This is a genomic window from Streptomyces sp. NPDC102258, from assembly GCF_055584685.1.
Window position 1 is genome coordinate 112,602 of the sequence record NZ_JBVJLO010000011.1, and the last position, 112,951, is coordinate 225,552.

The 112,951-nt window shown below is 72.5% G+C and carries 103 protein-coding genes, 8 tRNA genes, 1 other RNA gene and 2 pseudogenes (1 of these 114 running past the window's edge); 58 read left to right on the forward strand and 56 right to left on the reverse strand.

What is annotated here, in order from left to right; translation table 11 throughout:
- The first annotated feature begins 265 nt into the window (after positions 1-265).
- Positions 266-1,345: a histidinol-phosphate transaminase gene (hisC, locus tag ACZ6ZT_RS20085; protein ID WP_469720836.1), complete on the forward strand. Its 1,080-nt coding sequence runs from the start codon at positions 266-268 to the stop codon at positions 1,343-1,345.
- Between the two features lie 146 nt (positions 1,346-1,491).
- Here hisC and ACZ6ZT_RS20090 read toward each other — a convergent pair whose 3' ends face one another.
- Entirely contained in the window at positions 1,492-1,860 is a 369-nt protein-coding gene (locus ACZ6ZT_RS20090) for a cyclophilin-like fold protein (protein WP_469720837.1), read from the reverse strand.
- Positions 1,861-2,052: 192 nt separating this feature from the next.
- Here ACZ6ZT_RS20090 and ACZ6ZT_RS20095 point away from each other — a divergent pair, with 192 nt between their 5' ends.
- The 4 genes from ACZ6ZT_RS20095 to ACZ6ZT_RS20110 are packed head-to-tail and all read left to right on the forward strand — an operon-like array spanning position 2,053 to position 9,973.
- Positions 2,053-3,558, forward strand: a complete 1,506-nt coding sequence (locus ACZ6ZT_RS20095) for a cytochrome ubiquinol oxidase subunit I (protein WP_469720839.1) — start codon at positions 2,053-2,055, stop codon at positions 3,556-3,558.
- An 18-nt stretch (positions 3,559-3,576) separates the two neighbouring features.
- On the forward strand, positions 3,577-4,578 hold the full coding sequence (cydB, locus tag ACZ6ZT_RS20100) for a cytochrome d ubiquinol oxidase subunit II (RefSeq protein WP_469720841.1): 1,002 nt from the start codon (positions 3,577-3,579) through the stop codon (positions 4,576-4,578).
- A gap of 37 nt (positions 4,579-4,615) precedes the next feature.
- Entirely contained in the window at positions 4,616-8,212 is a 3,597-nt protein-coding gene (cydD, locus tag ACZ6ZT_RS20105) for a thiol reductant ABC exporter subunit CydD (protein ID WP_469720843.1), read from the forward strand.
- Positions 8,213-8,236: 24 nt separating this feature from the next.
- Positions 8,237-9,973: a sensor histidine kinase gene (locus ACZ6ZT_RS20110; RefSeq protein WP_469720845.1), complete on the forward strand. Its 1,737-nt coding sequence runs from the start codon at positions 8,237-8,239 to the stop codon at positions 9,971-9,973.
- Positions 9,974-10,018: 45 nt separating this feature from the next.
- Here ACZ6ZT_RS20110 and ACZ6ZT_RS20115 read toward each other — a convergent pair whose 3' ends face one another.
- Positions 10,019-10,909 carry a Cof-type HAD-IIB family hydrolase gene (locus ACZ6ZT_RS20115; protein ID WP_469720847.1) on the reverse strand — a complete coding sequence of 297 codons (891 nt, stop codon included), beginning with the start codon at positions 10,907-10,909 and terminating at the stop codon, positions 10,019-10,021.
- 165 nt (positions 10,910-11,074) lie between these two features.
- Here ACZ6ZT_RS20115 and ACZ6ZT_RS20120 point away from each other — a divergent pair, with 165 nt between their 5' ends.
- On the forward strand, positions 11,075-11,977 hold the full coding sequence (locus ACZ6ZT_RS20120; RefSeq protein ID WP_469720848.1) for an LLM class flavin-dependent oxidoreductase: 903 nt from the start codon (positions 11,075-11,077) through the stop codon (positions 11,975-11,977).
- A 134-nt stretch (positions 11,978-12,111) separates the two neighbouring features.
- On the opposite strand, the gene ACZ6ZT_RS20125 is transcribed toward ACZ6ZT_RS20120, so the two are convergent.
- The 3 genes from ACZ6ZT_RS20125 to ACZ6ZT_RS20135 form a co-directional block, all read right to left on the reverse strand.
- Positions 12,112-15,132, reverse strand: coding sequence for a tetratricopeptide repeat protein (locus tag ACZ6ZT_RS20125; protein WP_469720850.1), 3,021 nt, complete (start codon positions 15,130-15,132; stop codon positions 12,112-12,114).
- The gene (locus ACZ6ZT_RS20130; protein ID WP_469720852.1) at positions 15,129-17,042 is read right to left on the reverse strand and encodes an HSP90 family protein; all 1,914 of its coding nucleotides are present in this window, start codon (positions 17,040-17,042) and stop codon (positions 15,129-15,131) included. The genes ACZ6ZT_RS20125 and ACZ6ZT_RS20130 overlap by 4 nt, the downstream gene beginning before the upstream one ends.
- Before the next feature lie 127 nt (positions 17,043-17,169).
- Positions 17,170-17,709, reverse strand: a complete 540-nt coding sequence (locus ACZ6ZT_RS20135) for an RNA 2'-phosphotransferase (protein WP_469720854.1) — start codon at positions 17,707-17,709, stop codon at positions 17,170-17,172.
- A 138-nt stretch (positions 17,710-17,847) separates the two neighbouring features.
- Here ACZ6ZT_RS20135 and ACZ6ZT_RS20140 point away from each other — a divergent pair, with 138 nt between their 5' ends.
- Positions 17,848-18,639, forward strand: coding sequence for an aquaporin (locus tag ACZ6ZT_RS20140; protein ID WP_469720855.1), 792 nt, complete (start codon positions 17,848-17,850; stop codon positions 18,637-18,639).
- A 104-nt stretch (positions 18,640-18,743) separates the two neighbouring features.
- Here the strand turns inward: ACZ6ZT_RS20140 and ACZ6ZT_RS20145 are convergent, their stop codons facing one another.
- The 3 genes from ACZ6ZT_RS20145 to ACZ6ZT_RS20155 form a co-directional block, all read right to left on the reverse strand.
- Positions 18,744-19,658: a MerR family transcriptional regulator gene (locus ACZ6ZT_RS20145; protein WP_469720857.1), complete on the reverse strand. Its 915-nt coding sequence runs from the start codon at positions 19,656-19,658 to the stop codon at positions 18,744-18,746.
- Between the two features lie 207 nt (positions 19,659-19,865).
- Positions 19,866-21,638: an SDR family oxidoreductase gene (locus ACZ6ZT_RS20150; protein ID WP_469721041.1), complete on the reverse strand. Its 1,773-nt coding sequence runs from the start codon at positions 21,636-21,638 to the stop codon at positions 19,866-19,868.
- Positions 21,639-21,643: 5 nt separating this feature from the next.
- The gene (locus ACZ6ZT_RS20155) at positions 21,644-22,513 is read right to left on the reverse strand and encodes a M24 family metallopeptidase (RefSeq protein ID WP_469720859.1); all 870 of its coding nucleotides are present in this window, start codon (positions 22,511-22,513) and stop codon (positions 21,644-21,646) included.
- 227 nt (positions 22,514-22,740) lie between these two features.
- On the opposite strand from ACZ6ZT_RS20155, the gene ACZ6ZT_RS20160 reads away from it, so the two are divergent.
- The 5 genes from ACZ6ZT_RS20160 to ACZ6ZT_RS20180 all read left to right on the forward strand — a co-directional run bounded on the left by ACZ6ZT_RS20160 (position 22,741) and on the right by ACZ6ZT_RS20180 (position 27,040).
- Complete coding sequence (locus ACZ6ZT_RS20160; RefSeq protein ID WP_469720860.1) at positions 22,741-23,778, forward strand: ABC transporter ATP-binding protein; 1,038 nt, start codon at positions 22,741-22,743, stop codon at positions 23,776-23,778.
- The gene (locus tag ACZ6ZT_RS20165; RefSeq protein WP_469720862.1) at positions 23,768-24,655 is read left to right on the forward strand and encodes an ABC transporter permease subunit; all 888 of its coding nucleotides are present in this window, start codon (positions 23,768-23,770) and stop codon (positions 24,653-24,655) included. The genes ACZ6ZT_RS20160 and ACZ6ZT_RS20165 overlap by 11 nt, the downstream gene beginning before the upstream one ends.
- Complete coding sequence (locus tag ACZ6ZT_RS20170) at positions 24,652-25,563, forward strand: ABC transporter ATP-binding protein (RefSeq protein ID WP_469720863.1); 912 nt, start codon at positions 24,652-24,654, stop codon at positions 25,561-25,563. The genes ACZ6ZT_RS20165 and ACZ6ZT_RS20170 overlap by 4 nt, the downstream gene beginning before the upstream one ends.
- A gap of 13 nt (positions 25,564-25,576) precedes the next feature.
- Positions 25,577-26,296 (forward strand): ABC transporter permease, encoded by a 720-nt coding sequence (locus ACZ6ZT_RS20175; RefSeq protein ID WP_469720865.1) that lies wholly within the window; start codon positions 25,577-25,579, stop codon positions 26,294-26,296.
- Between the two features lie 81 nt (positions 26,297-26,377).
- Positions 26,378-27,040, forward strand: a complete 663-nt coding sequence (locus ACZ6ZT_RS20180; protein WP_469720867.1) for a rhomboid-like protein — start codon at positions 26,378-26,380, stop codon at positions 27,038-27,040.
- A gap of 169 nt (positions 27,041-27,209) precedes the next feature.
- Here the strand turns inward: ACZ6ZT_RS20180 and ACZ6ZT_RS20185 are convergent, their stop codons facing one another.
- From ACZ6ZT_RS20185 to ACZ6ZT_RS20225, 9 genes are all read right to left on the reverse strand, one after another.
- Entirely contained in the window at positions 27,210-28,022 is an 813-nt protein-coding gene (locus ACZ6ZT_RS20185; protein ID WP_469720869.1) for an HAD family hydrolase, read from the reverse strand.
- Complete coding sequence (gene serS / locus ACZ6ZT_RS20190) at positions 28,019-29,296, reverse strand: serine--tRNA ligase (protein ID WP_469720871.1); 1,278 nt, start codon at positions 29,294-29,296, stop codon at positions 28,019-28,021. The genes ACZ6ZT_RS20185 and serS overlap by 4 nt, the downstream gene beginning before the upstream one ends.
- 527 nt (positions 29,297-29,823) lie before the next feature.
- The gene (pheA, locus tag ACZ6ZT_RS20195; RefSeq protein WP_469720872.1) at positions 29,824-30,759 is read right to left on the reverse strand and encodes a prephenate dehydratase; all 936 of its coding nucleotides are present in this window, start codon (positions 30,757-30,759) and stop codon (positions 29,824-29,826) included.
- 42 nt (positions 30,760-30,801) lie between these two features.
- Positions 30,802-32,088 (reverse strand): iron uptake transporter deferrochelatase/peroxidase subunit, encoded by a 1,287-nt coding sequence (efeB, locus tag ACZ6ZT_RS20200; RefSeq protein WP_469720874.1) that lies wholly within the window; start codon positions 32,086-32,088, stop codon positions 30,802-30,804.
- Positions 32,089-32,093: 5 nt separating this feature from the next.
- The gene (locus tag ACZ6ZT_RS20205) at positions 32,094-34,199 is read right to left on the reverse strand and encodes a copper resistance CopC/CopD family protein (protein WP_469720876.1); all 2,106 of its coding nucleotides are present in this window, start codon (positions 34,197-34,199) and stop codon (positions 32,094-32,096) included.
- Positions 34,200-34,221: 22 nt separating this feature from the next.
- Positions 34,222-34,740 (reverse strand): copper chaperone PCu(A)C, encoded by a 519-nt coding sequence (locus ACZ6ZT_RS20210; RefSeq protein ID WP_469720878.1) that lies wholly within the window; start codon positions 34,738-34,740, stop codon positions 34,222-34,224.
- Positions 34,737-35,390 (reverse strand): SCO family protein, encoded by a 654-nt coding sequence (locus ACZ6ZT_RS20215; RefSeq protein WP_469720879.1) that lies wholly within the window; start codon positions 35,388-35,390, stop codon positions 34,737-34,739. Before ACZ6ZT_RS20215 ends, ACZ6ZT_RS20210 begins: the two co-directional genes overlap by 4 nt.
- Positions 35,391-35,499: 109 nt before the next feature.
- Positions 35,500-36,231, reverse strand: coding sequence for a YcnI family copper-binding membrane protein (locus ACZ6ZT_RS20220; RefSeq protein WP_469720881.1), 732 nt, complete (start codon positions 36,229-36,231; stop codon positions 35,500-35,502).
- Positions 36,232-36,335: 104 nt separating this feature from the next.
- Positions 36,336-37,154, reverse strand: coding sequence for a hypothetical protein (locus tag ACZ6ZT_RS20225; RefSeq protein WP_469720882.1), 819 nt, complete (start codon positions 37,152-37,154; stop codon positions 36,336-36,338).
- A 282-nt stretch (positions 37,155-37,436) separates the two neighbouring features.
- On the opposite strand from ACZ6ZT_RS20225, the gene ACZ6ZT_RS20230 reads away from it, so the two are divergent.
- On the forward strand, positions 37,437-37,919 hold the full coding sequence (locus tag ACZ6ZT_RS20230; protein ID WP_469720884.1) for an ATP-binding protein: 483 nt from the start codon (positions 37,437-37,439) through the stop codon (positions 37,917-37,919).
- A gap of 123 nt (positions 37,920-38,042) precedes the next feature.
- Here ACZ6ZT_RS20230 and ACZ6ZT_RS20235 read toward each other — a convergent pair whose 3' ends face one another.
- Complete coding sequence (locus ACZ6ZT_RS20235; protein WP_469720885.1) at positions 38,043-39,509, reverse strand: aminopeptidase P family protein; 1,467 nt, start codon at positions 39,507-39,509, stop codon at positions 38,043-38,045.
- 148 nt (positions 39,510-39,657) lie between these two features.
- The gene (locus ACZ6ZT_RS20240) at positions 39,658-41,232 is read right to left on the reverse strand and encodes a PP2C family protein-serine/threonine phosphatase (RefSeq protein ID WP_469720886.1); all 1,575 of its coding nucleotides are present in this window, start codon (positions 41,230-41,232) and stop codon (positions 39,658-39,660) included.
- A 405-nt stretch (positions 41,233-41,637) separates the two neighbouring features.
- On the opposite strand from ACZ6ZT_RS20240, the gene ACZ6ZT_RS20245 reads away from it, so the two are divergent.
- Positions 41,638-42,366 carry a bifunctional DNA primase/polymerase gene (locus tag ACZ6ZT_RS20245; RefSeq protein WP_469720887.1) on the forward strand — a complete coding sequence of 243 codons (729 nt, stop codon included), beginning with the start codon at positions 41,638-41,640 and terminating at the stop codon, positions 42,364-42,366.
- 132 nt (positions 42,367-42,498) lie between these two features.
- Positions 42,499-43,095 carry a hypothetical protein gene (locus ACZ6ZT_RS20250; RefSeq protein ID WP_469720888.1) on the forward strand — a complete coding sequence of 199 codons (597 nt, stop codon included), beginning with the start codon at positions 42,499-42,501 and terminating at the stop codon, positions 43,093-43,095.
- Positions 43,096-43,278: 183 nt separating this feature from the next.
- Here the strand turns inward: ACZ6ZT_RS20250 and ACZ6ZT_RS20255 are convergent, their stop codons facing one another.
- From ACZ6ZT_RS20255 to ACZ6ZT_RS20265, 3 genes are all read right to left on the reverse strand, one after another.
- Positions 43,279-44,253, reverse strand: coding sequence for a DUF5926 family protein (locus ACZ6ZT_RS20255; RefSeq protein WP_469720889.1), 975 nt, complete (start codon positions 44,251-44,253; stop codon positions 43,279-43,281).
- A gap of 209 nt (positions 44,254-44,462) precedes the next feature.
- On the reverse strand, positions 44,463-45,065 hold the full coding sequence (locus tag ACZ6ZT_RS20260) for an ATP-binding protein (RefSeq protein ID WP_469720890.1): 603 nt from the start codon (positions 45,063-45,065) through the stop codon (positions 44,463-44,465).
- Between the two features lie 84 nt (positions 45,066-45,149).
- Entirely contained in the window at positions 45,150-45,950 is an 801-nt protein-coding gene (locus ACZ6ZT_RS20265) for a glycerophosphodiester phosphodiesterase (protein ID WP_469720891.1), read from the reverse strand.
- A 264-nt stretch (positions 45,951-46,214) separates the two neighbouring features.
- Here ACZ6ZT_RS20265 and ACZ6ZT_RS20270 point away from each other — a divergent pair, with 264 nt between their 5' ends.
- From ACZ6ZT_RS20270 to ACZ6ZT_RS20340, 15 genes are all read left to right on the forward strand, one after another.
- Entirely contained in the window at positions 46,215-47,789 is a 1,575-nt protein-coding gene (locus ACZ6ZT_RS20270) for a S1C family serine protease (RefSeq protein WP_469720893.1), read from the forward strand.
- A gap of 82 nt (positions 47,790-47,871) precedes the next feature.
- Positions 47,872-48,777: a LysR family transcriptional regulator gene (locus tag ACZ6ZT_RS20275; protein ID WP_469720895.1), complete on the forward strand. Its 906-nt coding sequence runs from the start codon at positions 47,872-47,874 to the stop codon at positions 48,775-48,777.
- A 123-nt stretch (positions 48,778-48,900) separates the two neighbouring features.
- Complete coding sequence (locus ACZ6ZT_RS20280; RefSeq protein WP_469720897.1) at positions 48,901-49,458, forward strand: cysteine dioxygenase family protein; 558 nt, start codon at positions 48,901-48,903, stop codon at positions 49,456-49,458.
- Complete coding sequence (locus tag ACZ6ZT_RS20285; RefSeq protein ID WP_469720898.1) at positions 49,458-50,516, forward strand: YeiH family protein; 1,059 nt, start codon at positions 49,458-49,460, stop codon at positions 50,514-50,516. Before ACZ6ZT_RS20280 ends, ACZ6ZT_RS20285 begins: the two co-directional genes overlap by 1 nt.
- Positions 50,517-50,535: 19 nt before the next feature.
- Complete coding sequence (locus ACZ6ZT_RS20290; protein ID WP_469720900.1) at positions 50,536-50,712, forward strand: hypothetical protein; 177 nt, start codon at positions 50,536-50,538, stop codon at positions 50,710-50,712.
- Positions 50,713-50,757: 45 nt separating this feature from the next.
- Positions 50,758-50,844: transfer RNA gene (locus ACZ6ZT_RS20295), tRNA-Ser, on the forward strand.
- Between the two features lie 209 nt (positions 50,845-51,053).
- The gene (locus ACZ6ZT_RS20300; RefSeq protein ID WP_469720902.1) at positions 51,054-51,461 is read left to right on the forward strand and encodes a DUF6344 domain-containing protein; all 408 of its coding nucleotides are present in this window, start codon (positions 51,054-51,056) and stop codon (positions 51,459-51,461) included.
- 586 nt (positions 51,462-52,047) lie between these two features.
- Positions 52,048-52,359, forward strand: coding sequence for a hypothetical protein (locus ACZ6ZT_RS20305; protein ID WP_469720904.1), 312 nt, complete (start codon positions 52,048-52,050; stop codon positions 52,357-52,359).
- A gap of 186 nt (positions 52,360-52,545) precedes the next feature.
- Positions 52,546-53,697, forward strand: a complete 1,152-nt coding sequence (locus ACZ6ZT_RS20310; RefSeq protein WP_469720905.1) for an acyl-CoA dehydrogenase family protein — start codon at positions 52,546-52,548, stop codon at positions 53,695-53,697.
- The gene (locus tag ACZ6ZT_RS20315) at positions 53,694-54,707 is read left to right on the forward strand and encodes a bifunctional MaoC family dehydratase N-terminal/OB-fold nucleic acid binding domain-containing protein (protein ID WP_469720906.1); all 1,014 of its coding nucleotides are present in this window, start codon (positions 53,694-53,696) and stop codon (positions 54,705-54,707) included. Before ACZ6ZT_RS20310 ends, ACZ6ZT_RS20315 begins: the two co-directional genes overlap by 4 nt.
- A 1-nt stretch (position 54,708) precedes the next feature.
- Positions 54,709-55,776, forward strand: a complete 1,068-nt coding sequence (locus ACZ6ZT_RS20320) for an acyl-CoA dehydrogenase family protein (protein ID WP_469720908.1) — start codon at positions 54,709-54,711, stop codon at positions 55,774-55,776.
- The gene (locus tag ACZ6ZT_RS20325) at positions 55,773-56,204 is read left to right on the forward strand and encodes a MaoC family dehydratase (protein WP_469720909.1); all 432 of its coding nucleotides are present in this window, start codon (positions 55,773-55,775) and stop codon (positions 56,202-56,204) included. Before ACZ6ZT_RS20320 ends, ACZ6ZT_RS20325 begins: the two co-directional genes overlap by 4 nt.
- Positions 56,201-57,367 (forward strand): lipid-transfer protein, encoded by a 1,167-nt coding sequence (locus tag ACZ6ZT_RS20330; RefSeq protein ID WP_469720910.1) that lies wholly within the window; start codon positions 56,201-56,203, stop codon positions 57,365-57,367. Before ACZ6ZT_RS20325 ends, ACZ6ZT_RS20330 begins: the two co-directional genes overlap by 4 nt.
- Positions 57,368-57,501: 134 nt before the next feature.
- Positions 57,502-58,035, forward strand: a complete 534-nt coding sequence (locus ACZ6ZT_RS20335; RefSeq protein ID WP_469720911.1) for a SigE family RNA polymerase sigma factor — start codon at positions 57,502-57,504, stop codon at positions 58,033-58,035.
- 225 nt (positions 58,036-58,260) lie between these two features.
- A complete protein-coding gene (locus tag ACZ6ZT_RS20340; RefSeq protein WP_469720912.1) occupies positions 58,261-59,910 on the forward strand; it encodes a long-chain fatty acid--CoA ligase in 1,650 nt (549 codons plus the stop codon).
- Here ACZ6ZT_RS20340 and ACZ6ZT_RS20345 read toward each other — a convergent pair whose 3' ends face one another.
- From ACZ6ZT_RS20345 to ACZ6ZT_RS20355, 3 genes are all read right to left on the reverse strand, one after another.
- Positions 59,911-60,486 carry an antibiotic biosynthesis monooxygenase gene (locus ACZ6ZT_RS20345; RefSeq protein WP_469720913.1) on the reverse strand — a complete coding sequence of 192 codons (576 nt, stop codon included), beginning with the start codon at positions 60,484-60,486 and terminating at the stop codon, positions 59,911-59,913. It lies immediately after the preceding gene.
- A gap of 13 nt (positions 60,487-60,499) precedes the next feature.
- Positions 60,500-63,907 carry a response regulator gene (locus ACZ6ZT_RS20350; protein WP_469720915.1) on the reverse strand — a complete coding sequence of 1,136 codons (3,408 nt, stop codon included), beginning with the start codon at positions 63,905-63,907 and terminating at the stop codon, positions 60,500-60,502.
- Between the two features lie 119 nt (positions 63,908-64,026).
- Positions 64,027-64,452, reverse strand: coding sequence for an SSI family serine proteinase inhibitor (locus ACZ6ZT_RS20355; RefSeq protein ID WP_469721043.1), 426 nt, complete (start codon positions 64,450-64,452; stop codon positions 64,027-64,029).
- Positions 64,453-64,631: 179 nt separating this feature from the next.
- On the opposite strand from ACZ6ZT_RS20355, the gene ACZ6ZT_RS20360 reads away from it, so the two are divergent.
- The 12 genes from ACZ6ZT_RS20360 (at position 64,632) to ACZ6ZT_RS20415 (ending at position 74,861) form a co-directional block, all read left to right on the forward strand.
- Positions 64,632-64,722 (forward strand) — tRNA-Ser (locus ACZ6ZT_RS20360).
- Between the two features lie 247 nt (positions 64,723-64,969).
- Positions 64,970-65,042 (forward strand) — tRNA-Arg (locus ACZ6ZT_RS20365).
- A 110-nt stretch (positions 65,043-65,152) separates the two neighbouring features.
- The gene (locus ACZ6ZT_RS20370) at positions 65,153-65,518 is read left to right on the forward strand and encodes a PH domain-containing protein (RefSeq protein ID WP_469720917.1); all 366 of its coding nucleotides are present in this window, start codon (positions 65,153-65,155) and stop codon (positions 65,516-65,518) included.
- A gap of 102 nt (positions 65,519-65,620) precedes the next feature.
- Positions 65,621-66,055: an Lrp/AsnC family transcriptional regulator gene (locus ACZ6ZT_RS20375; protein WP_469720918.1), complete on the forward strand. Its 435-nt coding sequence runs from the start codon at positions 65,621-65,623 to the stop codon at positions 66,053-66,055.
- Positions 66,052-66,933, forward strand: a complete 882-nt coding sequence (locus ACZ6ZT_RS20380; RefSeq protein ID WP_469720920.1) for a DUF2797 domain-containing protein — start codon at positions 66,052-66,054, stop codon at positions 66,931-66,933. The genes ACZ6ZT_RS20375 and ACZ6ZT_RS20380 overlap by 4 nt, the downstream gene beginning before the upstream one ends.
- 158 nt (positions 66,934-67,091) lie before the next feature.
- On the forward strand, positions 67,092-67,388 hold the full coding sequence (locus ACZ6ZT_RS20385) for an antibiotic biosynthesis monooxygenase family protein (RefSeq protein WP_469720922.1): 297 nt from the start codon (positions 67,092-67,094) through the stop codon (positions 67,386-67,388).
- Entirely contained in the window at positions 67,372-68,265 is an 894-nt protein-coding gene (locus tag ACZ6ZT_RS20390) for an amidohydrolase family protein (RefSeq protein ID WP_469720923.1), read from the forward strand. The genes ACZ6ZT_RS20385 and ACZ6ZT_RS20390 overlap by 17 nt, the downstream gene beginning before the upstream one ends.
- 68 nt (positions 68,266-68,333) lie before the next feature.
- Positions 68,334-69,101, forward strand: coding sequence for a response regulator transcription factor (locus ACZ6ZT_RS20395; protein ID WP_469720924.1), 768 nt, complete (start codon positions 68,334-68,336; stop codon positions 69,099-69,101).
- A 5-nt stretch (positions 69,102-69,106) separates the two neighbouring features.
- The gene (locus ACZ6ZT_RS20400) at positions 69,107-70,699 is read left to right on the forward strand and encodes a sensor histidine kinase (RefSeq protein WP_469721044.1); all 1,593 of its coding nucleotides are present in this window, start codon (positions 69,107-69,109) and stop codon (positions 70,697-70,699) included.
- A gap of 25 nt (positions 70,700-70,724) precedes the next feature.
- Positions 70,725-71,990 carry a bifunctional glycosyltransferase family 2/GtrA family protein gene (locus ACZ6ZT_RS20405; protein WP_469720926.1) on the forward strand — a complete coding sequence of 422 codons (1,266 nt, stop codon included), beginning with the start codon at positions 70,725-70,727 and terminating at the stop codon, positions 71,988-71,990.
- Positions 71,987-74,116: a glycosyltransferase family 39 protein gene (locus ACZ6ZT_RS20410; protein ID WP_469720928.1), complete on the forward strand. Its 2,130-nt coding sequence runs from the start codon at positions 71,987-71,989 to the stop codon at positions 74,114-74,116. The genes ACZ6ZT_RS20405 and ACZ6ZT_RS20410 overlap by 4 nt, the downstream gene beginning before the upstream one ends.
- 91 nt (positions 74,117-74,207) lie before the next feature.
- Positions 74,208-74,861 carry a TetR/AcrR family transcriptional regulator gene (locus ACZ6ZT_RS20415; RefSeq protein ID WP_469720930.1) on the forward strand — a complete coding sequence of 218 codons (654 nt, stop codon included), beginning with the start codon at positions 74,208-74,210 and terminating at the stop codon, positions 74,859-74,861.
- 73 nt (positions 74,862-74,934) lie between these two features.
- Here the strand turns inward: ACZ6ZT_RS20415 and ACZ6ZT_RS20420 are convergent.
- A pseudogene (locus ACZ6ZT_RS20420) lies at positions 74,935-76,503 on the reverse strand (MDR family MFS transporter); the annotation flags it as partial.
- A 92-nt stretch (positions 76,504-76,595) separates the two neighbouring features.
- Positions 76,596-77,051: a MarR family winged helix-turn-helix transcriptional regulator gene (locus ACZ6ZT_RS20425; protein ID WP_469721045.1), complete on the reverse strand. Its 456-nt coding sequence runs from the start codon at positions 77,049-77,051 to the stop codon at positions 76,596-76,598.
- Between the two features lie 102 nt (positions 77,052-77,153).
- On the opposite strand from ACZ6ZT_RS20425, the gene ACZ6ZT_RS20430 reads away from it, so the two are divergent.
- Positions 77,154-77,387, forward strand: coding sequence for a hypothetical protein (locus ACZ6ZT_RS20430; protein ID WP_469720931.1), 234 nt, complete (start codon positions 77,154-77,156; stop codon positions 77,385-77,387).
- Positions 77,388-77,421: 34 nt separating this feature from the next.
- Here ACZ6ZT_RS20430 and ACZ6ZT_RS20435 read toward each other — a convergent pair whose 3' ends face one another.
- From ACZ6ZT_RS20435 to ACZ6ZT_RS20480, 10 genes are all read right to left on the reverse strand, one after another.
- The gene (locus ACZ6ZT_RS20435; RefSeq protein ID WP_469720933.1) at positions 77,422-78,285 is read right to left on the reverse strand and encodes a hypothetical protein; all 864 of its coding nucleotides are present in this window, start codon (positions 78,283-78,285) and stop codon (positions 77,422-77,424) included.
- 43 nt (positions 78,286-78,328) lie between these two features.
- Positions 78,329-79,168, reverse strand: coding sequence for an RNA polymerase sigma factor SigF (locus ACZ6ZT_RS20440; protein ID WP_469720935.1), 840 nt, complete (start codon positions 79,166-79,168; stop codon positions 78,329-78,331).
- Positions 79,169-79,400: 232 nt separating this feature from the next.
- On the reverse strand, positions 79,401-80,351 hold the full coding sequence (locus tag ACZ6ZT_RS20445) for an RNA polymerase sigma factor SigF (protein ID WP_469720936.1): 951 nt from the start codon (positions 80,349-80,351) through the stop codon (positions 79,401-79,403).
- 200 nt (positions 80,352-80,551) lie between these two features.
- Entirely contained in the window at positions 80,552-80,713 is a 162-nt protein-coding gene (locus ACZ6ZT_RS20450) for a hypothetical protein (RefSeq protein WP_469720938.1), read from the reverse strand.
- Positions 80,714-81,149: 436 nt separating this feature from the next.
- Complete coding sequence (locus ACZ6ZT_RS20455) at positions 81,150-81,440, reverse strand: hypothetical protein (protein ID WP_469720940.1); 291 nt, start codon at positions 81,438-81,440, stop codon at positions 81,150-81,152.
- A gap of 86 nt (positions 81,441-81,526) precedes the next feature.
- A tRNA-Ser gene (locus ACZ6ZT_RS20460) sits at positions 81,527-81,611 on the reverse strand.
- A gap of 59 nt (positions 81,612-81,670) precedes the next feature.
- On the reverse strand, positions 81,671-82,099 hold the full coding sequence (gene tadA, locus ACZ6ZT_RS20465) for a tRNA adenosine(34) deaminase TadA (protein WP_469721046.1): 429 nt from the start codon (positions 82,097-82,099) through the stop codon (positions 81,671-81,673).
- A gap of 68 nt (positions 82,100-82,167) precedes the next feature.
- The gene (locus tag ACZ6ZT_RS20470; RefSeq protein ID WP_469721047.1) at positions 82,168-82,716 is read right to left on the reverse strand and encodes a tRNA adenosine deaminase-associated protein; all 549 of its coding nucleotides are present in this window, start codon (positions 82,714-82,716) and stop codon (positions 82,168-82,170) included.
- 188 nt (positions 82,717-82,904) lie between these two features.
- Entirely contained in the window at positions 82,905-83,204 is a 300-nt protein-coding gene (locus ACZ6ZT_RS20475; RefSeq protein WP_469720941.1) for a hypothetical protein, read from the reverse strand.
- Positions 83,205-83,363: 159 nt separating this feature from the next.
- A complete protein-coding gene (locus ACZ6ZT_RS20480; protein WP_469720942.1) occupies positions 83,364-84,332 on the reverse strand; it encodes a universal stress protein in 969 nt (322 codons plus the stop codon).
- Positions 84,333-84,579: 247 nt separating this feature from the next.
- On the opposite strand from ACZ6ZT_RS20480, the gene upp reads away from it, so the two are divergent.
- On the forward strand, positions 84,580-85,215 hold the full coding sequence (upp, locus tag ACZ6ZT_RS20485) for a uracil phosphoribosyltransferase (RefSeq protein WP_469720944.1): 636 nt from the start codon (positions 84,580-84,582) through the stop codon (positions 85,213-85,215).
- A gap of 69 nt (positions 85,216-85,284) precedes the next feature.
- Here upp and ACZ6ZT_RS20490 read toward each other — a convergent pair whose 3' ends face one another.
- A complete protein-coding gene (locus ACZ6ZT_RS20490; protein ID WP_469720946.1) occupies positions 85,285-85,953 on the reverse strand; it encodes a LytR C-terminal domain-containing protein in 669 nt (222 codons plus the stop codon).
- A gap of 80 nt (positions 85,954-86,033) precedes the next feature.
- A complete protein-coding gene (locus ACZ6ZT_RS20495; RefSeq protein WP_030010424.1) occupies positions 86,034-86,330 on the reverse strand; it encodes a type II toxin-antitoxin system VapB family antitoxin in 297 nt (98 codons plus the stop codon).
- 88 nt (positions 86,331-86,418) lie between these two features.
- On the opposite strand from ACZ6ZT_RS20495, the gene ACZ6ZT_RS20500 reads away from it, so the two are divergent.
- Together ACZ6ZT_RS20500 and opcA are read left to right on the forward strand one after the other, a co-directional pair.
- A complete protein-coding gene (locus tag ACZ6ZT_RS20500; protein WP_469720947.1) occupies positions 86,419-88,038 on the forward strand; it encodes a helicase HerA-like domain-containing protein in 1,620 nt (539 codons plus the stop codon).
- A 92-nt stretch (positions 88,039-88,130) separates the two neighbouring features.
- On the forward strand, positions 88,131-89,066 hold the full coding sequence (opcA, locus tag ACZ6ZT_RS20505; RefSeq protein WP_469720948.1) for a glucose-6-phosphate dehydrogenase assembly protein OpcA: 936 nt from the start codon (positions 88,131-88,133) through the stop codon (positions 89,064-89,066).
- On the opposite strand, the gene ACZ6ZT_RS20510 is transcribed toward opcA, so the two are convergent.
- Both ACZ6ZT_RS20510 and ACZ6ZT_RS20515 read right to left on the reverse strand, forming a co-directional pair.
- Positions 89,012-89,488, reverse strand: coding sequence for a cupin domain-containing protein (locus ACZ6ZT_RS20510; protein WP_469720949.1), 477 nt, complete (start codon positions 89,486-89,488; stop codon positions 89,012-89,014). The two genes, opcA and ACZ6ZT_RS20510, sit on opposite strands and share 55 nt — an antisense overlap.
- A gap of 71 nt (positions 89,489-89,559) precedes the next feature.
- Positions 89,560-90,144, reverse strand: coding sequence for an HhH-GPD-type base excision DNA repair protein (locus ACZ6ZT_RS20515; protein ID WP_469720950.1), 585 nt, complete (start codon positions 90,142-90,144; stop codon positions 89,560-89,562).
- A gap of 132 nt (positions 90,145-90,276) precedes the next feature.
- Between ACZ6ZT_RS20515 and ACZ6ZT_RS20520 the strand changes: the two genes are divergently transcribed.
- Positions 90,277-91,098, forward strand: coding sequence for a VOC family protein (locus ACZ6ZT_RS20520; protein ID WP_469720952.1), 822 nt, complete (start codon positions 90,277-90,279; stop codon positions 91,096-91,098).
- A 217-nt stretch (positions 91,099-91,315) separates the two neighbouring features.
- Positions 91,316-92,848, forward strand: coding sequence for an MFS transporter (locus ACZ6ZT_RS20525; RefSeq protein ID WP_469720954.1), 1,533 nt, complete (start codon positions 91,316-91,318; stop codon positions 92,846-92,848).
- Between the two features lie 250 nt (positions 92,849-93,098).
- Here the strand turns inward: ACZ6ZT_RS20525 and ACZ6ZT_RS20530 are convergent, their stop codons facing one another.
- Positions 93,099-94,313 (reverse strand): MFS transporter, encoded by a 1,215-nt coding sequence (locus ACZ6ZT_RS20530; protein WP_469720955.1) that lies wholly within the window; start codon positions 94,311-94,313, stop codon positions 93,099-93,101.
- 73 nt (positions 94,314-94,386) lie between these two features.
- Here ACZ6ZT_RS20530 and ACZ6ZT_RS20535 point away from each other — a divergent pair, with 73 nt between their 5' ends.
- Positions 94,387-95,142: a DeoR/GlpR family DNA-binding transcription regulator gene (locus ACZ6ZT_RS20535; RefSeq protein ID WP_469720956.1), complete on the forward strand. Its 756-nt coding sequence runs from the start codon at positions 94,387-94,389 to the stop codon at positions 95,140-95,142.
- Between the two features lie 4 nt (positions 95,143-95,146).
- Positions 95,147-95,746 (forward strand): HAD family hydrolase, encoded by a 600-nt coding sequence (locus ACZ6ZT_RS20540; protein ID WP_469720957.1) that lies wholly within the window; start codon positions 95,147-95,149, stop codon positions 95,744-95,746.
- A 384-nt stretch (positions 95,747-96,130) separates the two neighbouring features.
- Here the strand turns inward: ACZ6ZT_RS20540 and ACZ6ZT_RS20545 are convergent, their stop codons facing one another.
- From ACZ6ZT_RS20545 to ACZ6ZT_RS20580, 8 genes and pseudogenes are all read right to left on the reverse strand, one after another.
- Positions 96,131-96,787: a contact-dependent growth inhibition system immunity protein gene (locus ACZ6ZT_RS20545; RefSeq protein ID WP_469720959.1), complete on the reverse strand. Its 657-nt coding sequence runs from the start codon at positions 96,785-96,787 to the stop codon at positions 96,131-96,133.
- Between the two features lie 12 nt (positions 96,788-96,799).
- Positions 96,800-97,099, reverse strand: coding sequence for an RNase A-like domain-containing protein (locus ACZ6ZT_RS20550; protein ID WP_469720961.1), 300 nt, complete (start codon positions 97,097-97,099; stop codon positions 96,800-96,802).
- A 65-nt stretch (positions 97,100-97,164) separates the two neighbouring features.
- Positions 97,165-97,752, reverse strand: a complete 588-nt coding sequence (locus ACZ6ZT_RS20555; RefSeq protein WP_469720962.1) for a hypothetical protein — start codon at positions 97,750-97,752, stop codon at positions 97,165-97,167.
- Positions 97,753-97,768: 16 nt separating this feature from the next.
- Positions 97,769-99,574, reverse strand: coding sequence for an RNase A-like domain-containing protein (locus tag ACZ6ZT_RS20560; protein ID WP_469720963.1), 1,806 nt, complete (start codon positions 99,572-99,574; stop codon positions 97,769-97,771).
- Positions 99,574-99,879 carry a WXG100 family type VII secretion target gene (locus tag ACZ6ZT_RS20565; RefSeq protein WP_469720964.1) on the reverse strand — a complete coding sequence of 102 codons (306 nt, stop codon included), beginning with the start codon at positions 99,877-99,879 and terminating at the stop codon, positions 99,574-99,576. The genes ACZ6ZT_RS20560 and ACZ6ZT_RS20565 overlap by 1 nt, the downstream gene beginning before the upstream one ends.
- 23 nt (positions 99,880-99,902) lie before the next feature.
- Positions 99,903-100,292, reverse strand: a complete 390-nt coding sequence (locus ACZ6ZT_RS20570) for a WXG100 family type VII secretion target (protein ID WP_469720965.1) — start codon at positions 100,290-100,292, stop codon at positions 99,903-99,905.
- A gap of 240 nt (positions 100,293-100,532) precedes the next feature.
- Positions 100,533-100,895: pseudogene (locus tag ACZ6ZT_RS20575) on the reverse strand (porphobilinogen synthase); the annotation flags it as partial.
- A 71-nt stretch (positions 100,896-100,966) separates the two neighbouring features.
- A tRNA-Ser gene (locus tag ACZ6ZT_RS20580) sits at positions 100,967-101,051 on the reverse strand.
- 119 nt (positions 101,052-101,170) lie between these two features.
- On the opposite strand from ACZ6ZT_RS20580, the gene ffs reads away from it, so the two are divergent.
- From ffs to ACZ6ZT_RS20610, 6 genes are all read left to right on the forward strand, one after another.
- Positions 101,171-101,269, forward strand: an RNA gene (ffs, locus tag ACZ6ZT_RS20585) — signal recognition particle sRNA small type.
- A 66-nt stretch (positions 101,270-101,335) separates the two neighbouring features.
- On the forward strand, positions 101,336-103,603 hold the full coding sequence (locus ACZ6ZT_RS20590) for a DNA polymerase III subunit gamma and tau (protein WP_469720967.1): 2,268 nt from the start codon (positions 101,336-101,338) through the stop codon (positions 103,601-103,603).
- 60 nt (positions 103,604-103,663) lie between these two features.
- Complete coding sequence (gene purD / locus ACZ6ZT_RS20595; protein WP_469720969.1) at positions 103,664-104,917, forward strand: phosphoribosylamine--glycine ligase; 1,254 nt, start codon at positions 103,664-103,666, stop codon at positions 104,915-104,917.
- A gap of 297 nt (positions 104,918-105,214) precedes the next feature.
- A complete protein-coding gene (locus tag ACZ6ZT_RS20600) occupies positions 105,215-106,888 on the forward strand; it encodes a hypothetical protein (RefSeq protein WP_469720970.1) in 1,674 nt (557 codons plus the stop codon).
- 170 nt (positions 106,889-107,058) lie between these two features.
- Positions 107,059-108,540, forward strand: coding sequence for a N,N-dimethylformamidase beta subunit family domain-containing protein (locus ACZ6ZT_RS20605; protein ID WP_469720971.1), 1,482 nt, complete (start codon positions 107,059-107,061; stop codon positions 108,538-108,540).
- A 156-nt stretch (positions 108,541-108,696) separates the two neighbouring features.
- Positions 108,697-109,599 (forward strand): phosphoribosylaminoimidazolesuccinocarboxamide synthase, encoded by a 903-nt coding sequence (locus ACZ6ZT_RS20610; protein ID WP_469720973.1) that lies wholly within the window; start codon positions 108,697-108,699, stop codon positions 109,597-109,599.
- Between the two features lie 67 nt (positions 109,600-109,666).
- On the opposite strand, the gene ACZ6ZT_RS20615 is transcribed toward ACZ6ZT_RS20610, so the two are convergent.
- From ACZ6ZT_RS20615 to ACZ6ZT_RS20640, 6 genes are all read right to left on the reverse strand, one after another.
- Positions 109,667-109,739 (reverse strand) — tRNA-Gly (locus ACZ6ZT_RS20615).
- A 24-nt stretch (positions 109,740-109,763) separates the two neighbouring features.
- Entirely contained in the window at positions 109,764-110,375 is a 612-nt protein-coding gene (locus tag ACZ6ZT_RS20620; RefSeq protein WP_469720975.1) for a response regulator, read from the reverse strand.
- The gene (locus tag ACZ6ZT_RS20625; protein ID WP_469720976.1) at positions 110,372-111,613 is read right to left on the reverse strand and encodes a sensor histidine kinase; all 1,242 of its coding nucleotides are present in this window, start codon (positions 111,611-111,613) and stop codon (positions 110,372-110,374) included. Before ACZ6ZT_RS20625 ends, ACZ6ZT_RS20620 begins: the two co-directional genes overlap by 4 nt.
- A gap of 108 nt (positions 111,614-111,721) precedes the next feature.
- Positions 111,722-111,794, reverse strand: a tRNA-Gly gene (locus ACZ6ZT_RS20630).
- Between the two features lie 78 nt (positions 111,795-111,872).
- A tRNA-Gly gene (locus ACZ6ZT_RS20635) sits at positions 111,873-111,944 on the reverse strand.
- An 88-nt stretch (positions 111,945-112,032) separates the two neighbouring features.
- Positions 112,033-112,350: a histone-like nucleoid-structuring protein Lsr2 gene (locus ACZ6ZT_RS20640; protein ID WP_469720977.1), complete on the reverse strand. Its 318-nt coding sequence runs from the start codon at positions 112,348-112,350 to the stop codon at positions 112,033-112,035.
- A gap of 329 nt (positions 112,351-112,679) precedes the next feature.
- Here ACZ6ZT_RS20640 and purS point away from each other — a divergent pair, with 329 nt between their 5' ends.
- Positions 112,680-112,925, forward strand: coding sequence for a phosphoribosylformylglycinamidine synthase subunit PurS (gene purS, locus ACZ6ZT_RS20645; protein ID WP_042801325.1), 246 nt, complete (start codon positions 112,680-112,682; stop codon positions 112,923-112,925).
- Between the two features lie 2 nt (positions 112,926-112,927).
- Positions 112,928-112,951 carry the start of a phosphoribosylformylglycinamidine synthase subunit PurQ gene (purQ, locus tag ACZ6ZT_RS20650; RefSeq protein ID WP_469720979.1) on the forward strand. 657 nt of this gene lie beyond the right edge of the window, so 24 of the gene's 681 nt are visible here — the first part of the coding sequence; it begins with the start codon at positions 112,928-112,930; the stop codon falls past the right edge of the window.

Below are 112,951 nucleotides of genomic sequence, written 5' to 3' on the forward strand. Positions count from 1 at the left end.
TTGGAAATGCAGGGCCTTGACGGCTCGCGACAAGGGTGGGCCTTGTCGGCGGGTAAGAGCATGCCAAAACGGAGCCGCTCCGGACCCGCCGCAACTCACCTGTACGAGGGATGCGCGCCACGGCGCGGGCCACCGGCGCGCGCATATATGCGTGCGCTCCCCCAGTGTTCCTGGCGCCCGCCATTCTCGGATCGGCGGAATCCTCATATGGTGAGCAGTATTGAGTCGACGGGGTCGTCGACGGGACGGTCGAGGAGGACCTGCGGTGAGCGAGAAGAGCCCGAGGCTGCGCGCCGAGCTGGACGGCATTCCCACCTACAAGCCCGGCAAGCCCGCCGCCGAGGGCGGGGCCGCGGCGTTCAAGCTGTCCTCGAACGAGAACCCGTACCCGCCGCTGCCGGGTGTCCTGGAGACCGCGGTCGCGGCCGCGGGCCGGTTCAACCGCTACCCGGACATGGCGTGCACCGGCCTGGTGAACGAGCTGGCGGAGCGCTTCGGGGTGCCGGTGGAGCACATCGCCACGGGCACCGGCTCGGTGGGCGTGGCCCAGTCGCTGATCCAGTCGACGGCCGGCCCGGGCGATGAGGTCATCTACGCCTGGCGGTCCTTCGAGGCTTACCCGATCATCACGCAGATCTCCGGCGCGACGTCCGTACAGGTCCCGCTGACCGACGGGGACGTGCACGACCTTGACGCCATGGCCGCCGCGATCACCGACCGGACGCGCCTGATCTTCGTCTGCAACCCCAACAACCCCACCGGTACCGCGGTGCGCCGCTCCGAGCTGGAACGTTTCCTGGACCGGGTCCCCTCGGACATCCTGGTGGTGCTGGACGAGGCGTACCGCGAGTTCGTGCGCGACACCGACGTCCCGGACGGCATCGAGCTCTACCGCAGCCGCCCCAACGTCGCCGTGCTGCGTACGTTCTCCAAGGCGTACGGGCTCGCCGGCCTGCGGGTCGGCTTCGCCGTGGCGCACGAGCCGGTGGCCGCGGCGCTGCGCAAGACGGCGGTGCCCTTCGGCGTGAGCCAGCTCGCGCAGGACGCCGCGGTGGCCTCGCTGCAGGCGGAGGACGAGCTGATGGGCCGGGTCGGGGCGCTGGTGGGCGAGCGCTCGCGGGTGCACGACACGCTGCTGGCGCAGGGCTGGACCGTTCCGGACACGCAGGCCAACTTCGTGTGGATGCGGCTGGGGGAGCGGACCGTGGAGTTCGCGGCGGCCTGCGAGAGGGCCGGTGTGGTGGTCCGGCCCTTCGCGGGCGAGGGCCTGCGGGTCACGATCGGTGAGACCGAGGCGAACGACCTCTTCCTGCACACGGCGGAGGCCTTCTTCAAGGAGATGTAGTGCTCTCAGCGGATGGAGCGCTCTTCACGGAGCTGTAGTGCTGTTCACGGAGCTGTAGTGCTCCGCGCGGAGGGGTAGTCCTCGGTTTCGAGGAGAGGTGGTCGGAGGCGGAGCCGTGGCGCCCGTCGGGTGGGAGCCCGACGGGGCTACGCGAGCTCCACGCGGATGGGGTCGCCGTCGCGGACGGTGGCCAGCAGGCGGGGGTCGCCGTCGAATGAGCCGAGCACGTTGCACGGGCTCGCCAGGCGGCTCTCGTCTCCGCGCGAGATGGGCGTCGGACCGTACGGCAGCGCGAGCGCGTTCCCCTCGGTCCAGAACGCGACCGTGCCCGGCTCGACCACCTGGCGGGCGTCGGCCTCCAGCGCCACGCAGACGCCGGTGTCGAAGTAGACCTCTTCGCCCCAGAGGTTGGCGGACGCCGAGATGGGGAGCGCGGCGGTCAGGGCCTTGCTCGTCGGAGTGTCTTCGAGGGTCGCCGTGAGATGGCCCGCGGGCCAGGAGAATCGAATCTTCATAGCGCAGATTCAACAATCTGTTGAATGTCTTGGCTAGGGGACCCCCGGCTGAAAGTCGCCGAAGCCGGTGCGCCATAATGCTTGTGAATGTGAACGCGTTCACAAGCGTGTCCCGTTACCTCCTGACTTGGGTGGGGATGCGCCCCGGCAAAACCGACGCTGTGACCACGGCGACCCGAAGGAGACGAGGACGTGGACCTAGCTCTGGCGCCAGAGACTCTGGCGCGATGGCAATTCGGCATCACCACCGTCTACCACTTCCTGTTCGTTCCGCTGACGATCTCGCTCGCCGCGCTGACCGCGATCCTGCAGACGGCGTGGGTGCGGACGGAGAAGGAGAAGTACCTCAAGGCGACGAAGTTCTGGGGCAAGCTCTTCCTGATCAACATCGCGATGGGCGTGGTCACCGGCATCGTCCAGGAGTTCCAGTTCGGCATGAACTGGTCCGATTACTCGCGCTTCGTCGGCGACATCTTCGGCGCGCCGCTCGCCTTCGAGGCCCTCATCGCCTTCTTCTTCGAGTCGACTTTCATCGGCCTGTGGATCTTCGGCTGGGACAAGCTGCCGAAGAAGATCCACCTGGCCTGCATGTGGATGGTCTCCATCGGCACCGTCCTGTCCGCGTACTTCATCCTCGCGGCGAACTCCTGGATGCAGCACCCGGTCGGGTACCGGATCAACGAGGAGCGCGGCCGGGCCGAGCTCACCGACTTCTGGCGCGTCCTCACCCAGGACACCGCGCTCACCCAGTTCTTCCACACCATCACGGCCGCCTTCCTGGTCGGCGGCGCGTTCATGGTCGGCATCGCGGCCTTCCACCTCGCCCGCAAGAGGCACGTCCCCGTGATGCGCACCTCGCTGCGGCTCGGCCTGGTCGTCATGATCATCGCCGGCCTGGGCACCGCCATCAGCGGTGACTTCCTCGGCAAGGTGATGTTCAAGCAGCAGCCGATGAAGATGGCCGCCGCCGAGGCGCTCTGGGACGGCGAGGCGCCCGCGCCCTTCTCCGTCTTCTCCTACGGCGACGTCGACAAGGGCCACAACAAGGTCGCGATCGAGATCCCCGGCCTGCTGTCCTTCCTGGCCGACAACAACTTCGAGTCCTTCGTTCCCGGTATCAACGACGTCAACAAGGCCGAGCAGGAGAAGTTCGGCCCCGGTGACTACCGGCCGAACATTCCCGTCGCCTACTGGGGCTTCCGGTGGATGATCGGCTTCGGTATGGCCTCCCTCGGAGTCGGCATGCTGGGGCTCTGGCTGACCCGCAAGCGCTTCCTGTTGCCGCCGGCCCTGCGCACCGGCGAGGACGAGGTCCCGCACCTGGTCCTCTTCAAGAAGGCGCTGAGCCCCCGGTTCACCCACCTCTACTGGGTCGTCGCCCTCTGGACCATGGGCTTCCCCCTCATCGCCAACTCGTGGGGCTGGATCTTCACCGAGATGGGCCGCCAGCCCTGGGTGGTGTACGGAGTCCTGCGCACCCGCGACGCGGTGTCGCCGGGAGTGACCCAGGGTGAGGTGCTCACCTCGATGATCGGCTTCACCCTGCTCTACGCCGTGCTCGCCGTGATCGAGGTCAAGCTCCTGGTCAAGTACGTCAAAGCAGGTCCTCCCGAGCTGACCGAGGACGACCTCAACCCGCCCACCAAGATCGGCGGGGACGACAAGAACCCCGACCGGCCGATGGCCTTCTCGTACTGAGGCTGAGGAGACCGCATCATGCAACTCCACGACGTCTGGTTCGTACTCATCGCCGTCCTGTGGACCGGCTACTTCTTCCTGGAGGGCTTCGACTTCGGAGTCGGCGTCCTGACCAAGCTGCTCGCCCGCGACCGGACCGAGAAGCGGGTCCTGATCAACACGATCGGACCGGTCTGGGACGGCAACGAGGTCTGGCTGCTCACGGCCGGCGGCGCCACCTTCGCCGCCTTCCCCGAGTGGTACGCCACCCTCTTCTCCGGGTTCTACCTGCCGCTGCTGCTCATCCTGGTCTGCCTCATCATCCGGGGCGTCGCCTTCGAGTACCGCCACAAGCGGCCCGAGGACAAGTGGCAGAGCAACTGGGAACACGCGATCTTCTGGACCTCTCTGATCCCGGCGTTCCTGTGGGGCGTGGCCTTCGCCAACATCGTCCAGGGGGTGAAGATCGACAAGAACTTGGAGTACGTCGGCACCTTCCTCGACCTGATCAACGTCTACTCGATCCTCGGCGGCCTGGTCACCCTCAGCCTCTTCACCTTCCACGGAGCGGTCTTCACCTCGCTGAAGACGGTCGGGGACATCAGGGACCGCTCGCGTGCGCTGGCGACCCGGCTGGGCGTGGTGACCGCCGTGCTCGCCCTGGTCTTCCTGACCTGGACCCAGGTCTCGCGCGGTGACCGCTGGAGCCTGATCGCCATGGCCGTCGCGGTGGTGGCGCTGGTCGCGGCCCTCGGCCTCAACCTGGCGGGCCGGGAGGGCTGGTCGTTCGCCCTGTCGGGCGTGACCATCGCGGCGGCCGTCGCGATGCTCTTCCTGACGCTGTTCCCGAACGTCATGCCGTCCTCGCTGAACGACGCCTGGAGCCTCACGGTCAGCAACGCCTCGTCGACCCCGTACACCTTGAAGATCATGACCTGGTGCGCGGGCGTGGCCACGCCGCTCGTCATGCTCTACCAGGGCTGGACGTACTGGGTGTTCCGCAAGCGCATCGGTACGCAGCACATCTCCGACGCGCACTGAGACCGCGCCGGACCTCCTGCCCGACCCTGCCGAGGGGATGTTTCACGTGAAACCGATCGACCCGCGCCTGCTGCGGTACGCCCGTTCCACCCGCATCTTCCTCGCGGCGGTGGTGGCCCTGGGGCTCCTCGGAGCGGGGCTGGTGGTCGGTCAGGCGATGCTCATCGCCGAGATCGTGGTCGGCGCCTTCGAGGACGGGCTCGACGGCGGGGCACTGCGGACCCCGTTGTCGCTGCTCGCCGCGGTGGCTCTGGGGCGCGCCCTGGTTGCCTGGCTGACCGAGCTGGCCGCGCACCGGGCCAGCGCGGCGGTAAAGTCGGAGCTGCGGGGCCGGCTCCTGGAGCGGGCGGCGGACCTCGGGCCCGGCCGGCTCAGCGGCCACAGCACCGGTTCACTGGTGGCCCTGGCGACCCGGGGAGTGGACGCGCTCGACGACTACTTCTCCCGCTACCTGCCCCAGCTGGGACTCGCGGTGGTGGTTCCGGTGGCGGTCCTGGCCCGGATCGTCACCGAGGACTGGGTCTCGGCGGCCATCATCGTGGTCACGCTGCCGCTCATTCCGCTGTTCATGGCCCTGATCGGGATGGCCACCCAGAGCCGGATGGACCGCCAGTGGCGGTTGCTGTCCCGGCTCTCGGGCCACTTCCTGGACGTGGTGGCGGGGCTGCCGACACTCAAGGTGTTCGGCCGGGCCAAGGCGCAGGCCGAATCCATCCGCAAGATCACCGACGACTACCGCCGGGCCACGATGCGCACGCTGCGCATCGCCTTCCTCTCCTCGTTCGCACTGGAGCTGCTCGCCACCCTGTCGGTCGCCCTCGTCGCGGTGACCATCGGCATGCGGCTCGTACACGGGGAACTCGACCTGTACACCGGACTGGTGATCCTGGTCCTGGCCCCGGAGGCCTATCTGCCGCTGCGCCAGGTCGGAGCGCAGTACCACGCGGCGGCGGAGGGACTCGCGGCCGCCGAGGAGATCTTCGAGGTCCTGGAGACCCCGGCACCCGCGACCGGCGGCGGACTGTCCGTGCCGGCCGGCGCGCAGCGCATCACGTTCGACGCGGTCGAGGTCCGCTACGAGGGCCGGAGTACGAGCTCGCCCGGCCCGGTGTCCTTCACCGTCGGGGCCGGCGAATGCGTGGCCCTCACCGGGCCCAGCGGGGCGGGCAAGTCCACGCTGCTGAGCGTGCTGCTGGGCTTCGTGACGCCGACCGCCGGGCAGGTCCGGATCGGGGACGCCGACCTGGCCGCGCTCTCCCCCGAGCAGTGGCGGGCGCGGGTGGCCTGGGTGCCGCAGCGTCCGCACCTGTTCGCGGGGACCATCGCCGAGAACGTACGGCTGGCCCGTCCCGACGCGGGCGACGAGGCCGTGGAGGCGGCGCTGCGGGACGCCGGGGCGTGGGAGTTCGTGTCCGCCCTGCCGAACGGGGCGCGCACCCCGCTCGGTGAGGGCGGGGTGGGCCTGTCGGCCGGCCAGCGCCAGCGCCTGGCCCTGGCCCGGGCGTTCCTCGCGGACCGGCCGGTGCTCCTGCTGGACGAGCCGACTGCGGCCCTGGACGGGGAGACCGAGGCCGCCGTGGTGGAGGCCGTACGCCGTCTCGCGGTCGGCCGGACCGTGCTGCTGGTGGTGCACCGGCCGGCGCTGCTGGCCGTGGCCGACCGGGTGGTGCCGGTGGGCGAGGGCGCTCCGGTCCTGCCCGCGGCACCCGGCTCCGCGCCCGCGGCACCCGGCTCCGCGCCCGCGGCACCCGGCTCCGGGCCCGAGGGCGCTGCGCATCGGTCGGCGGCGGAGGTGTCCGATCCCGGGGAGTGGGTGCTCGGTGCGGCGCCCGAGCGGGAGCGGGCCGGTGGCGCCGACACCGGCGGCGACCCCTTGCGGCGGGTGCGGGCGGTGGCGTCGGCGTGGCGGGGCCGCTTCCGGCTGGGGCTGCTGATGGGGGCGCTGGCCGTCGGCTGCGGCGTCGGTCTGATGGCGGTGTCGGGGTGGCTGATCTCCAGGGCCTCGCAGCAGCCGCCCGTGCTCTATCTGATGGTGGCCGTCACGGCCACGCGGGCCTTCGGCATCGGGCGGGCCGTCTTCCGGTACGCCGAGCGGCTGGTGTCGCATGACGCCGTCCTGCGGATGCTCGCGGACCTGCGGGTCTCGGTGTACCGGCGGCTGGAGCGGATCGCGCCCGCCGGGCTGCGCGAGCAGCGGCGCGGGGACCTGCTGTCCCGGCTGGTGGCCGACGCCGACGCCCTCCAGGACTACTGGCTGCGCTGGCTGCTGCCGGTGGGGACCGCCGTGCTCGTCGGCACCGGGTCGGTGGCGTTCACCGCCTGGCTGCTGCCCGAGGCAGGAGCCGCCCTCGCGGTGGGCCTGCTGCTGGCGGGGGTCGGGGTGCCGCTGGTCAGCGGGGCCTGCGCGCGGTCCGCCGAGCGGCGGCTGGCTCCGGCGCGGGGCGAGCTCGCCACGCGGGTGACCGACCTGCTAACCGGTACCGCCGAACTCACCGTGGCCGGTGCCCTCGCCGACCGGAAGGCGCGGGCCCGTCAGAGCGACGGCGTACTGACCCGGATCGCCTCGCGCGGAGCCGCCGCCACCGGGCTCGGCAGCGGGCTGTCCGCGCTGGTGTGCGGGCTGACCGTGGTGTGCGCGGCGCTGGCGGGTGCGGGCGCCGTCGCCTCCGGACGCCTGTCCGGCGTGGCCATGGCGGTGGTCGTCCTGACTCCGCTCGCGGCCTTCGAGGCGGTCAGCGGACTGCCGCTGGCCGTCCAGTACCGGCAGCGGGTACGCCGTAGCGCCGAGCGGGTCTACGAGGTGATCGACGCTCCGGTGCCGGTCGCCGAGCCGGCCGTACCGGGTGAGCTGCCCGCCTCGCCGTTCCCGCTGCGCCTGTCCGGGCTGGCCGCCCGCCATCCGGGTCAGGAGCGGGACGCGCTGCGGGGGCTGGACCTGACCCTGGAAGCGGGCCGGCGCATCGCGGTCGTCGGGCCCTCGGGCTCCGGCAAGACCACCCTCGCCCAGGTCCTGCTGCGGTTCCTGGACCCGGGTGAAGGCGCCTACACCCTGGGCGGGACCGACGCGCGGTCCCTCGACGGCGACGACGTACGCCGTGTGGTGGGGCTGTGCGCCCAGGACGCACACCTCTTCGACAGCTCGGTACGGGAGAACCTGCGCCTGGCCCGGACCGGGGCGAGCGAGGAGCAGCTGCGCGGGGCACTCGCCTCGGCCCGGCTGCTGGAGTGGGCGGACGGGCTGCCGAACGGGCTGGACACACTGGTCGGCGAGCACGGGGAGCGGATCTCCGGCGGTCAGCGCCAGCGGCTGGCCCTGGCGCGGGCGCTGCTCGCGGACTTCCCGGTGCTGGTGCTGGACGAGCCGGCCGAGCACCTGGACCTGGCCACCGCCGACGCCCTGACGGCGGACCTGCTGGCGGCCACCGAGGGCCGGACCACCGTGCTGATCACGCACCGGCTCGCCGGACTTGAGGCGGTGGACGAGGTGCTCGTGCTGGACCGGGGCGCCGTCGTCCAACGGGGTCCGTACGGGGAGCTTGCGTCGGCCGAGGGCCCGCTGCGCCGGCTGCTGGACCGGGAGAGGGAGGCGGACGGGACCCTGGCCGAGTTCCACCATGCTGACTTTCCCTCCTAAAGGGGACTAACTACTCTCAAGGGCATGTCAGCGCAGGAGTCTCAGGAATCACCGGGTCCCACAGGGGAAACACCGGACCCGCTGGAGGCCGCCACCCGTGCCACCCGGAGCCTCCAGGGGCTGTCGACCGAGCTGACCGCTCGGGTGCCGCAGCTCCTGGAAGCCATGCGCTCCGTCGGCACCGGCCTCGAACTGCACTCCACGCTCGACCGCATCTGCGAGACCGCCGCCGAGCTCGCGGACGCCCGCTACGCGGCGATCGGCGTCGTCGACACCGAGGGCCGGGGCCTTTCGGACTTCGTCACCTTCGGGGTCAGTTCCGAACTGGCGCGGAAGATCGGACACCGCCCGGACGGGAAGCGGGGCCTGCTCGGGGCGCTGATCTCCCATCCCGACACGGTGCACCTCACCGACCTGACGAAGGATCCGAGGGCATCCGGATTCCCCGCGCACCACCCGCCCATGAAGACCTTCCTCGGCGTGCCGATCCGGGTGCGGGGAGAGATCTTCGGCAACCTCTACCTCGCCGAGAAGAACGGCGGCGGCGAGTTCAACGACTACGACGTCCACATGGTCCGGGTCCTGGCCACCGAGGCGGGCATCGCCATCGGCAACGCCCGGTTGTACGAGGCCGCCACCCAGCGCGAGCGGTGGATCGACGGGTCCGTGGCCGTCACCACCGCGCTGCTGTCCGGCGGGGACGCGGACGACGCCCTGGCGGTGGTGGCCGAACAGGCCCGGCGGCTGGCCGACTCGGCCGCCGGGATCGTGATGCTGCCCGCCGAGGAGGGCGGGATGGAGATCGTCGCCGTTTCCGCCGAGAACCCGGCCACCTCGCTCGGCGTGGTGATCCCCGCCGAGAGCCCCGTCGTGCACAAGCTGCTGCGGGGGGAGCCGGTGTTCGTGGCGGACGCCGCCAGCGACCCGCGCATGATCAGCCGGCTGACCAGTCAGTACGGGCCCTGCATGATGCTGCCGCTGCACAGTGGCGGCCGGGTCCTGGGTGCCCTGGTCACTCCACGGGCCCGTGGGAAAAGACCCTTCAGCGAGTCCGAGCGGACCCTGGCCACGCAGTTCGCCTCACAGGCCGCGCTCGCCCTGATGATGGCCGAGGCGCAGCGCGACCGGGAGCGGCTCGCGGTGTTCGAGGACCGCGACCGGATCGCCCGTGACCTGCACGACCTCGTGATCCAGCGGTTGTTCGCCACCGGGATGATGCTGGAGGGCGCCCAGCGGCGGTCCATCGTTCCCGAAGTGCGCGACGGGGTCGGCAAGGCCGTCGACGAGCTGGACGTGACGATCCAGGAGATCCGCACCGCGATCTTCGCGCTCCAGCAGGGCCCGGCCGAGGCGCCTTCGGGACTGCGCACGCGGGTGCTGAGGGAGATCAACATGGCCGCCGTGCCGCTGGGCTTCAAGCCCGCGCACCGCTTCCTGGGGCCGATCGACTCGGTCGTCGGTGAACTGGTGGGCAAGAACCTGATCGCCGCCCTGCGCGAGGCCCTCTCGAACGCGTTCCGGCACGCGGAGGCGTCCCGCATCGAGGTGGTGCTCGATTCCACCGTCACCCTGGCCGATGGCCGGCCCGGGGTGCGGCTGGAGGTCGCCGACGACGGTGTCGGCATGCCGGAGGGTGGCCGGCGCAGCGGTCTGCGGAACCTGCGCCGCAGGGCGGAATCGCTGGGCGGGTCGAGCCACTACGGACCCGGCGTCGGCGAGAACGGCGGCGGAACCACCCTGGTGTGGGAGGCCCCGGTTTAACCGTCAGCCGTCAGCCGTCAGCCGTCAGCCGTCAGCCGTCAGCCGTCAGCCGTCGTGGCGGGCGGCCGCGGTGCGTTCGGCGACGATGCGCTCGATGACCACGGCCACGCCGTCCTCGTTGTTGGCGACCGTACGGCCCGACGCGGCCGCGATCACATCGGGGTGGGCGTTGCCCATCGCGTACGAGTTCCCGGCCCAGCGGAGCATCTCGATGTCGTTCGGCATGTCCCCGAAGGCGACGACCTCGGCGGGGGTGATGCCGCGCTCGGTGCAGCAGCGTTCCAGGGTGCTGGCCTTGGACACGCCGAGCCCGCTGATCTCCAGCAGGGCGGTCGGGCTGGAACGGGTGATCGAGGCATAGGCCCCGGCCGCCGAGCGCGCCAGGGCGAGGAACTCGTCCGGGGCCAGTTGGGCGTGGTGCGCGAGCAGCTTCAGCACGGGTGCCGTGTCCTCGGGCTCCTCGTGCAACAGCTTCTCGGCGGTCGCGACAGTGGCGCCGGGATCCTGGAAGAACGGCGGGTAGGCCGGCTCGTAGTTGATGCCGGTGGTCCGCTCGACGGCGAAGGAGGTGCCGGGAGCGGCCTTGCGCAGGGTCTGCACGACCGTGAGCGCGGTCTCCCGGGGCAGCGCACGGACCTCCACGAACTCCCGGCCGGCGTGCAGATCGACCACGGCGGCGCCGTTGGCGCAGATCGCCAGACCGTGGCCCTGGACGTGATCGCTGACCACATCCATCCAGCGGGCCGGCCGGCCGGTGACGAAGAAGACCTCGATCCCGGCCTCCTCGGCGGCGGCGAGCGCGGCGACCGTGCGGCGCGAGACTGTTTTGTCGTCGTGCAGCAGGGTGCCGTCAAGATCGGTGGCGATGAGCCGGGGCGCGGGGGTGGGCCCGTCCGGGCGCTGGGGAGCCGAGGTCACCGCTCCATCTTCGCCCATGGGCTCCCGCGCCCCGACCAGCTCGGACCGAGATGTTTCACGTGAAACACGCCTCCCCGCCCCTCCCCGGCCGGGATGTTTCACGTGAAACACGGCCTCCCGCCCGGGGACGGCCCCCGGGGCGGAAGGTGCGGTTGGTGCGAAAGCGGTCGTAGGCTCGCGGGCATGAGTCTGCGTCTGAGCACTGTGATCCTCCCGGTCCGCCCCTGGCACGAGGGCGGCCGCGCCCAGTGGGAGCGGGCCGAGCGGCTCGGGTTCCACACCGCCTACACCTACGACCACCTCACCTGGCGGACCTTCCGCGACGGCCCCTGGTACGCGGCGGTGCCCACCCTGACCGCCGCTGCCGCCGTCACCGACCGGCTCCGCCTCGGCACGCTGGTGACCTCGCCGAACTTCCGGCACCCGGTGACCCTGGCGAAGGACCTCATGACGCTGGACGACATCTCCGGTGGGCGCATCACCCTCGGCATCGGCGCGGGCGGCAACGGCTTCGACGCGGTGGCACTGGGCCAGGAGGCGTGGACCCCGCGCGAGCGCGCCGACCGGTTCGCGGAATTCGTACCGCTACTGGACCGGCTGCTGACCGAGGACGCCCTCACCCACCACGGCACCTATTACGCCGCCCAGGAGGCCCGCAACATTCCCGGCTGCGTCCAGCGGCCTCGGCTCCCCTTCGCGGTGGCCGCGACCGGCCCGCGTGGGGTGAAGCTCGCCGCGAGCCACGGCCAGGCCTGGGTGACCGCCGGTGACCCGAAGGTCTTCGAAGGCACGCCCGATCAGTCGCTGGAAGCCCTGCGCGGCCAGGTGGCGAAGCTGGAGAAGGCCCTGGCGGAGATCGGGCGGGAGTCCGACTCCATCGAGAAGGTCCTGCTGACCGGCTTCACCCCCGAGCGCGGCTCGATGCTGGAGTCCGTGGACGCGTTCGTCGATTTCGCGGGCCGCCACCGCGACCTGGGCTTCACCGAGATCGTCATCCACGCGCCGATCCCGGACTCCGACTTCGCCGCCGACGAGGCCGTCTTCGAGCGGATCGCCACCGAGGCGCTCCCGCAGCTCGGCGCCTGAGGCCTCTGAGGGTCTGACCCCCTGGGGCCCTGAGCCGGCTTCGCCCGGCCGTGGACCCGTGGCACGAGGTGCGACGGGTCCACGCCGGGCGGTCGCCAGGCGGTCGGGCAGTCAGACCGCCGGGCGACGGGCGCTCAGGCCGTCACGCCATCAGGGGTCAGGTTCGTGACGGTCCGGCGCGCCTGCGGCAGCAGCCACTCGGGCGCCGTGCCCTCGGGCAGCGCCTCGACCTCCGCGATCAGAGCGGACATCCGGGCGGCGCCCGCCTCCGGGCGGCCCAGCTCCTGCTCGGTCCAGGCGGCGTTGTTCAGGCACGAGAAACGGTCCTGAAGGTGCTCCGGCCCGAGTTCGGCGTAGAGCGCGCCCGCCCGCTCCCACAGCAGCACCTCCTCCAGCCGCAGCGCCTCGATCCCGGCCTCGCCCAGCGAGCCCCCGGCCGGGGCGTCGCTCCCCTCCTCGGGGAGTTCGGTGTTGACCCACTGGTCCAGTACCTGCGCCAGCTGGTGCCAGGTCTGTGCCAGCTCGGCGCGCAGCTCCGGATCCCCCGGGTCGGCGGCCAGGGCGGCTTCCAGTACGCGGGCCGCCTCGTCCATCCGGGTCCGGGCGGCCGTGGCCGTCGTGTCGGTGATCTCCTCGCGCAGCCCCAGCCAGGCCAGCGAGCGCAGGATCCGGACTTCGGAGACCACGGCCTCCCCCGTCAGCCGGTGCAGTTCCAGGGCGCGCTCATAGGCGGCGACGGCTTCCTCGTCCAGTCCCGCGTCGGACAGGCAGTCGGCGGCGGCCTGGGCGAAGGAGGCCTGTGGACGCGGGTCCTCCCAGTCCTTGACCAGTTCCGCCGCCAGCAGGAACTGCTCCGCCGCCGCCCGCGTCTCGCGCAGCTCCCGCAGCAGGTTGCCCAGCAGGTCCCGGGCCGAGACGGCCTGCCCCTCCCCGTGTTCCAGCAGGTCGGGCAGCGTGGACTGGAGCACCTCCGCCGCATCGGCGGTCCGGCCCTCCCGGGCATGGGCCCGGGCCAGCAGCAGCCGGGCCTGGGCCCCGCCGTCGGCGGTCAGGCCGGCCTGGTCGTACCAGTGGGCCGCCGTCAGGGCGTGCTCGGCGGCTTCCTCCGCCGCGTTCCGGCGCAGCAGGACGTCCGCCAGGGTGATCCGTACGACGGCCTGCTGCTCGGCGTCGGTCACCTCCGCGGCGTGGGCCAAGGCGGACCGCGCCGCATCCTCGGCCTCCTCCGGCCGCGTCAGGGACATCAGCACCCCCGCCCGCAGGACGAGGGGGTCCACCGCGAGCCAGGGCCGGCCCGCCGTGACCGCGCCGGCCGCGGAAGCCGTCAGCAGGGCGAGGGCCCGGTCGGTGTCTCCGTGGGAGAGGGCCAGCCGGCCCAGCATCTCCTCGGCTTCGGCGGCCAGGTCCGGGAGGCTCTGCGCATAGGACGCGACGAAGGCGGTGAGCTCGGCCACCAGCACCTCGTGGGCGTGCTCCTCCGCGTGCTCCTCCGCGTGGTCGTGATGGTGCTCCCCGTCGCCCTGGGCCTTCGCCGCCTCGACCGAGCGGAGGTACGGCTCCAGGCGGATCGCGGACAGCTCCGCGAGCGCGATCCGGCGCGGCCGCAGCGGTTCGGCCACGTCCAGCGCCTCGGCGGCACGCAGCCCGGCCGCCAGCAGTTCCCGGATCCGCGCCGGCTCCGCCCCGGCCTGGGCGGCCGCCGAGGCCAGCCGCAGTTCCGCCAGGGCCGCGCGCTCCGCCCGGCCGAGTGCCCGGTACCGGTCCCGGACGTCGGCCAGCAGCCGCGCACCGTCCGCGGCGCCCGCCCGCGCGGCCGTCAGGGCCTGCTGGTCGGCCACGTCGGCGGCGACGAGCGGATCCACCTCCGACGCCGGCAGCGCGGAGGTCCGTACGGCGATCTCGGCCCACAGGGCCTCCGCCTTCGGGTGGCCCGCGTCGCGCGCGGCGCGGGCGCGTTCCACCAGCTCGGAGAGGTCGGCGGTGGGGGCGGCCGGCCGTGCCGGGGCTGGGACGGGCGCCGTGGCGGCGGCCGGTCGCGGCAGCGCGGTGCTGCGTACGCCCAGCGGGAGGGCTTCGGCGAGCGGCTCCCGTTCGATCCGCTCGCGCAGCTCGTCCGAGACCCGGCTGGTGCCGTTGCGGGCGTCGAAGCGCGCGGCGACGTCGAAGGCCTGGCCGAGGAGGGTCCCGTACAGCTCGTCGACGGTGCGCGGGGCGCCCTCGTACGGCACGCAGGGGTCCGCACCGTGGCCGAGCCGCCGCAGCCGGGTCAGCAGGACGAGGACCCCGCCGAAGAACTCCCGCCGCGTGTCGGCGTCCGTGAGCGCGCCGAGGAGCGCCGCGTGCTCGGAGAGGATCTCCAGGCCGCGGGCCTCGTTGCCGGTCAGGGCGCAGAACTCGATGTGCTCGCCGATGGAGCGCAGCAGGCTCTCCTTGCCCCGCGCCAGGCGGTAGCCGCGCAGGTGGTGGGAGCGGGCCTCGGTGGTGCGGCCGAGACGGACGAGGGGGAGCAGGGAGCGGGCGAGGACCCGGTGCGGCTCCTCCATGCAGGTCTGGTCGCCGGCCAGGACGGGCTGCCAGATCTCGATCGCCTTGGCGTCCTCGCCCCGGTCCGACCAGAACCAGCCCTGGGTGTGGGTCTCGCAGGCGTGGCAGTCGCTCATCGCGTCGCGGTCGGCGGCCCGCCAGCGCTCGACGGCCCGTGCGGCCCGCTCGCGGTCGCCGACGGCGTGGGCCAGGTAGAACTCGCACTGGCGCACGGCGCGTTCGCTGTAGCCGGCGATGCGGTAACGGCGTTCCATGTCATCGAGCCAGTGGGTGACGGTCTCGACGGGGATCTCGGGGGATTCGACGATCCGGCCCGCGACCCATTTGAAGCGCCAGAACAGGGCACTGGCGTCGGAGCCGCCGAAGGAGGCCGGGTCGCGGTCGTACTCCTGGAGCAGGCGGGCGAACGGGACCACCATGCGGGTGCGTTCGGCGCTGTACTCGTAGGCGTCGATCTGGCCGATCAGGGCCCGCCGGAACAGCGCGGGGTCGCCGCTGACCTCGGCGGCCGCCGTGAGGGCCTCGGCCCGTGCGTTGCGGGCCGCACCGTAGGGGAGCTGGAGGTTCTCGTGGAGGGCGTGGCGGATCTCTTCGTTGGTCAGGGTGCTCACTGGTCGCCCTCCCGGGCCGGGTGGGAGTGGGTCGCCCATTCCAGGAGCCCGAGGAAGGCCCGGTTGAGCAGGGTGGAGTCCGCCGGACGCAGCGGCCGCTGGGACATCAGCAGCGCCTGCCCGTAGAGCGATTCGATCGCCGTGCCGGTCAGGGCGGGGTCGGGGAGTCCCGCGATCCGCCGGATCAGCGGGTTGTTGTGGTTGAGGACCAGGCGGGCGCGCGGTCCGGAGCCGCGCAACGAGCCGAGGATGCCGCTCCACAGGGAGTCGGCGCCCTCCAGCGCGGCGGTCCGGTCGCGTTCCTGGCGGGCCTGGCGGTCGTCGAGGTAGAGGGCGGGGACGGCCACGGGCTGGAAGGCGCGCAGCACGACGTCGCAGCTCTGGGGCTCAAGGCGGGTGCGGGCGGTCGACAGGAAGGAGGCGAGGGCCAGTTCGACGTCGGTGGGTACCGGGTCGAGGCGCTCGGTGACGGCTCCGGCGTCCAGCTCCGTGATCTTGAGGTCGGGGCGTACGGAGGGCAGCAGGCCCAGCAAGTCGGCGTCGTAGGTGTACCCGGCGTTGATGACGCCGAGGCCGTGGGCCGCCGCGATCGGGGCGATCTGGCGGAACTCCTCGACGGTGCGCGTGAAGTGGATGTCGGTGTGGGCGGCCGCGAACTCCTCCAGGCTCATCGAGCCGTCGCTGGTCTCGAACGGCAGCCAGGGCAGCATCAGCGCGAGCAGCTCGGCGTCATGCCGGGCGAGGGACTTCACGCCGAGGTGGTGGACGCTCAGGAACACGGCCAGCCGCTCGGGTTCGCCGGCCGCGAGCTGGGCCAGCCAGTCGCGGATGCGGGCGCCGAGGGCTTCGCGGACGGCGGCCAGGGTTTCGTCGTCGTAGAGGTTCTCGCGGGAGGCCGTGGGCCGCAGGGTGTCGGTGTCGAGGACGGCGCGGACGAAGAAGGCCCAGTCGGGCAGCAGGTTGTCGGCCTGGTCGGTGAGCAGCATGCCCTTGAGGTGGACGCGGTGTCCGGCCCGGTGGGCGGGGCTGGTCGGTTCGGGCAGGACGTACGCGACTCCGCGCACGCCGGCGACCGGCAGGTCGAGGTCGATGCTGTCGAGCGGGGTGAAGCCGAAGAGGCCGGCGCAGTGGCCGGCGAGCGCGACGCGGCGGGCGGCCGGGGTGGGGTGGGGCCGGTCCCACACGGCGGGCCGGTCGGTGACGGGGCGCGGGGCCCCGCCGAGGCCGTCGTCGAAGGTGATGTCGTACGGCAGCAGGGAGCCGTAGTCGCGGGCGAGCCGTTCGACCCGGGCGGGCTCGGTCCACTCCTCGGCGCCCGGACGGGCCTCCAGGTGGACGGTGGTGCCGGGTTCGGTGCGGGCCTCGGGGGGCAGTTCGCGCACGGTGTACGAGCCGTCGTCGGTGGCGAGCCATTCCACGGGCGCGGCCTGCGGGTCGCGGGCGGAGCGGGTGACGACCCGGATCTGCCGGGCGACGACGAAGCAGGCGAGCAGGCCGATGCCGAACTGGCCGAGGAACTCCTGGCGGGTGGTCTCCAGACCGTGCTGTCCACCGCGCTTGGAGCTGCGGCCGATGGTGGCGAGGAGGGAGTGGGCCTCGGCAGCCGTCAGGCCGATGCCCGAGTCCTCGATGGTGACGCGGCCGGCGGTGGCGGACAGGCGGATGCGGACCTGGGCGCCGGGCTCGTGGGCATGGCGGGCGGTGACGGCGTCGACGGCGTTCTGCAGCAGTTCGCGTACGTAGACGCGCGGGCTGGAGTAGAGGTGGTGGGAGAGCAGGTCGACGAGGCCGCGCAGGTCGACCTGGAAGTTGTTGACCTCGGCGGGATCGGCCGGGGAGCCAGGTGTGGAGCCGGCTGTGGGGTCGGCTGTGGAGCCCGCTGTGGGGTCGGCCGGGGAAAGGGACGTCATGGGGTGTCACCTCGCGTGGTCACAGGGGTGGTCGGTGATCGCGAGGTTCCCCCCTCACTGATCCCGGAACGAGAACAGAGTAGGGGGATGATCCGACGGTCCTCCCATGAATTCCTCTCGTACGGGCTTACCGGAAACGCAGGAAACGCGGTGGCACGGAGTCGGCGAGCCACACCCCGTTCGCGCTGACCCGGAACACGTGCCCGGCCGCGCGCATCGCGCCCGCGTCCACCGCCAGAACCACCGGCCGGCCCCTGCGCGCGCCCACCCGGGTCGCCGTCTCGCGGTCGGGCGACAGGTGCACGTGGTGGCGGGCCATCGGACGCAGGCCTTCGGCGCGGATGGCGTCCAGGGCGGTGGCGACGGTGCCGTGGTAGAGGTAGACGGGCGGCTCGGCCTCCGGCAGGTCCAGGTCCACGGCCACCGTGTGGCCCTGGCTGGCCCTGATCCGGGTGCCCTCCACGGCGAACCGCTGCTTGTCGTTGGCGGCGACCACGCGGTCGAGTTCGGCACGGCTGAAGGGGAACCCGTGGGCGGCCGCGGCGCGCAGGAGGTCGTCGATCTCCGTCCATCCCCGGGCATCGAGCACCAGGCCGATGCGTTCCGGCTGGTGCCGCAGGTGTTTCGAGACGTACTTGGAGACCTTCACGGCGCGTCTGTCGTCCATGGCCCCAGCCTGCCGGGCCAGGCGGGGTGAGGACAGCGGATTTCGGCCGCCCGGCGGCCATGCACTCCCTCTATCGCGTTTCCAAGATACGGAATACATTTTCCGCGAAACCGCTGCCCAGAGGGGGAAACCGTGACAATGAAGGCTTCACTGCCACGCCGCGTGGCTGCCGAACTCGTCGGCACGGCAAGCCTGCTCGTGGTGGTGATCGGCTCCGGCATCCAGGCCGCGTCCCTCAGCGACGACACGGGCGTGGCCCTCGTGGCCAACTCGCTCGCCTCCGCCATCGGCCTCGGGCTGATCATCACCCTCTTCGGGCCGTTGTCCGGGGCCCATCTCAACCCGGTCGTCACCCTCACCGCGTGGTGGGCCCGACGTTCCGGCGGCGAGGGGCTCGGCGCCCGGGAGGCCCTCGCCTACACCACCGCCCAGACCGCCGGGGCCATCGCGGGGGCCGTCCTCGCGGAGACGATGTTCGGCCGCAGCTCCGGCGGCTTCTCCACCCAGGTCCGCGACGGCGGGCACCTGCTGATCGGCGAGATCGTCGCGACCGCCGGACTGGTCCTGGTCATCCAGGGGCTGGGCCGCATCGGCCGGTCGCGGCTGGTCCCGGCCGCCGTCGCCGCGTACATCGCCGCCGCGATCTGGTTCACCTCCTCGGGCTCCTTCGCCAACCCCGCGGGTACGGTGGGACGCGCCTTCAGTGATTCCTTCACCGGGATCGCCCCGCAGTCCCTGCCCGGCTTCGTCGCGGCCCAGCTGCTCGGCGGCGTCCTCGGGCTGGCCCTGGCCATCCTCCTCTACGGGCGCGAAGGCGGTGCCGGCACCGGCGGGCAAAGCGCGACGGCGACGGGGGCGGAGCCGTCGGTGGTCGAGGTTCCCGTGGCCGATATCCCGCGTACGGGCCCCTCTTTCGAGGCCCTCGTCTGAGGTTTGGTCCCCGTTCCCCACAGGCGGGGACGAGTTGTCCACAGCTGTTTCGGTGGATTTCAGTGGCAAGCGTGTGATTCGCCCTGTGGACTACTGATCGAGCACTATCGGCCGCCCCTGCTGACCAGATCGTTCATCGTCCGGGCTTGCAGCTCCCGCTCCGTCGCCGCCCGTACGAACTCCGCCACGTGCTCGGACCCCACCAGTTCCTGTACCGCCCGCACCGTCTCGGGCGGCAGCGCCACCGGCGCGGGCCCCGTGGGCTGAGCGCCCGCGGCGGCCCCCAGGTGGCGCTGGAGGTGCCGGGTGGCGAAGAGCCGCATCGCCCGCGCCAGCTCGGCGTCCACCGTCTGCTGTGCCAGCGGCCGCAGTCTGCGTACCATCGTCGCCGCCTCCGCCGCGTCCGCGTCGGTGGGCGGCACCTGTCCGAGGTAGCGGGCGAAGACGTGCTCCGTGGTGAACTCCAGGAAGCGCGAGGCGATGTGCTCCACCTGCCCCCGCAGTTCGCGCAGGTGCCCGGTGATCGCCGACAGCGGCACCCCGGCCGCGTACAGCTCGGCCGCGACCGCCAGCTCCTGCGGGGACGGCACCAGGAACTCGTCCGGCCGTCCCGCGATCCGCTCCAGCACCCCCAGCTCGCACGCCTCGTCGACGGCGTCGTCGTCCGGACGGCCGCCGAAGCGCTCGTTGAGATCGGCCCGGCTGATCCGGGCCGCCTCCTCGTCGGTCCACGGCCCGTGCACCTCGGCCACCAGGCCGAGTACGCCGCCCAGCCCGCGCCCCGCGTCCCAGGCCTCCAGCAGTTCCTTGATGGAGGCCAGGGTGTAGCCGCGGTCCAGCAGGTCGGCGATCTGCCGCAGGCGCGCCAGATGCGTGTCCCGGTAGACGTTGGACCGGCCGCGGCGCTCCGGCTTCGGCAGCAGACCGCGGTCCTGGTACGCCCGGATCGTGCGTACCGTCGCCCCGCTGTGGTGGGCCAGATCCTCGATCCGGTACTCGGCCACCGCCTGATCGGACAATCCCGGCTCCCTACGACATGGCGGTCCGGCCGACCGCGCCCGCCGCGGCCCGCGCGGCAGATGACACCGCCGGGTACTCGACCGCCTTGTGCAGCGAGCCCTCCTGCGAGGGATGGTACGACCGCCGGAGGAAGCGGGATATGGCCGTGCCCATCCGGTACGGACCCGGACCCTTCGCGAAACCCGCCTTCCCCGCCCGCCCCGCGCTCACAGCCGGGGCTCCAGCTTCGCGAACCGCCGCAGGGTGCCCGGGGCGAGGCGGGACATCCACAGGGCGCCCTTTGATTCGGGGGTCACGGGCACGACGGCCTGGTTCTTCACCACGGCCGTCAGGATCGCGTCGGCGACCTTCTCCGGCGGGAAGTTGCGCAGTCCGTACAGCCGCGAGGAACGCTCCTGGCGGCGCTTCTCCTCGGCCGCGTCCACCCCCGCGAACCGCGACGTGGCGGTGATGTTGGTGTTGACGATGCCCGGGCAGATCGCCGAGACGCCGATCTGCCGCCCGGCCAGCTCCGCGCGCAGGCACTCGCTCAGCATCAGGACCGCAGCCTTGGAGGTGCTGTAGGCGGGCAGGGTCTTGGAGGGGAGGTAGGCGGCGGCGGAGGCGGTGTTGACGATGTGACCGCCCTGGCCGCGCTCCGCCATCTGCTTCCCGAAGATCCGGCAGCCGTGGATGACGCCCCAGAGGTTGACGTCGAGGACCTTGCGCCAGTCCTCGGCGGTCGTCTCCAGGAACGGCCCCGAAAGCCCGATTCCGGCGTTGTTCACCAGGACGTCGACGATCCCGTACTCGGCGGCGACCTTCGCCGCGAGTTTCTCCATCGCCTGCTCGTCACCGACGTCGACGCACTCGCCCCAGGCCTCGGGGGCGCCGACGAGCCGGGCCATCTCGGCCGTGCGCGCGGCACCCTCGGCGTCCCGGTCCACCGCGACGACGCGGGCCCCGGCCTCGGCGAACGCGAAGGCGGTGGCCCGGCCGATGCCGCTGGCGGCGCCGGTGACCAGTACCAGCTGTCCGCCGAAGCGGTCGGCGTACCGACCCGGGGCCTGCTGCCGGGGCGCCCGCGCCGCCGGCTCCTCCCGGGCGGTCACGAACTCGGCGATCCACGCCGCGACCTGGTCCGGGCGGGTCCGGGGGATCCAGTGCCGCGCGGGCAGGGTCCGCCGCACCAGGTCCGGGGCCCACTGCCCGGTGTCGTCGTAGAGCCGCTCCGACAGGAATCCGTCCCCGGTCGGGACGATCAGCTGGACCGGTACGTGTGCGTACGCGTCGGCGCGCGGCCTGCGCATGCGGGGCCGGACGTTGTCGCGGTAGAGCCAGGCCCCGTGCGCCGCGTCCTGGCCGACCGAGGCGGTGGGGTAGGAGGTGTCCGGGAACTTCTCCGCCCGCTGCACCAGCTTCGGCCACCGCTTGCCGAGCGGCCCGCGCCAGGCCAGCTCCGGGAGCGCCGGGGTGTGCAGCATGTAGACGTACCAGGACTTCGCGGCCTGGTTCAGCAGCTGGCCGGCCCGGCGCGGGGTGGGCCGCGTCATCCGCTTCTTGATCCAGTGCCCGAAGTGGTCCAGCGAGGGACCGGACATGGAGGTGAAGGAGGCGATCCGGCCCTCGGTGCGGGCGACGGTCGCGAACTCCCAGCCCTGGACGGAGCCCCAGTCGTGGCCGACCAGGTGCACCGGGCGGTCCGGACTGACCGCGTCTGCCACGGCCAGGAAGTCGTCGGTCAGCTTCTCCAGGGTGAAGCCCCCGCGCAGCGGCTGCGGCGCAGAGGAACGCCCGTGGCCGCGTACGTCGTAGAGGACGACATGGAACCGGGCCGCGAGCCGCTCGGCGACCTCGGACCAGACCTCCTTGGTGTCCGGATAGCCGTGGACCAGCACGACCGTCGGCCGGTCCGTCTCCCCGAGCTCGGCGACGCACAGTTCGATGCCGCCGGTGCTCACCCGGCGCTCGCGCGCGCCCGCCAGTGCCGTACCGCTCATGCCGCTCATGCCGCCTTCTCCTCAGCCCAGCGCCGCACGTGCGGCAGGTCGTCGTCCAGCCAGAACGCGCTCTCCGAGGGGTCCCGGGAGTCGGTGACCACGAGGATCTCCTCGAACTTCGCGCCGGTCCCCCGGAAGCCCAGGTGCGGTTCCACCGCCCACAGGCCGGGCTGCGGCGGGTGGTCGGAGAAGTGGTAGGGACTCCACAGCGGGGACCAGCCCTCGCGGTGCCCGCGCAGGGCGTCCGAGGCCAGTCCCTTGAGGGACTGGGTGCCGAAGCCGAACGCGGTCGGGGACCAGCGCCGCTCCCGGACCCGGTCTATCTTGTGTGCGATCACGCCGAAGGGATAGGCCCGGTGCCGGTTCGCGTACCCCTGGCGGGTCATCAGCCGCTCGACGTTCTCGTAGATCTCCCGCAGCGGGCGGCGTTCGCGGACCTGCTCCAGGATCAGGTCGCGGTGCGGCCGCAGGTCGGACATCAGCCGGTCCTGCACCGGGTGGAGGCCGAGGCTGCCGGAGTATCCGATGTCGGCCGAGTAACCCCGCAGGACGGGGGCCATGTCGAGGATGAACGGCATGCCGGGCTCCAGCCGTCGCCCGGTCGGGAAGAACTGGAGCGGCACCCGGAAGCCCGCGAAGGCGGTGCGGTCACCGAACCAGGCGAACGGCAGGTGGAACCAGTCCCGCACGCCGCGCTCGCGCAGCCAGTCGCGCTGCATCCGTGCCGCCTCGCGCTCGGTCACCCCGGGCCGCAGCTGCGCCGCCACCGCCTCGGCGCAGGCGTACGCGAGACGCTGGACCTCCCGGAAGCCGCGCAGTTCGGCGGAGAGCCGCCCATGGTCGTGCGCGGTGCGTTGCTTGGTGTGCCCAGCCATGCCAGCCGTCCGTCCCTGTAGCCGTACGCGCCCGTAACTTGACACTGATGAATGTGACAATGACCGGAGATCACGTCAAGGGCCCTGCACGGACCTGTGGACAAAGTTGTCGCGTTCACGCCGGACCGAAATCAGCCTTCCGGCAGGCCGCGTAGTCCTCAAGGCGGATAAGGGATCCCGCTCCAGGTCTGACGACCCCTGCCCCACGCGGCACTAACGTCGACCGCGTGACTGTCATCGCGACCGAAAGCCTGAGCAAGCGGTACCCCCGGGTGACCGCCCTCGACCGGCTCTCCCTGGACATCGGGCCCGGAGTGACCGGCCTCGTGGGCGCCAACGGAGCCGGCAAGTCCACGCTGATCAAAATCCTGCTGGGACTGTCCCCCGCCACCGAGGGCCGTGCCGCCGTGCTCGGACTCGACGTTGCCACGCACGGCGGTGCCATCCGTGAGCGCGTCGGCTACATGCCCGAACACGACTGCCTGCCGCCCGACGTCTCCGCCACGGAGTTCGTCGTCCACATGGCGCGCATGTCCGGGCTGCCGCCGACCGCCGCCCGCGAGCGGACAGCCGACACGCTGCGCCACGTCGGGCTGTACGAGGAGCGCTACCGCCCCATCGGTGGCTACTCGACCGGCATGAAGCAGCGCGTCAAGCTGGCCCAGGCGCTCGTCCACGACCCGCAGCTGGTGCTGCTCGACGAGCCGACCAACGGCCTCGACCCGGTCGGCCGCGACGAGATGCTCGGCCTGATCCGCCGCATCTACACCGACTTCGGCATCTCGGTCCTGGTCACCTCCCACCTCCTCGGAGAGCTGGAGCGGACCTGCGACCACGTGGTCGTCGTCGACGGCGGCAAGCTGCTGCGCTCCAGCTCCACCAGCGACTTCACCCAGACCACCACCACCCTGGCGCTGGAGGTGACCGACTCCGACGTGCACCCGGACGGCACCGCCGCCCTGCGCCGGGCCCTGGCCGCGGCGGGCATCACCCTGCACGTGGGCGAAGAGCAGGGCCTGCCCGGAGCCGGCCACATCCTCCTGGTGGAGGCCGCGGGCGAGGACACGTACGACATCGTCCGCGACACGGTCGCCGACCTCGGCATCGGCCTGGTCCGCATGGAGCAGCGCCGCCACCACATCGCGGAGGTCTTCCGCGCCCGCGACCGGGCCGCCCGGCCGGCTCAGGCCGCCCCGCCCGCCCCATCCGCCCCATCCCCGCAGTTCCAGACGCAGCAGAAGGGAGCCGGTTCCGATGGCGCCTGACACCTCCACCCAGATCCACAACATCGGTTACCGGTCCTACGACGGCCCGCGCCTCGGCCGCGCCTACGCCCGCACCTCGCTCTTCTCGCAGTCCCTGCGCGGCGCGTACGGGCTCGGCCGCTCCGCCAAGTCCAAAGTGCTGCCGATGATCCTCTTCGCGGTGATGTGCGTGCCCGCGCTGATCATCGTCGCGGTGGCGATCGCCGTCCCCGGCTCCACCGATCTGCCGATCAAGTACACGACGTACGCCCTCACCACCCAGGTGATCATCGGCCTCTACCTCGCGTCCCAGGCACCCCAGTCGGTCTCCCGAGACCTGCGCTTCAAGACGGTGCCGCTGTACTTCTCGCGGCCCATCGAGCGGGTCGACTACGTGCTCGCCAAATACGCGGCCATGGCCTCGGCCCTCTTCATCCTCACCGCCACCCCGCTGCTGATCATGTGGATCGGCTCGCTCCTGGCGAAGTTCGACTTCGGTGACCAGACCAAGGGATTCGGGCAGGGACTGGTGTCGGTACTGCTGCTTTCGCTGCTCTTCGCGGGCCTCGGCCTGGTGATGGCCGCGCTCACCCCGCGCCGCGGGTTCGGCGTCGCCGCCGTCATCGGCCTGCTCCTCATCCCGTTCGGTGCCGTCACGGCGGTCCAGGGCGTCGCCCTCGGCACCGGCCACACCGGGGCCATCGAGTGGCTGGGACTGTTCTCCCCCGTCACCCTGATCGACGGCGTGCAGACCGCCTTCCTCGGCGCGGCCTCCGCCTTCCCCGGTGGCGAGGGCCCCTCCGCCGGCGTCGGCGTCGTCTACCTGCTCGTCGTCCTCGGCCTCATCGCCGGCTCGTACGCCGCCCTGATGGCCCGCTACCGGAAGGCCGGTCTGTGACCATCATCGACATCGACCACACCTCCCGCTGGTTCGGGAACGTCGTCGCCGTCAACGACGTGACCATGCGGATCGGTCCCGGCGTCACCGGCCTGCTCGGCCCCAACGGCGCCGGCAAGTCCACCCTCATCAACATGATGGGCGGCTTCCTCGCCCCCTCCACGGGGACGGTCACCCTCGACGGCACGCCGATCTGGCGCAACGAGCAGGTCTACCGGCACATCGGCGTCGTCCCCGAGCGGGAGGCGATGTACGACTTCCTCACCGGCCGTGAGTTCGTCGTCGCCAACGCCGAGCTCCACGGGCTCGACGACGCGGCCGCCCAGCGGGCGCTCGCCACCGTCGAGATGGAGTACGCGCAGGACCGCAAGATCTCCACGTACTCCAAGGGCATGCGCCAGCGCGTGAAGATGGCTTCCGCGCTGGTCCACGATCCGTCCGTGCTGCTCCTCGACGAACCCTTCAACGGTATGGACCCGCGCCAGCGGATGCAGCTGATGGATCTGCTGCGGCGGATGGGCGGCGAGGGCCGCACCGTGCTGTTCTCCTCCCACATCCTGGAGGAGGTCGAGCAGCTGGCCTCCCACATCGAGGTGGTCGTCGCCGGCCGGCACGCCGCCTCCGGTGACTTCCGCAAGATCCGTCGCCTGATGACGGACCGTCCCCACCGCTACCTCATCCGCTCCTCCGACGACCGGGCCCTCGCCGCGGCCCTGATCGCCGACCCGTCCACGGCCGGCATCGAGGTCGATGTGAAGGAAGGCGCCCTGCGCGTCCAGGCCGTCGACTTCGGGCGCTTCACCGAGCTGCTGCCGCGGGTCGCCCGCGCGCACGGCATCCGGCTGCTGACGGTCTCGCCCTCCGACGAGTCCCTCGAGTCGGTCTTCTCCTACCTCGTCGCGGCCTGAAGGAGCTGGCACCATGTACAACCCCACCGTCGCCCGGCTCACCTACCGGGCCCTCCTCGGCCGCCGCCGCGCGATGATCCTCTTCGCGCTGCCCGCCCTGCTGATCGTCATCTCCGTCGCCGTCCGCGCCTTCACGGGAGTGGACGACAAGGTGGCGGCCGACCTGCTCGGCGGCTTCGCCCTCGCGACGATGGTCCCGCTGATCGGCGTCATCGCCGGCACCGGAGCCATCGGGCCCGAGATCGACGACGGCTCGATCGTCTACCTGCTCTCCAAGCCGGTGAAGCGTCCGACGATCATCCTGACCAAGCTGACCGTGGCGATCGCCGTCACGATGGCCTTCTCGGCCATCCCCACCCTGATCGCCGGATTCATCCTCAACGGCAACGGCCAGCAGATCGCCGTCGCCTACACCGTCGCCGCCCTCGTCGCCTCGATCGCCTACAGCGCGCTCTTCCTGCTGCTGGGCACCGTCAGCCGGCACGCGGTCGTCTTCGGCCTGGTCTACGCCCTAATCTGGGAATCCCTCTTCGGTAGCCTGGTCTCCGGAGCCAAGACGCTCAGCGTCCAGCAGTGGGCGCTGGCCCTGGCCGAGAAGGTCGCCGGAGAGGGGTACGTGGACGCCACCGTGGGCCTGCCCACCGCCGTGATCCTGCTGCTCGTGGTCACCGTCGGCGCCACCTTCTACGCCGGACAGAAGCTGCGCCGCCTCACCATCGCCGGCGAGGAGTAAGACCACCGCACCGGCCCGACCCCGTGCCCCGCCCGGCCCATCGGCCGGGCGGGGCACTGCTGCGCACGGCATCATCGGTGCATGATCGTGTACACCGAGCCGGAGCCGTCCAGGCCCATTTGGTCCTGGATACGTACCTCGCCCGGAACCCACATCTGGCTCCTGATCATCGCCGTGACCAGCCTGATCGTCGTGATCGCGCCGGACCGGGTCGAGCACGTCCTGCTCCACCGCAACAGCAGCAACATCCACCAGCTGGTGCGGTACCCGATAAGAGCTCTGATCAGCAGCGCCTTCTGGATCGAGAACCCGTCCTCGCTCGCGCTCTACACCGTGCTCTTCGAGGTGTTCCACGCCACCGTCGAGCGCTGGCTCGGCACCCTGCGCTGGCTCGTGATCGTCGCGACCGCCCACGTCGTCGCCACCCTCGTCAGCCAGAAGGTCCTCCTCATGGCCATCCAGGACCACCGCGCGCCACACAGCATGACCCACGTCGTGGACATCGGAGTCAGCTACGGGATCGCGGCCTCGGTCGGCGTCCTGACCTACCGGCTTCCGGAACCCTGGCGATGGCTCTACCTGGCGGGGGCCGTCGCCTTCTTCGCGATCCCGCTCTTCACCGGCGGCACCTTCACCGACCTCGGCCACGCCATCGCGCTCGCCGTCGGCCTGCTCGCCTGGCCGCTCACCCTGCATCCGCACCCCGCCGGTGTTTCACGTGAAACACCCCCTCGTTTCACGTGAAACATCGCCGGTCCGCTGACCCGGCCCCGGCGAAATTCGCTGGTACGGGACCCGGGCCCCCGGCAGAGTGAGTCGTGCGGGGAGCAACAAAAGGTCCGGGACAGCCACTTCGAGCGCGCCTTACGGCGCGGGCCGTCCCGGACCCCTCGTACGTCTTGCCCGCTGCTGTCTACGCGGCGCCCAGCAGGCGCTCCAGCACCACCGCGATGCCGTCCTCCTGGTTGGAGGTGGTCACCTCGTCGGCCACGGTCTTCAGCTCCGCATGGGCGTTGGCCATGGCGACGCCGTGCGCGGCCCAGCCGAACATCGGGATGTCGTTGGGCATGTCGCCGAAGGCGATCGTCTCGGCGGCCTTCACCCCCAGCCGACGGGCGGCGAGCGAGAGGCCCGTGGCCTTGCTCAGGCCCAGCGGCAGAATCTCCACGATGCCGGGACCGGCCATCACGATGTCGACCAGGTTGCCGACGATCGCCCGGGCCACCCTGACGAGCTCGTCCTCACCCATCCCGGGATGCTGGATGTACAGCTTGTTGAGCGGAGCCGTCCAGACGGCCGCGGTGTCCTCCAGGTAGAGCGCCGGCAGACCCTCCTGGACCTGGTAGCCCGGCCCGAACAGCACCTCGCCGTCCACCCCGTCCCGGCTGGCCGCGAGCGCCAGCGGACCCACCTCGGCCTCGATCTTCGACAGCGCGAGGCCGGCCAGCTGCCGGTCCAGCGTCACCGAGGTCAGCAGCCGGTGCGCTCCCGCGTCGTAGACCTGCGCGCCCTGCCCGCACACGGCGATCCCCCGGTAGCCGAGGTCGTCGAGCACGTGCCGCGTCCAGGGCACGGCCCGGCCGGTGACGACGATGTGCGCCGCGCCCGCCGCGGTGGCCGCGGCGAGCGCTTCACGGGTGCGTTCCGAGACGGTGCCGTCGTCACGCAGCAGCGTGCCGTCGAGGTCCGTCGCGACGAGCTTGTACGGGAACGGGGCCGGGCTCACTTGGTGATCGGCTCCAGCACCTCGCGGCCGCCCAGGTACGGACGCAGCACCGGGGGCACCCGCACCGAACCGTCGGCCTGCTGGTGGTTCTCCAGGATGGCGACGATGGTGCGCGGGACGGCGCACAGGGTGCCGTTCAGCGTGGACAGCGGGGCGGTCTTCTTGCCGTCGCGGTAGCGGATCGACAGGCGGCGGGCCTGGAAGCCGTCACAGTTCGAGGCGGAGGTCAGCTCGCGGTACTTGCCCTGGGTCGGGATCCAGGCCTCGCAGTCGAACTTCCGCGAGGCGGAGGCGCCCAGGTCGCCGGTGGCGACGTCGATGACCTGGAACGGCAGTTCCAGACCGGTCAGCCACTGCTTCTCCCAGTCGAGGAGACGGCGGTGCTCGGCCTCGGCCTCCTCCGGCGCGACGTACGAGAACATCTCGACCTTGTCGAACTGGTGGACGCGGAAGATGCCGCGCGTGTCCTTGCCGTACGTGCCCGCCTCGCGGCGGAAGCACGGCGAGAAGCCGGCGTACCGCAGCGGCAGCTTGTCGGCGTCGATGATCTCGTCCATGTGGTACGCCGCGAGCGGGACCTCGGAGGTGCCGACCAGGTAGTAGTCGTCCTTCTCCAGGTGGTACACGTTCTCCGCGGCCTGGCCGAGGAAGCCAGTGCCCTCCATGGCGCGCGGGCGGACCAGCGCCGGGGTGAGCATCGGGATGAAGCCGGCCTCGGTGGCCTGCGCGATCGAGGCGTTGACCAGGGCCAGCTCCAGCAGGGCGCCGACACCGGTGAGGTAGTAGAAGCGGGAGCCCGACACCTTGGCGCCGCGCTCGACGTCGATGGCGCCCAGCGACTCGCCGAGCTCCAGGTGGTCCTTGGGCTCGAAGCCCTCGGCGCCGAAGTCGCGGATCGTGCCGTGCGTCTCCAGGACGGTGAAGTCCTCTTCGCCGCCGACCGGGACGTCGCTGTGGACGATGTTGGCGAGCCGGAGCAGGAGCTGCTTGGCGGCCTCGTCGGCCTCGTTCTGCTCGGCCTCGGCGGCCCGGACGTCCTGCTTGAGCTGTTCGGCCTTGCCCAGCAGCTCCGCCCGCTCCTCCGGGGAGGCCTTGGGGATGAGCTTGCCGAGCGTCTTCTGCTCGTTGCGCAGTTCGTCGAAGCGCATGCCGGAGGCCCTGCGGCGCTCATCGGCGGAGAGGAGTGCGTCGACGAGCCCGACGTCCTCTCCACGGGCGCGCTGCGAGGCGCGGACACGGTCAGGGTCTTCACGGAGCAGCCGAAGGTCAATCACCCCTCCAGGCTACCGGGCCGGTGTTCCTGGGATCACACCGATATCACGCTGCGTGTCGCTATGTCCTAATTGCCGCTAATGGAAAAGTTTTCGCCGACGGCCGGATCCGATCCCTCGGGAGGGTCGATAAAAGCGGCCCCATTCCCCGAAAAGGGGCACAACGTCGACCGGCCGACGGGGAGCTGAGCAGCACCGCAGGGGCTTCCTTGTCCACAGGAATTCCTCTCGGTCCACCCTTATCCACAGGCTGTGGGCCGGATCTGTGGACACCGATTCAGATCAATAGGGACCGGTGAGCGGTCGAGGGCGATCAGGGTTCAAACCGCCCTCACACCCTCATTCGGGTGGGAATGGCTCGCTCCAAAGAGTTGATCCGTGATACGCGGGTGACGCCGTTCACCTGCCGCTCCCCAACGCGAAACCTGAGTCACCCGGCCGATATGTCGACCTTGTCGCGCCGCACTGTCGACTTGTCCCCAGGTCCCCATCCCGGCCTGTGGATAACTCTGTGGACAGTGGACGAAGCGCTACGGCCGACCGTCGAGGCAACGCGTCAGCCAGTCGGAGGCCTCGGTGAAGTCGCTGTCGGAGGTTCCCGGCCGTGCGGCCCGCACCTCACTCAGAGCGACACCGGCCCGCGGATACGACCCCAGGAAGCGCACCTGCGGACAGGTCCGCTTCAGGCCCATCAGCGCCTCGCCGACCCGGCGGTCGGAGACGTGCCCCTCGGCGTCCACGGCGAAGCAGTAGTTGCCGATGCCCTCCCCGGTCGGCCGGGACTGGATCAGCATCAGGTTCACCCCGCGCACGGCGAACTCCTGGAGGAGCTCCAGCAGCGCACCGGGGTGGTCGTCGCCGAGCCACAGCACCACCGAGGTCTTGTCGGCGCCGGTCGGGGCGGCCGGCCGGGCGGGCCGGCCGACGAGCACGAAGCGGGTCTCGGCGTTCTGCGCGTCGTGGATCTCGGTGACCAGTGCCTCCAGCCCGTAGGTGGCGGCGGCGAACTCGCCCGCGAAGGCGGCGTCGAAGCGGCCCTCCTGCACCAGCCGGGCGCCGTCGGCGTTCGAAGCGGCCGATTCCCACACCGCGTCGGGCAGGTTCGCCCGCAGCCAGTTGCGCACCTGCGGCTGGGCCACGGGGTGCCCGGTGACGGTCTTCACGTCCGACAGCTTCGTCCCCGGCCGCACCAGCAGCGCGAACGCGATCGGCAGCAGTACCTCGCGGTAGATCATCAGCGGTTCGCCGGAGGCCAGCTCGTCGAGGGTGGCGGTGACTCCGCCCTCCACCGAGTTCTCGATCGGCACCAGCGCGGCCGCGGCCTCGCCGTTGCGTACGGCGTCCAGGGCCGCCGGGACCGACACCATCGGGACGAGCTCCCGGGTGGCTGCTTCCGGCAGAGTGCGCAGGGCGGCTTCGGTGAAGGTGCCCTCGGGACCGAGATAGGTGAAGCGGGTGGCCGACATGCGGTCAGCCTAATGCCGGGGCACCCGCCTGCGCCGGGCCGTTCACCCTTCGAGCAGGCGCTGCCCGACGTACTCCCCGGCCCGCGGCCCGGGCGGTACGGCGTACAGGCCGCTCGACTCGTGCCGGATGAACTCCGACAGCGCGTCGCCCCGGTCGAGCTTGCGCTGCACCGGTACGAAGCCGCGCAGCGGGTCGGCCTGCCAGCAGATGAAGAGGAGCCCCGCGTCGGGGGTGCCGTCGGCGGCGATCCCGTCGTGGAAGGAGAACGGCCGCCGGAGCATCGCGGCCCCGCCGTTCTGTTCGGGGGCGGAGATCCGGGCGTGCGCGTTGGAGGCGATGACCGGCTTGCCGTCGGGGCCGAGCTTGTCCAGGGCCGGCTTGGTGGTCTCGGTGCCGCCGGTCAGGGGGGCTCCCGTGGCCTTGGTGCGGCCGATGACCTGCTCCTGCTGGGCCGGGGACCGCTTGTCCCAGTCGTCGAGCAGCATCCGGATCCGGCGGACGACCGCGTACGAGCCCCCCGCCATCCAGGAGTGCTCGGCCGGCCCGGGTCCGGAGCCCTGTACGAAGATCCGCTTGTCGAAGTCGGGGTCGGAGGGCTTCGGGTTGCCGGTGCCGTCGACCTGGCCCATGAGGTTGCGCGCGGTCATGGGGGCGGCGGTGGCCCCGGGAGAACGGTTGAAACCGTTCATCTGCCAGCGCACCCGGGCGGCCTCCCCGGCGTCCTTCTGCACGGCGCGCAGCGCGTGGAACGCGACGAGCCCGTCGTCCGAGCCGATCTGGACCCACAGGTCACCGTTGCTGCGCTGCGGATCGAGCCGGTCGGAGGAGAAGTCCGGCAGCGGGTCGAGGGCGACCGGGCGGCGCGCGGTCAGACCCGTCCGCTCGAAGAAGGAGTGGCCGAAGCCGAAGGTCACCGTCAGGGAGGAGGGCCCCGCGTCCAGGGCGATCCCGCTGTCCCCGTTCGGCGCGGTCTCGCCCGCCATGAGCCGCCGCGCGGTCTCGGACCAGCGGCGCAGCAACGCCGCGGCCTCCTTGCGCCCGGCCCCGGGAGCCAGGTCGAAGGCGAGGACGTGGCCCTTGGCCTGGAGCGGAGTGGTGATGCCCGCCTGGTGGTCCCCCTCGAAGGCGACCCGGGTGGCACCCAGCGCGGCGAGCGACCCGGCGGCGCCGGGAGCGCCGCCGGCCGGGGAGTCGGAAACCGCCGAGTGCGCCAGGGCGCCGCCGGCGGCGCCGAGCGCGAGCCCGACGGCGCCGGCGGCTCCGACGGTGCCCAGCAGCCGGCGCCGGGAGATCTCGATGTCGGGGTTGTTCCCCGTGCTGTCGGTCACGCTGTTCAGCCGATCTTCACGTTCTTCTGGACGGTCGTCTGGTCGATGTCGGAGGTGCGCACGGTCACGTCGATGCGCCAGTCACCGGCCAGCGGCAGCTGGACCCCGGTCGCGCTCCAGTGTCCTGGAGCGTCGCGCTCCGGGGCGACCGGCAGCGGGCCGATCTCCTTGGCCTCCAGGGTGAAGGAGACCTTGACCTCGGGGAGGTCCAGCGGCTTGCCGTCGCCTCCGTCGGCCCACAGGTGCAGGGTGTTGGCGCCGACCCGGCCCGGATCGAGCTCCAGGCGGACGGCGCCCTTGCCGTTCTGGCCGCCGGTGTCGAACGGCAGGGTGATCTTGACGGCCCGGTTGGGGACGGCGGGTCCCGCGATGCCGCTGCGGCCGGTCTCCTGCTCCGCGGCACGGCCCGGCTCGGTGCTGGTGAGGACGGTGGTCACAGCGAGCAGGACGACGGCCACCCCGGCCTCGGCGAGCACCGAGCGGCGCAGCCCCGCGCGGCCCGGATCGGCGTCGCGCACCTGCTTCTCCCGCGCCTTGTCCCGGGCGGCACGCTGGCGGGCCAGCTGGGCGGCGCGCCGCGGGTCGGCGTCTACGACGGCGCCGGTGTCGGTGCGGGAGCCGGTGTCGGAGCCGGTATCGGCGGCCACGTCCGCGTCGCCGGTCGTGGTCCCAGTCCGTGTTTCACGTGAAACATCGGCGCTGGCCGCCACCGTGGCGCGCCTTTCGGCGTCCACCTCGCCGTCCTCGGTGCCGCCGACCGCCCCGAGCCGGCCGGTCCACTTGCGGGAGACGTAGGCGATACCGACGAGGACGGCGACCAGCCCGACCTTGATGAGGAGCAGTTGGCCGTAACTGGTGCCGGTCAGGGCCGACCAGGTGCCGAGCTGGCGCCAGGACTGGTAGATGCCGGTGGCGGCGAGCACCAGGACGCTGACGAAGGCCACCCTGGAGAAGCGCTGGACGGCCTCCCGCTCGATGTCCGGCACCTTGTGCAGAGCGACCAGCAGGGCCACCAGACCGCCGAGCCAGGCGGCCACGGCCAGCAGGTGCAGGATGTCGACCGGCATGGCGATGCCGGGCTGGATGCCGGTGGAGGCGTGCTCGGCGAGAGCCCAGGTGGCGGCGATGCCACCGGCCACGACCGTGCCCCCGATGGCGAGCCCGAAGGCGAGGTCGCTCGTGTCCTTCTCCTGCGCGGCCTTCTCCGCCTTCTTCTCCGCGGCGGCCTCGGCAGCGCCGGTGTCACCGCCGGCTCCCTCGGCCACCTCCGCGTCGGCGGCCTTCTGGCGCCGCGCGTAGGCGCCGAAGAGCACGGCGATGAACAGGGCCGCCGCGCCGAGGAGCAGCAGCCGGGAGACGAAGGAGGCACCGGTCTTGGTGTCCAGGACGGCCCGCAGCCCGTCGAGATCGAAGACGTCGGCGAACTTCCCGGACCCGGTGTAGGGAGTACGCAGGACCAGCATCGCCAGCGTCGCGGCGGTCAGGGTGACCCAGCCGCGCACCACCACCTTCTGCAGCGACCGCTCGGCGGCGCCCCGGCGCCAGCACAGCAGGATGAAGGCGGCTCCGCCGACGAGGACGGTGAACCCGGCGTACGCGGCGTAGCGGGCGATCCCGTACGCGATGCCGACCGGCCCGCCGCCCGCCTGCTGGTCGGGGAGGGTGACGCTGGTGGCCGAAGGGGCGCCGACGGAGAAGGTGAAGGCTCCGGACACGGGGTGGCTGTCGGCGGAGACGGCCTGCCAGGCGACGGTGTAGGTGCCGTCCGGCAGGCCGGAGTGCAGGGCGGTGCCGTAGCGGACGGTCGAGCCGCTGCACATGTCGCGCAGCTCACCGGTGTCGACGCGCTTGCCCTGCGGGTCCATGACGCGGATGGAGTCGTCGCCCATGGCGACCTGCTCCGAGAAGGAGAGGGTGACCTGGGCGGGTGCCGTGGCGACCACCGCCCCGTCCTGGGGATCGCTCGCGGTGAGTGCGGCGTGCGCCGAGGCCGGGGAGGCCGCGGTGAACAGGGCTGCCAGCAGGGCTGCGAGGACCAGCACCAGCCGCGGCAGGCGTGCCGGGGCGGGCGCTGTGCGGGCCGGGGAAGAAGCGGGGGCGGTGGCCGTCATGGCGTGTCAGTTCCTCGGTCCGTCAGTGGGCGGTGGAGTTCTGTGCGGTGTACGTCCGTTCCTTGACGTCCAGCTCGACCTTGACCGGGTCGGCCTTCTCGAAGCGCAGTTCGACGGTGATCTTGTCACCGACGTTCGGCTTGTTCTTGAGGCCCATGAACATGATGTGGCTGCCGCCGCGCTCCAGCCGCAGCTCCCCGTTCGCGGGCACGTCCAGGGCGTGGACCTGCTGCATCTTCTGGTCCTTGGTCTCGTGGATCTGCAGATCGTCCGAGAGCGGGCTGGTGACGGCGGTCAGTTTGTCGGCCGTCTTCGAGTCGTTCTCGATGACCATGAAAGCGCCGGCCATCTGGTCGTTGACCGGTTCGGGCATGAAGGCACCGCTGACGGTCATCTTCGGCTTGCCCGGCTTCGCGCCGCCGTCGGAGGCGGCGGAGGAACCGGAGTCCGTGGACGAGGACGAGGAGGAGCAGCCGGATATGGCGAGCGCTGCCGTCAGGGAAAGGGCGGCGGCGAGGGTGCGGGTGGTGCGGGCGTTCACGGGTTCTCCCCCTTGACGATCTTCGGCAGGTCCTTGGTGTAGTCATCGACGGTGGTGCCCTCGCCGTAGAGGACGTAGCCCTCGTCGGTCTTGGGCGAGAACGCGATGACCTGGGCCCCGTGCATGGAGACGACGCTGCCGTCGGCTTCCTTCTTGGGGGCCTCGATACCGATGCCGAGCGATCGTGCGGCGGCCTGGATGGTGGCGAAGTCCCCGGTCAGTCCGGTGAAGGACGGGTCCTGAGCCCTGAGCCACTTGCCGAGGGACTCCGGGGTGTCCCGTTCGGGGTCCGTGGTGACGAAGACGACCTGGAGCCTGTCCTGGTCCTCCTTGGGGAGCGCCTTCTTGGCGACGGCGATGTTGCTCATCGTCAGGGGGCACACGTCGGGGCAGTTTGTGTAGCCGAAGTAGATGAGGGTCGGCCGGCCCTTGGTCTGCTCGCGCAGGTTCCACGGCTTGCCGGTGGTGTCCGTGAGGACCAGTTCCGGCTTGTCGAAGGGGCGGTCGAGGACGGTCGCGGCTCCGGTCTTGTTCTGGCCGGAGATCTGCGTGACCGAACCTGTGGTCTTGGCCGTCTCACCGCCACAGGCGGTGAGGGCGAGCGCGGTCGCCACCGCGAGGGCGGCGACCGTCACACGTGTGGTGCGCATGAGGAGTTGTCCCTGTGATCGGGGATGGTGGTGCGGACGTACGGGCAAACGACGGGCGCCCGCGTACGGGCGCCCGTCGCTCCGGAAGAGCTGGTGCCGGGCGCCGCTGTCAGGCGCTGCGGCGGCGCGAGGCGATGCCGAAGGCGAGACCGCCGAGGCCGACCACGATGCCCACGATGCCCAGCGTGCGCGCGGTCGTGTCGGAGCCGCTCTTGGCGGTGGCCTCGTCGTGGGCGTCCTTCGTGTCGCCCTCGGCGCCCTTGGCGTCGGCGGCGGGCTTCGCACCGGCGGCGTCGTGGCCGTCACCGGCCGCGGCCGCCGTCAGCTTCAGCACGGGCGCGGGGGTCTGCGGCTCGGGGGCACCGGCCTTGGTCTCCTCGATCCAGCGCACGACCTCGTTGTTGTCGTACGTCTGGATGGCCTTGAAGACCATCTGGTCGGCGTTGTCGGGGAGCTTGCCGACGGAGACCGGGAACTGCTGGAACTTGCCGGGCTCGATCTTGCCGCCCGTCCAGGTCACCTTGGTGACGGCCTCGTTGATCTGCTTGCCGTGCACGGTCAGCGGCTTGTCGAGCTTGGTCTTCTCGATGTTCACGGTCCAGCCGGGGATGTCCTGCGGCATGACGGACGTGAGCGGCTGGCCGATCGGGAAGTTGACCTCCAGCTGCGTGGTCGAGGCGTTGTCGCGCTCGTTGGGCACCTTGAAGTTGATGACCGCGTAGCCGCCCTTGGCCGCCTCGCCGATCGGCTGCACGCTGACGTGCGCGAAGGCGGGACCGGACAGGACGAGGACGGCGCCGGCGGCGAGGGCGGCGGCGAAGGACACACGAGAGGTCTTCACGGCGGAGACTCCAGTCAGGCAGGGTGATGACGCTCCGCGCACGGGCGCGCGCGGAGTTCGCGGCACCGGTGCTCCCGCCGGATGTCCGGGGAGGGGGTGCCGCGTCAGGCTGCGAGGGCGAGCGCCGTGGGCGGCCCGCGCCTGATCACCGAATGCAGGAGTGCGTCCCGGCCGGTCGCGGGACCGGGAGCCGCGGCGGTCCGCCGGGGCCGGGGGCCGCGGGCGGGGGCGCCCGGAAGTCCGGCCGCGAGGACGCGTACGAAGGCCAGCGCGGCCCGCAGCGGACGTACGGGATCGGCCTGGGAGGACAGCCGGGACAGCTCGACGAGCCGGAACAGCGCGGCGTCGCCGCGGCCCAGCAGCCAGCCGGCCGCGAGCGCGGCCAGCAGGTGACCGAGCAGCATGGCCGGGCTGAACAGGCCGATGCCCGGCTCCCCGGCGGCCCCGGACAGCTGGGCGTGAGCGTGTGCCATGTGGGCCTGCGCCGCGGCCTGTCCGGCCATGGCGGCCGGGTCCAGCCCGGCGGTCTCCAGGATCTGCCGCGCGTCGGCCTGGCTGAGCGGTACGGAGTTGCCCCCGCACACCAGCCGGGCGGCGAGCGCCGGGAGGGAGGTGTCGGGGCCGTCGGCTCCCATCGGAGCGGCGGCCGCGCCGTGCTGGCCGAGGCCGAACAGCGTGTGCAGCCCGAGCTGGCCGACGGTGAGTCCGGCGGCGATGCCGGGCAGCGACCGGCGGCGTCCCGCGAGCGGGGCCGCGATCGCGAAGACGCCGATGAAGGCCAGGGACAGGGCCCACCACGGCACGGTCGCGCAGGAGGCCACCGCGTGGCCGGCCGCGGACAGCACGACGCAGACCGCGGTGAACACCGCGGCCCGGGTCATCCGGAGACCGGCTCCGGCACGTGTCGTGTGGGTGGCAGACATGGCCGGGTCATCATCGCACTGGGCCCGGAGCCTGCATACGGCAGGTGCTGGAGGGACTCTCGGGTTCCGCCCCAGGGTCAGCACACGGGCAGCGCGGGGGCAGTGCGAAGGCAGCGCCGGGTCAGCGTCCGGTCAGCCGGGCCGTCCGCCCGTCCGCGTCGCCCGCTCCGCGCCCGTCCGGCCCCGCATACACCGCCGCCCGGGAGCGTCGCGTCGGCCGAATGAGGGCTCTCCCGGTGCCCGGGGGCTTACGGTCCGCCGGGGGCGGCAATAGGTAACGGTATGAGCATCTGGTGGTCTGTCCACTTGAGGCGCGAAGCCGCGAGCGTGCCGCTCGCACGGCGACTGCTGCTGGGGACGATGGAGACCGCGGGGGTGGACCCGGACATCTGCTTCGACCTGTCGGTCGCCTTGACCGAGGCGTGCGCCAACGCGGTGGAGCACGGCGGCCTCGGCGGCCTCGGCGAGGGCCCTCGCGCGGAACTCCCCGTCAACGGTGACCCGGACGGGACCGAGGCGTACCACGTCACGGCCTATCTGGACGGGGACCGCTGCCGGATCGAGGTGACCGATTCGGGGCCCGGATTCCCGCCCGCGACGGTCTCCCGCCCCAGACCCTCGCTGGCCGAGCACGGCCGCGGCCTGCACCTGATCGCCGAGCTCGCCGACCACGTCCGCTTCCGCAACCGGCCGGGCCGGGGCGCTGTGGTGAGCTTCGACAAGATGCTGAAGTGGCGTGAGGACGCCCTGCTGAAGGTGTCGTAGGCCCTGGCCGCACCCGGGTACGCCGGTGGGCGGGAACCATCCCGGTTCCCGCCCACCGTCACGCGCTGACTGCCGTACGCGGCCACATCGTCACGCCGTCATCGGCGAGCCGGCCGGCGCCCGTCAGCCCTTCAGGCGCGCCATCCACGCCTCGACCTCGTCCGACCGGCGCGGCAGCGCGGCCGACAGGTTCCGGTTGCCGTCCTCCGTGACGATGATGTCGTCCTCGATCCGGACGCCGATGCCCCGGTACTCCTCGGGCACGGTCAGATCGTCGGCCTGGAAGTACAGACCCGGCTCGACGGTCAGGCACATGCCCGCCTCCAGCGTCCCGTCCACGTACGCCTCGGTGCGCGCGGCGGCGCAGTCGTGGACGTCCATGCCGAGCATGTGGCCGGTGCCGTGCAGGGTCCAGCGGCGCTGCAGCCCCAGCTCCAGGACGCGCTCGACGGGGCCCTCGACCAGGCCCCACTCGACGAGCTTCTCCGCGAGCACGTGCTGCGCGGCGTCGTGGAAGTCGCGGAACTTCCCGCCCGGCTTCACCGCGGCGATGCCGGCTTCCTGGGCCTCGTAGACCGCGTCGTAGACCTTGCGCTGGATGTCGCTGTACGTGCCGTTGACCGGCAGCGTGCGCGTGACGTCCGCGGTGTAGAGGGAGTGGGTCTCCACGCCGGCGTCGAGCAGCAGCAGGTCGCCGGAGCGGACGGCGCCGTCGTTGCGGACCCAGTGCAGGGTGCAGGCGTGCGGGCCGGCGGCGCAGATGGAGCCGTAGCCGATGTCGTTGCCCTCGACGCGGGCGCGCAGGAAGAAGGTGCCTTCGATGTAGCGCTCCGAGGTGGCCTCGGCCTTGTCGAGGACGCGCACGACGTCCTCGAAACCGCGGACGGTGGAGTCGACGGCCTTCTGCAGCTCGCCGATCTCGAAGGCGTCCTTCACGGCGCGGGCCTCGGAGAGGTAGACGCGCAGCTCCTCGTCGCGCTCGGCGGTGACCTTGTCGGTCAGCGCCTTCTCGATGAGCTCGTCGTGGCCGCGTACGCCCCGGACCGGGCCCTCGGCCTCGGCGAGGGCCTCGGCCAGCTCGCGCACGTCCTTGGCGGGGATCCCGAGGAGCTGCTCGGCCTCGGTCAGGGAGTGGCGGCGGCCGACCCACAGCTCGCCCTGGCCGGACAGCCAGAACTCGCCGTTCTCGCGGTCGGAGCGGGGCAGCAGGTAGACGGTGGCGGTGTGACCGGCCGGGCCCGTGGGCTCCAGCACCAGTACGCCGTTCTCGGTCTGGTCGCCGGTGAGGTACGCGTACTCGGTCGACGCGCGGAAGGGGTACTCCGTGTCGTTCGAGCGGGTCTTCAGCCGGCCGGCCGGGATCACCAGGCGCTCGCCGGGGAAACGCGCGGACAGCGCGGCGCGCCGCTCGGCGGTGTGCCCGGCCTGGGCGATCGGCTCCAGGCCGCGCAGCTCGGTGTCCGCCCAGCCCGTCCGCATGTTCTCGGCGAGCTCATCGCTGACGCCCGGGTACAGCCCGTTCTTGCGCTGCTTGTGCTTCTTCTGGGGCTGCTCTTCTTCCGGGGTCTCCGGGGTGAGCTCGTCAGCCACGTCTTCTCCTCAGCCGCATCGACACGCAGGGTCCGGGTGTGTGGACCTCATTCATCGTATGTGGGAGGAGGCGGCGCCCGGCGGCGGCTGTGACATATAAGTCATACCGGGCGCCTTATGGGGCCTGCCAAGGCGCCGCCGCCCCGGATCAGTCGAATCGGGCCGCCAGCAGGACGACGTCCTCGGCCGGGTTCGCCCCGGTGGCCCCGGGGTCCTCCCCGGCCAGGACGGTGCGCAGGACGTGGTCACAGAGGGCCGCCGGATCGTCCCGGGCGCTACGGGGAACCCCCGCGGCCGCCGCGTACAGCCGGGCGTAGGCCCGGTCCATGGGGTCTCCGGTGCGCCGCAGCAGGCCGTCCGTGTAGAGCAGCACCGTTTCTCCCGGTGCGGGCTCGATCTCCACGCTCGGCGCTTCCCAGCAGGCCAGCATGCCCAGCGGCGCGGAGAGGGTGGTCTCCACGTACTCGGTACGGCGCTCGCCGATGAGCAGCGGCGGGGTGTGTCCGGCCCCGGCCAGGATGATCTTGCGGGCGGCGGGCTCGCAGTACGCGAAGAGCGCGGTGGCCGAGCGCGCGGGCTCGGTCAGGCGCAGCAGCAGCTCCAGGTCGGACAGGACCGCGACCGGATCCTCGCCCTCCATGACGGCGTACGCGCGCAGCGAGGCCCGCAGCCGGCCCATCGCGGCGACGGCACTCGGCCCCGAGCCGGTGACGGATCCGACGGCCAGCCCCATGGCGCCCTCGGGCAGCGGCAGGGCGTCGTACCAGGCGCCGCCGCCGCGCGGACCGGTGTGGTGCCGGGCGGCGAGCTGCACTCCGGCGATCCGGGGCAGCCGGCTGGGCAGCAGCTCCTCGGCGACGGCGGCCAGCCGGGTACGGGACCGGTCCACCTCCAGCATCCGGGCCAGGTGCTCGGCGGCGTGGCGGACGTAGAGCCCGATGAGGTCGCGCTGGCGCTCGCCCGGCTCGGCCTGTTCGTCGTAGAGCCAGACGGCGGCGCCGAGCCGGCCGGTGGCGTCGGCGGTCAGCGGCAGCGCGTAGCTGGCGGCGTAGCCGAGCCGGGCCGCGACCTCGCGGTGGCGGGGGTCGACGGGAGGCTCGCCGGGGGCGCCGGGCGCGGTGGTCGGTTCGGGCAGGAACTCGGAGCCGCCGTGGGCACCCGGGAGTCCGTCGAGGATGCGGCCGTACGGGGTGGCGCTGCGCGGCACCGTCTCGATGTGGCCGAGGTCCGCGCGGCCCAGGCCGAGGCCGACCGTGGTGCTGGGGCCGAGGCCGTCGGAGGGTTCCAGGACGACCAGGCCGCGGCGCGCGCCGACGAGCGCGGCTCCGGCGCGCAGGAATTCCTGGAGGGAGGAGGCGAGGTCAGCGGCCCGTGCGAGGCGCTCGGTGAGCTCGTGGAGGGTGGTGAGGTCGGAGACCATGCCCGCCAGCCGGTCCTGGATGACGCTGCTCGCGGCAGGCGGTACGGCCTGGGCGGGGGCGGTTCGGGGGGCGGCGGAGGCGTTCGTGGACGTCGAGGTGGATGCGGGCGTGGGCGCCGCAGTGTGCGCCGACGCTGTAACTGCTGGATCGATTCCAGCCACTTTCGGCAGATGCGGGGCGCTCATGGCGTCCGCCTTTCCACCTGGTGCGATTCGCCATATAGCATCGCAAACCCCCAGATCGTGCTGCGCCGCCATCAATGGATCCACATCTACACGCACACAAGGAGCGATGTCCAGCATTGCCCTGGCGGGAATCCTGGTGTCCGTGGGACGGCAACTCACTGTCCAGCCGGGGCTAAAACTTGGCCGGAAAAAGCGGCGAGTGGACGGTTTTTGCGCTCGACTGGACAGGCGTCCCAGGCGGCCCGGGTACGTAATCGGCAGTGCCCGGGGCCAGTTGGGGCCTTCCGGCACCGCCGGGAACCGCCGGAAGCGGGCCGTCGTCCTAAGCGGCGGCAGCCGGTTTCGGCTCCGTTTTCGACTTCGGCTCCGACTCCGGCACCGACTTCGGCACCCGCACGAACCTGCGCGATCCGCGTGAACCTGCTTGCGGCGGACAGTGACGCGAAACCCGTACGTGTGGTGAAACACCGCTCACATGGTGTGATGTGGCCCTCGACGTTCAACGGAAAGGAACGAGCGCTGATGCGCGAGATCCTCGGAAGGCGTCTCCAGCGGCTCCGCGATCGCTTCAAACTCCCGCGCGCCGTCTCCTCCTCCCGCTCCCGCGCGGCGGCCCCGGCCGGCCGTCCCGCCCCGTCCCTCCTCGACGGGGCGCTGACCTGCGCCACCGTCCACCACTGGCCCGTACTCCCCGGCGTCGGCCGGGACGGTGCGGACAGCGCCCGCTGCGCCTGCCCCGACCCCGGCTGCGTGGTCCCCGGAGCCCATCCCTTCGACCCCGGGCTGTTCGCCGCCACCGCCGACGCCCGGATGGTGACCTGGTGGTGGACCCGGCGGCCCACCGCCCCCGTGCTGCTGGCCACCGGCGGCACCGCCCCGTGCGCGGTGAGCCTGCCGGCCGGGGCGGCCGCGCGTGCCGTCGTACGGCTGGACGCGCAGGGCATGCGGCTCGGTCCGATCGTCGCCACGCCCACCCGGTGGTCCCTGCTGGTGGCCCCGTACTCGCTGGAGCGGCTCGGCGAGCTCCTGTACGCCAAGGATCACGTGCCCGCCTCGCTGCGCTTCCACGGCGAGGGCGGGTACCTGCTGCTGCCGCCCTCCACGGCCTCCGGCGGTGGCCAGGTCCGCTGGGAGCGGGAGCCCGCGGCGGGAGCCGGTGGCCTGTGGCTGCCGGAGGTCGAACAGGTCGTGCACGCCCTCGTCGAGGCGAGCAGCGGCGCTCCCGGCGGGGGCAGCCGGCTCGCGTACTGAGCCGGTCGTGAGCAGGCGGCGGTCGCCCGCGGTCAGCCGTGGTCACTCGTACGAGTGCCAGTACGGCGGGTTTCCCGGGGAATTGGGCGCGGGGATCTCCGTGCCCCATTCCGGCATCGCTATCTTCGGCGAATGAATCTCCGCCTGATCGGTATCGGCGCCGGTGTGCTGGTCATCTTGTCGCTTCCCCTGGCCGGAGCGATCGCCGGGCCGGATTTCGCCGGTCAGAGTGACGGAAAGGGCGGAGGGCTGCTCTCCTCGCTCGGCCTTTCCGACCCGTCCCGTACGCCGGCGGCCGGTACGTCGTCGGCCGGTACGCCGACCAGGGCGCGGGCCCGGGCCGGCGACGACCCGGCGAGCCCCGGCCCGGCCCTGCAGCCCCGCACGGACTCCCACTGCGGTCCCGAACTCTCCGCCCCCCAGGGCGTGGAGGCGCAGACCTGCGTACTGGACGGCGGGGGACAGACATGGGGTCGCAGCTACTACCGCAACACCAGCGGGCGCGCGCTCGACGCCGTACTGACCGTCATGGGGCCTGCGGGCCGGACGGTGCAGATCCGCTGCGCGGTGGCCGCGGGGGACGAGCCGGGCCTGTGCGAGACACCGCGCGGGGAGTCGGTGGGCGGCGCGGACGCCTACTCGGCCGTTGCGGAGTTTGCAGTTCCGGATGACGAAGGGCGACTGCTGCTGCGGTCCGGGAGCAACTCACCGGCACCGCGCGACGGTTGAGTACCGCCTGAAATGGAAGGGCCCGGTCGCTGGCGACGGGGGATGCACCAGCGACCGGGCTACAAGAACCGTAACAAGAGATCGCCTGTTCGCAAATTCGATCTCTGATATTCAGACAGCGATTTGCAGGCGATTAGCGGGAGTTGTGACTCCGGTCACCGCTCCCGCGGGCCCTGTGGGGCGTCAGCTGAGCGTCACCTGACGGTTGGTGAGACCGCCGCGCGCCCGGCGCTCCTCCGTGGTCAGGGGGGTGTCCGTGGCCAGGGCCGCGGCCAGCCGCTCCGCGAACGCGGCGGCGGGCTTCTCCACGTCCTCCGCGCCGACCCCGGTGGGCAGGTCCCAGACCGGGACGACCAGGCCGTGGGCGCGGAAGGAGCCGACGAGCTTCGTGCCCTCGCCGAGCGAGGAGGTGCCGGCGGCGTGCAGCCGCGCGAGGGCGTCGAGCAGCTTCTCCTCGGAGTGCGGCATGACCCAGCGCAGGTGGTTCTTGTCCGGGGTCTCGCACCAATAGGCGGCGTCCACGGAGGTCAGCTTCACGGTCGGGATGGCGGCCGCGTTGGCGCGCTCCAGGGAGGCGGCGATCTCCGGGGAGGCGGCGCCGGCGTCCTCCGTTTCCGGAATCCAGAATTCGAAGCCGCTGTGCACAACCGGCTCGAAAACGCCGTCGAGGTCCAGGAGATCCTGAAGTCGGCTGCCTTCGGCCGGAACGCGCCGTGCCGGAACCGGAGTGCCCGGCTCCGCAACCAGCGCGCGCTCCAGGGTGTCGGCCATGTCGCGGGACAGGTCCCCGGTGGTCGAGTCGTTCTGCAGGCCGAGCAGGACGGAGCCGTCCTCGCGGCGCAGGGCCGGCCACGCCATGGGCAGTACGGTCACCAGCGTGACGGACGGGACGCCCTCGGGCAGGCCGCCCTTGAGGGTCAGCGGGATGGTGGCCGCGGGGACCAGCTCGCGCAGCGCCACCCAGTCGCACTCACCCGGCAGTCCCTCGAACGGGCGCCGCACGTGCTCGGTGACGGCGTGCGAGGCGGCCGCGCCGTGGCAGGCCTTGTAGCGGCGACCGGAACCGCACGGGCAGGGCTCGCGGGCGCCCACCACCGGGATCTCCCCGTTGTTGGTCTGCGGCTTCGCGGTCTTCGCGGCGGGGCGCTTCTTGGCCATCGTGGGTGTCTCCCGGTTGCGGCGGTACGGCGGTTTCTCTGGTCGCGAGCCTAGCCGTTCGTACCGCCGGAACCGGTGGGGTGCGGCCCGTGGGTGCCGCCGGGGAGACGGCCGGGAGCGCGGTCGGCGTGCGCTCCCGGAGGCCACCCCCGCGTTCCGCCCCCGCGTTCCGCCCCGCGCGTCTGCGATCCGCGCGTCTGCGATCCGCTTCACGGCTCCAGGTCGTCGAAGGCCGCCGCGAAGTCGATCGCCGGCGCAGTGACGCGCGTAGCGAAGTCGTCGTGCCGGGGCCCGCAGGCGACGATCACCCACACGGTGACCTCACCCGCCGCTCCGTCCCGGACGCCCCAGTCCTGGGCCAGGGCGCTGATGATGTTCAGTCCCCGGCCGCCGTGCGCGGTGACCGAGGGGGTGGAGGGGACCGGGCGGGTCGGGCCGCCGCCGTCCGTGACCTCGACCGTCAGCCGCCCCGCCTTGTCGACGCGCCAGGCGGCGCGTACCTCGCCGTCCCCGACCTCCCGGGCGCCCAGCGGCCGGCCGTGCCGGCAGGCGTTGCTGAGCAGTTCGGAAAGGATCAGTACGGCATCATCCACGACCGCGTCGGACAGCCCGCTGACACGCAACTGTTCGCGCATGCGGTGTCGCGCCTCGCCCACGCCCGCCGGACCATGGGCTATGTCCATGCACGACGACGTGGGCACTTCCTGTGCCATCACCAACGTCACCCCCGGAACCTCCTTAGCCCCACGCCATGATCTGGATGCCCCGCCGACCTGGGCCGGAAACCGCCCTGACGAGGCCCTCTGACGCATTCATGACCAACGGTCGCGGAGCGGATGCGCCGGTGCACACCCTGTCACGCTGGTACGAGTGGGGCCGGTGGGCAAATAGGGACGTCAGCGCCCCAGTTGGGACAGAACCTGGCGCGGCCGGTTGGTGATGATCGCTTCCACACCCAGATCCGCGCAGAGCTGAACGTCTTCGGGTTCGTTCACGGTCCATACGTGGACGGAGTGCCCGGCGGCCTGGAGCTTGCGGATGAAGCCGGGGTGGTTGCGCACGATGCGCATCCCGGGTCCGGCGATGCGCACCCCGGCCGGGAGGCGTCCGTCGCGCATCCGCGGCGAGATGAACTGCATCAGGTAGACGGTCGGGATCGAGGGGGCCGCCGCGCGCACCCGGTGCAGCGAGCGGGCGGAGAAGCTCATCACCCGGACCGGATGTGGCCCCTCCGGGGGCGGGGCGTCGAGACCGAAGCGCTTGAGGAGGAAGAGCAGCCGCTCCTCCACCTGTCCGGCCCAACGGGTCGGGTGCTTCGTCTCGATCGCGAGCTGGACGGGGCGGCCGGCGTCGGACACCAGTTCCAGCAGCCGCTCCAGGGTGAGTACGGCGGTGCGCTCGGGGTCGGAGTCCCAGTCGGGGGACTCCTCGCGGTCCTTCCATGAGCCGAAGTCGAGCGCGGCGAGCTCGGACAGCTCAAGGGCGGAGACGGCGCCGCGGCCGTTCGAGGTGCGGTTCACCCGGCGGTCGTGGACCAGGACCAGATGGCCGTCGGCCGTCAGCCGGACATCGCATTCGAGGCCGTCGGCACCGTCCTCGATGGCCTTGCGGTAGGCGGCCAGGGTGTGCTCGGGGGCATCCTCCGAGGCGCCGCGGTGGGCGACGACCTGGATGGGGCGCGGCAGTGCGTGGGTCACCCGGTCATGGTGCCACTGCCATGCCGTCGCGCGTCGGGGTGAGTCCTGGAGATGCGCCCGATATGTCGGAGATAAAGGATGGGGGATGACGCACAGGTCCGGCTTACAGTGCTCTGACGGGTCATGGGAAAGGCTTCGCCCTGGAACTTGTGCGGCACGTCGAACGTTCAGTCGGACCGATGCCGGGCCGGTTCAGGGCCGGCATCACCCGATTCCCGTGGCCTTGAAGGCCGTGTAGCCGTGTGTGACTGAGGAGAGAGCGCTGTGAGCACCGAGAACGAGGGCACCGCGGCCCCGACGCCCCCCGCGGCCCCGTCCGCACCCCCTGTGCCGGTGGCCGCCTCCGCCCCCGAGCAGCCTTTGGCCCAGCCGCCCGCCGCGCCGCCCGCGCCGACGGCCCCTCCGGCGGCCCCTTCGGCAGCCCCGGCCGCCGCGCCCGGTGCCGAGCAGACCCAGCAGCTTCCGCCGACCCCGGCCGGGCCGCCCGCGTACGGCCAGCCGCACGGCCAGTACCCGGGTCAGCCGCACGACCCGTACCCGGGTCAGCCGCAGCACGACCAGACCGCGGGCTACGGTCAGACCCCGCCCCCAGCCCCGGCGGCGCACGGCGCCGAGGGCTGGCCCCCGCCGCCCCCCGCGGTTCCCGCGTACGAGGAAGGCGGCCATGGCGGTCACGGCGGCTGGGGCACCCCGCTGCACACCGACGGCGCCCCCGCCCCCAAGCCGAAGGGCAAGGGCGGCCTGGTCGCGGCCGTCCTTGCGGCGGCCCTCGTCGCGGGCGGCATCGGCGGCGGCATCGGCTACTGGGCGGCGGAGCGCAGCGACCACGCCTCGGGCTCGACCACCATCACCGCCAGCACCCCGAAGGACATCAAGCGGGATCCCGGCTCCGTCGCGGGGCTCGCCGCGGCCGCGCTGCCCAGCGTCGTCACCATCGAGGCCTCCGCCGGCGACGGCGAGGGCGGCACCGGCACCGGCTTCGTCTACGACGAGCAGGGCCACATCCTCACCAACAACCACGTGGTGGCCTCCGCCGCCAACGGCGGCAAGCTCTCCGCGACCTTCTCCAACGGCAAGAAGTACGACGCCGAGGTGGTCGGCCGCGCCCAGGGCTACGACGTGGCGGTGCTCAAGCTGAAGAACCCGCCCACGGGCCTCAAGCCGCTGGCGCTCGGCGACTCCGACAAGGTCGCCGTCGGCGACTCCACCATCGCGATCGGCGCCCCCTTCGGCCTGTCCAACACGGTCACCACCGGCATCGTCAGCGCCAAGAACCGCCCGGTGGCCTCGGGCGACGGCTCGGGCGGCAAGAACTCGTACATGAGCGCCCTCCAGACGGACGCCTCCATCAACCCCGGTAACTCGGGCGGCCCCCTGCTTGACGGCCGCGGCGCGGTCATCGGCATCAACTCGGCGATCCAGTCCGCCGGCAACGGCGGCTTCGGCGGCGGCCAGGCCGGTTCCATCGGCCTCGGCTTCGCCATCCCGGTCAACCAGGCCAAGAACGTCGCCGAGCAGCTGATCAAGACCGGCAAGCCGGTCTACCCGGTGATCTCGGTCTCCGTGGACCTCCAGGCGAAGACCGACGGCGCCAAGATCTCCGAGCAGGGAGCGGCCGCCAACGAGCTCGTCGACCCGAACGGCCCGGCCGGCAAGGCGGGCCTCAAGCCCGGCGACGTCATCACCGAGTTCGGCGGCCGTCAGGTCGACAGCGGTCCGACCCTGATCAGCCTGATCTGGACGTACAAGCCGGGCGACACGGTGAAGCTGACCTACCTGCGCGACGGCAAGCCGAACACGGTGGACATCACCCTGGGCTCACGCGTCGGCGACAAGTAGCCGCTCAACGCTGGCTTGATGGCAGGGGCCGTGGGCGGGATTCCGCCTACGGCCCCTCCCAATGTCCGCTTATGCTTCGCTGGTGTTCGATTCACGGCACATACGGACATTCCACGAAGTGGTCGCGGCGGGCTCGTACTCCGCGGCCGCTCGCGTCCTCGGCTATACCCAGCCGGCGATCACCCAGCAGATGAAGGCGCTCGAACGGGCCGTCGGCACCCCGCTCTTCACCCGCGTGGGCCGCAAGATGAAGCTCACCGAGGCCGGCGAGTCCCTGGCCCGGCACGCCGAGTCCATCCTCGGCAGCCTCTCCGCCGCCGAGGCCCAGCTCAAGGCGTACACCCGGCTGCGTACCGGGCGGGTCCGGGTCTGCGGATTCCCCAGCGCCAACGTCACCCTCGTCCCGGAGGCCCTGAGCGGGCTGGCCAAGGACCATCCCGGCGTCCAGGTCGAGCTGCTGGAGGGTGAGCCGCCGGAGTCCCTGCGCCGCCTCCAGCGCGGCGAGTGCGACATCACCCTGGCCTTCACCTATCCCGGGCTGCACGAGGAGATACCCGAGGAGGTCGCCGAGGTCAGGCTGCTGGAGGACCAGCTGACCGTGCTGCTGCCGACCGGCCACGCGCTGGCCCGGCGCCGTGCCGTGCACCTGGCCGACCTCGCCGAGGAACGCTGGATCGCGGGCTGCCCGCGCTGCCGGGCGAACCTGCTCCACGAGTGCGCCGAACTGGGCTTCGTCCCCGACATCAGGTTCGCCACCGACGACAACCTGGTCGTCCAGAGCCTCGTCGCGCAGGGGCTGGGCGTCGCCATGATGCCCGCGCTGGTCCTGCCCTCGCTCTCGCTCAACCGGGTCTGCGGACGGGTCCTGCAACCCGCCGCCCGCCGCCACATCGCCGCCTACGTCTACCGCGACCACCTGCGGATCCCCGCGACGGCCGTGGTGCTGGACGAGCTGAAGCGGGTGGCCGCGAACCGGGTCGGCTGCTGAACCCGCGACCAACGCCCACCGCTCCAGACGGCTCCGAGCCCCCCTCGATCCATAAGCGGATCTTGGGAAATCAGGGCAAAACTGTCGTTGGACGTGATGGATCGGGCGACGGACGCTGCTCCCATGACCACCACCACCCAGGCCCGTACGACCGCGAGGATGGCCGCCCTCGTCAGTGAGATCCGCAACGTCGTCGACCGGGGGCTGGCCCCCGACCTGACCGCCTACCTGGTCGGTGAACGGCTCGCCCCCCACCTGGGCACACCCGACCTGCTCGCTCCCGGGCAGCGCGAGGGGAACCCCGACCGGTACCGGCAGCATGTCCTGCACACCGAGCCCGACGGAAGCTTCTCCGTGGTCGCCCTGGTGTGGCTGCCCGGCCAGGAGACCGCCATTCACGACCACGTCTCCTGGTGCGTGGCCGGGGTGCACGAGGGCGCCGAGAGCGAGATCCGCTACCGGCTCGCCCCGGCCATCGCCCCCGGCAGCAGCGCGCGTCTCGTCGCGACCGAGGAAGTGGTCAACGGTCAGGGCGACGTCTGCGGATTCGCCCCGCCCGGCGACATCCACAAGGTCCGCAACTCCTGTCGGACGACCGCGATATCCCTGCACGTGTACGGGGCCGACGTGAGCCGTCTCGGCAGCAGCGTCCGCCGCGTCTACCCGGAACCGACCGGCTGATGGCCCTCCTCCACCGCACCGCCCCGCGGCCGCCCCGGACGCCGCTGCGCGGTGTTTCACGTGAAACATCCGCCGCCTGGCCCGGGCTGGTCCTCGCCGCCGTCGGAACCCTGATCGCCTGGTGCGTCCACCTGCTCGTGCCGGCGGTACCGATGCTGACCGCCTCGGTGGTGCTCGGCATCGCGGCAGCCCACCTTCCAGGTGTACGAGGCACGGTGCGCGGAACCGCCCGCCCGGGCCTGTCGCTGGCCGGTCGGCGCCTGATGCGCATCGGCATCGTCCTGCTGGGCCTCGGTCTGGGGCTGGACCAGGTCGCCCGCCTGGGCTGGGCGACGGTCGCCATGGTGACCGGCGTGGTCGCCGCCACCTTCTTCGGCACCATCTGGCTCGGCCGGCGCCTCGGACTCCCCGGCGACCAGCCCCTGTTGATCGCGACCGGCTACTCGATCTGCGGGGCCTCGGCGATCGGCGCGGTGAGCGAGGTGTCCGGCAGCGACGAGGAGGAGGTGGCCTCATCGGTGGCGCTGGTCACCCTGTGCGGCACCCTCGCCATCGCCGTACTGCCGCTCCTCCAGGGACCCTTGGGGCTCTCCGACCCTGCCTTCGGGCGCTGGGTGGGAGCGAGCGTCCACGACGTCGGGCAGGTGGTGGCGACCGCCCAGACCGCGGGCCCCGGCGCCCTGGGCGAGGCGGTCCTGGTCAAGCTGATGCGGGTCGCGCTGCTCGCCCCACTGGTGGCGGCCGTGGCCTTCTCGATGCGCGCCCGGCGGCGCGGCGCGCGCACCACCTCGGGCCGCAGGCCCGCCCCGGTACCGCTGTTCGTGGCCGGGTTCCTGGCGGCGGCCGCGCTCCGCACCACCGGGATCCTCCCCGACGCGCTGCTGGAGTGGGCGCACACCGCGCAGGGGCTGCTCCTGGCGGCGGCCCTGTTCGGCCTGGGCAGCGCGGTGGACCTACCGACACTGGCCCGGACCGGAGGGCGGGCGGCCCTGCTGGGGCTGGGAGCCTGGGTGATGGTGGCCGGGGTCTCGTACGTCGGCGTCCTGCTCACCGCATGACCGGGCCGTCCCACGGGAGTTGGCCATTTCCTGGCTGGAACCGACCGCACGTCACGGGGTCTCGTTCCAGGACTTCAACGAGGCGACGGGCCTCGGCACCCAGGTCTCGGTGAACAGCTTCCTGCCGCACCGCATGGTCGGCCCCTGCTTCGGCAACGGGGCGAAGGCTGCCTACGACCAGGCCCAAACCTCCTGACCCCCACCACACCCACCCCCACATCCCGGTACTCTGTACCGGCCAGGTGGGTTGCCCGAGCGGCCTAAGGGAACGGTCTTGAAAACCGTCGTGGCAGCGATGTCACCGTGGGTTCAAATCCCACACCCACCGCACGTGAACGGCCCCTGACCGGTATTCCGGTCAGGGGCCGTTCGCATGCCCGCGGGCCTCGAATCCCAGGCCGGATGTCGGCGTTGGTTCATACGAGTGGTGTTTGTCGGAAGAACGGCGCGGGTCGTGGGGGCTCTGCGGTTGCGGCCACATCATGACGAATGTATGCAGATCCGCCCGTCGGAACATCGAGAAATGAGGCGCCCGTCATGACCCACCGCAGCAGCGTCACGTCGATCTGGACCACCGTCCTGGCCGCGCTCGTGGCCCTCCTGGCCGCCCTCGGCTTCGGCGGCAAGGCGGCTCCGGTCGCCGCTTCCGCCTCCGTCGCCACTCCGATGGTCCCCGCCGCGCGGCGGTCGGCTCCGGTGGCGCGCCGGACGTGGCGGGCGATGATGCGGGGCGGTTCGCTCCCGCCGACCATCAAGCAGCGGATCCGTGCGGAGGCTCACGGCAAGGCCCCGTCGGTCCGGCGCGCCGCCACCGCTGCCGATCTCGCCGCCGACTCGGTACGCGGTACGGCTTCCCGTACGGGCGCGGACGTGGAGACGCGTCCCGGTGTCATGAGCGGGCGGAGCAGGGGTGCGGAGCGGCGGCAGCTGGCGCTCGCGGCGTAGTGGCCGGATCTGGAGCAGCGATCGCGGCAGGCAACAGCAGGTACAGCGGGCAGAACCGTCCGGTCGGCGTAGCAGGCCTGGCCGACATGGCGCGCGCGGGATCGTGAACGAGACGCAGCAGACGTACGAGCGCAGGCGCTGGAGCCCGGTCGGTCACGGCCGTGGATCGCGCCGCGGAGTGCCCCGGGGCGCGGGGCACGCGGGAATGACTCCGGCGGGCGCCGGGGGCGTGCAGGGGGCGTGAAGCGGGACAGGCAGGGCCGCAGGACCGGGAGACGGTGGGGTTTCCGGACAACGCGGCCCTCTTCGGCATGTCCGGGACAGGTCGGTTTGAAGGAACGATTCTTCCGTTGCGCGGCAAGGGATTCGCCGGGTGTGAGAGCGCCGGCCTGGAGCGGCACGGGCGCGATTGGGGTTTATCCCTTGTTGGTCATGCTTGCGGGGGAATAGCAGGCTGCGGGGTGGTTCGCCGGGGATTCGGTGGGCAACTCTGGACTCGCGACGTCGTCCCCAACACGGAACGACCGAGGCGGTCGGCCAACTGCCTTGGAGATCACCCGACTTCGGTTTCCTGGAGGAATCACACATGGCAAGCATCCGTACCGCCCGCGTCATCGCCGCCGTCGCCGCGCTCCCCCTCGCCGCGGCCCTGTTCAGCGGGGTCGCCACGGCCGACAACGGCTCCTTCGCGAACGACGGATCGAATGCGAGCGTGGCCAGCCTCATCGGCAGCGGTGTGGGCGGCAGCAACCACGGCAACTCCTCCACCTCACAGCAGGTGGCCACCGGCTCCGGCGCCTCGAACCAGAACAACACCGCGCAGGTCAACGGCTCGGCCTTCACGGCGATCCACCAGGCCAACTCGAACGTCGCGGTGAACTTCCACCCCTGGTGGTAGGCGGCCCCGCACCACGTTGATCGCTGAGGGCGCCCGTACGACCGGACCGGCTGGGGTTCGGTAGTGCGGGCGCCCTCCCGCGTTTGCCGCCCGCCGCTTGCCCGGCCGCCGACCTTGACATCCCGAATGGATCTGACGGACAGTCAGCTCACTCGTCCGATGCCGCGATGCCGGGAGGCCCGTGCCGTGCACCTCGCCCCGTCCGAAGCCCAGTCGAGGCTGCGCGCCGAACTGCGCGAGTACTTTCGGAAGCTGCTGCCGGACGGGGTACCCGAGGACCCGGCCGCCCAGCGCGCCCTGCTACGGCGCGTCGGCGCCGATGGACTGCTCGGCATCGGCTGGCCCACCGAGTACGGGGGCCAAGGACGCGGTCCCGACGAGCAGTTCGTGTTCTTCGACGAGGCCTACCGGGCCGGGGCGCCCGTCTCCATGGTCACCCTCAACACCGTCGGCCCCACCCTCATGAAGTACGGGACGAGCGAGCAGAAGGAGTACTTCCTCCCCCGCATCCTGCGCGGCGAGCTCGTCTTCGCCATCGGCTACTCGGAACCCGAGGCCGGCACCGACCTCGCCTCGCTGCGCACCCGCGCCGTCCGCGACGGCGCGGAATGGGTGATCGACGGGCAGAAGATCTTCACCTCCAACGCCCAGAACGCCGACTGGATCTGGCTCGCCTGCCGTACCGACCCCGAGGCCCCCAAGCACAAGGGCATCTCCATCATCCTGGTGCCCACCGACAGCCCCGGATTCGCCTGGACCCCCATCGACACGGTCGGCGGTCTCACCACCACCGCGACCTACTACGACGGCATCCGCGTCCCCTCCGGCCACCTCGTCGGCCCCGAACACGGCGGCTGGGGGCTGATCACCAACCAGCTCAACCACGAGCGCGTCGCCCTCGCCGCCATCGGCATGCAGGCCGAGGACTTCTACGAGCGCGCGCTCCGCCACGCCCGCACGCCCGACCCCGCCACCGGCGAGCGCCCGGCCGACCGGCCCTGGGTGCGGTCCCGGCTCGCCGAGGCGCACGCCCGGCTGGCCGCCGTACGCCTCCTCAACTGGCGCCTCGTCCAGGACGTGGGCGCGGGCACCCTCGCCCCCGGCGACGCCAGCGGGGTGAAGTTCCTCGGCACCGAGTCCACCGTCGAGGTCTACCGGATCTGCCAGGAGGCGGTCGGCGAGGAGGCCCTCATTCGGGGCCCCGGGGCCTTCGCGGGCGGCGAGCTGGAGCGGATGAACCGGGCCGCCCAGATCAACACCTTCGGCGGCGGGGTCAGCGAGGTCCAGCGCGAGATCGTCGCCATGATGCGGCTCGGCATGAAGGGCAGGAAGCGATGACGACGGCCGGGAACACCGCCGAGGACACCCCCGGGGACACCTCCGAAGGCCCCGCCAAGGACACCGCCGACGAGGACATACGCTTCCACGCCCGGCTCAAGGCCTTCGAGGGACGGCCCGCCGCCACCGCCGGCCGGGCCAAGGACGCGGTCAACGAGCCGATGATCCGCCACTGGTGCGAGGCCATGGGGGACACGAACCCCGCCTACACCGGTCCGGACGCCATCGCCCCGCCCACCATGCTCCAGGCCTGGACGATGGGCGGGCTCTCCGGTCACACCGACCGCTCCTGCGCCTACGACGAACTCCTCGCGCTCCTCGACGGCGCGGGCTGCACCTCCGTCGTCGCCACCGACTGCGAGCAGGAGTACCTGCGCCCGCTGCGCCCCGGCGACACGGTGACCTTCGACGCCGTCATCGAGTCGGTCTCCCCCCGAAAGACGACCAAGCTCGGCACCGGCCACTTCGTGACCACCCGCATGGACGTCCAGGCGGGCGGCCACCTCGCCGGCACGCACCGCTTCCGCATCCTCAAGTACGCCCCTGCGGCCACCGCCACGAGCCCGCGCCCCCGGCCCGAAGCCCAGCATCAGCCCCCAGCCCAGCCCCGCCCCCAGCGCCCCCGTCCCGTCATCAACCGCGACAACCAGGGCTTCTGGGACGGCGTCCGCGAGCACCGGCTGCTGATCCAGCGCTGCACCGCCTGCGCGACCCTGCGCTTCCCCTGGCTCCCCGGCTGCAACGCCTGCGCCTCCCCCGACTGGGACACCGTCGAGGCGAGCGGCGCCGGCACCGTCTTCAGTTACGTCGTCATGCACCATCCGCCCTTCCCCGCCTTCGACCCGCCGTACGCGGTGGTCCTCGTCGAGCTCGCCGAGGGCGTGCGCATGGTCACCAACATCACCGGCGTGCCCTACGACAAGGTGCGCATCGGCCTGCCCGTCCAGCTGGAGTTCCTGCGCGTCGACGACACGCTCGAACTCCCCGTCTTCCGCGGAGAGGCGGGCTGACGTGGATTTCCACCCCACCGAGGAACAGGCCGCGGCGGCCGGTCTGGCCGCCAGGATCTTCCGCGACCTGGCCACCCACGAACGCCTCGCCGCCGCGGGCACCGACAGCGACGCCGAGCTCTGGAAGGCCCTCACCTCCGCCGGACTGATCGCCGCCGTCGAGGAGGTCGGACTCCTCGGCCTGGTCCTGCTGCTGGAGGAACAGGGCCGCACCACCGCGCAGGTCCCGTACGCCGCCACCTGCGCGTACGGCGTCCTGCCGGTCGCCGCCCACGGCAGCCCCGCCCAGCGCGCCGCACTGCTGCCCGCCCTGGGCTCGGGCGAGGCCGTCGCGACCGGCGCCTTCCCGGCCCGCGGCCGCCGGATCACCGCCGCGCCCGACGGCCGCCTGACCGGCACCGCACCCGCCGTGCCCTGGCTGCGCGACGCCACGCACGTCCTCGTCCCGGACGCCGACCGGACGCTGTGGCTCGTACGGACGGACGCGCCCGGCGTGCTCACCGAGCCGGTGGAGACGACCGCCCCGTGGTCGGCCGGCCGGCTGACCCTGACCGGCGCCCCCGCGGACCGGCTGGGGGACGCCGACCGGAGCGACGCCGACGGCGCCCGCCCGTACGACCTCGTACTCGCCGCCGCCCGCACCGCCTTCGCGGGCCTCCAGGCGGGCGTCTGCGCGGGCTCGCTCGACCGCGCCGTGGCGTACACCTCCACCCGCGAGCAGTTCGGCCGGCCGCTCTCCACCAACCAGGGCGTCATGCTGCGCGCGGCCGACGCGTACATGGACACCGAGGCGATCCGGGTCACCGCCTACGAGGCGGCCTGGCGCATCGACCAGGGTCTCGACGCGCGCGAACACGCCCTCACGGCCGCCTGGTGGGCCTCCGAGGCGGGCAAACGGGTCGTCCACACGGGCCAGCACCTGCACGGCGGCATGGGCGCCGACCTGGAGCATCCCGTACACCGGCACTTCCTGTGGGGCCGCCAACTGGACGCCTACCTGGGCTGCGGCAGCGAACTACTGGCCGAGCTCGGCGACACCCTGGCCGGCGCCGAGGAGGAGAACGCATGAACGTCGGCGACGTACTGCCCCCGCTGGAGATACCGGTCACCCGCACCCTGATCGTCGCGGGCGCCATCGCCTCCCGCGACTACCAGGACGTGCACCACGACGCGGAACTCGCCCGCGAGAAGGGCTCCCCGGACATCTTCATGAACATCCTGACCACGAACGGCCTGGTCGGCCGCTACGTCACCGACCGCCTCGGCCCGCGCGCCGTCCTGCGCAAGGTCGCGATCCGCCTCGGCGCCCCGAACTACCCGGGCGACACGATGACCCTCACCGGCACCATCACCGCCCTCGACGGGGACACCGCCGAGATCCGGATCACCGGCGCCAACGGCATCGGCCACCACGTCACGGGCACCGTGACGGTGGCCGGCCTACGGGGCGCACGAGACGTGCCGGGTGTACCGACGGCCCCGGAGGCGGGGGCATGAGCGTCCGGACCCGCGACGGCCTCGGCGGCCGCGCCGCCATCGCCGGAATCGGCGCGACCGAGTTCTCCAAGGACTCCGGCCGCAGCGAGCTCAAGCTCGCCGTCGAGGCGGTCCACGCCGCGCTGGACGATGCCGGGCTCACCCCCGCCGACGTCGACGGCATGGTCACCTTCACGATGGACACCAGTCCCGAGATCACGGTCGCGCAGGCGGCCGGCATCGGAGACCTCTCCTTCTTCTCCCGCATCCACTACGGAGGCGGCGCGGCCTGCGCCACCGTCCAGCAGGCCGCCCTCGCCGTGGCCACGGGGGTGGCCGAGGTGGTGGTCTGCTACCGCGCCTTCAACGAGCGCTCCGGCCGCCGATTCGGCTCCGGGGTCCAGCAGCGCGAGCCCTCGGCGGAGGGCGCGGCTCTCGGCTGGTCCCTGCCCTTCGGCCTGCTGACCCCCGCGTCCTGGGTGGCGATGGCCGCCCAGCGCTACCTGCACGCCTACCAGCTGACCCCCGAGGCCTTCGGCCACGTCGCGGTCACCGGCCGCCGGCACGCGGCGAACAACCCGGCCGCGTACTTCCACGGGAAGCCCATCACCCTCGCCGACCACGCCGCCTCCCGCTGGATCGTGGAGCCGCTGCGGCTGCTGGACTGCTGCCAGGAGACGGACGGCGGCCAGGCCCTCGTCGTCACCACCGCTGAACGGGCCCGGGACCTGCGCCGACGGCCCGCCGTGATCACCGCCGCCGCCCAGGGAGCCGGCCGCCGCCAGGAGGCGATGACCTCGTTCTACCGCGACGGCCTCACCGGGCTCCCGGAGATGGACGTGGTCGCCCGCCAGCTCTGGCGCACCAGCGGGCTTCGGCCCGCGGACATCGACGTCGCCATCCTGTACGACCACTTCTCCCCCTTCGTCCTCATGCAGCTGGAGGAGTTCGGCTTCTGCGGTCCGGGCGAGGGCGCGGACTTCGTCGCCGACGACGCGCTCCCGCTCAACACGCACGGGGGCCAGCTGGGGGAGGCCTACCTGCACGGCATGAACGGCATCGCCGAAGCCGTGCGCCAGCTGCGCGGCACCTCCGTCAACCAGGTCGCGGGCGCCGGACACGTCCTGGTCACCGCCGGGACGGGCGTTCCGACCTCCGGCCTGATCCTGGGGGCCGACACCTGACCGCGGTCCCGGTGCGCTCCCGCCTCCTCCACCTACAGGAGGTGGGGCGCGGGCCGGGCCTACAACCTGAGACGGACCCCGCTTCGGCACCTACGGCCGATCCCAGGGGCGCCGGCCGCTCCTAGCGTGGAGCCATGACCACGCCTGTGTGCACGCTCGCCTCGAACCCGACGCCGTACCCGTCGTTCTCGGCGTACGTACGGACCCGCGGCTCGGTCCTGATGCGCACCGCGCGGTCCTTGACCGCCAACCCCTGCGACGCCGAGGACCTGCTCCAGACGGCCCTCACCAAGACCTACGTCGCCTGGGACCGCATCGAGGACCACCGGGCCCTGGACGGCTACGTCCGGCGGACCCTGGTCAACACCCGGACCTCCCAGTGGCGTAAGCGCAAGGTCGACGAGTACGTCTGCGACGAGCTCCCGGAGAGCGAGGAGACGCCCGGCTCCGACCCCGCCGAGGCCCAGGCGCTGCGCGACGCGATGTGGCGCGCCGTGACCCGGCTCCCCGACCGGCAGCGGGCCATGGTCGTCCTGCGCTATTACGAGGACCTCAGCGAGGCGCAGACCGCCGAACTGCTCGGGGTCTCGGTCGGCACGGTCAAGAGCGCCGTCTCCCGCGCGCTCGGCAAGCTCCGCGAAGACCCGGAGCTCACCCCGGTCCGCTGAGTCCGAGATGTTTCACGTGAAACGGCGTCCGGCCGCCCACGGCGATGTTTCACGTGAAACGGTGACCCGGTCCACCGCGCTGTTTCACGTGAAACGGTGACCGGATCCACAGAGCTCCGCCCCGCCGTTTGTACCCCCGGGTAGTGACATGCCGACCGGTATGTGCACAGAATCGGCAGCATCCGACAGCCGCCGCAGCGCCGCAGCGCTCACCGGGAGGACGCTTTGCTGAGCACCATGCAGGACGTACCACTCCTCGTCACCCGCATACTGCAGCACGGGATGACGATCCACGGGAAGTCCCAGGTCACGACCTGGACCGGGGAGGCCGAGCCGCACCGCCGCAGCTTCGCCGAGATCGGTACCCGCGCCCACCGCCTCGCCGGCGCCCTCCGCGACGAGCTCGGAGTACGGCAGGAGGACCGCGTCGCGACGCTCATGTGGAACAACGCGGAGCACGTGGAGGCGTACTTCGCGATCCCGTCCATGGGCGCGGTCCTGCACACGCTCAACCTGCGGCTGCCTCCCGAGCAGCTGGTCTTCATCGTCAACCACGCGGCCGACCGGGTCGTACTGGTCAACGGCACCCTGCTGCCGCTCCTGGCGCCGCTGCTGCCGCACCTGCCGACCGTCGAGCACGTCGTGGTCGTGGGCACCGGCGACCGCTCCCTCCTCGACGGGCTCGGCGTACGCGTGCACGAGTACGAGGAGCTGCTGGAAGGCCGCTCCGACCATTACGACTGGCCCGAGCTGGACGAGCGCCAGGCCGCGGCCATGTGCTACACCTCCGGCACCACCGGGGACCCCAAGGGCGTCATCTACTCCCACCGTTCGATCTACCTGCACTCCATGCAGGTCAACATGAGCGAGTCGATGGGCCTGACCGCCAAGGACACCAGCCTGGTCGTGGTCCCGCAATTCCACGTGAACGCCTGGGGCCTGCCCCACGCCACCTTCATGACCGGCATCAACCTGCTCATGCCGGACCGGTTCCTGCAGCCCGCCCCGCTCGCCGAGATGATCGAGCGGGAGAAGCCCACGCACGCCGCGGCCGTCCCGACGATCTGGCAGGGGCTGCTGGCCGAGGTCACCGCCCACCCGCGCGACCTGACCTCGATGAAGCAGGTCACCATCGGCGGCGCGGCCTGTCCGCCCTCGCTGATGGAGGCCTACGACAAGCTCGGCGTCCGGCTGTGCCACGCGTGGGGCATGACGGAGACCTCCCCGCTGGGCACCATGGCGCACCCGCCGGCCGGCCTGAGCGCCGAGGAGGAATGGCCGTACCGGGTCACCCAGGGCCGCTTCCCGGCGGGCGTCGAGCCCCGCCTCGTCGGCCCGAGTGGCGACCGGCTGCCCTGGGACGGGGAGTCGGCGGGCGAGCTGGAGGTGCGCGGCAACTGGATCGCGGGCGCCTACTACGGCGGAGCGAACGGCGAACCCTCCCGCCCGGCCGACAAGTTCAGCGAGGACGGCTGGCTCAAGACCGGCGACGTCGGCGTCATCAGCCCCGACGGCTACCTCACCCTCACCGACCGGGCCAAGGACGTCATCAAGTCCGGCGGGGAATGGATCAGCAGCGTCGAGTTGGAGAACGCGCTGATGGCCCACCCCGAGGTCGCCGAGGCGGCGGTCGTCGCCGTCCCCGACGAAAAGTGGGGCGAGCGCCCGCTGGCCACGGTGGTCCTCAAGGAGGGAGCCACGGCGGACTACGCCGCACTGCGGGCCTTCCTCGGGCAGTCCATCGCCAGGTGGCAGCTGCCGGAGCGCTGGGCCATCGTGGCGGCGGTGCCGAAGACGAGCGTCGGCAAGTTCGACAAGAAGGTGATCCGCAAGCAGTACGCCGACGGCGCCCTGGACGTCACCACCCTGGCCTGATCAGCCCCGCCACAGCCAGGGCCGCAGCAGCCGGCTGACGGCGGGCATGGCCACGTAGGTCATCAGGGTGCTGAAGACCACCGCGAAGGCGGCGGTCCGCAGGAAGAAGTTCACGTCGACCAGGTACGGCCCGAGCACCGCGTTGCCCGCCAGCGAGATCGGGAAGATGGCCAGCCCCGAACTGATCACCATCTTCCAGCGCGGCGGTGCGGCCCGGACCGTACCCGGCTTGGCGAACCAGGTCTCCATGCCGTGCAGTTCGCGCCGGGCTATCTCGGTGTGGTGGTGGCCCAGGCAGTTGGAGAACCACTGCGCCCGCTCCGGGGACTCCTGCCAGCGCTGGAAGGCGGCCTGGTCGCGGAAGCGGTGGACCAGGAACCACGGACCGCCGTCCGCGGCCGGCCGGAAGAGCCCGTACCCGAGGTGGCCGGGGAAGCCCGCGGCCGTCTCCAGGATGCCGTGGGCCCAGGCCTCGAAGGCCTCCTCGTGCCCGGCTTCGACCTGTCGCGCGATCAGCAGGTTCACCTCGCCGTTGTCGGCGGGGACGGAGTGCTCGGACGTGTTCGTGAGGGCCATCGGGCCAGGATGGCTAGTTGGTGCCGATCTTGGCCAGCAGGTCCACGATGCGGCCCTGTACGTCTGCGGTGGTGGCGCGTTCGGCGAGGAACAGCACGCTCTCGCCGGAGGCCAGCCGCGGCAGTTGGGCCGGCTCGATCCCGGCGGTCGTGTAGACGACCAGCGGGGTGCGGTTCAGCTGCCCGTTCGCACGCAGCCAGTCCACGATCCCGGCCCGGCGCCGCCGTACCTGCATCAGGTCCATGACCACCAGGTTGGGCCGCATCCGGGTCGCCAGCTCCACCGCGTCGGTGTCGGCACCCGCCCGCGCGACCTGGAGGCCGCGCCGCTCCAGCGCGGCGGTCAGCGCGGTGGCGATCTCTTCGTGCTCCTCGATCAGCAGCACCCGGGAGGGATGCTGCTCGCTGTCGCGGGGCGCGAGCGCCTTGAGCAGCACCGCCGGATCGGCCCCGTACGCCGCCTCGCGCGTGGCGTGCCCCAGCCCGGCCGTCACCAGGACGGGGACCTCGGCGGCCACCGCGGCCTGGCGCAGGGACTGCAGGGCGGTACGGGTGATCGGCCCGGTCAGCGGGTCGACGAACAGCGCGGCGGGGAACGCCGCGATCTGCGCGTCCACCTCCTCGCGGGAGTGCACGATCACCGGGCGGTAGCCGCGCTCGCTCAGCGCCTGCTGCGTCTGCGCGTCCGGCGCGGGCCACACCAGCAGCCGGCGCGGGTTGTCCAGCGGCTCGGGCGGCAGCTCGTCGTCCACGGGGGCGGGCACGGGGCGGTTGACCACCTCGACGGCCCCACCGGGCCCGTCCAGCGGCTCGGGACCCTCGGCGGAGCCCGCCTCGGGCGCCCCTATGGCGAAGGCGCGCCCCTGGGGGGCCGGTTCGGAGAGCCGGCGCCGCCGGCCGGAGCCGGAGCCGCCGCCGCTCGTGGCGCCGGCGTCGATGCTGATGCCCTGGCCCAGGGTGCCGAGCGCGCGCACGCTGATCGGCTGCGCCGCCCCCGCCGGGGCGTCGCCGGGCTGCCGGGCGGCGGGTACGGCGGCCTGACCGGGGGCGCCGTCGCCGTCCTCGGGGGCGGTCCGGGCCGCCGGAACGGGCCATGCGGGCGTCGCGGGCAGGGCACGCCGCCGCCCGGTCGGCGGTACGGCTTCCCCGTCGGCGGGGGCGGAGGTGGCGGCGGAGTCGGGGCCGGTCACGGGCGCCGGAGGTGCCGTTCGCTGGTCGGCGTCCGCGGGCGCGCCGAGGACCCGGCGTGCCCGGCGCCCGGCCGGCCCGTCGGCATCGGCGTCGCCCTCGGTCGTGGCCACGGGCCCCGCGGCGGCTACGGGCGCGGCAACGGACGGCTGCGGCCCGGCCGGCAGCGCGAAGCCGCCCTCGGGCGCGATCGGCCGCTGCGCGGCGGGAGCCGAGAGCCCTGCGGCGGGCACCGGCCCCGAGCCGGGGCGGGCCGGCGCGGCGGCGGACCCCAGGGCCCGGCGGCGTCCGGCGGGGTGCTCGGTCACCGGCACCGAGGGCACGGAGGGCACCGGCGCGACCGCCGGTACGGGCGGCAGCGCCGGCATCGCGGTGCCCTGCGGCGGCACGGGCCGCCCGGCGCCCGGCCGCACCGGTCCGAGGGCGGCGGCTTCGCTGCCGTCGCCATCCCGGCCCCGCCTGCGCCCGGTGCCCAGCCCGGCCGGGTTCACCGGGGACTGCGCGAGTTCGGCCGGCCCGGAGGGGACGTCGGCGGGGGGAACGTCGGCGGGGGTGCCGTCGGCGCGGCGCCGCCCGGACGGCAGCGCCAGCGCGCCCCCGCCCTCGGGGGCCTTCGCCCGGTCGCCCTCGTCGTCCAGGAAGGCGTCCACCCCGCGCCGGGCCCGCCGCCCGCCGGGACCGGCCGCGGGACCGGCCACCGGCCCCGACGGGCCGGCTCCGCCCGCGGCCGCCGCGGGCTCGGGCTCCGCTTCCGGTTCCGGCTCGGGCAGGGTCACCGTTCCGGCTCCCGAGCCGAGCGGCAGTTCCAGTACGTACGCCCCACCGGGTGCGCCCGGTACCTCCACCGTCTGCAGGACCCCGCCGTGCGCGGCGACGATGCCCCGCACGATCGGCTCGTGGACCGGGTCGCCGCCCTCGTAGGGGCCGCGCACCTCGATCCGTACGACGTCACCGCGCTGCGCGGCGGCCACCACGATCGTGGAGTCCATGTAGCCGCTGCCCTGGGGGGTCTTGCCGGTGGCGTCGACCCCGGCGACGTCCGCGACCAGGTGCGCGAGGGCGGTCGCGATGTGCCGGGCGTCCACCTCGGCCTCGATGGTCGGGGCGTGCACGGCGAACTGCGCCCGCCCGGGGCCGATCAGCTCGACGGCGCCGTCGATACCGGCCGCGACGACCGTGTTGATCAGGGCGTTCTTCTTCCGGAGCTTCTCGGTGCCCGCGTCGAGACGCTGGTAGCCCAGCACGTTGTCCACCAGGGTGGTCATCCGCGAGTAGCCGGCCGCCAGATGGTGCAGCAGCTGGTTGGCCTCGGGCCACAGCTGGCCCGCGTCGTCGGCGGCCAGCGTGGCCAGCTCCCCGCGCAGCTCCTCCAGCGGCCCGCGCAGGGACTCGCCGAGGACGGCGAGCAGCTGGGCGTGGCGTGCCGCGAGGGCGTCGTAGGGGCGCCGGTCGGTGAAGGTCATGACGGCGCCGACCAGCAGCTCCCCGTCCCGTACGGGCGAGGTGGTCAGGTCGACGGCGACGGGCTGCCCGGCCTTGTTCCACAGCACCTGGCCGCGGACCCGGTGCTTGCGTCCGCTGCGCAGGGTGTCGGCGAGCGGGGACTCGTCGAAGGGGAAGGGGGAGCCGTCGGCGCGCGAGTGCTGGACGAGCCCGTGCAGCTCGCGGTTGCCGAGGTCGGTGGCGCGGTACCCGAGGATCTGCGCGGCGGCGGGGTTGACGAGCACGACCCGGCCGTCGGTGTCCGTACCCACGACGCCCTCGGCGGCGGCGCGCAGGATCATCTCGGTCTGCCGCTGCGAGCGGGCCAGCTCGGCCTCGGTGTCCACGGTTTCGGAGAGATCCCGTACGACGAGCATCAGCAGTTCGTCGCCGGTGTAGCCGGGCTGGGGCTCGCGGTAGGCGTCACGGCCGTCGAGATGGGCCGCGGTGACCTCGACGGGGAACTCGCTGCCGTCGGTGCGGCGGGCGGTCATCCGCTTGGGCCGGGGCCGGCCGTCCTCGTCGTCGCCCGGACGGCGCATCGATCCGGGGATCAGCTTCGAGTCGAACTCGGGCAGCAGATCCAGCACGCCGCGGCCGACGAGTCCCGTGCCGGGACTCTCCATGACCTCAAGCGCGATCGAATTCGCGTTGACGACCGTGCCGTTGGCGTTGACGAGCAACAGCGCGTCCGGAAGAGCGTCGAGTATTGCTGCGAGGCGAGCAGCGCCTCGGGATGGCCTGCTGCTCACGACGAGCTTCCTCCCTGACCACGACTACCGGCATGTCACGGGAGGAGTCTAAGGGCACCGTCCCGCGGGGCGGTGGCGGATGGACGGGGGAAACCGCGCATCCGCCACATCTGCCCAGGTCAGGAACGCGCACTCGGAAGCACAGGTTCCAGGTCGTTCCACCTGCTGATGTCGCATCCGTTCTTCCGCCGGAAGGTGCTGTCCACCTTCTGTCCGTGCCAGGTTCCGGTGACGCGGGCAGTGGCGTTCCCCCCGTCCTGGAAGGTGCACATCTGCCGCCTGGGCTCGGGGGCGAAGGGGTTCTTGCCCTCCCTGGCGAACTCATCCAGACGGGCGCAGGCCTTCTCGGCCTCCGGGTGATCGCCGCCGACGGGGCGGCACTCCAGCCGGTACTCGCCGTCGACCTGGCGGTTGCCGGTGGCGGAGATGGCGATGGTGAGGCGGTCGGGGGAGGACAGCAGCCGTCCCAGGGGCAGCGGTGGCAGTGGTCCGGCCGCCGCGGCGGCCAGGGCGGAGGTGACGGCGAAAGCGGCGAGACGCAGCATGGGGCACTCCAGGTCGTCCGTACGACGTACGCCCTCACCAACGAGGAGCACGGCCCGACGTTGCGTCGGCTTAAGCCTTTGCCCTGCGACCCCGGCTCCTTGTACCGTGGAGGCGGATTGGTGAGCGGCCCCGCGCCTGTGTCATCATCTGCACGCACCTTCGTACGCGAAGGTGTGCTGGAGGCGTCGCCTAGTCCGGTCTATGGCGCCGCACTGCTAATGCGGTTTGGGGCTTACACCCCATCGAGGGTTCAAATCCCTCCGCCTCCGCACTCACGAAGCCCCGGTCCCACGGACCGGGGCTTCGGTGCGTCCCGGCCCGACTGGCCCGGCCCTCAAGGTTTCGAATCCCCCCAGCGGGGTAACCGCCCCGCCCCCCAGACACCCCCCGACGATCTTCGTCGAACCTGTTTCCGCAGGTCAGACGGGTCGGAGCTAATGGATTTCGCGTCCCGCCGAGGTCCATGTATTGTTGTTCTCGCAAGGCCAACGGGGCGCAAAACCCCGGGAAGCCCAAGCACTCGTAGCTTAACGGATAGAGCATCTGACTACGGATCAGAAGGTTGCAGGTTCGAATCCTGCCGAGTGCACAGCCGAAAGAGGCCCCCCGGTTCGCCGGGGGGCCTCTTGCGTTGTGTTGACATCGGCGTGGTTAGCCTTCGAGGGGTCCGGTGGGTTTGACGCTTTCGAGGGGGACTTCGTGGGGTTGTTCGGGAACGCGCATCATGTTGATGCCGGGTCGGCGCAGCGGGACTTCGCGCGGTTGTTGGGGGACGGGGAGCGGGTGCATGCCGCGTACCTGTTGATCCGGGACACGATCCTGTTCACCGACCGGCGGCTGGTGCTGGTCGACAAGCAGGGGCTCACCGGGAAGAAGGTGGAGTACCACTCGATCCCGTACCGGAGCATCACGCACTTCTCCGTGGAGACGGCCGGGCACTTCGACCTCGACGCCGAGCTCAAGATCTGGATATCGGGTACGCCGGCGCCGATCGAGAAGACCTTCACCAAGGGCGTGGACATCTACGAGGTGCAGGCGATCCTCACGCAGTTCGTCGCCCGGTAGGGCGGTCCCGCCGCATCCCGTTCGGTGTGATCACGGCGGCGCGGGGCCGGTACCGTCTTCGCACGAGCAGCCGTGGGCCGTGGGCCCGGGGAGGAACACCGCGTGGACGACATCGACCGGGCGCTGGTGCGGCGTCTCCAGCAGGACGCGGGGCAGTCCTACGCCGCCCTCGGCGCGGCCGTGGGGCTGTCCGCCGGGGCGACCCACGAGCGGGTGCGCAAGCTGCGCGAGCGCGGGGTCGTCCGGCGGACCACCGTCGACGTGGACCCGGCCGCCGTGGGCAGCGGGGTGCTCGCCTACGTCATGGTCGAGTCCCGCGCCTGGGTGGGGGACTCCCGGGACGCCTTCGCGGCCATCGCCGAGATACAGGAGGCGCACGTCATCGCGGGCAGCGCCGCCGTCCTCGTCAAGGTGCGCACGGCCACCACCGGGCAGCTCCAGGACGTACTGCGGCGCCTCTACGCCATCGACGGCGTCAGCGGTACCCAGGCCACCGTCGTCCTGGACACCTTCTTCGAGCGGCCCCTCCCGCTGTGAGCTGGCGCAGCACCGGGCTCCGGTGGAGCGACGGGCACCCCGCCCTGGGCTGGTACGGCCCGCGGGGCCAGGAGAGCGCGAGCCGGCTCGCGTACGGGGTGCGGCTGGGCTTCACCGTGGACGGTGAGCGGCGCTGCCTCGGCGTGCGGCGCGCCGGGAAGCGGACGCCGTGCCCGACGGCGCGGACCGTGCCGGGCCGCACGGGCAGGGCGCAGTGCCCCGAGTGCGCCCGCCTCGACCGGTCCTTCTCGGTGGCCGCCGACACCAACGCCGCCGACCCGCGCACCTACCGGGTGTACCTGGCGTGGTTCGGGCCCGGCCTGGTCAAGGTCGGCATCACCGCCGAGGAGCGCGGCCCGGTCCGGCTGCTGGAGCAGGGGGCGGTGACCTGGGCCTGGCTGGGGCGCGGGCCGCTCATGGCCGCGCGGCGCACCGAGGAGCTGCTGCGCGCCGCCCTCGGGGTGCCGGACCGGATCGCGTACGCCCGCAAGCGCGCCGTACGGGGCCACCTGCCGCCGGCGCCGGAGCGGGCCCGGGAGGTCGCCGGGCTGCACGCGCGAGCGGCCGGGCTGCCCGGCTGGCCGGAGTCGTTGGAGCGGGTGGGCTGCGAGGTCACCGACCACGCCACGGTGTTCTGGCCGGACGGGCCGCCCGTCCCGGCCCGGACGGTCACCGAGCTGGTGCCCGGCGGGACGGTGGCGGGCGTGCTCGTCGCGGCGGCCGGGCCGGACCTGCACTTCGCGGACGGGCTGGTGGTGGACACCCGGCTGATGGCCGGCTGGGGACTGGGCGTCGCGGCCGCCGAAGCGGTCACCGACGTGCCGCTCGCGGAGATCGCCCCGGTGCTTCCGGCGGCGGAGCAGGACGGACTGTTCTGAGCCGACTCCGGCGGTGCGGCGGCGCGCGCCGGAGCAAGGTCAAAACTTGGATCCCTTCGGGCGCGCGGGGGCGTTCGCGGTGGACACGCCTGGGCCCGCCCGCCGAGGGTGGGGGCATGACCACGCAACCCGTTCAGGCCTTCGAACCGCCTTATGTCATGGCTGTGTTCAGCAACGTCCGCACCGCCGGGGACGAGGGGTACGCCGAGACCGCCGACCGGATGGACGAGCTGGCCGCCGCCGTCCCCGGCTTCCTCGGCCAGGAGTCCGCACGCACCCCCGGCGGCCTCGGGATCACCGTCGCCTACTTCCGCGACCACGACGCGCTCGGCGCCTGGCGGCAGGACATGGAGCACCGGGCTGCCATGGAGCGGGGCCGCGCCGACTGGTACGAGGGCTACACCCTGCACGTCGCGACCGTCGAGCGGAGCCACGGCTTTGTCCGCAACGGCTGAGGCGGTCCGTGCCTTCCGGGAACGGCTGGGGCTGCCCGGACTGGTCGACGTCCACACGCACTTCATGCCCGGCCGGGTCCTGGAGAAGGTCTGGGACTACTTCGACGCCATCGGCCCGCTCACCGGCGTCGCCTGGCCCATCACCTACCGGCACGAGGAGGAGCAGCGGGTCGCGCTGCTGCGCGCGTTCGGGGTCCGCGCCTTCACCTCCATGGTCTACCCGCACAAGCCCGGCATGGCCGCCTGGCTGAACTCCTGGGCCACGGAATTCGCCGCCCGCACCCCCGACTGCCTGCACACCGCCACCTTCTTCCCGGAGCCGGACGCCCCGGAGTACGTCCGGCGGGCCGTGGCGGACGGGGCCCGTGTCTTCAAGGCGCACATTCAAGTGGGCGCGTACGACCCGAACGACGAGCTGCTCGACGCGGTGTGGGGGCTGCTCGCCGAGGCCGGGATCCCCACCGTGATCCACTGCGGCTCGGGGCCGGTCCCCGGCAAGCACACCGGCCCCGGGCCCGTCGCCCGGCTGCTGGAGCGCCACCCGGGCCTGCCGTTGATCGTCGCCCACCTGGGGATGCCCGAGTACGCGGACTTCCTCGACCTCGCCGGCCGCCACCCCGGCGTCCGCCTCGACACCACGATGGTCTTCACCGACTTCGCCGAGCGGCTGCGCGGCTTCCCGCCCGGGGAGCTCGGACGGCTCGCCGACCTCGGCGACCGGATTCTGCTCGGCACCGACTTCCCGAACATCCCCTACCCCTACGAGCACCAGCTGGAGGCACTCGAACGGCTCGGCCTCGGCGACGACTGGCTGCGGGCCGTCTGCCACGACAACGGCGCCCGTCTGTTCGGCCTCACCACCCCTCCCGCAGCCTGAGGACGTTTCTCAGGAGATTCACAGGAAGGGGCAAGAACGCTCTCAGAGGCGGCGGCCAGCGTGAGGTCATGACCGCGACGACCACCTCCCACGCGTCCACGTCCACCGGCACCCCGACGGCCCTGGTGCGGCCTGACGGCGGACCCTGCCGGGTCCTCGTCGTCGACGACGAGGCCTCGCTGTCCGAGCTGCTGTCCATGGCCCTGCGCTACGAGGGCTGCGAGGTCCGCAGCGCCGGTGACGGCGCCGGCGCCGTCCGCGCCGCCCGGGAGTTCCGCCCCGACGTGGTGGTCCTGGACATCATGCTCCCCGACATGGACGGCCTGGCCGTGCTCGGCCGGCTGCGCCGCGAGATCCCGCAGGTCCCGGTGCTCTTCCTGACCGCCAAGGACTCCGTCGAGGACCGGATCGCCGGTCTGACGGCGGGCGGCGACGACTACGTCACCAAGCCCTTCAGCCTGGAGGAGGTCGTCGCCCGGCTGCGCGGCCTCGTCCGCCGCTCCGGCGCCGCCCAGGCCGCCCGCGGCGGATCGGTCCTGGCCGTCGGCGACCTGCGCCTGGACGAGGACAGCCACGAGGTGGTGCGCGGAGACCAGGAGGTCCACCTCACCGCCACCGAGTTCGAGCTGCTGCGCTACCTGATGCGCAACCCGCGCCGGGTCCTCAGCAAGGCGCAGATCCTCGACCGGGTCTGGTCCTACGACTTCGGCGGCCAGGCCAATGTCGTCGAGCTCTACATCTCCTACCTGCGCCGCAAGCTGGAGGCGGGCACCGGCCTGCCCCCGATGATCCACACCCGGCGCGGCGCCGGATACCTGATCAAGCCGGCCGAGTAGTGGCCCTGCGCCCGCCCCGGATCCGCCGGCGCCCCTGGTCCCTGCGGACCCGGCTCGTCGTCTCGGCGGTGGCGCTGATCGCCGTGGTGGGCGCGGCCATCGGGACCGTCACCACCCTCGCGCTGCGCTCGTACCTGGTCGACCGGCTCGACGAGCAGCTCGGCGTCTCCGTGGACATGGCCGTACGGGGGCCCGGCGCCGGGAAGGCGGCCCGCGAGAACAGCATCGGCTTCGTCCTGGCCCCGGGAAACCCCACCGGGACCGCCGGGGTCCGCATCGGCTCCGACGGGAAGGTGCTGGCCTCCGGCCTCAGCTCCTCCGGCGACGGGTCCCCGCTCGACCACGTCCGCCCCCTCGGGCAGGCCCAGACCGGCGCCCTCCTCGCCGTCGCCCGCCGCAGCGCCCCCGGCAACCCCGGGGCGGCCGGGTCGGGCGAGGGGGCCGGCCCCGGCGGACGGGGCGGAACGGGCAGGTCGGGCGGAACGGTCGAGGCGGACCTCCCCGGACTCGGCGCCTACCGGGTGCGCGTCTCCCCCGACGGCGGCCTGGTCCTCGCCATCCCGCTGCGGGACGTGAACCGTACGGTGGGCACCCTCGTCGGCGTCGAGGTCTCCGTCACCCTCGCCGGGCTGATCGCCGCCTCCCTCGCCGGACAGGCCCTGATCGGGGTCGCCCTGCGCCCGCTGCGCCGGGTCGCCGCCACCGCCACCCGCGTCTCCGAACTCCCCCTGCACAGCGGCGAGCCCGCCCTCCACGAACGGGTCCCCGACGCCGAGGCCGACCCCCGCACCGAGGTGGGGCAGGTCGGCGCCGCGCTCAACCGGATGCTGGGCCACGTCTCCTCCGCGCTCACCGCCCGCCAGCACAGCGAGATGCGGGTCCGCCAGTTCGTCGCCGACGCCAGCCACGAGCTGCGGACCCCCCTCGCCTCCATCCGCGGGTACGCCGAACTGACCCGCCGGGGACGGGAGGAGACCGGCCCCGACACCCGCCACGCACTCGGGCGGATCGAGTCCGAGGCCACCCGGATGACCGGGCTCGTGGAGGACCTGCTGCTGCTCGCCCGGCTCGACGCGGGCCGCCCGCTGGACACCGGCGACACCGACACCGACCTGGCCCCGCTCGTCGTCGACGCCGTCAGCGACGCCCGGGCCGCCGGCCCCGGCCACCACTGGCGCCTCGACCTGCCCGCCGAACCCGCCCCGGTACGCGCCGACCCGGCCCGGATCCAGCAGGTCCTGGTCAACCTCCTCGCCAACGCCCGCACCCACACCCCGCCCGGCACCACCGTCACGGCCCACGTTTCACGTGAAACATCCGCCGTCCGGCTGCGGATCGAGGACGACGGGCCGGGTATCCCGCCCCAGCTGCTGCCCCACGTCTTCGAGCGCTTCGCCCGCGGCGACGCCTCCCGCTCCCGCGCCGCCGGATCCACCGGCCTCGGCCTCGCCATCGTCGAGGCCGTCGTCGGCGCGCACGGCGGGCGCGTCGACGTACGCAGCCGGCCCGGACACACCGCCTTCGAGGTGCTGCTGCCGCTCTCCGCCGGCCCGGCCGGGGACTCACAGAGGGGCCACAGGCACACCACACAGCGGTGACAGGGCGCCCCGCGAATCTCGGGGCATGACAACCGACACCTCTCCCGGAGCCCTCCCGGCCCGGGCGCCCCTCGCGCCCCTGCCCGGTGTGCCCGTACTCGATGTGGTGATCCCGGTCTTCAACGAGGAGGAGGACCTCGGCCCCTGTGTGCGCCGCCTCCACGCACACCTCGCCCGTACCTTCCCCTACCCCTTCCGCATCACCATCGCCGACAACGCGAGCACCGACCGCACCCCCGAGATCGCGGCGGCCCTCGCCACCGCCCTCCCCGAGGTGCGCGCCACGCGGCTGGAGGAGAAGGGCCGCGGCCGCGCCCTGCGCACCGTCTGGGGCGGCTCGCAGGCGCCCGTCCTCGCCTACATGGACGTGGACCTCTCCACCGACCTGAACGCACTGCTGCCCCTGGTGGCCCCGCTCATCTCCGGTCACTCCGACCTGGCCATCGGCACCCGGCTGGCCCGCTCCGCGCGAGTGGTGCGGGGCGCGAAGCGGGAGTTCGTCTCCCGCGCGTACAACCTGCTGCTCCGCTCCTCGCTCGCCGCCCGCTTCAGCGACGCCCAGTGCGGCTTCAAGGCCATCCGCCGCGAGGTCGCCGAGCGGCTGCTGCCCCTGGTGGAGGACACCGGCTGGTTCTTCGACACCGAGCTGCTGGTGCTCGCCGAGCGGGCCGGGCTGCGGATCCACGAGGTGCCGGTGGACTGGGTCGACGACCCCGATTCCAGCGTCCACCTCGTCCGCACCGCCACCGAGGACCTCAAAGGGGTCTGGCGGGTGGGCCGCGCCCTGGCCGTCGGGGCGCTCCCGCTCGACCGGCTCGCCCGCCCCTTCGGCGACGACCCGCGCGACCGGGGCGCGCTGCCCGGGGTGCCGCGCGGCCTGGCCCGGCAGCTGCTCGGGTTCTGTGCTGTCGGCATCCTGAGCACCCTGCTCTACCTGCTGCTCTACTCCGCCCTGCGGCAGGCGGCCGGCCCCCAGGGCGCGAACGCGGCCGCGCTGCTGCTGTGCGCCGTCGCCAACACCGCCGCCAACCGCCGGCTCACCTTCGGGGTACGCGGGCGGGCCCGGGCGGTGCGCCACCAGGCCCAGGGGCTCGTGGTGTTCGGCATCGGGCTGGCCCTGACCAGCGGGTCGCTCGCCGCGCTCGGAGCGGCCACCGCGGAGCCCGCCCACGGCACCGAACTGGCCGTCCTGATCACCGCCAACCTCGCCGCCACCGTGCTGCGCTTCCTGCTCCTGCGCGCCTGGGTCTTCCCCGAGCGCGCCTCCGCGACCACCGAGGAGGGTCCGTGACCACGGCCGCGTTCCCGCTCCACCCGCCCGCCGCCCCCCTGCCCGCCGCCGTCCGCGCCACGGACGCCCGGCCCCGCTGGGAACGGCCCGCGTACACCGTCCTGCTGCTGGCCACCGCCCTGCTCCTGCTGTGGGACCTGGGCTCCTCCGGCTACGCGAACTCCTTCTACTCCGCCGCCGTCCAGGCCGGCTCCGAGAGCTGGAAGGCCTTCTTCTTCGGCTCGTCCGACGCCGGCAACTCCATCACCGTCGACAAACCCCCGGCCGCCCTGTGGCCGATGGCGCTGTCGGTACGCCTCTTCGGACTCGGCTCCTGGCAGATCCTCCTCCCGCAGGCCCTGATGGGCGTCGCCACCACCGCCGTCCTGTACGCGGCCGTACGCCGCCAGTTCGGGGCGGCGGCGGCCCTGCTGAGCGGGACCGCCTTCGCCCTGACGCCCGTCGCCGCGCTCATGTTCCGCTTCAACAACCCCGACGCGCTGCTGACGCTGCTGCTCACCGTCACCGTGTACTGCGTCCTGCGCGCCCTGGAGGGAGCGCACACGCGGTGGCTGCTCTGGGCCGGGGTCGCGGTGGGGCTGGGCTTCCTGACCAAGACCCTCCAGGCGTTCGTCATCCTGCCGCCGCTCGCCGTCCTGTACGGGGTCTGCGCGCCGACGCGGCTGCGCCGCCGGCTGGGGCAGCTGCTGGCGGCGGCGCTGGCCGCGCTGGTGGCCGGCGGCTGGTGGGTGGCGGTGGTGGAGCTGTGGCCCGCCACCTCCCGCCCCTACATCGGCGGCTCGCAGCACAACTCGTTCCTGGAGCTGACCCTCGGCTACAACGGCCTCGGCCGGATCAGCGGTGATGAGACGGGCAGCGTCGGCGGCGGGGCGGCCCGCGGCGGCGGGGCCGGCGGGCCGGGGGGCGGCGGCTGGGGGGAGACCGGTATCGACCGGTTGTTCTCGGACAACATCGGTGGCCAGATCTCCTGGCTGCTGCCCGCGGCCCTGGTGTTCCTGGTGACCGGGCTGGTCATGACCTGGCGGGCCCGGCGGGCCACGGACTCGCTGGAGGGGATGGCCCGGGCGGCCTTCGTCGCCTGGGGCGGATGCCTGCTGATCACGGCGGTGGTGTTCAGCTGGATGCAGGGCATCTTCCACGAGTACTACACGGTGGCGCTGGCGCCCTTCGTGGCGGCGCTGGTCGGCATGGGCGCCGCCGTGCTCTGGGAGGAACGCGGTGGGCGGGCCGCCGCGCTCACCCTGTCCGGAACGCTCGCGCTGACCGCGTGGTGGGCCTTCGTCCTGCTCGGCCGCTCCACCGGGTACCTGCCGTGGCTGCGCTGGACGGTGCTGGCCGCCGGCCTGGGGGCGGCGGTGGCGCTGCCGTTCGCCGCGCGGGGGAGCCGCCGGGTGCTGCGCGCGGTGGCCGCCGTCGGCCTGGGCGCCGCGCTCGCGGGGCCGTTCGCGTACTGCCTGACCACCGTCGCCGCCGGGCACACGGGTTCCATCGTGACGGCCGGTCCGGCGGTGGCGGGCGGCCGGGGCGGGTTCGGGGGCCCGGGCGGCGGCGGTGCGCCGGGCCGGTTCGGCCCGGCCGGGGAGGCCCCGCCGCAGGGCGGAGCGCAGGGCGGGGCCGGCGGCGCGGGGATTCCGGGCGGCGGCTTCGGCGGCCCCGGCGGAGCCGGACTCCCGCCGGCCCAGGGCGGTCGGACCGGCCGCGGCGGACCCGGCGGCCCCGGTGGCATGGGCGGGGCCGGTGGGCTGCTCGGCGGGACCAAGGTCAGCGCCGCCGCGACGACCGCGCTGCGCGCCGCCGCCGACCACTACACCTGGGCGGCGGCGGCCATCGGCTCCCAGAACGCGGCGAGCTATCAGCTGGCCTCGGGCGCCCCGGTGATGCCGGTCGGCGGGTTCAACGGCAGCGACCCCTCCCCGACCCTGGAGCGGTTCCAGGCGTACGTGAAGGCCGGGCGGATCCACTGGTTCATCGCCTCGGGCGGCGGCGGAACGCGCGAGGGCGGCGGCGGACCGGGCGGGGCGGCGGGCAGCGCCATCGAGAGCTGGGTGAAGGGGGCGTTCCAGGCCACCACCATCGGCGGGGCCACCTTCTACGACCTGACGGCGCCTTCGGCCGGCCCGTCCTGATCCCACCGGGACGGGCGGGCGACCCCCTAGCATCAAGAAGGCGGACCGGGCATTCCGGGTCTGATCCCCTTGTGGCGAGGAGGGTGCCTCCATGGCGACCGAGGCCGATCCGGGCGGGACCAGGACCAGGACCAGCGTGTGGCTGGCCGCCAGACCCGCCGCCCACGCCAGACGCCGCAGCGAGGCGCCGTCGGGGCTGGACCGCGACCGGATCACGGCCGCCACAGTACGGCTCCTGGACGCGGAAGGGCTGCACCGGTTCTCCATGCGGCGCCTGGCCGCGCAGCTCGGGGTCACCGCCATGTCCCTGTACTGGTACGTGGACACCAAGCACGATCTGCTCGAACTGGCCCTGGACAGTGCCCTGGGCCGGCAGCGGCTGCCCTCCGGACCGCCCCGGGACGAGGGCTGGCCGGGCCGCCTGCGCAGTCTGGCGCGCGGGTACCGGCGGCTGTTGGCGGAGCATCCGTGGGTGGCGCCGCTGAGCCTGGCCTACCCGAACATCGGCCCGCACGCGCGGGCCTTCGACGCCGCCCTCCAGCGGCTGCTGGACGCCGCCGGCCTGCCGGATCCCGGCCGGGCCGGCGCCCACCTGGCGGTCTCCCAGTTCCTGCACGGCTGCGGCGCGACGGCGCGCCGGGCCCCGGAGGCCGACTTCGGCCTGGCCCTGGACGTCCTGATCGCGGGCATCGCCGCCCAAGCCGAGACCAAAGCCGAAGCCGCCTCCGAAGCCCGCCCGGCATGACGACGAAGGACGCGCGGGCGGGGCGTTCGTACCGCCCCGTCCACGCGTCCCGGAAACACGCGCCCTACCGGCCCGGGACCTGCGCCGCGACGGCGTCCGGAGCCGCCGCCGTGGACCCCTCGGCGGCCGGGGCGTGCGCGGCCGGCCTCGACTTCAGGGCGACCTCCTTGATGAAGACCACCAGCACCAGACCGAGCAGCGCGAACGGCGCCGCGTAGAGGAAGACGTCGCCGACGCCGTGCCCGTACGCGGACTCGATGACCGTACGGAACGGCGCGGGCAGCTTGGCGAGGTCGGGGATGCCGCCCCCGGCGGTGCCGCCGTGGCCCATGGCGGCGGCCTTCGGGCCGAGTTCCGCCAGGCCGTCCTTGACGTAGGTGGTGACCCGGTTGGCCATGACCGCGCCGAGCGCGGAGACGCCCACCGCGCCGCCGAGCGAGCGGAAGAAGGTGACGACCGAGCTGGCGGCGCCGAGGTCCCCCGGGGCCACCTGGTTCTGGGTGGCGAGGACCAGGTTCTGCATCATCATGCCGAGACCCAGGCCGGTCAGCGCCATGAAGATCGCGATGTGCCAGTACGCGGTGTCGTAGCGCAGGGTGCCCAGCAGTCCGAGTCCGGCGGTCAGCAGGACGCCGCCGGAGACCAGCCACACCTTCCACCGGCCGGTCTTGGTGATGATCTGGCCGGAGACCGTCGAGGAGACGAAGAGGCCGCCGATCATCGGGATGGTGAGGATGCCCGACATGGTGGGGGACTCGCCCCGGGCCAGCTGGAAGTACTGGCTGAAGAACACCGTGCCGGAGAACATCGCGATGCCGACGAAGAGCGAGGCGGCAGAGGCCAGGCTGATGGTCTTGTTGCGGAAGAGGCGCAGCGGGATGATCGGGTCGCTCGCGCGGGACTCGACGAGCAGGAAGAGCAGGCCGAGCGCGACGGCGCCGCCGACCATCGCCCAGGTCTGCCAGGAGATCCAGTCGTACGAGGTACCGGCCTGGGTGACCCAGATCAGCAGCAGGGACACGGCGCCGCTGATCAGGAACGCGCCGAGCCAGTCGACCTTGACCTCGCGGCGGACCACCGGGAGCCGCAGGGTCTTCTGCAGGACGATCAGCGCGATGACGGCGAAGGGCACGCCGACGTAGAAGCACCAGCGCCAGCCGAGCCAGTCGGTGTCGGTGATGACGCCGCCGAGGAGCGGGCCGCCGACGGTGCCGACGGCGAAGACAGCGCCGAGGTAGCCGGAGTAACGCCCGCGCTCGCGCGGGGAGATCATCGCGGCCATCACGATCTGGGCGAGGGCGGAGAGGCCGCCGACGCCGATGCCCTGGACGACGCGGCAGGCGATGAGCGTGCCGGTGTTCTGGGACAGGCCCGCGACGACGGAGCCGAGGACGTAGATGACCAGGGATATCTGGACGAGCAGCTTCTTGCTGAAGAGGTCGGACAGCTTGCCCCAGAGCGGGGTCGCGGCCGTCATCGACAGCAGGGCGGCGGTGACGACCCAGGTGTAGGAGGACTGGGTGCCGCCGAGGTCGCTGATGATCTTGGGCAGGGCGTTGGAGACGATCGTGGAGGACAGGATCGCCACGAACATGCCGAGCATGAGCCCGGACAGCGCCTTCATGATCTGGGCGTGGGTCATGGGCGCGCCGTCGGTCGTGGGCTCCGGCCGGCCGCCTCCCCGCACACCGTGGGGTGTGGTCGTAGCCATGCGTTTCCTTTGTCTGGAAGTGTTTAGAAGCTCGACCGGAGTCGGGCCAGCAGGGTGTTGAGCGCGTCGATGTCTTCGGACGACCAGTCGGCGAGCGCCTTTTCCAGTGCCCGCGTGTAGCGGGCGCCGAGCTCGCCGAGCACCGCGCGGCCCGCCGCGGTGAGCCGCAGGATCCGGCAGCGGCCGTCGCCCGGGTCGGTCTCCCGCTCGATCCAGCCGCGGCCCGCGAGGTGGGCGACATGGCGGCTCGACACGGAGATGTCGACCGCCATGTACGCGGTCAGCCGGCTCAGCCGCATCTCGCCGTGCCGGTCGAGCACGGTGAGGACGGCGGCGGCGCCGGGCGGGCAGTCCGGGGGCAGGATCCGGGCCAGGTCGCGCTTGACCGCGCCGATCCCGGTGAGCTGGCGGGCCAGCTCCTCGTACCGGGTGGTGGTGCTCTGTGGCGCCGTCCGCGTCGTCACCGGACCGCCTCCCATCTCGTTGCTTGGGGCAACCATAATGAAGAATGGTTGCTACAGGCAAATGAATCCGGGGGTGAGGCGGTAAAGGAATCGGAAAACCCGTTAGGGTCCTGAGCCATGGCTGCGAACCACAACTCACCTGAACCCGAGGGCTCCTACGACCCCGCGGGCAGCACACAGATGTTCCGGGCGTTCGTGGAGGAGGCCGAGCCGCCGGCCCGCGCGCCGTCCGTACCGGGCGCGCGGCGGCGCGCGAAGGAGTCCTCCGGCTCGAAGGGCGGCGTCAAGGTGGCGCTGGTTGTCGCGCTGGTCCTGGTGCTGGCCGTGGCCGTGTGGGCGGTCGTCCACTGACCGGGCCGCTGACCCGCTGACCGGTGGCCGGGCCTCAGCTCCAGGTGGCCGTGACCTTCCGGGTCTCCACGTGCATGCCGAGGGGCACCCGCCAGGACTCGACGCAGACCGTGTAGGTCCGCGTCTTCGACGTGCCGCCCGCGATCGGGGCCGGCAGCGGCTGGGCGGTCGTGACCGTGGCCCAGTCGACGCCGAGGGCGCCGATGACGTGCGTCGCGAAGCTGACCGTGCCCGAGCGGGCCGCGGTGCCACCGGTGTTGGTGAACGCCACCGTGACGCGCTCGCACCAGCGCTCGGACGCGGCCGCGCGGGCCGGGGCGCCGAGCGCGATCCGGGCCGGGGTGGCGGGCGGGGGCGGCGGTGGCGGAGTTCCAGGAGTTCCGGGAGGGGTGGGCGTGCCGGGCGGGGTCGGTGTGTCCGGCGTGCCGCCCGAGCCCGAGCCGCCCGCAGAGCCGGAGCCCGGGGTCCCGGAGCCCGGGGTCCCGGAGCCCGGGGTCCCTGAGCCGCCCGCCGGCCCGGATCCCGAGCCCCCGCCCCCGGCGCTGACCGGGGTGGTCGGGGTGCCCGGAGTCGGGGCCGTGCCGGGGAGCGGGGCGGTGCCGCCCGGCCCGGCGGAAGCTCCGCTCCGGCCGGAGCCGCCACCGGCATCGGACCCCGCCGCGCCGGGCGGCGTAGAAGACGTACCGGCCGACGCGGAGGCGGCCAGGGACTGGTACTCGACCGGGCCCTGGGGCGCCACGTTCTGCCCCGCGCCCCGTTCGGCGCCGGGTCCGGCCGCACCCACCGTGACGTAGCCGTCCCGGGCCGGACCGCCGCAGCCGGTGAGGGCCGTGGCGGCCGTGCCGCCCAGGGCGACGGTGGCGGCGAGGGCGAGCGCGGTGCGGGTTCCCGTTCGCATCGCGCCAGTTTTCCTGACGCCACGTCAAATGGGAACCCCGCGGCTACTCCCCGATCAGCCCCACCCGCAGCTGCGCGAGCGTGCGCGTCAGCAGCCGGGAGACGTGCATCTGGGAGATGCCGACCTCCTCGCCGATCTGCGACTGCGTCATGTTCGCGAAGAAGCGCAGCATGATGATCTGCCGCTCCCTGGGCGGGAGTTTGGCCAGCAGCGGCTTGAGCGACTCGCGGTACTCGACACCCTCCAGCGCGGTGTCCTCGTACCCCAGCCGGTCCGCGAGCGAGCCCTCGCCGCCCTCGTCCTCCGGGGAGGGCGAGTCGAGCGAGGAGGCGGTGTAGGCGTTGCCGACGGCGAGCCCGTCGACCACGTCCTCCTCGGAGACGCCGAGCACGGCGGCCAGCTCCGGCACGGTCGGGGACCGGTCCAGCTTCTGGGCGAGCTCGTCACTGGCCTTGGTCAGCGCCAGGCGCAGCTCCTGGAGCCGGCGCGGGACGCGGACGGACCAGGAAGTGTCTCGAAAGAATCGTTTGATCTCGCCCACGACGGTCGGCATCGCGAACGTCGGGAACTCCACGCCGCGTTCGCAGTCGAACCGGTCGATCGCCTTGATCAGGCCGATCGTGCCGACCTGGACGATGTCCTCCATCGGCTCGTTGCGGCTGCGGAACCGGGCCGCCGCGTAGCGCACCAGCGGCAGGTTCAGCTCGATCAGGGTGTCGCGTACGTAGGCCCGTTCGGGGCTGTCCGCGTCCAGGGCGGCGAGTCGCTGGAAGAGGGAACGGGAGAGGGTGCGGGTGTCGATGGCTTCCGAGCGGTCGGACACTGCCGGCGCTTCGCGCTTGACGAGCGTGAGCACCTGTGAGCTGCCCTGGTCTACGGACATGCCACCCCCTTGAGGTCGCGGACGGTCGCGTTCTCTGCGCGCCCGTCGGAGGAACGCAGCCTCCACCTGAATACCGGAGGCGGGGCTGCGGCAAACGCGGTTCCAGCAGAATGTCACATGTCGGCAACACGCTGTAGCGCCATGTCGACAAGTATCTCCGGTGACCGTCGACCGACCGAGCGGATTGAGCCGGTTCTGTAGGGAAACGCGGAAACGCCTCCACCCGATCCGGTTACGCCTCGATCCTGTTTGCGGATCGCAGACGGGCGAAACTCCGGGCGAGCAGCCGCGACACGTGCATCTGGGAGACGCCCAGCTCGGCGCTGATCTGCGATTGCGTGAGGTTGTTGTAGTACCGCAGCAGCAGGATCCGCTGCTCCCGTTCGGGCAGCTGGACCAGCAGGTGGCGGACGAGATCACGGTGCTCGACGCCGGCCAGCTTGGGATCCTCGTAGCCGAGCCGGTCGAGCAGCCCGGGCATGCCGTCGCCCTCCTGGGCGGCTTCGAGGGAGGTCGCGTGGTAGCTGCGGCCGGCCTCGATGCAGGACAGCACCTCGTCCTCGCTGATCCGCAGCCGCTCGGCGATCTCGGGGGTGGTCGGGGTGCGGCCGTGGAGGGTGGTGAGGTCCTCGGTGGCGGCGTTGACCTGCACCCACAGCTCGTGGAGACGGCGCGGTACGTGGACGGTGCGGACGTTGTCCCGGAAGTAGCGCTTGATCTCGCCCACGACCGTCGGCATGGCGAAGGTGGGGAACTGGACCCCGCGCTCCGGGTCGAACCGGTCGATCGCGTTGATCAGGCCGATCGTGCCGACCTGGACGACGTCCTCCATCGGCTCGTTGCGGCTGCGGAAGCGGGCCGCCGCGTACCGCACGAGCGGGAGGTTGGCCTCGATGAGAGCCGCGCGCACCCGGTCGTGCTCGCTAGTGCCCGGCTTCAGCCCCTTCAGCTGCCCGAAGAGGACCTGGGTCAGGGCCCGGGTGTCGGCACCCCGGCCCTGGGGTCTCGGCGGCGGGGCCTGGGGGGCCTGAAGGGTCTGAGAGACCTGAGAGGTCTGAGAGGTCTGAGGATTTTCAGAGGCCCGAGGGTCTTCAGAGGCCTGAGGCACGGCCTGGGGGGCCGGGGGCTCCTGGGGCTCCTGCTGGGGTGGTACCTGAGGCGCAGTACTGGCCGGCACGGTCACGCCACCCCTTCAGTCAACTATCCGTCAAAAGCGGTCATAGCATCACAAGAGATGTGCACTGTGTGCAAGCACCGTATAACGCCGTGTTGAGGGCAAGTTGGGCATACAAGGGCAATTTGCCCGGAAAGAGGAAACGTAAAAGCCCCCCATCCGTCGGAGTGGGGGGCCGGGAAGTCCGGAAACCGCTTCAGCGTACGGGGTCAGTTCACCAGTTCGGTGATGAACTCGCCGATGCCGGAGGCCGCATCCGATATGCCCTGGAAACCTATTCCCACCATCTCGGCGGCCCGTTTGGGCTGGGTGATGATCACGAAGAGGACGAACGCGGTGAGGACGCCCGTGATGAGCTTCTTGGTGTCCATGAACGGTGTCGGCCTCCCCAACCGGTCCTGCGAAGTCGGTGGAGTCTAACCGGTCGGGTTGTGACACTCACCTGACCTTTAAGGACCAAGGGCCCGGGGGTGCGGGCCCTTTGCCGCTGGGTGCCGGGTCGCGCGGGGCGCAGCATGGAGGGGAGCCCACCGGTTCTGGCAGGAAATCGGTGGGTGAGGGACAGGACCTCACTGCGGGGTCCGAGCCGCGAGCTTCCCCCCTGACTGCGGCTCGGGCTGGCGGGTTCCGTCCTCACCGGGGGGAGCGGCTTGTCCCCCCGATGCCGCTTCCCCCGTTCCGCGTCGAAGGCCCCGGCTCCGGCCGGGGCCTTCCTCGTATGCGCCCGTTCGAAGTGCGCGCCCGTTCGAAGTCGCGCCCATTGGAAGTGCGTGCGCCCGTTCGGAGCCGCCCCGCGATCGCGTACGGCTATTCGAGGCCGCCGGCCAGGTCGGTGAGGGGCTGGATGGGGGCGATCACGGGCGCGAGCTGGTTCGGCAGCTCCATCAGCTGGTTGAGCTGGTTGGCGCCCTGGCTGACCTTCGCGCCGATCTCCTGCACGGAACGCGGCTGCGCCCCCGCCGGCATGTCCGGGCTCGCCGTCGGCAGGTCCGGCAGGGTGAGGGGGGCGAGGCCCGCGGCCGAGGCGGCGGGTGCGGCGAAGCCCGCGGCGGCCCCCGCGAGGGCGAAGGCGGCGAGGATGCGCTGGGTCTTGTTCATGCCGTGACAACGGCCGAGCGGTCGGCCGGTCACGGCGGGCATGCGCGAGAGCCCCGGTTCGTATGAACCGGGGCTCTCGTCAAGGGCGGTAGTGGAGGGATTTGAACCCCCGATGGGTTGCCCCATACTCGCTTTCGAGGCGAGCTCCTTCGGCCGCTCGGACACACTACCGAGATAGATCCTAGCCGATGGCGGGGAGTGCTTCGCAACTCCGGACCGAGTGGCCCTCCTCACCGTTCCCGGAAGAATTCCGTCAGCTGCCGCGCGCACTCCCGCTCCAGCACCCCGCGGATCACCTCGGGGCGGTGGTTGAGCCTGCGGTCGCGCACGAGGTCCCACAGCGAGCCGGCCGCACCCGCCTTCTCGTCCCCCGCGCCGTACACGACCCGCGCCACCCGGGACTGGACGAGGGCGCCCGCGCACATCACGCACGGCTCCAGGGTCACCACGAGGGTGCACCCGGTCAGCCGCCACTCCCCGAGCCGGGCGGCCGCCCGGCGCAGCGCCAGTACCTCGGCGTGCGCCGTGGGGTCGCCGGCGGCCTCCCGCTCGTTGTGCCCGGCGGCCAGCAGCTCCCCGTCCGGGCCGAGCACGACGGCACCGACCGGCACGTCGCCGGCCGGCACCGCCAGGGCGGCCTGCTCCAGCGCCAGGCGCATGGAGTCCTGCCAGGGGTCCCGTACGGGATCGGGAGAGGAGTCGTACGGGGTGTCGTGCACGGCGATCACTAGCGGACGGCCTCCAGTACCTCGGTGGCGCCGAGCGCGTCGGCGATCTCCGAGAGGGCGTCTCCGTCGAGGGACATCAGTTCCTTGTGGCCGACTCCGAGGTCGTCCAGCAGCCGGGGGTCGCCGAGCGGGCCGGCCGGGAGCGGCTCGGCGCCGGTTCCCACCTCGTCGTCCGCGTCGTCGTCCTCGTCCGTGAACGCGGCGACCGGTTCGTCCTCGCCGTCCTCGGTCCCGTCCAGATCCAGTTCGTCGAGATCGTCGTCCTCCTCCTCGTTGCCCGTCAGCTCCTTGGTCAGCATCGAGCCGTAGGAGCTGCGGTCGGCGGCGGAGGCGTTCGACACGTAGTACCGAGGGTCCTCCTCCCCGTCCACGCGGATGACGCCGAACCAGGCGTCCTCCTGCTCGATGAGGGCGACCACCGTGTCGTCGTCGACAGCGGCGGACCGGGCGAGATCGATCAGATCACTGAGGGACTCGACGTCGTCGAGTTCCATGTCGCTCGCTTCCCACCCGTCTTCGGTGCGCGCGAGCAGTGCGGCGAAGTACACCGTGACTCTCCCACTGGTCATAGGCGTGCCGGTTGGAGGTCCCCCCGGCCGGAGGTTGGGGCGGGACCGGCCGTGACGCTCACCGGTCCTTGCCCCGCCCAATCGGCATCGTGGCAGAAACAGCGGCTTTGCGAGAGGTCTTCGGCGCGGCGGCCGTGTCGCGGCGGCGGGGGCGGCCACTCACCGGGTCACCAGCGGAATGTGCGCATCCGCATCTGCTGGCGCATCCGGGCGGCGCGGGCGCGCCGCGGCTGGACCCGGTCGCGCAGTTCCCGGGCCTCGTTCAGCTCGCGCAGGAACTGGGCGCGTCGCGCCCTGCGCTGCGCCGCCGTCTCCGGAGCCTCGTACGCCTCATACGTCGCGGCCGGCCCCGGCGCCTCGTACGCCTGGGCGGTCTCGTACGTCACGTACGTCTCGTTCCCGGGTCTCCCGCCGCTCCCGCTGCTCCCGTCGCTCGTACTGGTCTCGTTCGGCTGCGTGTCGGGCATCGGCCACCACCCACGGCTGGTCCGGTCGTCCTCCTCCGCCGGCGCGAAGCAGTCCCCCCGGTCCCACCTTCCCCCGCGTGGCGCGTTTGATGCACCCTTCCCGCAGATCGGCCCAGGTCAGGCCGTCCGGCTCTGAGTACCGCCGACGCCTTCAGGCCCTCAGACCCCGTCCGCGTCCCCGTCCTCGTGCAGGGCCGGTACGACGGCCACCGGGCCGTGCGCGTGCTGGAGCACCGCGTGGGCGACGGACCCCATCAGCAGCGAACGCCGGCGCGGGTGGTGGCGGCCCAGCACGACGAGCGCGGCCGACCGGGAGGCCTCCACCAGCCGTCCGGCGGCGTCCCCGGGCACGGCGGCGTGCTCGACCGGCACGTCCGGGTAGCGGGCGCGCAGCGGGGCGAGGCGTTCGTTCTGGGAGCGCAGCACCTCCCGTTCGGCGGGGACGCCGTTCCCGCCGCCGTCGGCCAGCGCCTCGGGCGGGATCACCGCGAAGGGGGTGTCGATCACCATCGTCGGACCGGGCGGGAGGGCGTACGCGGACACCACCTGGACGGTGGTCCCCCGGGCGGCGGCTTCGGCGAACGCGAACTCCAGTACGTCCTCGGGCGTTTCCGCCGCGTGCAGCCCGACCACCACCCGGCCGGCGGAGGGGCCCGCGCCGGCGGTCGCGTCGTGCCGGGCCTCCCGGTCCTCGTGCGGGACCACCACGACGGGGCAGGTCGCCGTGGTGGCGACGGCCCTGCTGTTGGAGCCGAGCAGCAGCGTGGCGAAGCCGCCGCGCCCGCGCGAACCCATGACCAGCATCAGCGGCGCGGCCTCGGCGGCGATGACCCGCAGGGCCTCGGGGACCGACCCCTCCAGGGCCTCGTAGCGGACCTCCGGCGGCAGCTCGGGGGCGGCCTCCAGGAGGCCTCGTACGTGGTCGCCCACGGGGTCGGCGTACTTCTCGGGCTCGTTCGGATCGCGCAGGGCCGAGCGGCGGCCCGCGTACAACTGGGAGGTGTCGGGGAGCACATGGGCGACCAGCAGGCCGGTGCCGTGGCGCAGGGCGGCCCCGCGGGCCCACTCCAGGGCCCGCAGGCTGTGGTCGGATCCGTCGACGGCCGCGATCACGGGTGCGTGGGTCATCACTCCAGGGTCCCGGGCGGCGCCGGGGGCCGCACGTCGGGCCGTTCCCGGGCGTGTCGCGGGCGGTTCCCGGGCGTGTCAGGGGCCGGCCGCGGGCCCGGCGCGGGCGCACGGCGGTCGTCCCACCGCGTAGCCTTTTGCAGTGGGTCGCGAACAGGCGGCCGTTTTAGCAGGTAGCAGGGTCGCAGGTCGTAGATCGCGGATCGCGGATCGCAGGTCGGAGCCCGGCCGAGTCTTGGAGGATGTTGTGCGTTTGCAGGTCGTCGATCACCCCTTGGTGGCGCACAAACTCACCACCCTGCGCGACAAGCGCACCGACTCCCCCACCTTCCGCCGGCTCGCCGACGAGCTGGTGACGCTCCTCGCCTACGAGGCCACCCGCGACGTGCGCACCGAGCAGGCGGACATCGAGACCCCGGTCTCCCCGACCACCGGCGTCAAGCTCTCCCACCCGCGCCCGCTGGTCGTGCCGATCCTGCGCGCCGGTCTCGGCATGCTGGACGGCATGGTGCGCCTGCTGCCGACCGCCGAGGTGGGCTTCCTCGGCATGGTCCGCAACGAGGAGACCCTGGAGGCCTCCACGTACGCGACGCGCATGCCGGAGGACCTCTCCGGCCGCCAGGTCTACGTCGTCGACCCGATGCTGGCCACCGGCGGCACGCTGGTCGCCGCGATCCGGGAGCTCATCAAGCGCGGCGCCGACGACGTGACCGCCGTGGTGCTGCTGGCCGCGCCCGAGGGCGTCGAGGTCATGGAGCGCGAGCTCGCGGGCACGCCGGTGACGGTGGTGACGGCCGCCGTCGACGAGCGGCTCAACGAGCTCGGCTACATCGTGCCGGGCCTGGGCGACGCGGGCGACCGCATGTACGGCTCGGCCGAATAGCGGACCCGGCCGAATACGAGGGGACGCGGCGGCGCTGCGGCGGGTGCGCCCGCAGGGCCGCCGCCCCCCTCAGCACTTCCCGGTGGCCGAGGGCGCGGGGTTGGCCAGGGCGGCCAGCGCCTTGTCCGCGTCCACCTTGGGGGTGAGCTCCTTGAAGGAGTCGCCGAGGATCAGGTCGATGTCGGCGCCCTCGCGGGTGTCGGTCTGGGTGGTGGCCCCGGCGAGCTGCGCGGCGAGCACCGAGTACGCGGCCTTGTCGGTCCGCGGCGAGCCGACCAGTATCCCGGGGCCGGGCACCTTCTTGTCGAAGCCGGCGGGGGCGTTGCCGACCTGCCCGATGGCGAAGCCGCGTTTCTCCAGCTCGTCGCGGACCGCCTTGGCGAGTCCGGCGCGCGGGGTCGCGTTGTAGATGTTGACGGTGATCTGACCGGGCTGGGGGAGCGCCGCCGCGGGACTGGCGGAGGGCGCCGCGCCGGGGCCGGACGCCGCGTCCACGGCCTTGGCCGGGGCGGCGGACGCCGTGGGGCAGTCCTTGCCCGCCGCCGCGTCCCGCTTGCCGTCGCCTCGGAACACGTCGATGAGCTGGAGGGTCCCGTAACCGAGCAGGGCCAGCGCGAGGAGCGATCCGAGCAGGGCGAACACGACCTTGCGGCGCCGCCGTGGCCGGCTCATCCGGGGGTAGGCAGCTCCCGTGACGCGGTACTTTCCGCCCATGCCGGGGGGAGTGAGCATGCTCATGGGGCGCAGCGTAGTGCCGTACCGGAACGATGCCTACTAAATGATCTGTTGATCGGGTAAGGCAGACCCGAAAGGCGCAATCAGTCCATTTCCAGGACGCGCGCGTGCAGGACCTGGCGCTGCTGGAGGGCCGCGCGCACCGCGCGGTGCAGGCCGTCCTCCAGGTAGAGGTCGCCGCGCCACTTCACGACGTGGGCGAAGAGGTCGCCGTAGAAGGTGGAGTCCTCGGCGAGCAGCGTTTCGAGGTCCAGCTGCCCCTTGGTCGTCACGAGCTGGTCGAGCCGGACCGGGCGCGGGGCGACATCCGCCCACTGCCGGGTGGTTTCCCTGCCGTGGTCGGGGTACGGCCGCCCGCTTCCGATGCGCTTGAAGATCACACGGAAAGCCTACCGGGCCGGTGCCTCCGGGCGCAGCCTCGCTCCGTTGGTGCAAAAGTGGCACACGGGGCTATTTGGGGAGTGACGGATGAGCCAGAGCACCGACCCGACCGTTCCGGGGGAGCCCGCGGACCCCGCCGACGGGCCGGCCGCGGAGATCGCCGCCGGGTACGCGTTCACCGGACCCGCGCTCGACCTCGGAGCCCTGCTCTGGGACGGGACCTGCCTGCCGGACCGGCAGATCCGCATCCCGCTGTCGATGCTCAACCGCCACGGCCTCGTCGCGGGCGCCACCGGCACCGGCAAGACCAAGACCCTCCAGCTGATCGCCGAGCAGCTCTCCGAGGCCGGTGTGCCCGTCTTCCTCGCCGACATCAAGGGCGACGTCTCGGGGATCTCCGCGCCCGGCGCCGAGAACGACCGGGTCCGCGCCCGCGCCGCCGAGGTGGCCCAGGACTGGCGGCCCGCCGGCTGCCCGAGCGAGTTCTACGCCCTCGGCGGTCTCGGCACCGGCATCCCCGTCCGGGCCACCGTGACCGCCTTCGGCCCCGTTCTGCTGTCCAAGGTGCTCCAGCTGAACCAGACCCAGGAGCAGTCCCTCGGCCTGATCTTCCACTACGCCGACGCCAAGGGCCTGGAGCTCATCGACCTCAAGGACCTTCGGGCGGTGGTCGCCTTCCTCGTCTCCGACCAGGGCAAACCCGAGCTCAAGGGGATCGGCGGCCTCTCCACCGCCACCGCCGGGGTGATCCTGCGGGCGCTGACCGCCTTCGAGCAGCAGGGCGCCGACGCCTTCTTCGGCGAGCCCGAGTTCGACACGGGCGAGTTCCTGCGCACCGCCGCCGACGGGCGCGGGACGGTCTCCGTACTGGAGCTCCCGGCCGTGCAGGACAGGCCGCAGCTCTTCTCCACCTTCCTGATGTGGCTGCTCGCCGACCTGTACGCCGACCTCCCGGAGGTCGGCGACCTGGAACGGCCCAAGCTCGTCTTCTTCTTCGACGAGGCCCACCTGCTGTTCAACGGCGCGTCCAAGGCGTTCCTCGACTCCATCACCCAGACCGTGCTCCTCATCCGCTCCAAGGGCATCGGCGTGTTCTTCGTGACGCAGACCCCCAAGGACGTACCCGCCGACGTCCTCGCCCAGCTCGGCAACCGCGTCCAGCACGCCCTGCGCGCCTTCACCCCCGACGACGCCAAGGCCCTCAAGGCCACCGTGCAGACCTTCCCCCGCTCCCCGTACGACCTGGAGGAGCTGCTCACCCGGCTCGGTACCGGCGAAGCCGTCGTCACCGTCCTCAGCGAGAACGGCGCCCCCACCCCCGTCGCCGCCACCCGGCTGCGCGCCCCCCGGTCGCTGATGGGACCGCTCGACGCGGCGGCGCTGGACCGGGCGGTCAAGGCGTCCCCGCTGTACGGGCGCTACGCGGAGCCGGTCGACCGCGTATCGGCGTACGAGAAGATCAGCGCCGAACAGGCCGCCGCCGAGGCCGAAGCGGAGGCCGCGGCCGCCGCCGCCGAGGCCGAGAAGCGGGCCAAGGAGGCGGCGAAGACGGAGCGCGGCGCCCCCAGGCCGCCCAAGCCGGAGCCCTCGCTCGCCCAACAGGTGGTCGGAAGCGGACTGTTCCGCTCGCTGGCCCGCTCGATCGGCACCCAGGTGGGCCGGGAGATCTCCCGCTCCCTCTTCGGCACCGCCAAACGGCGCCGCTGACGGGCCCGGCGGGCCCGGCGGTTACCGCGGGTCCGGACGTGATCGGGCGAACCGGTTGCCGGAAACGGGGCGGACGCTGACAGACTCGGTGCATGCGGACCGAACTGACCGACACCACGTCCAGCAAGATAGACCGCGCGCTCCTCGCGGCCCGCCGAGCCGTCGGCAGCCCCACGATGGGGCTGGTGCTGACGCTCGTCGTGGTCACCGACGAGGAGCACGCCTACGACTCCGTACGCGCGGCCTCCGAAGCCGCCCGTGAACACCCCTGCCGCATCATCGCGGTGATCAGGCGGGCCGCGCGCGGCCCGCAGCGCGCCCGGCGCAGCCGTCTCGACGCCGAGCTGCGGGTGGGCTCCGACGCCGGGTCGGGGGAGATCGTGCTGCTGCGGCTGCACGGTGAACTCACCGCCCAGGCGGGCTCGGTGGTGCTGCCGCTGCTGGTGCCGGACGCCCCGGTGGTGGCCTGGTGGCCGGCCGACGCCCCCGCCGACCCCGCCCGCGACGAGCTCGGCCGGCTGGCGCAGCGGCGGATCACCGACGCCCAGGCGGCGGCCGACCCGGTCGGCGCGCTGGCCGGGCGGGCGGCCTCGTACGCCCCCGGCGACACCGACCTGGCCTGGACCCGGCTCACGCCGTGGCGCACCCTGCTGGCGGCGGCCTTCGAGCAGAACGTGTCCGGGGTGACGGGCGCCGCCGTGGAGAGCGAGGCCTGCAACGCGAGCGCCGAGCTGCTGGCGCGCTGGCTGGAGAGCCGGCTCGGGGTGCCGGTGGCGCGGACCGAGAGCGACGGGCCGGTCATCACCCGGGTCCGGCTGGACACCGCCGCCGGTGAGGTGCGCGTCGACCGGCCCGCCGGGGCGCTGGCCTCGCTGGTGCTGCCGGGCTGGCCGGACCGGACCGTGGCCCTGAAGGTGCGCAGCGGTGCCGAGCTGCTCGCGGAGGAGCTGCGCTGGCTCGGTGCCGACGAGGTCTACGCCTCGGTGCTGCGGGCGGCGCGGCCGGCCCAGGCCTCGCTCTCCGCGTAGTGGTTGTCGTACACCGGCTGGCTGTCGATGATGTCCTGCACGGTGGCCTCGCCGGCCCGGACCCGGCCGAGGAGGCGGTAGTAGTCGAAGCGGCCCATGCCGGGCGTGAAGCCGACGAACACCTCGGCGGTGCGCCCGGCGGCGGGGGCGAAGGCGTGCTTGACGCCCGGGGGGACGCTGAGGAAGTCGCCCTTGGCGAGGGTGTGTACCTCGTCGCCGACGAGCACGTCGAGGTGCCCGTCGGTGACGTGGAAGAACTCGGTGGCCTTGGTGTGGAAGTGCACGGGCGCCCCGGCCGCCCCGACCTCGAAGCTCGCGGTGTTGCAGGTCAGCTCGTCGGTGTCGGTGAGCAGGGTGATCAGGCTGCCGGGCCCGTCGGAGATGATCTCGGCGGTGGCGGCGCGGGTCAGGTTCTCGTTCATGCCCCGACCCTACGAACCCCCGCCCGCCCCGGCTCCCGCGCACCTGCCGGTCCGTCACCTTGCGAGCGGAGCTACGGAGTCCCCTTGGCGGCGGCCTTCCGCGCCTGCTTGTACTCCCGGACCTTCGCCAGCGACTGCGGCCCCGTGATGTCCGCCGCCGACCGGTACACGTCCGCCGGCCCGTAGTCCCCGGCGGCCTCCCGCCAACCCGCCGGGCGGACGCCCAGCCGCTTGCCCAGCAGCGCGAGGAAGATCTTCGCCTTCTGCTCCCCGAACCCCGGCAGCGCCTTCAGCCGCGCCAGCAGCTCCGCCCCGCTCGCCGCGTCCCGCCAGAGGGCCGCCGCGTCCCCCTCGTAGTGCTCGACCAGGTACGCGCACAGCTGCTGGATCCGCTTCGCCATGGACGCCGGGTACCGGTGCACGGCCGGCTTCTGCGACAGCAGCGCCGCGAACGCGTCGGGGTCGGCGGCGGCGATGGCGTGCGCGTCGAGGTCGTCGGCGCCGAGCCGCCGCGCGATCGTGTACGGCCCGGAGAACGCCCACTCCATCGGGACCTGCTGGTCGAGCAGCATGCCGACCAGCGCGGCGAGCGGGCTCCGCGCGAGCAGGGCGTCGGCCTCGGGCTGCTGCGCGAGCCGCAGGGTGATGTCGTCCATGCCTCCAGCCTCCCCCGCCCCGGGCCCCCGCGCGCGGTCGGCGCGCGGTTGTCAGACCCCCCGCCTAGCGTGGAAGCGACAGGCAGTGGCGGATGCGTGGGGGACTGCGTACGACACAGGAGTCGATCGACCATGTCCGATTTTCCGGAAGGCGCCCCGTGCTGGGTGGACGCGATGTTCACCGACGTGGAGGCCGCCAAGGAGTTCTACGGCGACGTGCTGGGGTGGACCTTCGGCGAGTCCGCCGGCGAGCACGGCAACTACACGCAGGCCTACTCCGGCGGGAAGGCGGTCGCGGCCGTCGTGCCGCCGATGCCGGGCGGTGAAGCGGCCTCGCAGTGGTGCCTGTACTTCGCCTCGTCCGACGCGGCGGCCACCGCCGAGAAGATCAAGTCGGCGGGCGGCGACGTCGTGATGGAGCCGATGCGGGTCGGCGCGTTCGGCACGATGGCGATCGCCAAGGAGCCCAGCGGCGCGGTCTTCGGCGTCTGGCAGCCCGGTGACCACCGGGGCTTCGAGAAGCTCGGCGAGGCGGGTGCGTACGCCTGGGCGGAGGTCTTCAGCCGGGACCCGGAGAAGGCGGACGGGTTCCTGACCGAGGTCTTCCCGTACGAGGCCCGGCAGATGGACGTCGGCGCGGACTGCGACGACGCCGACGCGGCCGGGATGGACTTCAAGGTCTTCAGCCTGGGCGGAAAGACGAACCCGGTGCTGGGGCGGATGAAGATGGGCGAGGAGTTCCCGCCGGAGATCCCGTCCTACATCCAGGTCTACTTCGCGGTGCCGGACTGCGACGAGGCCGTCGAGAAGACCACGGCGCGGGGCGGCCGGCTGCACTTCGGGCCGATGGACAGCCCGTTCGGCCGCTTCGCGGCGGTCACGGACCCGCAGGGCGCGGCGTTCGCGGTGATCGACATGTCGCGGACGGCGGGGGAGATGCCGAAGTTCGACTGACCGCGCCGGGCAGCCGCTCACCGGAGCGCCGTTCACCGGAGCGCCGTCGGCCGTGTCCCTCCGGGGGCGCGGGCGGCGGCGCTTTCGCTTGCCCGGCCGTCCCGGCGGTTCGGGCGCGCTCCACCCTCTTGCGAACGGTGTACGCGACAGCGTACGTTGTTCACGTCACCGAGCGAACGGTGTACGCATCAGTCGGCAGAAGGGGAAAGGGACCGCCATGGAAGCGCTGGACGAGACCACCACGAGCGGCGGGGCGGCTGCGGCACGCGACCCGCGCCGCTGGCTCATCCTGATCGTGCTCTGCCTGAGCACGCTCGTCCTGGTCGTCGACAACATGGTGCTGACCGTGTCGATCCCACCGATCGCCGAGGACATCGGCGCCGGCGCCGAAGCCATCCAGTGGATCATCGAGTCCTACATCCTGGTCTTCGCCGGACTCCTCCTCACCGCGGGCAGCCTCTCCGACCGCTTCGGCCGCCGCCGCGTGATGGTCATCGGGCTCGCGCTCTTCGGGATCGCCTCCCTGCTCGCCGCCTACGCCGACTCCCCGGCCCAGCTCATCGCCGGACGCGTGCTCATGGGCATCGGCGGCGCCCTGGTGATGCCGAGCACCCTCTCGATCCTGATCACCGTCTTCGACGAGGAGGAGCGCCGCAAGGCCATCTCCGCCTGGGGCGCGGTCGCCGTCGTCGGCATGGTCGGCGGTCCGGCGCTCGGCGGCGTGCTCATCGCCCACTTCTGGTGGGGCGCGGTCTTCCTGATGAACGTCCCGATCGCGCTGCTCGCCATCGTCGCCGCGCTGATCCTGATGCCGGAGTCCAAGGGCCCCTGGCGGAGGCCCGACTTCCCCGGCATGCTCCTGTCCGTCACCGGCATGACCGCCCTGATCTGGGCGATCATCGCCTTCCCCAAGGACGGCCTGACCGTGTACGCGGCCGTCGCCGCGGTGGCCCTGACCGCCTTCGTCCTGCACGAGCTGCGCACCGGCTCCCCGATGGTCCCGCTCGGCCTCTTCCGCGACCGGATGTTCAGCGGCTCCAGCTTCTCCCTGGTCCTGCTCACCTTCGCCAACGGCGGCCTGATGCTGGTGCTGACCCAGTACCTCCAGTTCGTCGCCGGCTACAGCCCGACCGAGACCGGCCTCGCCTTCACCCCGCTCGCCGTCGCCACCCTCGTCTTCAACGGCCTCGGCGCCACCCTGGGCAACCGGATCGGCAACCGGATCATGACCGCCGTCGGCCTCGCCGTCATCGCCGCCGGCTTCGGGATCCTGACCACGCTGGAGGCCGGCGACAGCTTCTGGCCGCTGTGCGCCGCCATGACGGTGATGGGCCTCGGCAGCGGCCTGGCGATGCCCGCCGCGACCGCCGCCCTCATGGGGGCCGTCCCCGAGGAGCACGCCGGTGTCGGCTCCGCCCTCAACGACACCGTCCAGCAGGCCGGCGCCGCCCTCGGCGTGGCCGTCCTCGGGGCCCTGCTGAGCGGGGTCTACGGCGGTGACATGCCCGCCTCCGCGCCGGACGCCGCCCGGCACTCGGTGGCCGTCGCCCTCGCCGACCCGGCGCTGGCCGGAGCGGCCCGCTCCGCCTTCACCTCCGCCATGTCGGCCACCTTCGGCGCGGCGGCCCTGGGTGTCCTCGCCGCCGCCGTCCTGGCCCTGGTCCTGATGCGGGACCGGGACCACGGGGCGGGCGCCGCCGGGGCCCCGGCCGGGCGGGAGCCGGAGCCGGCGGGAGCGGGCGCGCGCTGAGCCCCGTAAGACGAACGGCGGAAGCGGTGGGGGAGCCTCCCGGGACGACTCCGGGCGCGTGTACGGGACCGTACGGGGCCGTACGAGGCCCCTCCCACCGCTTCCGCCGTTCCGGGCGCTCCCCGGACACGGCCCGCGATGCGCTTCGCGCCGCCACCGCGAGCTGCTTCCGTACGGGGAATGGATCCCCCACCCCGCCGGAGCCCGCAGCAACGGACGCACGGGGGCTCTCTCTCGGCGGTGACAGCGGCTACCCGCTCCTTCGGCTCCCGGCCCCCGCGCCTTGAGCCGCCGGCCCGGTGAGCACCCCGGCCGCCGCGCAGACGACCACGCACAGGACGACGGGCAGCAGCAGGGCCAGGTCGAGCGGTACGAGGCCGGTCAGCGGGCCGATCACCGCCGGCCCGGCGAGCATCCCGAGGTAACCGAGGCCCGCGACCCGCGAGACGTTGGCCCCTGCGGCGGCCGGGTCGGCGTGGCCCGCCGCGCTGAAGAGCTGAGGTACGCAGCCGGACAGCCCCGCGCCCAGGACGGCCCACCCGGCCAGCGCCACCGGCGCGGCCGGGGCGAGCGCGGCCAGGGCGAGCCCCGCCGCGGCGACGCCGGAGCCGACGCGCAGCACCGCCGCCGGACCGAAGCGCCCCGACACCCGGTCGGTGAAGGTGCGCCCGAGGGTCATGGCGGTCGCGAAGGCCCCGTACGCGAGGGCGGCGGTCCCGGCGGAGGCGCCGAGGACGTCCCGCAGGTGCGGGGTGCTCCAGTCGTTGGCGACGCCCTCGCAGAGCATCAGCAGGAAGGCGAGGCCGGCCAGGGCCCGGATCCGCCCGGGCGAGGCCGCGGACCCGTCGGCGGTGGGCCGCGCGGGCGCCCCGACGGGCTCGGGGCCCGGCTCTGCCGCGGACAGCAGCCGCCGGGCGGTGAGTGCGGTGACGACGAGACTCCCGGCGGCGGTGGCCCCCAGGGTGGCGGCCGGACTCCAGCCCCGGCCGAGCGCGAGGGCCCCGGCCAGCGCGGCGAGTACCCCGCCGACGGAGAACGCGGCATGGAAGGCCGACATGAGGGGCCTGCCGTAGCCGTGCTCCACCTGGACGGCGTGCGCGTTCATGCTCACGTCCAGTGTCCCGTTGCCGAACCCGAGCACCAGCAGGGCCGCGCCCAGCGCGGTCGCGCTGCCGGCGGCTCCGGGCCACAGGACGGCGGCGCCGCACAGGGCCGCGCTCGCGGGCAGCACCGTACGGGCCCCCAGCCGGTCGGTGAGCGGACCCGCCAGGCGCATGCCGAGGAAGGCCCCGGCGCCGAGGAGCAGCAGGAGCCAGCCGAGCCGGGCGTGGTCGATGCCGGTGCGCCGCTCCACGACGGGGATGTGGACGATCCACATGCCCATGACGAAGCCGTTGAGGAGGAAGAAGACGAAGGTGGCCCGCCGGCCGGCCCGCAGGGCGGACATCGTCACGGAGGTCTGCATGTTCCGAACATAACAAACACGTTGGCTGTTCGGAATGTTTGTTCAGAGAGGCGTCGGGGTGTTGAATGGGGCCATGAGTGCAGACCGACTGAGGCAGATCACCGACGCGGTGCGCGAGAGCGGCCGCCGCAGCGTCCTGGAGCTGGCCGAGCTGACCGGCGCCTCCGAGATGACCATCCGGCGCGACCTGGAGACCCTCGCCGAACAAGGCCTCCTGGAGCGCTACCGCGGCGGCGCCCGCAGCCTGCTGATGCGCGGCGAGGAACCCCCCTTCGCCCTGCGCGCCCAGGACGGCGCGGACGCCAAGCGCCGCATCGCCGCCGAGGTCGCCACCCTGATCGCGGACGGCGAATCGGTCGTCCTGGACAGCGGCACCACCTGCCTGGAGGTGGCCCGCGCCCTGCACGGCCGCCGTCTGACCGTCATGCCGCTGTCCCTGCACGCCGCCAACGCCCTCGCCGACGCGCCGCGCCTGACGCTGCTGCTGCCCGGCGGCCGGCCGCGCCGGGGGGAACTGTCCCTGACCGGCCCGCTGACCGAGGCCTCCCTCGCCGCGCTCCGCTTCGACACCGCGGTCATCGGCTGCTGCGGGCTGACCGCCGCCGACGGCCTGACCGCCTACGACCTGGACGACGCCGCCGTCAAGCGCGCCGCCCTCGCCTCGTCCCGCCGGGTGATCGCCGTCGCCGAGGGCGCGAAGCTCAGCCGCACCGCCCTCGCGCACGTCACCCCGGCGGCCCGGCTGCACGCCGTCGTCACCGACCGGGAGGCCCCGGCCGACGCGACCGAAGCACTGGCGGCCGCGGGCGTCACCGTACGGACGGTGTGAGCCCGTGACCGCACCCGATACGGTCCTCTTCGACCTCTTCGGCGTCATCGCCCGCCACCAGTCCCCCGAGGGACGGGCCCGGCTCGTCACCACGGCCGGCGTGCCCGCCCCGGCGTTCTGGGAGGCGTACTGGTCCCACCGGCCGCCCTACGACCGCGGCGAACTCACCGGTCCCGCCTACTGGCAGGCCGTCGCGGCGACCCTCGGCACCCGCTTCGACCCGGACCGGACGGCCGCCCTCGCCGAGGCCGACGTGGCGAGCTGGAGCGCCGTGGACGCGGAGATGGTCGACCTGATCACCACCCTCGCCGCGAGCGGCCGCCGGATCGCCCTGCTGTCGAACATCCCCGAGGAACTGGCCGCGTACTACGAGCGCCACCACCCCTGGCTGGACCTCTTCCCGGTCCGCGCCCTCTCCTGCCGCATCGGCCACACCAAACCCGACCCGGCCGCCTACACCTGGTGCCTGCGCGCCCTGAACCTCGCCCCGGACCGCATCCTCTTCGTGGACGACCGCGAGGAAAACCTCCACACGGCAAGCGCCCTGGGCCTGCACACCCACCTCTTCACCACCCTCCCCACCCTCCGCGGCTCCCTGCCCTGACCCCGTCCGGGCGCCAGGGAACGCAGAAGGCCCCGGCCGGTTTCCCGGTCGGGGCCTTCAAGTGCCCGGTGAGGCACTGGCGGAGGATACGAGATTCGAACTCGTGAGGGGTTGCCCCCAACACGCTTTCCAAATGTTCGTACCCCCGTCCGGTGAGGGACATACTCATCCTGACCTGCGGCGGAGCGCCCATGGTGGCCCTGTCCGGGCGGGCCTGGACAGGGGCGAATGAGACCAGAACTGAGACCAGGCAGCCTGGGTTCGGCGGGATCCGGCTTGCGGGACGGGCTGCCGGCCCAGGCTTGTCCTCAGGTATGGGCCCGCGGACCGCTTTCTTGATCGGCTTGAGTCCGCCGCCTGCGGGCGCCCACGAGCTCCACGCCGTCAGTCGGCGCTCAGAACCGTCGCCACCGTCTGAAACCACGCTCCGTATGAGAACGGTTCGGGCGGGTTGACCTCCATGCCGAGCTCCGCGGCGGCCAGGGCGTAGTCGCCCTCGTCCAGCGGGAGGGCGATCAGCTCGTGGAGCTCGCCGACGAGGCGGGCGACGAGCTGGGGGTCGGTGGTGGCGGCGTAGTCCGCGACCGCCGCCTCGTGGTCGGGGAACTCGTCGACGATGTCCTGCGAGAACCAGCCGCCCAGCAGCTGCGCGGTCTCCGGGAACCGTGCGTGCCACTCCCAGTGCGTCTGCGGGTTCGCCGGCGGCGGCACCTCGCCGTCCTCGATGCTCTGCTTGAGGTGGTCGGCCAGCACGAGGAGCCAGTCGCCGATCGCGGCCTGGGGGATCCCGACGTCGGGGACGGCGTAGAACTCGCCGAGGTCGATCCGCAGGCGCCCCGGGGGGTTGCGGGAGTACTCGCGCAGCTGGCGCTCCGCCTCCGCGATGGCCCAGGGGCGGGTGTGCCAGGTGTGGCGCAGGTAGGCGTCCAGCGCACGGCTGCGCCGCTCCGCCGTGTCGTCGGCGCTCTGGCCGAGGTAGGCGCGCAGGACCTGGTCGAGTTCGCCGTAGCGCCGGTCGTGTTCGAGGGGCTTCATGGACACGGTCGGTCGCCTCTACGGGTAGAACGGGACGGTGGTCAGGACGACGAATCCGTGCGGGTTGGCGGGCTCACGGCGCAGGATGACCCGGGCGGCGCGGACGTCGACGGGTTCCCGCCCGGCGAGCAGCATCGCCTCGAGCTGCACCCGGCCGACGGGCTCCTCCCGGGAGGGCCAGGCGGCCTCGAGGGTGAGGCGGGCCCGCGTCCCCTGGGCGAGCCAGCGGTGGATGACCTGCTCGTTGGCGGTCACCACCTGCTGGGTGGCCCACTGGGCGGTCTCCCGGTCGGGGTAGGTGGCGGATCGGGTCAGCATCGGATCATTGTCTCCATTCGCGTCGAACGGGTCGGCATGGATTCCTCCTCTCGGGGCCTCGGGGCTCAGATGTCGCCGAACGCCCAGAACAGCCCGACCTCGGTCTCGGAGACCACGACCAGGCCGCAGTCCTCCCCGTAGTAGGTCATCGGCGTCCAGCCGATAGATGTGCCCCCGAAGTCCAGTGTGCCGACGTGCCCGACGGAGCTGACGTTGGTGTGGCAGGTGAACGCGTCCCCGTAGCGGGCGAGGAGGGTGCGGGCCATGCCCTGCAGTTCTTCGAAGCTCTCGGTGAACCGTGCGAGGTTCCGCAGGGTGCAGCCGTCCTCGGTGATCGCGAGCAGGAGGTTCTCGGCGCTCGCACGGTCGATCTCGCGCAGCCGTTCCCCGACGTCGGCCGCGGTGAGCGGGCGGGACGGATCGTCCCTGAAGGACGGGCGGCAGAACGGGACGGCGGGGTGTTCCGGGGAGCGCTCGTTCGCCAAGTGGTCGAGCCCGGCCCAGCCGCGCGGATCGGGGACTGCGCGTTCCATGACGGAGAGCACGTCGGTCCGCCAGTCCTCGTGCTCGCGCGGACCGGTGGCGACGAACGCGAACCCGTCCTCGTACAGGTGCTGTACCGCCGCTTCCCACGACGCCTGGTCGATGGACACCTTCGAAGGGCCTTTCTCACTTGCTGGGCATGGACGTCATGACGGTGAACGGAGGATTGCGGCTGCTGTCGTACCTGATCCTCGTGTCGATGCCCGTCACGTCCTCCACCTTGGCCCGCATGCCTCCCTCCTTGAATCCGGACAGCGGATCGAGAGGGTTGGTCGGCTGCTTGCTGACGCTACGACCGCTGGTCTCACCGGGGGGCGCCGTCCCCACGAAGGACTCCACTGCGCCGTCCGCAGGCGGCGGCGGCCCCTTGATCCAGGCCTCGATCTCCGCGGCCTTCTGGTTGAGGTTGTACTGGGTGAGTTCCTGCGCCCGCTGGTAGTTCGGAAAGGCGGAGGAGCCACTCGGCTTCGGCTTGCCGTGCGGCCAGGCGACGGTCGGGTTGGGGTTCGACTGCTGGTCGCGCAGGCGCTGCCTCAGCTGATCGTCCGTCTTGCCCACGTGCTTGTCCAGCGTGTGACCGTCCGCCATCCATTCGTTGGCGCCCAGGTCCAGCACGTATTTGCCGGTGACGGAGTCGATCTTCAGCCAGGTCTGCGAGGTGCTCTTGAAGTCCTCCAGGGACCGGGCGCCGAAGCCGTGGGCGCGGGCGACGCCGGCCTCGAACTTCGGGGCGCTCATGTGCGCTTCGTCCAGGACGTCCTTCAGCGCTTCCATGCGCGTGGTGAGGCCGTCCACGATGCCGGTGTACTTGTCCACGATCCGGTTGAGCTTGGCCTTGTCCAGCTTCAGGACCGTGTTGACGTCGAACTTCAGCAGGAGTCCGGCGGCCCCGCCCAGCCCGCTGGCCACGCTGGTGACCGCGCCGGCGATGGACTTGAGGCTCGGCTTCTCCTTGGCCTTCTCCAGGTCGTCGATGATGCTCATGGCGGCCTGCTTCATGGCCCGCTTGAGCTCTTCGAAGACGTCGTGGTTCAGCTCGACCGCGGCCTCCGAGTATTCGCGCAGGCAGTCGCTGATCTTGATCGCAACGTCGTTCAGGACGCTCATCACCGGCTGACTGCCCGTGGGCGTCCGCGTCCCGGGCGGCGGGGTGGTGTGCGCCCACTGGTAGCCGTGCCGGGTCGGACCGGACCGACCCCAGTCCGTCGCGCCCCACAGCGCACTGCAGAACGTGCGCATGGCGGCTTCCCAGTCGGCCTTCGCGTGGTTGGTGATCGTACCGATGACCATCGTCAGCTCGGCCGCCGTGTTGCTGGGGACGACCGAGGCGTTCATCCAGCTGTGGCAGTGCGAGTTGAGGTAGTGCTGCTGCGGGAAGGGGTGGACGTCCGCCACCTTGCCGACGCGGAACACGTTCTTCGCGACGGGCTGCAGCACGTCCCGGATGATCTCCGGTATGCCCTCCATCGCACCGCGGATCAGGTCGTCTCCGCCGTCGTCGTCACCCCACTTGATGTCGGGGACGCTGGCGAACTTGGGGTCCTTGTCGATGACCGTCGGCAGCGGGCGCTGCTCGGGGGCCTGTCCGGGTTTGGGGTGGGCCGCCGCGTCGGCCTTGGTGTAGGCGTTGGCGGTCTCCGTGAAGCCGACGGCGACACCGCCGATGCTGACCACGCTCTTGCCCAGCACCTCCAGCCAGCGGTTGCCTATCTTCTTGTAGGCCTGCGCGAACTTCTCGGCGCTGGTGCCCGCCCCGCCGGCGTCCGGGTACTTCTGCAGCTCCTGCACGAGCGTGTTCCCGCCGCGCATCATGGGGTCCTGCTGACCGGCGACCCGGCCGGAGACGGTCCACAGGCTCGACGGCTTGACGTCGATGTTGCCGCCCCCGGCGGGCGGCTGCACCGGGGTGGGTCCCGGGGTGGGGCCAGCCATCAGGCGCCACCTCCCCAGCCCTGCAGCACGGACCTGTTCGCCGCGGCGTAGTTGAGGTGCCCCTTGACCACGACCTCGTGGAGCCAGGCCTGCGCGGACTTGAGGTCCTGGGCCGAGCGGTCCCACTTGTCCAGCTCGTCGATGAAGGCCTCCCGGGCCTCGCCGTCCCAGCTCAGAACGGCCTTCTTGGCGCGCTCGTAGAGCACTTCCAGCTTCTCGTTGAGGGCCTTGAGGATCTCCTCCAGGTCTCCCGACAGGCGCTGCAGGGTGGCGAAATCGACAGTTATCCGGTCGTCGTCCGACATGGTGTTGCTGTTCCTCGCTGCTCTCAGATGTCCTGCAGACAGCTGTGCGGGGCCGCGGCCGGCTGGTCCGGCACGGTCAACGCCTCGCCGGAGACGGACACGTCCTCCCGACTCTGTACGCGCTTGAACGCGGCCAGGACCTCCAGCTCCTGGGCCGTGAAGCCGTCACGGGAGGCCCTGGTGGCCTCTTCGAGCAGGGACAGCACCTGCCGGATCCGCACGGCGTCCTCGGCGGCTCCCCGGTGCAGGGCGCGGTACGCCGTGGCCGTGGGCCCCTGCCAGCCCGCCGCGATACTGTCGACCACCCGGTCCATATCGCGGATCTGCCGCTCCAGATGACCCTGCATCTGACCGAGGTCGTCCGCGAGCTTCGTGAGGTTGTGCTCCGAAACATTGAGATCGCCGTCCGTCATGTCCACCCCTCTTCGGCGCCGCTGCACCACATGCGTACGTACGCCTAACAGTTTCGCAGGTCAGCAAGGCGGTCCCATGAGTGCGCGCACTCATGTTCCAGTTCCTCCCACGGAATTGACTGGACCCATGCCCCCGGACACCGCGCCCCCGTGCGTTCTTCGCGCCACTCGTCTCCACCCTGCTGACGCTGCCGCTCGCGGCCCTCGGATTCTTCTTCGTCGGGCCGTCCCCGATGGCCTGAGAAGCGTGCCGGCGCCGGCCCGCTCGATGCCCAGCAGCGTCTTCAGGACGACCCGGTCCCGCTCGCTCCAGCCCTTCTCCGCCGCAGCCTCGATCACCGCCAAATCACCGCTGATCTGGTACGCCGCCACGGGGACGTCCACCACCTGCTCTACCCGGTACAGGGACGAGGTAGGGCCCGGCTGGCTTGGTCATCACTGTGTCGACGCCCTCCTCCACGCCGAGGGCGAGCTCCCGCAGGGACTCCCGCGCGTTCGCCGGGCCTCCTGGTAGGCCTTGCGGTCGCCCTGGAGGGCGGAGGCGATGCCCTGGAAGGGCCCGTAGAAGACCGACGAGCACTCTGTAAATGAGACCAAAACTGAGGCCAGGGCATGCCGAAGAGCCGGACCGCAATCAGCGGTCCGGCTCTTCGTTTCGCCTGTTCAGGCGACTGCGGAGGATACGAGATTCGAACTCGTGAGGGGTTGCCCCCAACACGCTTTCCAAGCGTGCGCCCTAGGCCACTAGGCGAATCCTCCGCCGCAAACAATACAAGACGTTGAGGGGTGCTCGCGAACACGATCCCGATCTTGGGGGCGGCGGGGGATCGGGTGGGGGTCCGGGTCGATTCCGGGGGTCGGGATCCGCTAGGGTGGGGCCCAGCCCCTCACGTGGCGCTATCTCACCCAACTCCCCCAGGGCCGGAAGGCAGCAAGGGTAAGTGGGCTCTGGCGGGTGCGTGGGGGGCGCTTTGCGTTCCGGGGGCGGGTCCGGGGGCGTCGGCGGGCCGCTGTTGTCGGTGGGCCCGGATAACCTCGTAGACGTGTCGTCCCTTGCGCTGTACCGCCGCTATCGCCCCGAGTCGTTCGCCGAGGTCATCGGGCAGGAGCATGTCACTGCACCGCTGATGCAGGCCCTGCGGAACAACCGGGTCAATCACGCGTACCTGTTCAGCGGGCCGCGCGGCTGTGGAAAGACGACCAGCGCACGCATCCTGGCCCGCTGCCTGAACTGTGAGCAGGGGCCCACCCCCGAGCCCTGTGGGGAGTGCCAGTCCTGCCGTGACCTGGCCAGGAACGGGCCGGGTTCCATCGACGTCATCGAGATCGACGCCGCGTCCCACGGTGGCGTGGACGATGCCCGTGACCTGCGGGAAAAGGCCTTCTTCGGGCCCGCTTCGAGCCGGTACAAGATCTACATCATCGACGAGGCGCACATGGTCACCTCGGCGGGCTTCAACGCCCTGCTGAAGGTGGTCGAGGAGCCGCCGGAGCACCTCAAGTTCATCTTCGCGACCACCGAGCCGGAGAAGGTCATCGGGACCATCCGGTCGCGTACGCACCACTATCCGTTCCGGCTCGTGCCGCCCGGCACCCTGCGCGACTACCTCGGCGAGGTCTGCGGGCGCGAGGGCGCGAAGGTCGAGGAGGGCGTGCTGCCGCTCGTCGTGCGCGCCGGGGCCGGGTCCGTCCGTGACTCCATGTCCGTCATGGACCAGCTGCTGGCCGGCGCCGCCGACGACGGTGTGACGTACGCCATGGCGACCTCCCTGCTCGGCTACACCGAGAGTTCGCTGCTCGACTCCGTCATCGACGCGTTCGCCTCCGGGGACGGCGCCGCCGCCTTCGAGATCGTCGACCGGGTGGTGGAGGGCGGCAACGACCCCCGCCGGTTCGTCGCCGACCTACTGGAGCGGCTGCGCGACCTGGTGATCCTTGCCGCCGTGCCCGACGCCGGGGAGAAGGGGCTCATCGACGCCCCGGCCGATGTCGTGGAGCGGATGCAGGCCCAGGCCTCCGTGTTCGGCGCCGCCGAGCTGTCGCGCGCCGCCGACCTGGTCAACGCCGGGCTCACCGAGATGCGCGGCGCCACCTCCCCGCGGCTCCAGCTGGAGCTGATCTGCGCCCGGGTCCTGCTCCCGGCCGCCTTCGACGACGAGCGCTCCTTCCAGGCCCGCCTCGACCGGCTGGAGCGGAGCGGGCCGCCCGCCGGCGCGTTCGCCGCGCCCGCCGCCGCGCCCGCCATGGGGTACGTCCCCGGGCCCGAGGCGCACGGCATGGCTCCGGCCGGGCCGGGCGGCGGGGTCGCCGCCGCGCGTGCCGTCGTACGGGGTCCCGGGCCGGAGGAGGCCCCGGCCCCGGAGGCCGCGCCCGCGGCGGCCGCCGTCCCGGCCCCCGTGGCTCCGGCGCCCCCGGTGTCCCAGCCCCCGGCTCCGGCCGCTCCCCCCGCCCCCGCTCCCGGCTCCTGGCCGGGGGCCGCGCAGCCCGGCAGCGGTGCCCCCGGTGCCTGGCCGGGCGCCGCAGCCGCAGCCCCGGCCGCAGCCTCCCCCCCGACTCCCACCCCGGCCCCCGCCCAGCCCGCCGCCGGCGCCTGGCCCAGCGCCGCCGCCCCCGGCAGCGGGACCCCCGCCCCCCAGGCCCCGGCCGCCGCCCCCGCGCAGGCCGCCCCCCAGCCCGCCTCCGCCCCCGCCGCGCCCTCCCCGGGCATGGCCGCCGGCGCCGGGCAGGTCCAGGCGATGTGGCCCGGGATCCTGGAGGCCGTCAAGAACCGCCGCCGGTTCACCTGGATCCTGCTCAGCCAGAACGCCCAGGTCACCGGCTTCGACGGCACCACCCTCCAGCTCGGCTTCCCCAACCCCGGGGCCCGCGACAACTTCGCGAGCAGCGGCAGCGAGGACGTCCTCAAGGCAGTGCTGGCCGAACAGTTCCAGGTCAACTGGAAGATCGACGCCGTGGTGGGCGGAGGCGGTGGCGGTCCGGCCCCCGCCCCGCCGTCCCCGTACGGCGCCTCGCCCGCGCCCGCCTACAGCCCGCCGCAGCCCTCCGCGCAGCAGCAACCCCCGCAGCAGCAGTACCAGCCGTCGCAGCAGCCTCCCCAGAATCCCCAGAACCCGCAGAACCCCCAGCAGCACCAGGCACACCAGCCCTCGCCCCAGCAGCCCCCCGCCCAGCAGGCGCCCCCGCCCGTCGCCCCCGAGGACGACGTACCGGAGGCGGACGATCCCGACCTCGTCGAGAGCGCGCTGACCGGACACGACCTCATCGTGCGCGAGCTCGGAGCCACCGTTGTGGAGGAATACACGAACGAGTAGCGGCCCGTCCTTGGGTGGCCGCACGAAACGCGCCACGCCGTCCGGGCTACCCTGGGCGGCGTGAAGGTCCTCGTCATCGGCGGCGGCGCCCGCGAACACGCCCTGTGCCGCTCTCTGTCCCTCGACCCCGACGTCTCCGCGCTGTACTGCGCCCCCGGCAACGCCGGCATCGCCGAGGTGGCGGAGCTGCACCCGGTCGACGCCCTCAACGGCACCGCCGTGGCCCGGCTGGCCGCCGAGCTCGGCGCCGAGCTGGTCGTCGTCGGCCCCGAGGCGCCCCTGGTCGCCGGGGTAGCCGACAGCGTCCGCGCGGCCGGCATCCCCTGCTTCGGCCCCACGGCCGCGGCCGCCCAGCTGGAGGGCTCCAAGGCCTTCGCGAAGGACGTGATGGCCGCGGCCGGCGTCCCGACCGCGCGCAGCTACGTGTGCACCACCCCCGAGGAGGTCGACGAAGCCCTCGACGCCTTCGGCGCGCCCTACGTCGTCAAGGACGACGGCCTCGCGGCCGGCAAGGGCGTCGTGGTCACCGAGGACCGGGCCGCGGCCCGCGCCCACGCGCTGGCCTGCGACCGGGTCGTCATCGAGGAGTACCTCGACGGCCCCGAGGTCTCCCTCTTCGCCATCACCGACGGCGTCACCGTCCTGCCCCTCCAGCCCGCGCAGGACTTCAAGCGCGCGCTGGACGGCGACGCGGGCCCCAACACGGGCGGCATGGGCGCCTACTCCCCGCTCCCCTGGGCCGACCCGAAGCTGGTGGACGAGGTCATGGAGCTGGTGCTCCAGCCGACCGTCGACGAGCTGCGCCGCCGCGGCACCCCCTTCTCCGGCCTGCTCTACGCCGGGCTCGCGATCACCTCCCGCGGCACCCGGGTCATCGAGTTCAACGCCCGCTTCGGCGACCCCGAGACCCAGGTGGTCCTCGCCCGGCTGCGCACCCCGCTCGCGAGCGTCCTGCTGAACGCCGCCCGCGGCACCCTCGCCGCCGAGCCGTCGCTGAGCTGGCACGACGACGCCGCCGTGACGGTGGTCATCGCCTCCCACAACTACCCGGAGACGCCCCGTACCGGGGACCCGATCGAGGGCCTGGCCGAGGTGGCCGCGCAGGACGCGCCCGACGCGTACGTGCTGCACGCCGGGACCCGGCGCGAGGGGGACGCGGTCGTCAGCGCGGGCGGTCGGGTGCTGTCGGTGACGGCGACCGGTTCCGATCTGGCACAGGCGCGGGAGAAGGCGTATAAGGCGGTCGCGCGGATCCGCCTCGACGGCGCGCAGCACCGTACGGACATCGCGGCCAAGGCGGCCGAAGGCCGCTGACCGGCCGGAACGAGACGGGACGGGCCCGGTGCGCGGGGGACGCGCACCGGGCCCGCGCGCGTGTTCGCGTACATCCGCGTGCGAGTGCATCCGGCCGCGTTCGAACGCACCCAGCTTTACCCAAAGCCATTCCATCGGGTGATCGTCACCCGGACCGCCTGACGTCCGCTCCCGCCCCAACTAGGGTGCGGCGGAAGCATTCCGGCACATGGCCCACCGGCATTGCGATGTCAGTGGCGGGTGTCACAGTGGGGGAGTGAGCAAGCCGCCGCAGGGCAGAGGGGGTGAGGTCCGGCCGTGTCCGGGACAGGTTCGATCGCAGAAGTGAGCCCGCCGTCCGCGCGTTCGCGGGCCCTCGCCGTGCTGCGGGTCCGCAGCAGGGCGCTGGCCGCCGTACTGCTGCCCGCCGCCTTCGCGGTGGTGCTGGTGGCCGCCCGGATGACGGGCCGGCTGGCCGGGGATCCCTGGCCGGCGGTGACCCTCGCCGTGTGCGCGCTCGCCGTGCTGGTGCTGCTCGCGGGCGGGGTCTTCGGCGCCGTCGTCCTGCGGGCCGGCCCCGCCGTGACGCCGACGGTGGCGCTGCCCGAGGCGGCCGCCCCCGACCTCTACCGCCTCGTGCGGGACCTCGCCGACCGGATGGACGTCCCGGCGCCCTCCGCGATAGCCCTCACCCCCGACTGCGACAGCTGGCTGGAGGACCGGGCGCATCCGGCCCACCGCCGGGCCGCCATATCCACCGGCCCCGAAACCGAGCCCGGCGCCGCCCCGGTGCTGGTGATCGGCTCGCCGTTCCTGTGGTGGATGCGCGTCGCGGAGCTACGGGCCGTCCTCGCGCCGGTCGTCGCCGGTACGGGCCCCTCCGCGCACCCGGACATAGCCGACGCGCGCGGCTTCGTCCGCGGGCTCGACGCCGCCGTGGACGTGGGGAGCCGGCCCGGTCTGGGCTGGATCGCCCCGCCCGCCCGGCTGCTGCTGAGGCTGTGCCGGACCGACGCCGCCGAGATGGAGCGCGGGGTGGCCGCGGCCGCCTCGGACCGTGCCCAGGACGTGGACTACGGGCTGCGCATCCTCGCCCAGGAGCAGGTCGGCCTCGCCTACGCGGGCTGGGACCGGCTGCTGACCCGGGTCGCGCTGCCCGCCTGGCGGATGGGCCGCTGGCCCGCGCACCTCGACGCCGGGGTGGTCTCCGCGCTGACCGAGCTGTCCCGCCGGGACCGGCTCGCGGAGGAGTTCACCTCGCGGCTCGGCGAGCGCCCCGCCTGCGATCTGCTGGAGCGGCCCGGCCTGATCGACGAGGCCGCCTCGCTGCTGGCGGCCCGGCTGTTCCACGGGGGTCCGGCCGAGACCGGCCCCGAGTGGTCCCCGGTCGACTGGGCGGCGTACCCGGAGGAGGTCGTGGACCGCAAGTGGCGCACGGAGGCGGCCCGCCTCCACGCGGCACTGGACGGCCTCACCGTCGTCCCGGCCGGGGCCGGCGCCGAAACGGCTCCCCGCCCCGCCCCCTCCGCCCCGGACGGCTTCGGCGAGCCGACGCTGGAGCGGGTGCTCACGTACCTCACCGGTCCCGGCGGGGACGGCTCCGCCGGCGAAGCCCTCGCCGGGCGGCTCAGCGGGGACCTGGCCCGCGAGGACCTCGCCCGCGAAAAGCGCGCGGCGGACTCCCGCCCCGGTTCCGGCGGGGCCCGCGGCGCGCAGACGCTCCCGCTGTTCCCGCTCCAGCCCCCGCGCAGCAGCCGGGACCTGCTGGCCGACCACCTCACGGCCCTGGTCTGCTGCGCGGCCGTGGACTCGGCCGGCGCGGCCCCCGGCCTGGACTGGCTCGACGGCCCGGTCCTGCTGCTCGGCGGCGAGCGTCGCGCCGACCTGGCGCCCCGGGTGCTCTGCCTTGTCGAGGAGGGGGATCCGGAGCCGCTGCGCGACTGGCTCGCGGAGGTCGGCGTACGCCCGGAGAAGCCCGTCCGCCTCGTCTGAAAGCGGCGGCCCGCGTTCCGCTCCCGCCAATTCGCGACGAAGGGTGACGGACCGCGTGCGTGATGTGATGTGCTGGGACCGGTCGCGGCGGGGCTGTCCGAAAGCCGCCGCACCGAGGTACCGAGGTGTCGGAAGAGAACGCGTTCGGGGGAGCGAGGGAGGGGAGCCGTATGGGTGCGGACCAGATCCGGCGGTGGGAGTCAGGTGCGCTCGCACACGCGGTCAACGACCCTTTCGGCCAGGGCCCCCTGCCCTGGTTCCGCGGCAGCGAGGTGTACTTCGACGACACCGGCCACGTCGTCCCCTGGTACGTGGACCCGGCCCTGACCCCCGGCCAGCTCCCGCGCGCCCGCAGCGGCGGCGGGGGCCCGCTCACCGCCGACGACGTCCACCGCCAGATCAAGGGCTTCGCCTCGACCGGCCCGGTGGCCCCCGGCGAGGCCATCGACTTCCACATCACCGTCGACCCGCCCCAGCAGTTCTCGGTCGACGTCTACCGGATCGGCCACTACGCGGGCGACGGCGCCTGCAAGATCACCACCAGCCCCCGGCTGTCCGGGATCGTCCAGCCGCCCCCGCTCACCGCCGACCGCACCGTCTCCTGCCACCACTGGTGGCTGTCCTGGCGGCTCCAGGTCCCCTCGTACTGGACCGTCGGCGCGTACGTCGCCGTCCTCACCACCGTCGACGGCTACCGCTCGCACATCCCCTTCACGGTCCGCGACGACGAGCCCGCCGACCTCCTCCTGCTCCTGCCCGACATCACCTGGCAGGCCTACAACCTCTACCCGGAGGACGGCCACACCGGCGCCAGCCTCTACCACGCGTGGGACGAGGAGGGCCGCCTGCTCGGCGAGCGCGACGCGGCCACCACCGTCTCCTTCGACCGCCCCTACGCGGGCGCGGGCCTGCCCCTGCACGTCGGCCACGCCTACGACTTCATCCGCTGGGCCGAGCGCTACGGCTACGACCTCGCGTACGCCGACACCCGCGACCTGCACGCCGGCCGCGTCGACCCCACCCGCTACCGCGGCCTCGTCTTTCCCGGCCACGACGAGTACTGGTCGGCCCCCATGCGCCGCACCGTGGAACGCGCCCGCGACCACGGCACCTCGCTCGTCTTCCTCTCCGCCAACACCATGTACTGGCAGGTCGAGCTGGGCCCCTCCCCCTCCGGGGTCGAGGACCGGCTCCTCACCTGCCGAAAACGCCGCGGCCCCGGCCGCCCCAGCCTGTGGCGCGAAGTCGACCGCCCCGAACAGCAGCTCCTCGGCATCCAGTACGCGGGACGCGTCCCCGACCCCGCGCCCCTGGTCGTGCGCAACGCCACGCACTGGCTCTGGGAGTCCACCGGCGCCGCCGAGAACGACGAACTCGACGGCCTCGTCGCGGGCGAGGCCGACCGGTACTTCCCGCGTACCCAGCTCCCCGAGCACCGCGACCGGATCCTGCTCGCGCACTCCCCGTACCTCGACAGCGAGGGCGCCAAGCGGCACCAGGAGACCTCCCTCTACCGCGCCCCCAGCGGCGCCCTCGTCTTCGCGTCCGGCACCTTCGCCTGGTCCCCGGCCCTCGACCGCCCCGGCCACGTCGACGAACGGATCCAGCGGGCCACCGCCAACCTCCTCGACCGCATCTGCAAGCGCGACTGACCACCCGGGGTCCGGGGTCCTGGGTCCTGGGCGCGAAGCCCCCCGCCACCGACGGCCCGGGACCACCGCCGACGCGACCCCGACCCCCCTGCCCCGCGCACTGCGCCCCGTACGGGAGAATGGGCCTGCGCTCGTACAGAACCACAGGGAGACTCCGTGCCCGGATTCGTCGAAAAGCCCGAGCCGGTGCAGGTGCCCGGCCTCGTCCACCTCCACACCGGCAAGGTCCGCGACCTCTACCGGGACGAGGACGGCCGACTCGTCATGGTCGCCAGTGACCGCATCTCCGCCGCCGACTGGGTGTTGCCCACCGAGATCCCGGACAAGGGCCGCATCCTGACGCAGCTCTCCCTCTGGTGGTTCGACCAGCTCACCGACCTGGTCCCGCACCACGTCATCAGCACCGACCTGCCGGCCGGCGCCCCCGCCGACTGGGCGGGCCGCGCCCTGGTCTGCAAGAGCCTCGACATGCTGCCCGTCGAGTGCGTGGCCCGCGGCTACCTCACCGGCTCCGGCCTCGCCGAGTACGAGAAGACCCGTACGGTCTGCGGGATCGGCCTGCCCGAGGGCCTGGTCGACGGCTCCGAGCTGCCCGCCCCGATCTTCACCCCGGCCGCCAAGGCCGAGGTCGGCGACCACGACGAGAACGTCCCCTACGAGGAGGTCGCGCGCACCACCGGCGCCGAGACGGCCGCGATGCTGCGCCAGAGCACCCTCGCCGTCTACCACCGCGCCCGGGACATCGCCCGCGAGCGCGGGATCATCCTCGCGGACACCAAGTTCGAGTTCGGCTTCGACGCGGACGGCACCCTGGTCATCGCCGACGAGGTCCTGACACCCGACTCGTCCCGCTTCTGGCCCGCCGACCAGTGGGAGCCGGGCCGCGCCCAGCCCTCCTTCGACAAGCAGTACGTCCGCGACTGGCTGGCCTCCCCGGCCTCCGGCTGGGACTCCAAGGGCGAACTGCCGCCGCCCGTCCTCCCCGAGGAGGTCGTCGAGCGGACCCGCGCCAAGTACGTCGAGGCGTACGAGCGCCTCACCGGCCACACCTGGAGCTGAGCCGGCCGGGCCGGCGGGCATACGAGGAAGGCCCCGATCGGATACCGATCGGGGCCTTCTCCAGCTGAGCGGACAACGCGACTCGAACGCGCGACATCCACCTTGGCAAGGTGGTGCTCTACCAACTGAGCTATGTCCGCCTGTGCGCCGTAGCGCGAGGACAACTATACCCAACCCCGCTCGCGTGCGAGACGCACCGCCGTGTGCCGGTTCTCGGCGCCCAGCTTCGTCGCCGCCGAGGACAGGTAGTTGCGCACCGTCCCCTGCGACAGCGAGGCCCGCTCCGCGATCTCCGCGACCGGGGCCCCGTCCGCCGCGAGTTCCAGCACCTCCGCCTCCCGGGCCGTCAGCGGCGAGTCCCCCGCGCTGATCGCGTCGGCGGCCAACTCCGGGTCCACGTAACGCCCTCCGGCGTGCACGGTCCGGATCAGCTCGGCCAGCCGCTGCGCCGACACGGTCTTCGGGGTGAAGGCCCGCACTCCCGCCGCGAGGGCCCGCTTGAGGTGACCGGGACGGCCGTGGCTGGTCACGATCATGGTCTTGCAGCCGGGGAGCTCGGCCCGCAGCGCTGTGGCCACACTCACACCGTCCGCCCCCGGCATCTGGAGGTCCAGCACCGCCACGTCGGGCCGGTGCGCCCGCGCCATCGCCAGCGCCTCCGGCCCCGACGCCGCCTCGGCGACCACCACCAGGTCGTCCTCCAGGCCCAGCAGCGCGGCCAGCGCGCCCCGGATCAGGTGCTCGTCATCGGCCAGCAGTACCCGTACGCGGTTCACGCCCGCACCTCCCCTCGTTCCGTACGCGGTCCCGGGATCTCGGCGCGCAGCCGGAACCGGCCGCCCCCGGCCGGTCCCGCCAGCAGGGTCCCGTCCACCGCCGCGAGCCGCTCCCGCAGGCCCGCGAGCCCGGATCCGGGCGCCGCCGCCGGGGTATCGGGCGCCCCGTCGTTCTCCACCAGCAGGGTCACGGCACCGCAGGCCCCCCGCACCGTCAGCCGGATCAGGCAGCTGCGCGCGTCCCCGTGCCGCAGTACGTTCGTGGTCGCCTCCCGGACCACCCAGCCCAGAGCCGACTGCACCTCGGCCGGCAGCGTCCGTCCGGCCGTCTCGCACTCGACCCGGCAGTCCATCCCGGCGGCGCTCAGCACCCCGCGCGCGCCCTCCAGTTCCACCGCGAGGTCGGCTTCCCGGTAGCCCCGCACCACGTCGCGCACCTCCCGCTGGGACTCGCGCGCGATCCGCTGCACCTCGATCATCTGGTCCACCGCCTCGGGCCGCTCCCGCCGGGCTAGCTGTACCGCCAGTTCGCTCTTGAGCGCGATGACCGCGAGGTTGCGGCCCATCACGTCGTGCAGGTCCCGCCCGAACCGCAGCCGCTCCTCGGCGACGGCCAGCCGGGCCTGGACGTCGCGTGCGCGGTCGAGCTCGTGGACGGTGTTCAGCAGCCAGCCGGAGAACCCGTAGGCGACGGCCAGGAACGAACCGGTCACCAGCACACCGATCGTGTACCCGAGCGCTTCGCCGAACGGCATCCCGAAGGCGTACACCGCCGCGCCCGCGCTGCCCGCCGCGATCAGCGGGACGCAGCGCATGTGCCGCACCTTCTTCAGGGAGAGCACGACCGAGCCGCTGCCGAAGCAGGCCAGTCCGGACACCGCCACGGCGGCCGCGTGCGGGTCGAGCCGCCCGCTGCTGCGCAGGCCGAGCAGGAGCAGGCAGGCGCCGGCCGTCACGGCCACCACCGCCGCCGAGAGTCCGGCCGGCCGTTCCCTGGTGCCCACGATCCAGTCCAGCGCCCTGGAGGTGAGGAACCCGACCAGGACGGCGTGCGCGGTGACCAGCAGGAGCGCCGTGCCCGCGACGGCGGCGGAGGGGTGACCGGGCGAGGAGGCCAGTCCCGACAGCCCGAACCCGAGGATCTCCATGACCACGAAGGAGTGGAAGGACCAGCGGGTGTAGAGCTCGACCTTCCCCGCACTGGTGCGGCGCCTCCACCACCCCGTCAGTTTCGGCACGGCCTCGTCCCCCGGTTCCCTCGTTCTCGGAAGTGACGTACGCCATAAAAGGACGGCGAACGGGCAACGAAAAAGGCCCCGATCGATGATCGGGGCCTTTGTTCTCTGAGCGGACGACGCGACTCGAACGCGCGACATCCACCTTGGCAAGGTGGTGCTCTACCAACTGAGCTACGTCCGCATGCTTCCCACGACACGAGTGCCGTGCTCTGCGAGCTCACTGTACCTGATCCACAACCGTGATCGGTAAAGCGTGCAGAGCGGGTGACAGGGATTGCACACTGCGCCTCCCCCCTGGAAGGGGGGTGTTCTGCTACTGAACTACACCCGCACGACTTCGGGGTTCCGGCCTTTCGGCCTCGCCCCTCGGCGTGATCCACACACTAGCCGATCGGAGGGGGTGGATGGCAAATCCGGGGTCAGTGGGCTTCGTTGTAGGCGGCGTAGACCCGCTTCGGGATGCGCCCGCGCGGCGGCACGTCGTGGCCGTGGGACCGGGCCCAGGCCCGGACGACGGCCGGGTCGGGGGCGACCGAGGTGTGCTTGAAGGCCTTCCCGGAACGGGACTGGCGGCGGCCCGCGGCCACGAAGGGGGCCAGGCTCTTCCGCAGTTTCTTTGCGTTGGCCACATTGAGGTCGATCTCGTAGGACTTGCCGTCCAGGGCGAAGACGACCGTTTCCGCCGCTTCTCCGCCGCTGATGTCGTCGGAGATCGTGACTACTACGCGCTGCGCCACGGATATCGGTCCCTTCGTGCGCCCTCACCGCCGCTCGCTGACGTGCGGTGATGTCGCCTGTGTGGATGTTTCGGTGGAATGCATCAAACCGTCGGAATCCCGGCTGATTCCTTTGTACCGTGATTCTCATTGAATAGCGAAGCCCAGTTAATTCTCCCCGCGTGTCCCGCCGCAATGCCGGGCGCGTGGTTTTCCGGTGGATTTTGCGGAGCGTTGGTGAAGCCGAAACCGTGGCCCGGCCGGGGCCCCGGCATATCTACCCGCGTAGAAATTTCGGCCGGGTACGCTGAGGGAACCGCCTTCGCACCAACCACCACACGGGAGTGCCAGTGGCACGCGTCGTAGTCGACGTCATGCTCAAGCCGGAGATCCTCGACCCCCAGGGCCAGGCGGTGCAGCGTGCACTGCCGCGTCTGGGCTTCGACGGGATCGCCGACGTCCGCCAGGGGAAGCGCTTCGAACTGGAGGTGGAGGGACCGGTCGACCAGGCCGCCCTCGACCGCATCCACAAGATGGCCGAAACGTTCCTCGCCAACACCGTCATCGAAGATTTCACCGTGAAGGTCGAGGCCTGACGGTGACCACACGCATCGGAGTCGTC

Excerpts from the sequence above, each read along its gene's own strand:
- ACZ6ZT_RS20135 (WP_469720854.1), bottom strand. The coding sequence starts at position 17,709 with ATGGACGACAGACGCGCCGTGAAGGTCTCCAAGTACGTCTCGAAACAC.
- ACZ6ZT_RS20475 (WP_469720941.1), bottom strand. The coding sequence starts at position 83,204 with ATGCCCGACACGCAGCCGAACGAGACCAGTACGAGCGACGGGAGCAGC.
- ACZ6ZT_RS20090 (WP_469720837.1), bottom strand. The coding sequence starts at position 1,860 with ATGAAGATTCGATTCTCCTGGCCCGCGGGCCATCTCACGGCGACCCTC.
- ACZ6ZT_RS20500 (WP_469720947.1), top strand. The coding sequence starts at position 86,419 with ATGAGCCAGAGCACCGACCCGACCGTTCCGGGGGAGCCCGCGGACCCC.
- ACZ6ZT_RS20430 (WP_469720931.1), top strand. The coding sequence starts at position 77,154 with ATGGCTGCGAACCACAACTCACCTGAACCCGAGGGCTCCTACGACCCC.
- ACZ6ZT_RS20260 (WP_469720890.1), bottom strand. The coding sequence starts at position 45,065 with ATGCGTCAGAGGGCCTCGTCAGGGCGGTTTCCGGCCCAGGTCGGCGGG.
- ACZ6ZT_RS20120 (WP_469720848.1), top strand. The coding sequence starts at position 11,075 with ATGAGTCTGCGTCTGAGCACTGTGATCCTCCCGGTCCGCCCCTGGCAC.
- ACZ6ZT_RS20305 (WP_469720904.1), top strand. The coding sequence starts at position 52,048 with ATGGCAAGCATCCGTACCGCCCGCGTCATCGCCGCCGTCGCCGCGCTC.
- ACZ6ZT_RS20560 (WP_469720963.1), bottom strand. The coding sequence starts at position 99,574 with ATGGCTGGCCCCACCCCGGGACCCACCCCGGTGCAGCCGCCCGCCGGG.
- ACZ6ZT_RS20415 (WP_469720930.1), top strand. The coding sequence starts at position 74,208 with ATGGCGACCGAGGCCGATCCGGGCGGGACCAGGACCAGGACCAGCGTG.
- ACZ6ZT_RS20325 (WP_469720909.1), top strand. The coding sequence starts at position 55,773 with ATGAACGTCGGCGACGTACTGCCCCCGCTGGAGATACCGGTCACCCGC.
- ACZ6ZT_RS20165 (WP_469720862.1), top strand. The coding sequence starts at position 23,768 with ATGGCGCCTGACACCTCCACCCAGATCCACAACATCGGTTACCGGTCC.
- ACZ6ZT_RS20225 (WP_469720882.1), bottom strand. The coding sequence starts at position 37,154 with ATGTCTGCCACCCACACGACACGTGCCGGAGCCGGTCTCCGGATGACC.
- ACZ6ZT_RS20230 (WP_469720884.1), top strand. The coding sequence starts at position 37,437 with ATGAGCATCTGGTGGTCTGTCCACTTGAGGCGCGAAGCCGCGAGCGTG.
- ACZ6ZT_RS20205 (WP_469720876.1), bottom strand. The coding sequence starts at position 34,199 with ATGACGGCCACCGCCCCCGCTTCTTCCCCGGCCCGCACAGCGCCCGCC.
- ACZ6ZT_RS20245 (WP_469720887.1), top strand. The coding sequence starts at position 41,638 with ATGCGCGAGATCCTCGGAAGGCGTCTCCAGCGGCTCCGCGATCGCTTC.
- ACZ6ZT_RS20565 (WP_469720964.1), bottom strand. The coding sequence starts at position 99,879 with ATGTCGGACGACGACCGGATAACTGTCGATTTCGCCACCCTGCAGCGC.
- ACZ6ZT_RS20240 (WP_469720886.1), bottom strand. The coding sequence starts at position 41,232 with ATGCTGGACATCGCTCCTTGTGTGCGTGTAGATGTGGATCCATTGATG.
- ACZ6ZT_RS20175 (WP_469720865.1), top strand. The coding sequence starts at position 25,577 with ATGTACAACCCCACCGTCGCCCGGCTCACCTACCGGGCCCTCCTCGGC.
- ACZ6ZT_RS20435 (WP_469720933.1), bottom strand. The coding sequence starts at position 78,285 with ATGCGAACGGGAACCCGCACCGCGCTCGCCCTCGCCGCCACCGTCGCC.
- ACZ6ZT_RS20490 (WP_469720946.1), bottom strand. The coding sequence starts at position 85,953 with ATGAGCATGCTCACTCCCCCCGGCATGGGCGGAAAGTACCGCGTCACG.
- ACZ6ZT_RS20180 (WP_469720867.1), top strand. The coding sequence starts at position 26,378 with ATGATCGTGTACACCGAGCCGGAGCCGTCCAGGCCCATTTGGTCCTGG.
- ACZ6ZT_RS20455 (WP_469720940.1), bottom strand. The coding sequence starts at position 81,440 with ATGAACAAGACCCAGCGCATCCTCGCCGCCTTCGCCCTCGCGGGGGCC.
- ACZ6ZT_RS20535 (WP_469720956.1), top strand. The coding sequence starts at position 94,387 with ATGAGTGCAGACCGACTGAGGCAGATCACCGACGCGGTGCGCGAGAGC.
- ACZ6ZT_RS20130 (WP_469720852.1), bottom strand. The coding sequence starts at position 17,042 with ATGACGTCCCTTTCCCCGGCCGACCCCACAGCGGGCTCCACAGCCGAC.
- ACZ6ZT_RS20300 (WP_469720902.1), top strand. The coding sequence starts at position 51,054 with ATGACCCACCGCAGCAGCGTCACGTCGATCTGGACCACCGTCCTGGCC.
- ACZ6ZT_RS20510 (WP_469720949.1), bottom strand. The coding sequence starts at position 89,488 with ATGAACGAGAACCTGACCCGCGCCGCCACCGCCGAGATCATCTCCGAC.
- ACZ6ZT_RS20250 (WP_469720888.1), top strand. The coding sequence starts at position 42,499 with ATGAATCTCCGCCTGATCGGTATCGGCGCCGGTGTGCTGGTCATCTTG.
- ACZ6ZT_RS20335 (WP_469720911.1), top strand. The coding sequence starts at position 57,502 with ATGACCACGCCTGTGTGCACGCTCGCCTCGAACCCGACGCCGTACCCG.
- ACZ6ZT_RS20385 (WP_469720922.1), top strand. The coding sequence starts at position 67,092 with ATGGCTGTGTTCAGCAACGTCCGCACCGCCGGGGACGAGGGGTACGCC.
- ACZ6ZT_RS20285 (WP_469720898.1), top strand. The coding sequence starts at position 49,458 with ATGGCCCTCCTCCACCGCACCGCCCCGCGGCCGCCCCGGACGCCGCTG.
- ACZ6ZT_RS20345 (WP_469720913.1), bottom strand. The coding sequence starts at position 60,486 with ATGGCCCTCACGAACACGTCCGAGCACTCCGTCCCCGCCGACAACGGC.
- ACZ6ZT_RS20280 (WP_469720897.1), top strand. The coding sequence starts at position 48,901 with ATGACCACCACCACCCAGGCCCGTACGACCGCGAGGATGGCCGCCCTC.
- ACZ6ZT_RS20395 (WP_469720924.1), top strand. The coding sequence starts at position 68,334 with ATGACCGCGACGACCACCTCCCACGCGTCCACGTCCACCGGCACCCCG.
- ACZ6ZT_RS20155 (WP_469720859.1), bottom strand. The coding sequence starts at position 22,513 with ATGGCTGGGCACACCAAGCAACGCACCGCGCACGACCATGGGCGGCTC.
- ACZ6ZT_RS20355 (WP_469721043.1), bottom strand. The coding sequence starts at position 64,452 with ATGCTGCGTCTCGCCGCTTTCGCCGTCACCTCCGCCCTGGCCGCCGCG.
- ACZ6ZT_RS20520 (WP_469720952.1), top strand. The coding sequence starts at position 90,277 with ATGTCCGATTTTCCGGAAGGCGCCCCGTGCTGGGTGGACGCGATGTTC.
- ACZ6ZT_RS20140 (WP_469720855.1), top strand. The coding sequence starts at position 17,848 with ATGAAGGCTTCACTGCCACGCCGCGTGGCTGCCGAACTCGTCGGCACG.
- ACZ6ZT_RS20405 (WP_469720926.1), top strand. The coding sequence starts at position 70,725 with ATGACAACCGACACCTCTCCCGGAGCCCTCCCGGCCCGGGCGCCCCTC.
- ACZ6ZT_RS20480 (WP_469720942.1), bottom strand. The coding sequence starts at position 84,332 with ATGACCCACGCACCCGTGATCGCGGCCGTCGACGGATCCGACCACAGC.
- ACZ6ZT_RS20515 (WP_469720950.1), bottom strand. The coding sequence starts at position 90,144 with ATGGACGACATCACCCTGCGGCTCGCGCAGCAGCCCGAGGCCGACGCC.
- ACZ6ZT_RS20330 (WP_469720910.1), top strand. The coding sequence starts at position 56,201 with ATGAGCGTCCGGACCCGCGACGGCCTCGGCGGCCGCGCCGCCATCGCC.
- ACZ6ZT_RS20570 (WP_469720965.1), bottom strand. The coding sequence starts at position 100,292 with ATGACGGACGGCGATCTCAATGTTTCGGAGCACAACCTCACGAAGCTC.
- ACZ6ZT_RS20115 (WP_469720847.1), bottom strand. The coding sequence starts at position 10,909 with ATGGGCGAAGATGGAGCGGTGACCTCGGCTCCCCAGCGCCCGGACGGG.
- cydB (WP_469720841.1), top strand. The coding sequence starts at position 3,577 with ATGCAACTCCACGACGTCTGGTTCGTACTCATCGCCGTCCTGTGGACC.
- ACZ6ZT_RS20255 (WP_469720889.1), bottom strand. The coding sequence starts at position 44,253 with ATGGCCAAGAAGCGCCCCGCCGCGAAGACCGCGAAGCCGCAGACCAAC.
- ACZ6ZT_RS20110 (WP_469720845.1), top strand. The coding sequence starts at position 8,237 with ATGTCAGCGCAGGAGTCTCAGGAATCACCGGGTCCCACAGGGGAAACA.
- pheA (WP_469720872.1), bottom strand. The coding sequence starts at position 30,759 with ATGTCGGCCACCCGCTTCACCTATCTCGGTCCCGAGGGCACCTTCACC.
- ACZ6ZT_RS20450 (WP_469720938.1), bottom strand. The coding sequence starts at position 80,713 with ATGGACACCAAGAAGCTCATCACGGGCGTCCTCACCGCGTTCGTCCTC.
- ACZ6ZT_RS20550 (WP_469720961.1), bottom strand. The coding sequence starts at position 97,099 with ATGCTGACCCGATCCGCCACCTACCCCGACCGGGAGACCGCCCAGTGG.
- ACZ6ZT_RS20425 (WP_469721045.1), bottom strand. The coding sequence starts at position 77,051 with ATGGGAGGCGGTCCGGTGACGACGCGGACGGCGCCACAGAGCACCACC.
- ACZ6ZT_RS20150 (WP_469721041.1), bottom strand. The coding sequence starts at position 21,638 with ATGAGCGGTACGGCACTGGCGGGCGCGCGCGAGCGCCGGGTGAGCACC.
- ACZ6ZT_RS20215 (WP_469720879.1), bottom strand. The coding sequence starts at position 35,390 with ATGCGCACCACACGTGTGACGGTCGCCGCCCTCGCGGTGGCGACCGCG.
- cydD (WP_469720843.1), top strand. The coding sequence starts at position 4,616 with ATGTTTCACGTGAAACCGATCGACCCGCGCCTGCTGCGGTACGCCCGT.
- ACZ6ZT_RS20530 (WP_469720955.1), bottom strand. The coding sequence starts at position 94,313 with ATGCAGACCTCCGTGACGATGTCCGCCCTGCGGGCCGGCCGGCGGGCC.
- opcA (WP_469720948.1), top strand. The coding sequence starts at position 88,131 with ATGCGGACCGAACTGACCGACACCACGTCCAGCAAGATAGACCGCGCG.
- ACZ6ZT_RS20440 (WP_469720935.1), bottom strand. The coding sequence starts at position 79,168 with ATGTCCGTAGACCAGGGCAGCTCACAGGTGCTCACGCTCGTCAAGCGC.
- ACZ6ZT_RS20315 (WP_469720906.1), top strand. The coding sequence starts at position 53,694 with ATGACGACGGCCGGGAACACCGCCGAGGACACCCCCGGGGACACCTCC.
- ACZ6ZT_RS20525 (WP_469720954.1), top strand. The coding sequence starts at position 91,316 with ATGGAAGCGCTGGACGAGACCACCACGAGCGGCGGGGCGGCTGCGGCA.
- tadA (WP_469721046.1), bottom strand. The coding sequence starts at position 82,099 with ATGCGCCTGGCGCTGGAGCAGGCCGCCCTGGCGGTGCCGGCCGGCGAC.
- ACZ6ZT_RS20605 (WP_469720971.1), top strand. The coding sequence starts at position 107,059 with ATGGGTGCGGACCAGATCCGGCGGTGGGAGTCAGGTGCGCTCGCACAC.